Below are 115,343 nucleotides of genomic sequence, written 5' to 3' on the forward strand. Positions count from 1 at the left end.
TGTGGTGCTCTGATTCTTCAGCAAATGATGATGCGTCAAAAGAATCACCGGTCTGTTCTTTATTTCTTCCAGGGCTTTTTTCAGCCATGCAAGCTGTTTTTCCCCAACCGTTCCATCAGGCTCTCCCTGAAGGGAGCTGTCAAAGGAAATCACACTCACATCTTTCAAATGAAAGACCTGGTTGTAAAAACCGCCGTCCTCTTTTTCCTTCAGCCAGCCTTTTCTGAAATTCGCTTTATTATCATGATTTCCCAGGGTCACAATCATTTTAGTTTCCCCCATGAGACGTTTTAAATGATCTTTCAAGTAAGCATAATCTTCCGGGTCCCCATCTTCGGTAAGGTCCCCGCTGATGAGAAGCAGATCAATTTTATCCTTTTTCTGTACCTTTTTTATGCAGGAATTAAGGGGGATTAAGGGACTCTGCATACAAAAAAGCATGCCTTTATATCCATCGTCACAGGGTTCGTACCTCCTTCTGAAATGGATATCTGATATGTGCAATATATTCATGGTCATCTCAGTTTCTTTCTTATCATTCCCGTTATCATATCCAGGATAAATACGGTTATCATTACCCCGATCAATAAAATGCTTACCTTGTCCCAGCTTCGGGCCTGAATGGCAAATATCAGCGGAGCACCGATGCCTCCTGCTCCAACCAGTCCCAGGGTAGAAGCACTTCTTACTGCGATTTCAAAATGATTCAAGGACAGGGAGCTGTAAATCGGCATCAGCTGGGGCACCCTTGCAAAAAAGAATATCTGGGAAGGACTTGCTCCCACTGCCCTCATAGCCTCCACCGGGCCTTCATCCATGGCCTCCATCTGCTCCGTAAACAGCTTGCCAAGCATTCCGATCTGGTGAACACCGATTGCCATTGCTCCTGCAAAGGGGCCGGGACCGACCACTTTTACGAAGATGATGGCATAAACCAGCTCCGGAAATGCCCGCAGCACATTGCAGACAAATTTCCCGGTCTTTGCTATCCAGGGATGGGAGCTCCATAGATTCCGGGAACTTAATAAGGTCAGCGGGAGGGCAAGTACCGTAGCCATGACGGTTCCCAAACATGCAATCCCAAGCGTCAGCAAAAGTAGGCTGATTACATCCTCCCCGCTTCCGTCATAGAAAAATGACCAGTCTGGTTTTGACAGCCCTTGAAACACCTCTCTTCCCAAGGGCAGGGAAAAGGTGGAAAGTCCCGAATAATCAATTCCTGCCGCCGAGTAAATAATAACGGCTGCTGCGAGAACCCAGACTGCGTATTTTTTTTGATTCTTTCGTATGTATATCATACCAGCCTCCTGCGTATTGACTCACTGATCCCATCTGCAACAGCTACCACAAACAGTATGGAAAGAATTACTATGGATACTCTCTCATACTGAAATAATGCGAGAGAGGAATTTAAAATAACACCGATGCCTCCGGCTCCTACGTAACCCAACACTGCAGACCCCCGCACATTGACCTCCAGGGCATAAAAGGTGTAGCTGACAATCTGACTGAAGATCTGAGGTGCAATGGACCAGACCGCAATCTGAACTTTATTGGCTCCCACCGATTCCGCCGCTTCAATGGGTCCGTAATCAATGGTCTCAATGGATTCATAAATAAGCTGTGACACCATGCCAAAGGTGAAAATTGCAATGGTAAGTACACCGGTGGCCTCTCCGATTCCCACAATGGCTACGAACAAAGCCGCTAGCAAAAGGTTGGGGATGGTCCGTACCAGATTAAGGAAAAACCGGATGACAGCTGTCACTGCATGATTTCTGGTAACGACCCATGTTGCTGTAAATGCGAAGGGGACTGCAAAGAATACCCCTATGGCAGTACCCAAAACAGACATTTTAAGGGTCTTAATCATGGGAGGAATTATTTTGGGAAGGTAACTGACCTCCGGATGGAGAAACCGGGATAAAAAAGCTGTCATCTGGTTGGAGTTTGCAAACACTTTGATAAAATCAGCTTCCGTCACCCGGATACTGCTCCCAACGCACAGAATTAGAAGGAACAGGAGAATGAGATGTTTATACCAGTTAAAGTGTATCGTATCTTTTATCCCCATGGCGGCTTCCTTCCTTTTCTTTCCCAACGTTCTTTTCATAAATTTTTTCCAGTTCTTCTTTTGACAGTTTCTCCGGAGTTCCATCAAAGACGATTCTCCCCTCTTTAAAGGCAAGGATTCTGGTAGAAAACTCTTTGGCAAGCTCTACGGAATGGAGGTTTATGATTATTGTTTTCTTTCTGTTCTCATTGATATCCTTTAAATCCTTCATTATTTTTAAAGTTGTAACCGGGTCTAAGGAGGCGACAGGTTCATCTGCAAGAATGATTTCTGCCTGCTGAACCAAAGTCCTGGCGATGGAAACTCTCTGCTGCTGGCCGCCGCTTAATTCATCACTTCTGGAATGGAGTTTTTCCAATAATCCAACCTGTTTTAAAGCTTCTTTTGTTCTTTCATAATCTTCCCTGGAAAACAGGCCCAGTATGCTTTTTAACGTTGAATAATATCCCAGACGCCCGGATAGTACGTTCTTTTGAACAGTGCTTCTCTTCACCAGATTGAAACTTTGGGATATCATTCCGATCTGGCAGCGAATGTTTCGCAGCTGTTTTTTTCCGGCCCTGGTGACGGATACCTCATTGATTCTGATATCCCCTTTTGTAATGTCAGTCAGGCGGTTGATGGATCTTAAAAATGTGCTCTTTCCTGCACCGCTCAAGCCGATAACAGATACAAATTCCCCATCCTCAATCCTTAGATTAATATCCCGTAATCCAACCACTCCATTCTTATAAATTTTTGAAACATTTTCAAAAATGATCATTTCGCAATCTCCGTTAATCTCATAATTTCAAAACAGAGTGTCAGCGCTGCCGACACTCTCCGGTGTTTATTCTGCTGCTTTTTTTGAGTATTCCTTAATGGTATCGTAAGCGGATTCATCTGCTTCTCCGTATCCTTTATGGCTCCATAAAGCCATTGCAGTACGCCCTTCTTCCTCCTTAGGCATATTTAGAAACACCTGTTTTACCTGCTGTTTTAAATCCTCATCCATATCGGTGTGGACTGCAATTGCATCGTTTGGAATATCACCCCTGGTCAGATAAAGAACCCTTAAATCTTTAAAAAGATCATACTCTTTAAACTTACCGGCAAATACATTTCTTGCCCCTTCAAATACAAAGCATGCATCCTGCTGCCCGTTTAATACGGCGGTCATTTCGCTTGGGATATCATTGACTGTGGTCAAGAAACAGTCTGTTGCAGGATCAATTCCCGCCTCCTTCATTTCAGCTACCGGGTAAATATATCCGCTTGCTGAATTGGGGCTTAAGGCTGCAATCTTTTTCCCTTTTAAATCCGTTAAGGTCTTAATATCACTGTCTGCTTTCACAAGAATCTCTCCCTTAAAAGTTCCGGAAAGCTGTCCTTCTATGGGAAGCCCTGTCTCCTCATCATAATCCGTCAGTTCGGAACTTAAGATGGCCTTTGCGGCACCAATATCCCTTGCCTGTACATAAGCGGCGGGCGGCATGATCCCGATATCCACCTGGCCGGAGGCCATGGCTTCTACAATGGTAGAATAGTCTGTAGCCAGTGTTACATTGACTTCACGGCCCAGCTTCTTGGATAAATACTCTGCAAACGGCTTTGCCTTTGCTTCCATGGAACCATCATTGTTGGTTGGTACGAACTGAACCTTTAACGGTTCTGCCGTGTTTGTGGTTTCCTTTGCCCCGCATCCGGCAAGTGCTGCTGCTGTAAGTACTGTTACGACAAAACCCGTGAATGATTTTTTAAGACGCATTTTTTCTCCTTTCGTGACATAGAACTTGTCTGCAACCACATCATAACAAGTTCCAACGATAGAAAAAAGGACCTGTGTCACATTTAACAAATACTTTACAATAACTTACCGCAAATCATATATTAGGCATTGTTCCTGCACATAATCTATTATATAATGGTTGGTACGGTTTATTCTTATACCTCAGACTCCAAAAATGTCTGTATTGATTACTTTCAGGAGTCTACGCTGATCGGGGAAGCTGCCTCCCTTTGGGAAATGGTGCCAAACACAAGTGTCAAGGCTATGACCTCCTGTGTCTGCATCCGCATCAACCTGGAAAAATACCGCCAGACGCTTCAAAATGATGTCCGGTTTCTAAAAAATGTGTGCCAGATTCTAAGTTACCGTCTGAATTCGGAAACCCATCTGGCCAATTCCCTGACTGAGCCTATCAATGTGCGGCTGGCAAAATTTATTCTTCATCAATCCAAAGAAAACATTTTCACCTTTCAGCTGACCACCTGCGCGGATATTTTAAATGTCAGTTACCGTCATCTGCTGCGGACGCTTATGGGATTTTGTGAGTTGAGAATCCTAAAGAAAGTAAAGAACTGTTACTATATTCTGGACCGGAAGGCCCTGGAGAATTTATCGGACACCGGAATCCAGGAAACATAATCTGTGATCCAATAAAATAGGGGCTGTAAAATAAGTCCTTAAAAAAATGGCTGAAGTCTCACGACCTCAGCCATTTTTCTTGTAGGGAAGTTTTTTACAGCCCCTTCCCCTCATAATCGAAAGTTTTCCCCAGAGTCCCTCCAACACAGGCTTTGCCGTTGATTGTATTTAATAATCTGTTTTCCAATTGGCAAATATCTGTCTGGACTCTTTAAGAAAATCTGACTTTATGGTGATGGACTGGTCTGTCACTGCCTTATCTTTGTCAAAAATAGGCCATGGATTACATCCTCCTGCTTCCACTTCCACCAAATCCATGGAGAAACGGTTGCCGCAGTTTTGGCAAACCAGCAAATCCCCTTCCTGCTTATAATATCCTCTTCCGGACCCGTAACAGACCTGACAGGTATTAAACGCCGTACGGATGGTTCCATCGGGAGCCTTTACCGCAAGGACTTCCATCTGTGTCCCGTCCACGCTCACCGGATAAAACTTCGCTTTGTCACTGATTTCGCTGACCGGGATCACCAGATCTCCATCTGCATTCTGGGCCTGACTGACTTCTCCCCCGGATTTAGACCCTTCTTTTTCCTTCGGACTACAGGCCGTAAGCGCCGCGGCTGCAACGATCAGGATAACTCCTGTCCGAAGCAAAGTACCGGCGGTTTTCCTTAAATTCTGTTTCATTATAAAAACCTCCTGAATATGAACGTTACTTCTCGCTTTTTGACTTATCCCGCATAAAAAACATACCTGCCCCAATGAACAGCGCCGGAAGAATGCAATGCCAGTGGCTTAATAAAATCTCCATTGATTATACTCCTTTCTTGCCGTTTTCCCCATATCTTATGGTTACTGACAGCAGGAACCGCCCGCTCCCTGGAACGTATCATCAGGCCATATCTGTGTTTTAAAGTTCTTTATTTCTTCCTTAATCGCATGGATATCCATGGTTTTCATGTCATCTACAATCTTTATATAACCGTAAAAAGCATTGTCTCCCGTGGAAAAATCAAAGCTTCCCGCCGGTGTAAAGTAAAGCAGGTTCTCTCCCTTTTCAAGAGAAAGCTGTGTTGCAAAATCGGGTACAAGCAAATTGGTTCCGTAATTGTTTTCCGTGGTGCTGTCAATGATCTTCCATTCCACATCCACTCCGGACTTCACAACGGCTGCCGCAGGCTTAAACCCATTGTCTGTAAGCTCCATGGTGATTTTCTGGATGGGATTTCCATACTCATCCGTCGACTCCTCTGCAATGGCAATCTCATCAGTAGGTATGGTGTAACCGGCAGGCACCGGTTTGTCTGCCGGCTCCGAAGTCTGTCCGTCAACCGGCCCGTCTGTGATGGAAATGGTTCCCCGGATCATTCCCATCCAGCAGCTATAAGACACCTTTCCTGTTTTTTCCGGATTAAACTCAATGACATTTTCTCCCGTCTGAAAGGTGTGTTCAATGCCAAAATCCCGAATGATCATACGGTTGTTGCAGCCGTTGATGCTTCCCTTTGGCGCATCAATGATCCATTTTACCGGAATACCGGCCTGTACTTTGATGTTTGGATATCTTCCCGATGAAAGGGTACTCTTTATCACCTGTACGCCATCCTCGATCTTAAAGTCCGCCGGATTTCCCTGCTCATCTGCGCTGCCTCCGCTTTTCCCATAAGCCAGGTCCGGTACAGCAACGCCGGAGAGACTAAGTCCCTGTGAAACCATGGACATGCCAAGAACTACTACCAAAACTGCTCCGGCTGTCATGATCTTGCCGGCAAATTTCTTTCCAAGAACCGTGGATAAAGCCCCCAGACCGAACATGAGAGGTACGGTACCAAGGCTGAATAAAAACATGGAAAGCGCCCCCGAAAAGGAGTTTCCAGTGGACAACGCATAGATCTGCATGGCCTGCAGGGGGCCGCAGGGCATAAATCCGTTTAACAAACCGACGATAAAGGGGCTGCTGCTTTTTGACTTTTGTTTATGGACTCTTTTGGCGATAAAAGCCGGCATTCTTGGATTCAGCCTGCGGAGCCAGGGAAAGATTCCAAGCATGTTGATCCCCATAATCACCATAAAAAAGCCTGCGGCAAGTTTAAGTACTCCCTGAAGGGTGGTGGAAAAGGTAACGGCGGACCCCAGTGCTCCTACCAAAAAGCCGACAGCGGTATAGGACACTACCCTGCCCAGATTATAAAGAAACGTTGGCCTTAAAGAGGAAAAACGTCCTCCGCCTGTGGTTTCTTCCGAGGTCTTTGGAATGCACTGGGACAAGTTGATCCCGCCGCACATTGCCACACAGTGCACCGAGGTAACCAGTCCAATGACAAAAAGCATCCCATAGCTCATGGATTCATCAGCCAGCTGTCCCGGGGAGAGCAGATTCAAAAGTCCGGTCTGCTGGATCAGCATATACAATGCCACAATGATAAGCAAAATCCCTGTCACCTTGCCGCCATTCATTCCCTGCTTCTCCTGATCCGTAAGGACCTTATAATCCAGATGCTCGATGATGCCCACAATGCTTTGATAAGAGATCATATCCGTATCATAGGTTACGCTGGCTGTTCCTTCGTTATAGCTTACTTCTGCGTTTACAATGCCAGCCGTATTCCGCAGTTTTTTTTCAATTTTATTCTGGCAGCTGATACAGGTCATGCCGCCGATACGCAATCCCTTGGTTTTCACCGTAGATCCCATTACGCATCCTCCTTTTTCATTTCTGTAAAAAAGAATAACAGGACCATTTGTAGAAGTTGTGTAGATGAGAATATTTTTCTGGTAAAACACAAAAAAAGACTGCCTTAAAAGACAGCCTTCTTCCCATTCCGATTTGAATCATATGTACTTATCTATCCAGCTTTACAAGTGCTTTTAACAGCTCCTCACAAATCTGTTCCACACTTTTATGATCGGTCTCTATGATCACATCCGCTGCCTTCCGGTATTGCTCTGCCCGTTTTTCCATCAGTTCTTTGATGAATTCCACATTCATATTGCCATTTAAAATGGGGCGTTCATCGCTGCCCTTTACCCGTTCCAGAACCGTCTCCGGAGAAGCTGTTAAAAGTACGATGCGGCTGGTCTTTTTTAAGTTCGTAACATTCTCCTCACGGACCACCGCACCCCCTCCGCAGGAAATAATGGTCTGACGGCGGTTTTGCAGTTTAATGATGGCTTTGCTTTCGCAGTCTCTGAAATACGCTTCTCCAAACTGGTCAAAAATCTCCTTGATGGGCATGTTTTCATCCTTAACAATCACAGAATCCACATCCACCTCATCCATGGCAAGGGTTTTCTTTAAATACCTGGAAACCGTACTTTTCCCTGCCCCCATGAATCCGATCAAGGCAATGTTAAAATCAAAAAGATTTCTGCTTTCCACCCGTTTTTCCGCCTGCCAAATCTGTTGGAACACGCCCTGAAGCTCTTCCCCGTACGGATGGGAACCAAGGGCAGAAACCAGCTTTTTCAGCCGTTCCTTATCCTGTTCCGGCTGGAGAATGGGTAAACCAAGTATTTTTTTCTTCTCTGTGATTTCCTCCACATAGCCAAGACGCTGTTTTAAAAGTTCCAAAAGTTTCTGATCACAAAGATCCAGATCCTCGTTTATCTCCCTAAAGTCTCTCATGCCGTTTCTCCGCCTTTGTATTTCTTTTCATCTTTATGCTTCACAAATTCCAGATAATCGTTGCCCCATTCTCCAAGGGCTATGATAACAGACTCAAACTTCTTACCGATTTCACTTAATGAATATTCCACTTTGGGAGGGATCTGGGAATACTCCCGTCTGATGATCAGACCTTCCTCTTCCAGATTCTTTAACTGTCTGGATAAGGTGGTATGGGTGATGTCCTCCGGCATCATACGCTGTAATTCATTAAACCTTACGGGCCCTTCCTGTAACAGGTACAGCAAATAAATGGACCACTTACCGGACAGAATCTTCTGAGAGGTAACGTAAGGACATATACCAAATAAATCCTTTTTCGCCATAGCAGTATCCTCCTAGATACCAGGTATCATAAAATATCGTAGTTTACAAATATTATCTATGCTATATAATAATCTCGTGAAACATTATAACATAAAAAAATGAGAGGAGCAATAAAAATGAAAGAAGTTCTGGATTACTTAAATGCATGCGGTACGTTTTACTTAGCAACCACTGAGGGAGATCAGCCAAGAGTAAGGCCTTTTGGTGCTGTTTCCGAATTTGAAGGAAAGCTTTACATTGCTACCAACAACAAAAAGAACGTGTTCGACCAGATGAAGAAAAATCCAAAGGTTGAGATCTCTGCCATGAACAAAGGCACCTGGATCAGACTGGAAGCAGAAGCCATCCAGGATGACCGCAGGGAGGCACGTGAAGCCATGATGGAAGCCAACAAGGCCTCTCTCAGCAAAATGTACTCTGTTGATGATGGCATCTTTGAAGTTCTGTACTTAAAGAATGCCACAGCAACCATCTGCTCTTTCACTGGTGAACCAAAAGTCATCAAGTTTTAATCCTCTGACTGGCAGAATTTTTAAATTTCATTCTGCCAGAAAAATAGAAAAACGGCCGGAGCATTACCACTCCCGGCCGATCAATTGATATCTCTCTGGTTTTTATTCTGATAACAGACGTTTCTCTCCTGTAATTTCCTGAATGGCTTTGATGTCCTGAGTCACCTCTAACACTCCAAGATACTTTCCCTTTTCATTTCTTACGGCATAATAGCGGATTAAAATATATTTTCCCCCCATCTTGATCCAGAAATCTTCCTGATCCTTGACGCCGTTTTTAAAGTCTTCCACGATTTTTTCCACAATGTGAACGCTTGCCGGCGGATGACAGTTGGAAACCTTTCTTCCGAGAATGGTTCTGGTCCTCGGAAATGCCCGCTCCTTCCCTTCGGAGAAATATTTCACCTCATCGTCCTTGTTTACAAAGGTAATATCAAAAGGAAGGGTATTTAACATGGCAGTAAGTTCTTCGACACTCCATTCTCCCGAAGGAACGGTGATAAGCCCTGCCTGGGACTTTTTTTCTGACGGTTCCGGCTTCTCCTTCCTTTCTCCTGGATCCGGATTCCAGACCGGAACATGGTCGATCATAAATCCGATCTCCCCGCTTCCGTCTGCAATGGCCTTCCATTCCTCTTGCGTGAGCTGTTCCATTAGCATGGGCATCATGATATTTTCTTCCTTGAAGATCATTTCCTCAATCTTGCCCAACACTTCTTCTGTCTTTTCCACCAGGACCTCATTTTTCTCTGCCCGTTTTAAAAGCATGGCCGTCACTTCTTTTACCTGGTCTCTGATCTCGTCGTCCACTCCCCACATGACCTTTGGAGGGGCTGTGATCCCGTATTTCTCCATATAGGGGAACAACAGATTCTCCTTCTTCTGATAGTGGAGGGCCAGGTCTTTTAACTTTTCCATTCCCTCCATCAGCTTTTCAAATTCTTCCTTATCATCAAGCTTTGTCAAGGACAGGAAGGGGCGGATCTCCTGCTCCAGGATATGGGAGATCTTTTTATTTTCTCTGACCAGCACATTAACCGGATGTCCGGGAATCTGGGATAAGTCCTTTGGCTGATGGATCTCCTCAATGGAACCTTTAAAAACAGCGGCATGGACATCACAGAGTTTTTGCACTTCTTCCACCGGAAGGCCGTCTGCAATCAGGGCGGACTCGGCCGCAGAGATTTCAGAAGCGGAAACTCCCTGGAATGCTTCTTCAAACTGTGCTTGCACTTCCTCTACGGTTTTTCCTTCGTGAAGCTTTTTGATGATTTCCTTAATGGTCTTTTGTCTCATCTCACGGTTGTTGATAATTTCGCTCATAAATTCCTACTTTCTGTCTATTGCGGCACCTAAACCAATCTTTTTCCAGTAAAAACGCCTCCTTCTGCTTGAATAGTCCGTTCAGAAAGAGGCGCTGGCGTCTGTTTATTCTACTGTAATTACTGCAACAGGACAGCCATCCTGTGCTTCCACTGCGGATTCCTCTGCAGAAGCAGGCACCTCATCCACATATGCTTCCGCTGGTCCATCGTCTCCCATCCGGAATACTTCCGGGCAAGTGGAGGCACACAATCCGCATTCGATACAGCCATCTCTATCTACCGTTGCTTTCATAACAAGAACTCCTTTCTCATTTTCGGGGACAAAGAATCATCTTGCATTCCCGTGACCCAATATACATCTTTATTGTTGGTAATTTATTGACGATTTATCCATGTATTTTTATTGAAACACTCATAAATTTGTTCTGTTTAAAATCAAAATACCCGTCCGCCCAGATCCCAAGTAAATGATAATTATTTCACAAACCGGAGCCCGCTCCAATACAAAGGAGATGACACCTCTGCAATGTCCGGAAGCTCCACATCTTTCATGGCCCATTTCTTAAACTCTTCAAACCCCGTCCGGTCCACGATATAGCCGATGTGCTCCTTTCCCCCGGGCGCCTGGGGATCAATGTATTCTTTCACATAATCATAGGTATTCAAGATGATTTTGATAATGCTGTCCTCATCCGCCCATTTGATGAAATCCTCTCCAAGTCTGGGGTTTTTCTTTCCGGAACGGCCAAGAAGAGTCAGTTTGTAATACTTTTTCTCACTTCTGGTCCACGCCATATTCGGGCAGGCCAGAACACATTCTCCGCAGCCGATGCAGGAGCTTTCATTTCTCTTTGGCCGGTAATTTTCCATGCGGAGCGCTTCCACAGACTTCTTTTTGCAGTTTTTGATACAGGCTCCGCAGCTGATGCACCGGTCTCCTTCAAACTGAGGCATGGACATACCGATGATACCAAAATCATGCATGCGGACCTTGGCACAGTCATTGGGACAGCCTGTAAGCGCGATCTTAAAGTGCAGGTCATTGGGGAAAATGGCTTCCTCGATCCTGGCGGCAAAAGCCGTGGTATCATAACAGGCATAGGGGCAGACTCTGTTGCCGATACAAGCCGTTACATTTCTCGTTCCGGATGCCGTATAGCCTTGTCCCGGTACCTCCTGATTGATGTGCAGGCCCTCGATCACCGGCTGCAGCCGTTCATTGACCTCTGACATCCTCTCAAACGGAATCCCAGGGATCTCCACACCCTGCCGGCTGGTGATATGTACCGTTCCATTGCCGAATTCCTCCGCAATGCTTTGAATCACTGATAAATATTTGGCTTCGATGTGCCCTCCGGGTATCCGGATTCTGGAAGCGGTCTTTCCCCGTTCCTTTGTCACACGAAACGCATTCTTTTTTAATTGTTTTACATTTACATCCATTGTGTTTCTTCTCCCTCTAATCAATGAGCAGACGGCCTTCCGTATAAGGAAACACTGGCCCGTCCAGGCATACATAGGTTTCCCCGATCCTGCAGTGTCCGCATTTTCCGATTCCGCAGCACATCTTGCGCTCATGGGAAATCCAGATGTTTTTCTCTAAAAATCCTCTTTTCAACAGCGCCTCCGCTGAAAAATGCATCATGGCAGGAGGTCCCACCACAATGGCCTGCGCGGTATCTGTATCAGCTACCTGCAGACCGGGGATGTATTTCGTTACCAGGCCCACTTTGTGAGCAGGCGTTTCTTCTCCTGCGTCAAGGGTGAGGATCACCGTCATGGTCTCTCTCCAGCGTTTGAAATCTTCTCTAAATAAAATATCAGAGATAGATTTAAAGCCGGCAATGAGGGTGAGGCTTTTCCGTTCCTCACAATGCTTTGCAAAATACTCTAAAACGCCCCGGACCGGAGAAACGCCGGTCCCTCCTGCAACGATGACGATTTCCTTATTCTTATAATTTTCCACATCAAACCCATTGCCGTAAGGCCCCCGGAGAAACAGACAGTCACCTGCGTAATGCTCAAAAATCTCGTTGGTCACTTTTCCTACCCTTCGGATGGTAAAGTCAATGGTGCCCTCTCCGATGCCGCTGATGGAAATAGGAGCCTCTCCAAACTTTGGCAGGGATACTTCAAAAAACTGTCCCGGCTTGACCTCTCCCTCCCAGGCCATGCGAAAGGTATACTCCAACCGGGTATGCTTAATGACTTCCAGAATCTTTGACGGAACCGGCAGATACTCATTGTGAATCATTGGCGGCTACCTCCTTCATCCCTGCTTCCAGCCTGTTGACACAATCGGAGAAAGATATGTATTCGGGACAAATATCATCACACCGGCCGCATCCCACACACATATGGTATCCGGCCCGTTTCTTAAAAGTCAGAAACTTATGCAGCACCTTAAAACGCATCCGGTCTCCGTTCTTCTTTCTGTGGCTTCCGCCTCCGGCTACCTCCGTATAGCCTTCTACCATACAGGAAGACCAGACTCTTCTTCGTTCTCCCGCTTTTTCATTATCAGTATATTTGATATCCTGCATGGAAAAGCAGGTGCAGGTCGGACATACAAAATTGCAGCGGCCGCATCCGATGCACCGGCTGTCATACTCCCTCCACATGCTGCTGCCTGAGATTCTCTGGTCAATGCCTTCGGGAATCTTTACTCTTACAGAGGTTTCTGTCACATATGCGGGAACCACCTCCTTTTGTCTGAGACAAAGTTGCTGCAAAAGGTCATCAAAGGCCTCGTTTTTGCAATCCACCTGATAACCATCACCTGCCAGATCCACACTCAAGTCATAATCCGTACAGATATTGGTGCCCAGATCCACGCAGAATCCATTGGTACATTCCCTTTCGCAGCCCATCAGAACGAATTTCACCCGTTCCCGGATCTTCCGGTAAAAAGAATCTGCAGGACCGTTATGCAGATACATCTCATCTAACCGTTTCACTCCATGCAGATCGCAGCTCCTCAAAAAGATGAGAGCTCCTTTTTTTGGTCCCTCGGCTTCTTTTACGGAATCTTCTGTATAGTAAAACAGTACTTCCGAAACGGGCAGCAGCACTTCTTTAAAGGAAAATTCTGACTTCTGATCGAATACAATCTCATCCACACTCGTCACTTCTCCGTAACGGATGCAGTCCGTATCGGAAAATCTTCCTCCGTTTTCAAAACGCCTGGGACCATAGATGGCATAATCCTTCGCCCACTCTTCCATGGCCTCATTCAACCCCTTGCCAGTCAGCTCATAACCCAATTTTTCCACCTCTTTCTTTTGGTAAGACAATATACATAGTCAGTATACAAAAAAAAGCAACTCTCTTACGTTGCAGCTGCAACATAGAGAATTGCTTTTTTTCCTGATTCTATTTGGAAAACGCTTTTAGAATCTTAAACGTGTTCTTATCAAAATCAATTAGCCCCTCTGATTTCATCTGGTTCAGTTCTCTGGTCAGAGCGCTCCGGTCCGCACACAGGTATTCAGACAACTCCACCCGTCCCATGGTGATGGTAAAATATCTGCTGTTATTCCTCTGGGCCTGAAAGGTCAGAAAGCAGATGATTTTTTCCCTAAGGGTCTTTTTCGTGGTGATCTCCAGCTTTTCCATGAGTTTTACACTTTTATCCGCGATTAATGTCACCATGTTCTCTATGAGCCTGTGATGGAACAGACAGGAATTGCTGCAGGAACGCATCACCCGCTCAAAGGGCAGATAGAGGATCTTTGCATCTTTACCGGCCACAAACGATACGGTTGCCGCCATAGTATTGCCGCAGGCAAAAAGTTCACCAAACAGGGCCTTTTCCTCCATGACCGCCAGAATGGTCTTATTGCCCCATAAATCCTCCTTTATCATCTTAACAGAACCTTCTAAGATCACGCCCACACACTTTACGGTTTCCTCAGAAAGAACAATGATTTCGCCTTTTTTATATGTTTTGATATAACTCCCCAGGCATTGAAACACAGAGAGCAGATCTTCATCGCTGATTCCTGCAAACAGAGGGATTTGACGATATTCTTTTAAATGGTCTTTGACTAAATCATTCATATTCCATATCCCTCTTTGAACCGGTCTATCTCTGGTTTAAATATTCCTGTCCCAATACATCGGCAGCGATCAGGGCATCGTATAACTGTTCCGGTGTCACATCCCCGATCATGTTGTGGATGCTTTCGCCTTCGGCACAGGCATTCTTAGCTGCAATGCGGACTCTTTCTTTGTCCGTAACACCAATTTCCTTTAAGGTCACAGGCAAACCTACGCTGGCACAGAATTCCAGCACCTGATAGAATTCTTCCTTTGGTGCATTCTCAAGAACCAGCTGGGCAAGAGTACCAAAGGCTACCACGCAGCCGTGCATGGTATTCTCACACTCTTCCAGGGAAGTAAATCCATTGTAAACGGAATGGGAAACAGCAAGTCCGCCGTTGTCGGCTCCCAGACCGCTTAAATATGTATTGGCTTCAATGATGGACTCCAGTGCCGGTGTCACAATTTTGTTCTCACAGGCCTTCAATGCCCTGTAACCGTCCTCCAGCAGCGTCTCATAGCACAAGCGGCACAGTGCCATCGCGGATTTGGTGATCCCGCCGTTCTCCAGGCTCGGTGCCTTGGCTTTTTCACAGGCTCTGGCCTCAAAATATGTACCCAGAGCGTCTCCCATGCCTGCTACCAGGAATTTTACCGGTGCGTTGGCGATAATATCAGAATCCACAATCACTGCATCCGGGTTCTTGGGATAGAATATATAGTTAGAAAAGCTTCCGTCATTGTTATAGATAACAGATAATCCGGTACAAGGTGCATCTGTTGCCACAACCGTAGGGATGATAACGACCGGAAGGTTCTCATAATGAGCCGTGGCCTTTGCGGTGTCAATGGCGGAGCCGCCGCCTACAGCTCCCACACAGTCAATGCCGTATTCCTTTACCATCGCCCGCATTCTTTCCACTTCCCCGATGGAACTGATCCCTCCGAAGATTTCAAAACGAAGGCTGGCCTCTGCCCCTTCAAAGCTCTTTTCTATTTTTTCGTGACAGTTTTTATAACCGCTGTTGCTGCAAATGAACAGGAAGGATTTTCCCAGATTCTTAACTTCTTCGTATACATGAAGAAGGGCTCCCTGACCCTGAACATATTTAAGCGGTGATCTCATTAGTTTTAACATAACAAACTCCTCTCTCCTTTTGATAAATATTTTCTATTTACTATGTCAAATATACTCTTTTCTTCCGAAAATGTCAATAATTTAACAAAGTATAAAATCCGATACAAAATGACAAAAAATTCACTTTGGACCGTATCTGGAGAGAGAATTGCTAAATCAGCCTTAGATATCCGCTCCAATCAGGCTTCAGGCAATACTCTTTTCCGTCCGGAATCAGATGAATATAATAAGTCTTTCCATCGGTCGGTTTGATGCAATCATTTAACTTACGGACACGATCAACATGGCTTTCATCCGCATCCTTTAACAGTTCCTTCTTTCCTTTTTCCCTGGCCTCTGCTTCGTCAGAAGCAGCAAATAAGCCGAATTGATGCAGCTCTCCGAATATTTCTTTTGCATACCCACCCATATAGATAAAATACAGTTCCTTTTCTGCGTCTAACGGATGATCCTCGATCGACAGCCGGTATCCGTCTGCCCCTTCTATGACTGCATATTCATCCATATGCAGATTGTCTCCGTACCAGTTCTTTTTCAGAATTTCATAGGTGTCTTCGATGGCATCAGCAACAACAAACTGCACATCATGTACTTCAATGTTCGCATTCTTAATTCCTCCGCCAATCCCTACCGCAAATAATTGTTTCATATCAGCCCTCATTTCTGGTATCCATACCGGTTTTTATATTTTTATCATCATACACGTTACGCAGTAAATTATCAACCAAAGATTGATTTTTAAATTAAAACATATTAATATAATCCTATACATCTATTGTCGAAGGAGGTTCCATGACTCTTGATATTGTCACATTGTCAATTGCGCTTTTTTTTATCAGCTCCATTCAGGCAATCGTTATGCTGTTCATATTCCGTACCATCCAGGATTATCCCGGCATGTATTATCTTCTGGCCAGCTGCATTTCTTCTGCGGTCAGCGGACTATTTTTTGTGCTTTGCACCACATTTATTTGCGGAGGTCTGGCATTTCTGGGTTCCAATATCTTTTGCTTTCTGGCCATCCTTACGCTGAATATCGGATTTTCTAAATTTCTCGGCCTGAAGGTGGAAAAAGAAAAACTATGGATACTGTTTGCATTTTTACTGGCCGGTTTTTCTGCATTCACATTTGGAATTAACAATGGCCGCTGGCGGCTCATTCTGTTTTCTGTACTGATTGCCATTCTTTCCTTTCTGAATACGGATATATTATTCCACCATAAGGCTGATTCGTTCCGGCCGGTTACCCGTATGGCGGCTGTGATCCATATGCTCTTCGGCTTGTTTTTTGCCTTACGTGCAGTGTTTACTATTTTTTACAGAACAACGGACGTTTTTATTTCCACCCTGCTGCAGCTTATGGCACTTTTTTTATCCATTGCCGGAATTCTGATCAATTCCTGCTGCTTCATCATCATGGCCATACAAAGAGAACGTTCGGAAAAAGATCAGGCCAACGAACGGTTCCGGCAAATTTTTGAGACCATACCGGATACGGTAATCATATCCAGATTTGATACCGGAGAAATCATAGAAATCAATGAAAAGTATACGGAAGAGACAGGCTATACAAGAAAAGAGACCATCGGCAAGACTTCCATGGAATTGAATCTGTGGAAAAACGACAAGGAAAGAGAGCTGTTTTATGGCCTGATCCGCAAACAGGGGGTCTTAAGAAATATAGAACTCCATATCACTGCAAAAAACGGCAGAAGTCTTTCGGCCCTCGTCTCAGCCAGCCTTATGAAGATGGAGCATCAGACCTATATTATTAGCGTAGTTCGCAATATCTCCCGGAGCAAAGAACTGGTCAAAAAGCTAAATACCAGCGAAGAGACCTTTAAAGCCATTATGGAACAAAGCCCTGTATCCTTTATGCTGACCGATATCAACGGGCATATTGAATACGTCAATCAGAAATTTCTGGAGCTTACCGGATACAGGGAAGAAGAAGTCATCGGACAAACTCCAAGAATTTTAAAATCAGGATTCCAGACGAGAAAATTTTATCAGACTCTTTGGAAGACAATCACCTCCGGGAAACAATGGAGCGGAGACATCCGGAATAAAAAGAAAAACGGAGACATCATTTGGGAGCATATCTGCCTGACCCCTATCCTTGATGAGGAGGGCAGCATCATGCGGTTTCTTGCCGTTCAGGAAGATATTTCCAGCCGGAAGCTCATGGAGGAGGAGCTGAGGATCCAGGCCAGAACGGACATGCTGACCGGGGTGATGAACCGGAGATATTTTATGGAAAAAGCAGAAAAGAGACTGTTAAACGCCAGGGCTACCCAGCAGATTGCAGCATTTTTAATGATTGATATTGACCGTTTTAAAGATATCAACGATACCTTCGGTCATAATATGGGGGACAAGGCCATCCGGATCATAGCCTCCCAGTGCCAGAAGATGATGAAACAGGAAGATTTGTTCGGACGAATCGGAGGAGAAGAATTCGGAGCATTGATTTTCTGCAGCAATCCTGAGGAGCATTACCAGATCGCCGACAAGATCCGCTGCGGGGTGGAAAACATTTCCTTACTGGACGTACATGGCGGGAGGATTTCTCTTCGGATCAGCATTGGGCTGACACACTACCGGCCGGATGAGGATACCATGGAGACTCTGATGCACCGCGCAGACATGGCCCTTTACCAGGCGAAAAATGACGGGCGTAACCGGGTCGTCTTAATATAGAAAAGGGGTGCTGCAAAAGAAATGCTCCTTTTGCAGCGCCCCTGCTCTTAACATTATTTCAGGATTTCTCCGTTGGTTTCAATCACCTGCTTATACCAGTCAAAGGATTTTTTCCGGCTGCGTTTCAACGTTCCCCTTCCGGCATCATCCTTATCCACGTAGATAAAGCCATACCGCTTACTCATTTCACCGGTGGAGGCACTTACCAGGTCAATACAGCCCCATGGCGTATATCCTAATAAATCCACACCATCCACGTCCACAGCGTCCATCATTGCCTCGATATGCGCTTTCAGATATTCGATCCGGTAATCATCACAAATACTTCCGTCTTCTGCCACCCGGTCAATGGCTCCCAGACCGTTTTCCACGATAAACAGCGGCTTCTGGTATCTGTCATAAAGGGTATTCATCGTGATCCGAAGTCCCAGAGGATCAATCTGCCATCCCCACTCCGACGCCTTTAGATATGGATTTTTTACGCTTTTCATGGCATTTCCGGCCGTGGTCTTATTAATCAGCTCCTGATCTGTACTGGCACAGCGGGAGGAATAGTAGCTGAAAGAGAGGAAATCCACCGTATGCTCTTTTAAGATTCGGAAATCTTCCTCTTCTGTCTCCAGAACAATGCCCTCCCGTTCAAACATCTTTCTGGCATAAGCCGGATATTCCCCTCTCGCCTGGACATCAATAAAGAAATAGTTGTCCCGGTCTCTGTTCAAGGCTTCCCAAACGTCCTCCGGATTGCAGCTGTAAGGATAATAATTCCCGGCTGCAAGCATACATCCGATCTTAAAGTCCGGATTGATCTGATGGGCCAGTCTGGTTGCCTTGGCAGAAGCCACAAGTTCGTTGTGGGCTGCCTGGTATTTTACCTGGGTCTTATTTTCTCCCTCCTTAAACTGGAGCCCTGCTCCCATAAAAGGCAGATGGAGAAGCATGTTGATTTCATTAAAAGTGAGCCAGTATTTTACCTTATCTTTAAACCGTCGGAAAATGGCATCACAATACTTCACATAACAGTCGATCAGCCTGCGGCTTTTCCAGGAACCGTATTTCTCCACCAAAGCCAGAGGTACGTCAAAGTGGCAGATGGTGACCACCGGTTCGATGTTATATTTTAAAAGCTCGTCAATGAAGTCTTCATAAAACTTTAACCCTTCTTCATTGGGCTGTTCTTCCTCTCCGGTTGGGAAGATTCTGGACCAGGAAAAGGAAAAACGGTAGCACTTAAATCCCATCTCCGCAAAAAGAGCGATATCTTCCTTATAGTGATGATACATGTCAATGGCTTCTCTGGAAGGATAATAGGAATCCTCCGGCAGCTGGCGGTAATCCATCTCTCCAAGCATGACCGGGAAACGGTTTTCGCCCCAGGGAATCACATCCACACTGCCCATTCCTCTGTTTCCCTCTTTGTATCCGCCTTCACACTGGTTGGCAGCCGTAGCCCCTCCCCATAAAAAATCTTTTCTCATGTTATCTTCTTCCTTTCCTAATAATATGTGAATTTTACCATTCCCATCTGCCTTTACCGGTCAGCTGAAAAACAGCTTCTTTACCTCTTGAACCGGCATCTCCCGGCCGGTATAGAGCTTGAATGCTGCCGCTCCCTGCCATAAAAGCATTCCCTGGCCGTCAATACAGATACAGCCGGCTTCCTTTGCTTCTTTGAGCATCCGGGTCTCCTTTGGATTGTACACTGCATCCACAACCACCAGACCAGGATGGTACATGGCAGTATCCTTGACCACCGTTTCCCCATCCAACGGCTTCATGCCTACGATGGTGGCATTGGCAAAAACATCACTGTCAGCCATTTCTCTTTTCATGGTTTCAAGGTCTGCAATATCAAAGACATTGACCACGCAATCCGGCTTTTCCCGTTTGATCTTATCTGCGGTTTCTACGGTTCTTTCAAAAAACCCGTCCTTTATGTTAAAGATTGATATCTCTCTTGCTCCTTCCAGGGCACACTGCACCTGGATTGCCGTAGCAGCCCCGCCTCCGCCGCAGACCGTTATCTTTTTTCCTGCAATTTCCACTCCATGATCCCGCAGGCTGTCTACAAAGCCCTGTCCGTCCGTGATATGGCCCGTCAGTTTTCCGTCTTCATTTACAATGGTGTTGACCGCCCCGATGATCCGGGCAGCCGGAGACAATTCATCCATGTATTTGGCAGCTTCGGTCTTGCATGGCATGGTCACGTTGCAGCCTCTCATACGGAATGTCTTTATGGCTTCCACGGCCTTTTCCACTTCATCTACCTTGATATCAAAAGCAAGATATGCATAATCAAGTCCCAATTTTTCAAAACTGTAATTATACATCGCTGGTGAGCCAGAATGTCCTACCGGTGAGCCGATGAGTCCCATGAGTCCTGTTTTCCCTGTAATTCTTCTTTCCATCGCTTTTTCTCCTCTTTCATCAGTTCTTCTTTGCTGCTTCGTGCATTAAATGCTTTGCCTCGTCAGGGATAACATACACTGGTTTTGACGGCTTGTCAACATTTTCTGCCCGCAGACTGATGTCAGACTGTGCAACTTTTCAAAAATATGGTATGATATCAAAAAAAGCGGAAGGAGGCAGTTCTCATGAATCATGAAAAAGTAATCAAAAGCATAAAAATCGCTTTGGCTGCCGTACTGGCAATCACCATAGCCGCAAAACTTGGTCTGAAATTCTCTGCTACTGCCGGAATTATCACTGTTTTAAGCATTCAAAACACCAAACGGGAAACCTTAAAAAGTGCCGCTAACCGGACATTTGCCTTTCTTGGCGCCCTGCTATTATCGGCGGCAGTGTTTTTTTCTATAGGCTTCAACCTTACAGGCTTTGCCCTGTATCTGCTTTTATTCGCACTTTTGTGCCTGTATGCAGGCTGGGGAGAAGCCATTGCCATGGATTCTGTTCTTATCACCCATTTCCTCACCGAACGCTCCATGTCTCTCCCTCTCATCGGAAATGAGATCGGTCTGTTTTTAATCGGTACCACGGTGGGCGTCGCCGTCAACATGCACCTCAGAAAAAGAGGCGATGAATTCAAAAAGCTGTCCGATGAAGTGGATGGCAGAATCAAAGGGATTCTGGACCACATGTCCCGGCTGCTGCTGGAAGAGGAAAAAAACAGGTTTGACATAAACTGTATCGTTCAGTTAAAAGAAAGCATCGAACGGGCAAGAATTTGTGCCTTTAACAACTATAACAATGCCATTTGGAAAAAGGACACCTACGAAATTGATTATATCCAGATGCGGCAGGAGCAAAGCATTGTACTCCAGGAAATCTACGAGAACATCAAAAGCATCACCCGCCTGCCAAGACAGGCTCATCAGGTGGCTCAATTGCTGAAAAATATTGAGCAGAATTATCACAGGAACAATCCTGCGGAAGAGCTTTTAAAGGATTTGGAATCACTGCTTTCCGATTTTAAGAGCCATGAGCTGCCCTTGAACCGGGAAGAATTTGAAGCAAGAGCCATACTTTTTTATATTTTAAAACAGCTGAAACGGCTCCTGATGTTCAAACGTGCCTTTGCGCTCTCCCACAGGGAATAAATCCATTACGGCTTATTTTGCTTCCAGTTCCCGGATCTTTGCCTGAAACCTGGGCAGATGCTTTTTATGGGCTACTAAAAGCTCATCAAGTATGGTTTGGGCGATCCTGCCGCTTGGCACCAGCGGATTTAATGTAAATGCCTGCAGGGCAGCATCATAGTCCCCGCTCACAGCCGCCTCTATGGTGGTCAGTTCCATATCCTTCATTAATTGGAGAAGTCCTCTGGTGGAAGAATCAAAGCTTCCCCAGGAGATGGGAACCGGACCGTTGGCCGTAATGATGCTGCTCACTTCCACCACCACATCATCGGGCAAATCGGAAATGGCCCCATTGTTCTTTGTGCTCACCACCATGTGAGTCTTTTTATCGTTATAAATAGAAGTAATCAGTTCACAGGCCGCATCCGAGTAAAAGGCCCCTCCCCTCTTTTCAAGCTGAGGGGGTTTTACGTTTAACTCCGGGTCTTTGTAAAGCTCAAAGAGTTCCGCTTCCGTACGCTTTACCACCTCTGCTCTGGTTTCTCCTTTCTCATATGCCTCCAGTTCCTCTTTGAGCATATCGTCTGTGATGTAATAATACCTGTGATACATACAGGGTATAATGCCAAGATGTCTCATCTGGCCAGGCAAAAAGGAGATATCCGGGATGTTGCGGACACCGGAGCTGTTCATTCCCTGCATGGCCTTTTTCAGACCTCCCTCTGTGGCATAAACCTTGTCAATGACCTCCGCGGTCTTTTCTTCCCCTGCCTTGTTCCATACCCGGTGCCAGTGAAAATGGTTCAGACCCCCAAACCGGAAGAACAGGTCCTCTTCCTTCTCCTTTAGTGCGCCTGCTGCAATCTTTCTGCAAATGATGGGGACGTTGCATAGACCAACCACCTTATCCCACGCTCCATAGCGCATCACTGCCTCCGTTACCATGCCGGAAGGATTGGTAAAATTCACAAGCCATGCATGGGGGCACAGTTCCTTCATATCTTCTACAATATCAAGAATTACAGGAACGGTACGAAACGCCTTAAGCATTCCGCCGGCTCCGTTGGTCTCCTGGCCGATGACTCCGTGGGACAAGGGAATCCTCTCATCCTTAATCCTGGCCTCCAACAGTCCTACCCGGAACTGGGTGGAGACAAAATCTGCATCCTTTAAGGCTTCTCTCCTATCCAGGGTCAGATGCACTTCCCAGTCAAGACCTGCCGCTTTTACCATACGTCTCGCCAGATTGCCGACAATTTCAAGCTTTTCTTTCCCTTCCTCAATATCCACCAGCCAGATTTCCCGGATCGGAAGCTGGTCTTTTCTTTTAATAAAGCCTTCGATCAGTTCCGGAGTGTAGCTGGAACCGCCGCCAATGGTTACAATCTTTATATTCCCCTTCATGAATCTTCCTCCTTTTCTTCTATAACACGATCATACTAAAAAAAGACTCCAATGGAAATACTGCCGGCCTATTTGGTCACAAACCCAACCCAATAGGCATTTGTACCACAAAAAAAACAGGGTGTTTTATCCCTGTTTGATCTGCATGGTAAGCCTGGCTAACGATTCTACGATATACACCGCCGGTATCTGAGAGGTGATATCAACCTTCATCTTTTCCACAGCCTTTAATTCCCTCTGGATATAATAAGAGATGTTAAAATCCGATATCTTAGCCAGTGTGCTGTTTTTGCTGTTGGTGATCGAAACCACCGTACTGCTGCTCTCTTTAAAGTTCGAGGAATTTTCGACGAGAATGCTTGTCTCCCCTTCCACCGAAAGGATAATGATGATGCTCTCCTCCGGAAATTCCAGATTGATCGGAAACATGGGATTGTTGATTCCGGTAGAAAAGATACCGATGTCGCAGAAATAACGGCTGGCATACTCCGCAATTATCCCCGAATTCCCGGTACCCAGAAATATGATCTGCCTCTTTTTGGCTATGACAGCTGCTATCTCCTCAAGCTGTTTTTGGAAACTTTCTGATCCCACCCGCTGAAAAAAATCAAAGACAGAGCTGTGGTCAAACTTATGGTTTGATGCGTTTTTTTGTTCCTTTTCCAGCTTAAAGAGGACTTTAAACTCAGAAAAACCGCTGCACTTCACCTTCCTGCAAAACCGCGTGATGGTGGTGGTAGACACATGGGCTTCGCTGGCAACCTCTCTTATGGTCATATATGGGATTTTTTCACTGTTTTTTAAAATAAAATTATACACTTCATAATCCAGTTCACCGAACTGGTCCAGGATCTGGTTGGAAAATAAGGCCATATTTGTTCCCCTCAAACTTATCATACACTCTTTGCAGCTTTGTCATAAAACCATTATACCACAAAAATTGTCCGCAAGTCTATCCTGCACAAAAAATACCCTCTTTGCAGCAAACGGCTTTATCCCCGGCCGGAAGTGCTGCAAAGAGGGTATTTCTTGATGGTTTGATGGAATTATGCAAAGCCGAAATATCTCATAAGTCCCAAATAAATTCCATAAGCAAATTGATACTGGTCGTTTCTTAATTTTTCCGCATCAGAATAATTGCTCAAATACCCCAGCTCTATCAAATTGGCAGGCATGTTTACATTTCTTAACACATACAGAGATGGGTTCTCCCTGATTCCGTTGTTCCTCGTACCGGCCACCTGGGTAATTCCGCTCATGATCTGCTCTGCCAGCCATTGGGCCTGGGTGTAATACTGATAAATATACACCTCTGTGCCATTGATCGCAGGGTTCGGATTTATATTGCAATGGATGCTGATAAAATAGTCTGCCGGCCAGCTATTTGCAAGTGCCACCCGTTCAGCCAGGCTGGTCGTATTGTTGGTCCCCAAAACGGTGTCAGGTTCCGGCCTTGATACGCGGGCTTCAAACCTGGGATCACTGTTCAGCAAATTCTGCAGATAAAGCCCGACCTGGAAATTGATTTCCGATTCGTAAAGGCCGTTGTCTTCCGCACCGCTGTTAAAGTACCCGCTTGGATTGTGACCCTGATCAATAAATATTTTAATAGCCATGTAAGCATTTCCTTTCCTACTCAACTATAATAAATATATTCATTTCACAGGGAAATGCTACCAAATACAAAGAATTTGTCTGTTTTTAATTTGACAAATTTGTCTAACAAAAACCACGGTCCTTTATACATCGTTATGTTCCACGGATTTGCGTTTTGCATTTTTGTTCTTATTCTGATTTTCTCTTGTGATCGGCGTTTGTCCGTTGCATTTTTCCATTCTTGCTTTTTTGTTATCGGGCTGGCTGTCTTTTGGCATAAATACCTCCTGAATCATTTCGTTTTTTTGCTCTAAAATCCAATCTTCGTTCTTTAATCTGTTCGTTTTTTCCCTTTTTTATGTATCAGGAGACGGCTTTCAGCAGAAGAACTTTCCCAAATAGTTCCATTTTTCACAATCAAAACAAAATCCAGCTCTCTGCGCCGGATTTACTTCCTATTATTTTTATGATATCATAAGCCTGAAATTAAAAAAATTTAAGTTTTAGAGAGGAAAAAATCATGTTAGCAAACGGAACCAATGAATGCAGCTGCAAAAAAACAAACTGCGAAAGGCATGGAAAATGCGAAGAATGTATCGGGCACCATAAAAACAGCAGCCGCTATCCAAAGCCCTACTGCATGCAGAATCACAGAAAGCCCCAAAAACAGGATTGATTCTCATTTCTTAATAATTCTTAATTCCTTCTAAATCTCGTTGTCATTCTCCCTGTAAATGTTATAATTTTTCATATTCAAAACAGCAAAGGAGGAAGCGGACTATGGAAGCAGCTCAACAGATCCTGATCGTGGATGACGATACCGATATCCGGGAAGTCCTCCGCATTCATCTGGAAAACAACGGCTATTCCGTAATGGAAGCGGCGAACGGCAAAGATGCGGTTTCCGCAGTTTTAAATCATTTGGATATCGACTTGATCATACTGGATATCATGATGCCCGGTTTATCCGGAATCGACGTCTGCAAACAGATCCGGAAATCCTCTTCCGCCCCCATACTGTTCCTCACGGCCAAATCAAAGGAAAGTGACAAAGCCGCCGCCTATGAAAACGGGGGAGACGATTATCTGGTAAAACCCTTTTCCCAGACCGAACTCCTTATGAAAGTCCATTCCCTTCTTCGCAGATATGTGATCTACAAAGGGAAGACCGATGGCGGCACCGGCAGTTATGAAATCCAGCTGCAGGATATTGTGATCGACACCCAAACCCATACTGTCTGCCGGGAAAACCACAAAATAGACCTTACAGACACAGAATTCCAGATCCTTTTGTTTCTGGTGAAGAATAAGGGGTGTGCCAAAGACGCACAGGCCATTTACGAAGGCGTGTGGAACGATAAATTCCTTCCCTCCTCCACCAACACCATTATGGTCCACATTTTAAAGCTGAGGAAAAAACTGGAGCTGGACTTCAACAACCCGACCATTATCCGCACCGTTTGGGGAAAGGGCTATCAAATTGATGAAATTTAGCGGCAGAACCTCCCTTCGTTATAAACAGATCTATGTGCTGATTTTCGGTGTTTTGGTCAGCTTTTTGATGTATTTCATCACTCAGACCTTTGGAAACTATCTGGTTTCCAAAAATCATCTGAATGAAGACGTGTCCCGGAAACGGTTGGAGGGATATCAAAACTCCATAGAAACTTATGTAAAAAAAAATAAGCTTTCCGTCAAAGACGTCCGGGCCATCTCCAAATGGGTCAAAACCCACAAATACATCTATCTGACCATTTATAGCGGGAATGAGATCCTATATGAATCGGGTTTCTGGAATGATGCTTATTCCGGCTATGAATCAGCAGGTGCTTTTTTGGAGATCAGCCAGCAGGCCACACGCAATATCGCGTTTACCGACGGCATCTATTCCGTATCCATCATCGATTCGTCTGAGATCAAATGGTATGACCTGGTATTTTATAGTTCCATGGGGATCTTTTTCCTGTTTTTATTTGGCATCCTCATTGCCTACAACCACCGGATCATTGCCAGGATCATGCTCTTATCCAAAGAGGTCTCCCTGATTGAGCAGGGGGATTTAGAGCAGCCCATCTATCATAAAGGGAATGATGAGATCGCCCTGTTAGCCGTCAATGCGGACAACATGCGCAATTCCATTATTGCAAGATATAAAAGTGAAAAGGAAGCATGGGAAGCAAACAGCGAACTGATCACCTCCATGTCTCACGACATCCGGACGCCTTTGACCTCCCTCATCGGATATCTGGAGATTCTGGAATCCAAAGGCTACCATTCCGAGGAGCAGCTTGTCCGCTATATCAAAAACTGTAAGGAAAAATCCATTCAGCTAAAGGATCTGTCCGACAAACTGTTCCAGTATTTTCTTGTATTTGGCAAGGAGACCATCTTGATGAAGGAGGAAACCTTTGATGCCAGGATTCTTTTGGAACAGCTGATCAGCGAGCATGTATTCGGCTTGAGCAGCCAGGGGTTTGATGTGAGGACCGGATTTATGGAGCAGCCCTGTCAGATCACCGCTGATATCCAATACCTCAAGCGCCTGTTTGACAATCTGTTTTCCAATGTCTGCAAATACGCCGACCCAGCCGGTCCGGTCCTGGTTCACGGGGATTGTGACGGCAGCCGCCTGATCATCAGCATCAGCAACGAGATCCGAAAGGACTGCGCCTTCACGGAAAGCACCGGCATCGGCCTTAAAACCTGCCGGAAAATAACAGAACAGATGAACGGAACCTTTGAGATCAGGAAAAACCGTACCCGGTTTGAAGCAACCGCCGGGTTTCCCATCATTCCGCTTAGAAAGGAATAAGAACCAATGAAGAATGTTTTAGAATACTTAGAACGGTCTGCCACGGCCTTTCCCCATAAAACAGCAGTCGTGGACCCCGAAACCTCTATAACGTACAAGGAATTCCTTCACCATGCAAAAGCCATCGGCAGCTTTCTCTCCAAACAAGAGACTCCCGGCAGTCCGGTCGCCGTTTTCATGGATAAAAGCGTGGAAGCACTGGCTTCCTTTCTGGGGATCGTATATGCAGGCTGCTTTTATATTTCCATCAATACCGAGCTGCCTCCTGCCCGGATTCGCCAGATTTTAGAAACCTCCGGTGTTTCCAGCGTCATCTGTTCCGGGAAGGAGGGTCCGGCACTTTTGGAGGCCGGATATAAGGGAAGGTGTTTTGATTATTCTGACCTGAAAAAACAGGAGATTTCAGAAGATGTGCTTATGCACATTCGGGAAAATTCCCTGGACACAGACCCTCTTTACTGCAATTTTACGTCCGGTTCCACCGGAATTCCAAAAGGGGTCCTGGTCAGCCACCGCTCGGTCCTTGACTTTATGGAATACTTTCCTGCCTTGTTCCACATAACGAAAGACGATGTGATCGGAAACCAGGCACCCTTTGATTTTGATGTGTCCGTAAAGGATATTTATTCCACACTTTGTACGGGAGCCACCATGGTCATCCTGCCGAAGAAGCTCTTCTCCATGCCAGCAAGACTTCTGGATGCCCTTTGCGAGCACCAGGTGACCACCCTGATCTGGGCCGTTTCCGCCCTTTGCCTGGTCTCCCAGTTAAAAGGCTTCACCTATAAGGTCCCTTCCCTGGTGGATAAAGTGCTGTTCAGCGGAGAAGCCATGCCTGTAAAGCAGTTGAATATCTGGCGGAAATATTTACCTCATGCCCGGTACGTGAATCTATACGGACCTACGGAGATCACCTGCAACTGTACATATTATGAAATTCACCGGGAATTTGAAGACCACGAAAAAATACCCATTGGAAAACCATTTCCCAATGAAAAGGTCTTTCTTCTTGATGAGAATAACAGACCGATTACAAAAACAGGCATCACGGGAGAGATCTGTGTGGCAGGAACCGCTCTGGCCCTTGGTTATTACCGGAACCGGGAGCAGACAGACCGGGCCTTTGTACAAAACCCTTTGAACCCTCATTATCCGGAACTGATTTACCGGACCGGGGATCTTGCACACTATAATGAAACCCATGAACTTTGTTTTGCAGGCCGGAAAGACTTTCAGATCAAACACATGGGACACCGCATCGAGCTGGAGGAAATTGAAATAGCCTTGAACAGCTTTCCTCTTATTGAGCGCGCATGCTGTGTTTTTGATGCAAAAAAAAGCAGGATCACCGCATTTTATGTAGGCAATATGGAAGGAAAAGAGCTCTCTGTTTCCATGAGGAAAACCTTACCTGTCTATATGATTCCTACTGTTTTTCATTCCCTCGCTGAACTGCCTGTTACCGGCAACGGAAAAATAGACAGAAAAAAATTACTGGAGATGTGTCAATGAAAGAAGCCTTCCATGCTGCAGCCATAGAATTTGCTGCACGCAATTACCAAACCCCATTTTATGTATTTGATACGGACCTTCTTGCCGGACAGATCAAAAAGATCCGAACCGTTTTAGGAGATGGCCCGGAGCTTTGCTATGCCATGAAAGCCAATCCTTTTCTGGTAAAAAGCCTGGAAGGACTGGTGGATTCCTTTGAAGTCTGCTCTCCAGGCGAATTTGCCATCTGCGAACGGGCGGAGCTTCCTATGAATAAAATCGTCATGTCCGGGGTACATAAAAATCCTTCCGACGTGGAATATGCCTTAAAAGAATACGGAGGTGATATCCTTTATACCATAGAATCCCTCTCCCACTGGCAGACCCTAAAAGCGTTTACGGAAACATACCGGCTTCCGGTCCGTGCTCTCCTGCGCCTTACAAGCGGGAACCAGTTTGGAATGGAGGAATGCCTGATACGGAAAATCATTGGAAACGGCCCTTATGAGTTTATCACCATAGAAGGAATCCAGTACTTTTCCGGCACCCAGAAAAAATCCCCTACCAGGCTTTCCAAGGAACTTGCCATGCTGGACGGTCTTTGCAGGGAACTGAAAGACCAATACGATTTCAACGTTTCAAAAATTGAATACGGCCCCGGCCTTCCTGTCTGCTATTTTGAAGAAGAAGCAAATCAGGAGGATCTCATGTTGGCAAGCCTTTCTGCCTCCATAAAAACATTGACCTTTGGCGGAAAGGTCACTCTGGAAATGGGGCGCTTTATCGCTGCCTCCTGCGGGTCATATGTGACACGGGTGGTGGATCAGAAAACCAACAAAGGCCAAAACTACTGCATCGTAGACGGAGGCATCCACCAGTTGAACTATTACGGACAAATGCTGGCCATGAAAAAGCCTTCCATCGTTCACCTTGGGAAAAAGGGCAAAGAAGTAAAGGAATGGACCGTCTGCGGTTCCCTCTGTACGGTCAATGACGTGCTTGTAAAGCAGTATCCGTTTCAGGATTTAAAAAAGGGAGATACCCTTGTTTTTCAAAAAACGGGAGCCTATTCGGTCACCGAGGGAATGTCCCTGTTCTTAAGCCGGGATTTTCCCCTGATTCTCCTCTATTCGGAGAAACATCAGTTTCAAACGGCAAGACCCTCTCTGGCCGCAGATCAATTCAATTATACACAATCATAAAGGAGTTTATAACAATGGAACAACTATTAGAGATATTAAACGCGATCAACCCTGGCATTGACTACGAAACAGAAACAAAACTCATCGACGAAGGACTGTTAGATTCCTTTTCCATTCTCTCTCTTATTCCGGAATTAGAGGATGCTTTTGATATCGAGATCACCCCGGCTGATATGGTTCCTGTTAATTTTAATTCTGCAAATTCACTTTGGGAGATGATCAAGCGGCTCCAAGAGGGATAAACCATGACTTACAATTCACTCCTATACCTTTTTATCTTTTTACCCGGGGTGCTGGCGGCCTATCACTTTGCGCCCCAGCGCCACAGGCCAAAGGTCCTGCTGGCGGCAAGCTACCTGTTTTTCCTCTCTTTAAGCGGAAAGCTGCTGATATATCTGCTTTTTTCCACTCTTTCTCTCCATCATATGGGGCTGTGGCTTGGCTCCTGCAAGGCAGAGGGCGATTTAAAACTGCTTACCGCCGGGGAAAGAAAGGCGGTAAAGGCCGCTTATGCAGGTAAACGACGCAAAATCCTGTGGTTTGGGATCGGACTGCAGCTTGGCATTTTACTGGTGCTGAAATACTCCGGTTTCTTTATCTCAAATATCAACGGAGTATTGAACCTGTTTTCCTTTCATCCCCTTCTGCCTTCCGTAAAATTTGCCCTTCCCATCGGAATCTCCTTTTATACCCTGCAGGCAGTTTCCTACCTGATTGATGTTTATTATGAGAAAATAAAGCCTGACCATAATCTATTGCGGCTGGCTCTTTATCTTGCCTTTTTTCCGACTCTCATGGAAGGCCCGATCTGCCGCTACACCCAGACTGCGGACTCCTTATATCGGGGAACCCCTCTGGACTATAAAAATCTTACCTTTGGCATGCAGAGGATCCTTTGGGGGCTGTTTAAAAAGCTGGTGATTGCAGACCGGCTGAATCTATTTGTGGAAACCATCTTTAACAATCCCGGCAGTTACAGCGGGATTACGGTCATCCTCGGAGCTGTTTTATATACCTTCCAGCTCTATGCCGATTTTTCAGGCTGCATCGACATGACCATCGGTACCGGGGAACTGTTTGGAATTACCATACCGGAAAACTTTCGTCAGCCTTTTTTTTCCAAAACAGCTTCTGAATTCTGGAGACGCTGGCACATCACACTGGGTGCCTGGTTAAAGGATTATATCTTTTATCCTATTTCTTTGATAAAATTTGTAAAGAATCTGGGAAAGAAATACCGGGAACGGTTCGGAAAGCATTTGGGCCAGATATTGACCTCCTCCATCGCTTTATTCGGCGTATGGATGGCAAACGGTTTTTGGCATGGAACCGGGTGGAATTATATCTTTTTTGGCATGTATTACTTTGTCCTCATCCTCCTTGGTAATTTACTGGAGCCTGTCATCGTAAAGACAACCGATGCTTTAAGGATCGACCGCAACTGCCTTCCATACCGGATACTGCAAAGCACAAAGCTGCTGGTCCTTGTTTTTACCGGAGAACTGTTTTTTAGAGCTAAGGATCTTACGACGGGCTTTCATATGTTTTTTTCCATTTTCACGGGATTCGACTGGTCCATACTCACAGACGGCTCTCTTCTTAAATTAGGACTGTCCATTCCGGATTTCTTTGCTGTTTTCCTTGGTTTTCTGGCCGTTCTTACGGTTGGTGTGATCCATGAACGGGGGATCTCCATCCGGCAGAAAATTTCCGGCTGGAAGATGCCAGCCAGATTTGCTTTTCTCTATGCCGCCATTTTTATAGTGCTGATCCTTGGGGCATACGGGGACGGATATTTACCGGCAAAGCTGATTTACGCCGGATTTTAAGAGGTGATGAAATGACAATCTACCATAGAACCAGAGCTTTGCTTTTTTTAACCGGTCTTTTTATCTTGCTGTTTTTGATATCCTATCTCATCCTTCCTTCTAACAGCGTGGGGGATGGCTTATACAAAAAGGCAAACGGGATTCTAAAGGAACCGGAGCATACCATAGATTACATCGTCATCGGCGACAGTGAAGCCAGCACAAGCATTTCTCCCATGGAGATTTGGAATACTTACGGCTACACCGGATATAACTGCGGAGTTCCCGCCCAGCAGCTTCAGGATACTTACTACTTGCTGGAACGAGTACTGGAAAAACAGTCTCCAAAAGTGGTCCTGCTGGAAACCAATGCCTTTTACCGGGATTTTAAATACATCAATGCTCTGGAAAATACCGTGGAAGATACGGCAAAGAAGCTGTTTCCTGTCTACAAATACCATAACAACTGGAGATATTTTCATCTCTATATGCTGAAAAATCTCCGGAAATCTCCGAATCAGGGACGTGTCACCGTATTCAAGGGATTTCAGTATAACACGGCCGTAAAGCCCTATCAGGGCGGCCCTTACGGAAAAGAAACCGATCAGATATACCAAATCGGAGACCAGCCCTTGCAGTACATGAACAAAATCGCAGAATTATGCAGGGAACGGGGAATTGAACTGATCCTGTATTCTTCTCCTTCTCCCAAATGCTGGACCTACCAAAAGCACAATGCGGCATTGGCATTTGCAAAAGAAAAACAGCTTCCATATATTGATTTTAATTTAATGACCGATGAACTTCACATTGATTGGGCAAAGGATACCAGAGATGAAGGGGATCATATCAACTACTATGGAGGGAAAAAGGTATCCGATTATATGGGTGCTTATCTAAAAAGGCACACCCATCTGCAAGACCACAGGGAGGAAGCAGCTTATTCCGCCTGGAAGGAAGAACTGAAGGCTTATCTCGCAATAACAAAGGACCACTGATCATTAAAGGTTCGATCCGCACTCCTCTCTTTTTGAACTCCTGATTTCAGGAAGCAATACTGCCGCACATAATGCGTAAAGAAGCATCAGCACGGAAAATACGAGATAAGGCACATCTTTCCCCCACAAATCAAAAAGGCTTCCTCCTATGACAGGCCCTATGATATGGCCGATGCTGGACCCAAAGGTGTATCTTCCATAATAATCACCAATCACGTGTTCATTGATTCCCTTAACAAACATGGCATCCAGAGAATAATCCAAAGCTGAGGTGGACATCACATAAGCCGTCCACAAAACCTGAAAGGCTGACAGATCGTGGAAAACCACAACTGCAATTGCCATAGCAGCCGCAAGGATGGAACTAAGCACAATTACTTTCCGGTATCCAAGGGTATCCCCCAGACGCCCTAAATAGGGTCCCAGTATGGAAGAGACCACCATTGGCAGAAAGAATACAGTTGCAAGCTCTATCATATCCAGATCAAAGGACGCTTTTAAAAACGGGATCAATAACACCTGGGGTATACTGAGGAAAAGGCAGAGAAACAGATTGAAAAACCAGAGCTTTTGTTTCTCTTTTGTAAAAGCCACGGGCTTTAAATGACGGACGGGAGTTTTTTCCGTCCGTTTTACGTTGGGGAGGCAGCATAAAAATCCAAGGACCGCGGCTCCTGCCGAACACAGAAAAAACAGCTTCCAGCCGCTCATCAGATCATACTTGCTAAAGATGAGAAAGGCCACGCCAACGCCGATCATACCGCCAAAATTACAGTTGCTGTGAAACGCTCCTATGCTTTGGGCAAAACTTGCATTGCCGTCTAAAATAAGCCCCATCACAGATATATTCAATAATATGCCTGCGGCTCCCTGAATGAAACGGGCAGCCACCAGCTGCGGTATGGTTTCCGCCCCGGATAAAGCCAGATAGGCAACACCATAGACGGACAGCGACAAAAGCAGAAGAAAGCGGCGGCTGAACCGGTCAGACATGAAGCCAATAATCAGTTTCATGATCAAACCGGACAGCGCAAATACAGAATAAAGCATGGTTAATTCCAATGTGGTAAAATGCAATCGTTCCGTATACAAAGGCAGCAGACCTCCAAAAATAATACTGGGGAAAGAAACCAAAATAACCGGAGCTGCGATCTGTTTATTCTGCATGGACCACCTCTTTCTACTTCCATAAGAAGCCGTAAATGATTTTTATTCAAAAGACATATATGGAAATATTATACATCTATGTTCTCTCCCATGCAAGGGAGAAGGACATGAAACCTCTGCATCAGACCTTCTGTTTATAATAAGTGAGGAAATCAGTAAGCTTCTCACAGGCGGTCTTTAACTGATTCAATTCCGGAAGATACACCACACGGAAATGATCCGGTCTTTCCCAATGGAAGCCGCCCCCGTGGGTCAGCAGGATCTTTTTATCCTTTAAAAAGTCCAGAACAAACTTTTCATCATCCAGAATATTGAATTTTTCCGTATCAATTTTCGGAAACATATAAAATGCTGCTTTGGGTTTTACTACGGAGATTCCGGGGATCTCATTCAGTGCCCGGTATATGTATTCCCGCTGTTCATAGATTCTGCCGCCCGGCACCAGCAGCTGTTTCGTCTCCTCTCCCATCTCCAGTGCCATAGGGATCACAGACTGAGCCGGAACGTTGGAGCAAAGTCTCATGGAGGACAACAGATTGATTCCTTCCACATATCCCTTTGCAAAGGATTTATCCCCACAAAGGCTCATCCAACCGCACCGGTATCCTGCAATCAAATGGGATTTGGATAACCCGTTAAAGGTAACGGTTAAAAGATCCGGTGCCAAGGATGCGATGGATACATGTTCAAGGCCGTCAAGCACCAGTCTGTCATAGATCTCATCCGCAAAAATAATAAGACCGTACTGCCTGGCCATCTCAACGATTTCTTCTAAAATTTCTCTGGGATATAAGGCTCCTGTGGGATTATTGGGGTTGATCACCACAATGCCTTTGGTACGCTCTGTAATCTTGCCTTTCATATCCTGGATATCCGGGTACCACTGCGCCTGTTCGTCACAGATATAATGGACGGCGGTTCCTCCTGCCAGAGTGACTGAAGCGGTCCATAAAGGATAATCGGGAGTGGGAACTAAGATCTCATCTCCCTGGTTTAAAAGTCCCTGCATGGATAACGTAATCAGCTCACTGACTCCGTTTCCCGTATACACATCGTCTGCAGTCACCTGCTCAATCCCTTTCTTTTTATTGTATTCCACGATGGCCTTTCTGGCGGATAAAAGCCCTTTGGAATCGGAATAACCTTCTGTTGCTGACAGGTTATCATTCATAATCCGTAACAGTTCTTCCGGCGCGCAAAATCCAAAGGGTGCCGGGTTTCCGATATTTAATTTTAAGATTTCAATGCCCTGGTCGATCATACGGTTTGCTTCATCCATGACCGGTCCCCTGATGTCGTAGCACACATGATCCAGCTTTGCTGATTTTTCAAATTTTCTCATAAATTTTCTCCTTTTTTCCTAAAAATTAAATGTGTGAAAATACAAAAAAGCCCTAAGCGTCGAAACGCTTAGGGCGAATATACAATCCGTGTTACCACCTAAATTCAGAGAAATCTCTGCACTCTCTACGGTACTGACATACCGTGTCCCTGTAACGTGGGAATACGTTGAAGCCTACTAAATCCTCTTCCCAGCCGGAAGAATCTTCGTTCGGTCCAAAGCTCCGAGACTGCTTCGATATCTTGGAATAAAGATTTTCACCAACCATCTTTTCTCTGAAATTCCGCGAATATGTACTATTTCTCTTCATTGCCTTTTCACTATTTCCGCAATCATAGCACATACCCCAGAAAATGTCAACCATAATTCTCTGATCTTTTACAGCCTCTTTCTGCTTCTCCCTCAAACGATCCGGGTCAATGCTCCCGTAACAGAATCTATTACCAGTCCGAAGACCTTGATCTCTTCCGGTACCAGCGGGTGGTTTCGTATCAGCTCCACCGATTTGCGAATGGATAAATCCAGATCAAAAAAGCCTCCCAGCCAGGACTCAAAGTCAATACCGTAATACTTAATCAAATCAATATTCTTCTGGGTGACTCCCCGGGCTTTCATCTTCTTTACCATGCTGTGACTGTCCGTACATCTGGCTCCGCAGTCAGTATGTCCAATGACCAGGATCTCCTCCACACCCAATTCATAAATTCCGATTAAAAGGCTTCTCATGGCGCTGCCAAAGGGATGGGAAATCACTCCTCCTGCATTTTTGATGAGCTTTGCATCCCCGTTCTTCAGTCCCAAGGCGGCAGGAAGCAATTCGGTCAGTCTGGTATCCATGCAGGATACAATAGCCGTTTTCTTATTGGGATATTTGTTTGTGATATAATTTTCATACCCTTTATTTTTTACAAATTCCTTATTAAACTGTAGTATTTCTTCCATCATGATCGTTTTCTCTCCTGCTCATAAATTCAGCCGCTTCTTTGCTTATATGGACTCAGACGTCCGGTATATCCTCCATATGACTCCGGTGTTGGGTATAAATACACTCGGATCTCCATCAATGTTATAGCCCATATCCACAATATACATGGATCCGTCCGGCCCAAAGAGCAGATGGATCGGTCTTTCAAACCCGCCTCCTCTGGAGATGGACGAAGGGAACCCATTTTTATTGATAGCAAAGGTGCTGACCGTCCGCGATTTCATATCAATTTTCGACACTCTGTGACCTGCTCCTGTATAGGAAAAGCCTCCCCCCGTTCCTCCATCAATGGTGCTGCCAAATTCTGTCACATAAACGTCTCCGTAAGGACCAAAATCCGTATTGTAATTAAATTCAAATGCGGACAGCGTAGAATGGGGCGGAAACCTTACATAAGGCCTTGGCGGTATATTGGGCTGGTTTTTCAGTAAGAGGGTAGGCTGCATCCCTCCCACCGGCGTAAAGCGGGGGGAATCCACAGTCTCTCCCCCCGAATAATCCGGCCAGCCATACCACAGGTCCGGTGTCACATAATAGAAATCTTCGCCTGCATTTTCTATGGGCCTGCTTCCCACCGGATTATATCCGTTGTTTACCGTATAGAGCTGGCCGCTGTTGTTAAATTTCAAAAAGGCGGGATCACGGAACCCCCATGCCACCTGCTCCAGATTGGAGCCGTCCAAATTGGCCCTTAAAATGCTGCCGGAGGCCTTGATATATTTTTTCCTGATTTCATATTCTATATTCGGAATTCCATAGGGAGAAAAGGCACCGGTAAACGCAGGGTCATCGGTCACTGCTTCTGTCAGAATGTTATCCGTCTGAAAATTCTGCCCGTAAAGCATGACATAATCTCCGGTATAATCGCATAACAATGGAGAAACCGTTACCCATTTATTATCATTTCCCACAACCCCGCTGTTGGTGACCGTCCCCTGTCCAAAATACAGTTTATTATCCGGAGAAAATGCGACCGGACTATTCACATGGTCCCCATTGCTTGGCAGACCCATGATAATATTCTGTCTTGTACCATCTTTGTATATCTTGGTAACAAATCCCCGGTGCGATACATAGAGGACACCATTTAAATAATTGATTCCCGATATGGGAGTAACAAAATCATCCGCAATGGTTTCAAACTGCCCATCCACGATTTTAATTATTTGGGGATCACCGGTTGCCAGACCGGAATCAGCAATAAAAATATTTCCATCTTCATCAAAAATCATGCTGGAGGGTGCATTCAAATTACTCATAAAGACTTCAATCCCATACCCTCTGACGATATAGATATCGGCTGGGTCCAAAAAACGTTCCAAAATAATCTCATCATCGTTACAGGTATGAATTCCATTTCTTCTTTGAAACATCCACTTCACCTGGAAATATTTTATTACATTATATTCGGAGCCCTATAAATTATACAATACTTAAAATAATATCAGATACTCCCCGTACCCTTCTTTTTCCATCTCATCCTTTGGAATAAACCGTAAAGAGGCACTGTTGATGCAGTAGCGGAGTCCGCCGCTTTCTTCCGGTCCATCTTCAAACACGTGGCCCAGATGGGAATCTCCATGTCTGCTTCTGACTTCTGTTCTATGTCTGCCCAGACTATGATCGGCAGCTTCTTTTATAAGCTCCTTGCTGATGGGTCTTGAAAAGCTGGGCCAGCCACATCCTGAATCAAATTTATCATAAGACATAAACAGCGGTTCTCCGGTGGTGATATCCACATAAATTCCTTCGCGGAATTCATCAAAATATTCATTTTTAAATGGCTGCTCCGTTGCGCTGTTCTGTGTGACTTCAAACTGTTCCTCCGTTAGGCTCTGCTTCAGTTCTTCCACCGTTTTCTTTGCAAATTTTCGGCTGATATCCACCGCTTCTTTGGCCTTTTCAAATTTATCCGCCCCAATATGGCAATAGCCGCCCGGGTTCTTGTCCAGATATTTCTGATGATATTCCTCTGCCTTATAATAATTTCTTAATGGGAGCCTTTCGATTGCAATGGTTTCCTTATACCGTTTTTGAAGTTCTTCAATGGATCGCTGGATCACCGGCGCATCCTGCTCATCCGTATAGTAAATGCCTGTCCGGTACTGGGAACCTACATCGCCGCCCTGACGGTTTACGCTTACCGGATTGATCACGTCGTAATATAAATCCAGTAGATAGGGCAGGCTTATGACCGTGTCATCATATTCCACTTTCACGGTCTCCGCATGGCCGGTATTATGACTGCAAACCTCCTCATAGGTTGGATGTTCAGTATTTCCGTTGGCATACCCCACCTCGGTTGCCACGATTCCAGGTATATTCTGCAGATACTTTTCCGTTCCCCAAAAGCATCCTCCTGCCAGATAAATTTCTTTTTTCATCGGAACCACCTCTCTATTATCCTTGTTTCCTTATTCTGTTTCCACAGGAGACTTTATGATCCGTTATCATATGCTCCCTGTTTCGATCATATCAGATGGACGCGTTGAAAACAAGCAGAATCTGCTTGTTTGATTCTTTGAATACTTCTGATGATACAGGCATAAGATTCAGTAATTCAGTAATATCAGGAGTAATGTGCATGATATCAACAGAAACGTATGTCCAGTGGTCTTTGCAGTACCACCTGTTCTGGCTCCGCATCTTGAAAGAGCACGCAATTTTTATTGAGGCTACCATGCCTCCTCCCGGCAAATCCCTTGCTCTTGCCGCAGATGCTTACAAACAGAACTATGACCAGTTTTTAAAGACCGCTGTCAGCCTCTCAAACGGCGTCATCCCCTTTGATGTCATTAATTCAGGACAATATTATACCCAATATACGGAAGAGGCGGAACGGCTGGCAGAACGCTACACCGGAATCAGGATCAATACCGATATCACCCTGTCGGAATATGACATTGAACCCCTTTCCGTTCCTTTTCGGGTAACAGGAACTATGGAACAGGAGATTTCCCTGTTGAATCAGAATATTCTGTCCATGACAGACTCTTTTGTCCAGTTTCAGTCACAGCTTTTAAATAACCGTTCCTCCTGCGGCATCTTTACTATGATGTACACCGGAGATCTTCTTCACATTCTCCTGGAAGCAAAGAGATATCAGATGATTCTCTCCGCCCTGGAACAAAGAGACGAGAATGCCATTGAAAATTATAAGACATTCTGGACGCAAAACATGGCAGATCATGCAAAAGTCATGCGGGGACAGTTTGATCCTACGGAAAACGCATATTTTAACAGGGCAAACATGTTCGCCAATTTATTTGACACTCTTTCCCAGGAAGAAATGAATCCCGCCACATTTCCCTCCGATACGACCCTTCTAAAAGATACCAGCGACATCCGTGATTTTAAGGCGGATACCACCGAGGCCCTCATCAGCTGTAAGGTCCAGGCCATCATGCTGTCTCTTTATACGGATCACCTTTTGCGGGAGGCAAATCACTTTCTCTTCCTCCTGCAGTAATTAAATACAAGGATTTCCATACATAGTAAAAGACGTGAACTCAGATTCACGTCTTTTTGCAGTTCCTTCCTTATGAAGTTTCTGTAGTACCAGCAAAATATTTTGCGGCGATCTTTTCAGCCGTTCTTGTCGCCAGAGCCTGATTGGTGAGGGTGGGATTAGGACCTCCCAGTGCATTGCACAATACGCTGTTGTCCGCAATATACAGCCGTTTGACCTGCTTTGCCTCACAGTCCGTATCCGTCACATATCCAATGCGCATGGTGCTCATGATATGGGCACACACATCCGGCGGCCAATTGGCACGGGAAACCGTTTTGGCTCCTGCACTTTTTAATATTTCACAGGCAATACCAACCAGCTGATCCCGTTTTGCTATGTCATTTTCACTTAACTGATAAGAAATCACCGGAATAAAGCCATTCTCATCTTTCCGGACCGGATCCAGGCTCACGCTGTTGGTCTGCCTTACTTCGTCATCCCCAAAGACCACGATACTCAGTGTCCTTGGATAGTCCTTCATAAATTCCTTTAACAGTTCTCCTGCAACGATGCCTTCTCTGTCCCACGGGTCATCCGGACCGGTCTGGTTCTGAAAATAATAGCCCTTCTGACTGGTTCCATAGATCATGGTAGAATTGATTCCGGGACTGGTTCCAAATGGTTCAAAGGCACCAAGCCCCGGATAATCAAACCTGGCTGCTGAATTCTGTCCAACAAAGGGCTTTATATCCGACATCCCAAGCACATTCATCAACTGGTCTTCTTCAAAAATACCGGAAACACAGTCGATCATATGGGTCGTAAGTCCCTTCCCCACCCACTCATTTTCAGGCAGGCCGGAATTCAGCCACAACCTCGGGGACTCAATGGAACCGGCGGACAAAACAATTACCTTTGCCTTAAATTCACGGATTTCTTCCGTCCATGTATTTCTTACGGTCACGCTTTGGGCGTACACGCCCTGCCCGCTGTCCTCAGCGGTATTGATTTTAATCACAAAGGAATTCGGCATAACTTCCACATTGCCGGTCCTGAGGGCAAGTGGTATGTAGCTGACCAGGGTGGACCGCTTGGCTACGGTATCCACGCTTGGTCCGATGCAGCACCCGTTGACACAGTGTCCTCTTAACGTACAGCCCACAGACTGATTGTTCTGTATGTCAAAATCCGGACTGTTAAGCATGGGATTGACCTGCAAAATCGCATTGGGCTGGGGCCTGTAACCAGGTTCTGTAACCTCCTTGGTTTCAATGCGTTTCCACCCCATCTTCCTGGCTCCGTAATAGAATAGATCTTCCTTGGCCGTACCGGTTGCCTCATGTACCGGAAGGGTATTCTCCACTTTTTCATAATATGGGATCATTTCTTCATAGGAAATGGGCCAGTCTCTTTCAAATGTTTCCGGGTATGCCCGGGGGGAATTGGCAAAATAAAGAAGCGTAGACCCTCCCACTCCGGCACTTTGCCAGGTAAATCCGCCTTTTGGTATGACCCTGACCCATGGACTGGTATCTCTGTCTGCTTTCCCCCACCGGAATTTTCCGGTGATCGTATCGTTCATATCATCTTCCAGATCCGTAAAAGTAGCCTTCAACAGATTAATATCAAGATCTGTTACGCTATTGCTGCTCTCTGCCCCGGCTTCCTCATTTGGTCTCGGCCATTTAGAGTTGCCGTACCAGGCTCCGGCATCAAGGACAAGTACCTTGATGCCTTTTTCTCCCAGTTCCTTGGCGACAACAGCGCCACCGCCTCCTGCACCGATTACGATTACATCTGCATCATATCCGTTATCCATGTTTTCCTCCAATTCATCATTTCTCTTCGCCTATGAAGTGTAGTTATAAGACCGTGCCACCCGATAGCCCAACGAAGGTCCGGGATAGCCCACTTGCTCCCAGCTGCCCGGAAAATATTGAAGCACCCGTTCATTGGGAGGCAGGTCCCTGGTTGAACCATAGCCCCACCATTCGGAATAGTACCCCATCATAACGATCCGGTTCATGGTCGGAAAAACAGGAACGATTTCATCAAGCCCTATATCCTCCTGCACCGGAAAATAGTTGACTGCATCCGGGCCCAGCAACATGGCCATTGCCTCAAAGCGCTCATCCGGAGTCAGCCTTAAAAAATATTTTCCATCGGCAGAAGCATCTTCACTCCTCTCATCCTCTTTGTCATACAGATACTGCTTTGCTGCGGCATTTAATAATTCCGCTCCGGTCAGGGTCATGGGAGTGTATAAACTGTCCAGGGACATGACCAGAAAATCCTCAGTACTAAAATCCAATGCTCCGTAATACTGAATGGCTCCGTACATTTCTGCCAGGACTTCGGACCTGGGGATTAAGGTATCCACAAAAGCTTTGAACGTATCCATTACATATCCGTTTTCATCGTTCTCCAGTACACTGATGTCTGAAACGTGATTTGTCCTATCCAATCAACCACCTGCTCTTATTTGATTCTATTTTTCATATTATCCTATGACAGCCAGCCCCAATCTAGCACCTGCAAATATCATAAAATCAGAGACATTGGCTAAAATAATATTGACGAATCTAAATTCATACATTATAATGTTCCATTAATCAAGCAGCTTCCATTGGCAGGAAATCACCTGCCATCAACAACATAAGGAGGATATCCGATGAACTTTACCTATAATCCAAACCAGATCGCATATTATCATTCTGACAACAATCTTCTGGCCGAAGTGACTTTCCCGGACGTGGATGAGACTACCGTTGACATTAACCACACCTTTGTGGATGACGCGTTAAGAGGTCAGGGAGTGGCGGGAAAACTTATGGAAGCCTTAGCCCTCCATCTGCGGTCCCAGGGGAAAAAGGCCATACTTACCTGCCCCTACGCGGTCAGCTGGTTTGAAAAACATCCCGAATATCAGGACATAATAAAATAGCCTCTTGCGAGGCTATTTTAAATTGGAGCTGTTTTTATCACTATTTCATTTCTTCAACAGCCGTCTTACCTGCGATTCGTCCGAACGTAAATATATCAGTCAACGCATTTCCGCCAAGACGGTTCCCTGCGTGAATGCCTCCGGCAACTTCTCCTGCGGCATATAAATGTTTAATGGGCTGGCCATTTTCATCTAATACACGGGCTTTCGTGTCTATCTTAAGTCCGCCCATGGTATGATGGACTGCTGGCTTTCTGGGCGTTGCATAAAACGGCGCTTTCTCCACCTTTAAGCTAAAAGTATCCTTGTGGAACTCAGGATCAAAGCCCTCATCCACATAAGAATTATATTTATCAATGGTATCCTTTAAGGTCCTCGGGTCCATACCCACTTTTTCCGCCAGTTCTTCTATGGTATCGGCTTTAAACAAGGTACCGGCTTCTACCTGACGGTCGATTTTCTCCTGGCTTGTATTCGCTGCGGTTTTCTTTATCTCCTCATCGGCGATCAGATAGAACAACCCACCCTGTTCCATGGCGGCTTTCGTCAATACATCCCGCCCGGAAAATTCATTTACAAATCGCTTTCCTTCTTTATTTACGATGACGAAGTTTTCCGGCGGCACCTGAATTCCGCTGAACAGTTCGCCGGTCTCAGGATCGGCTACAGGCATCATCTGAGTAAAGCCCATTCCGGTAAGCGCTGCTCCTACTGTTTTACCAAGCTGGATTCCGTCCCCTGTCATGGCGTAAGAATTGGTGGTTCTGATATCGTCATCAATACGGCTCCAGTAGGTGTTATACTCCTTTAACATCTTGGTATTTGCACCGTAACCGCCGCTTGCAAGCACGACTGCTTTTGCGTGAACCGTTATCTTCTGGCCATTGACACCGGTGGCTATGACTCCCTTGATCTCCCCGTTTTCAATGATAAATTCCTTTACAGGGCTGTCAGTAATAATTGTTCCTGCGTGCTCCTCCACATATTTTTTGAGGGAAAGAATAAACGCAGAGCCATAGCTTTTTACTGGCTTATGCCCACGGCGCCAAAGGGCTCCAACCGGAGCAAATACGATGCTTTTATCAAATTCAACGCCAATCTCCTCCAGCCATTTCACACTTTCCAGGGCTCTGTCTGTCAGGATCTTTACCAGGTCATACTGTCCGTATATGGTATTGCCGTTAAGGTCGGTACGTTTCCCGCCAAAATATGTCTGCATTCTGTGAAGAAGGGGAGAGTCAAATAAATGGCCCTTTTCTGTGCCGTACTTTTTCTGGTAAGCAGCAAATTCTTCCTTCAGGGCACGAAAATCCTCCAGATATTCTGAATGGATCTCGCTCTCATCTGTACTCAGCAATGTCTCAATGGTATGTCTTTCTCCCGGATTCTCATCAAACTGGCGCTGCCAATCCTGGTCCGCTGCATTGACAGGACCGCCGGAGCGGATGGTATTTCCGCCCACTGCCGGATACTTCTCAAGGACAATGGCACTGGAACCATTCTGTAAAGCCGTAGCGGCAGCACTGAGTCCTGCACCGCCTCCGCCTACGATCACCACATCACACGTATATTCCTCGTCTTCTCTGACCAGGCTGCTGGCAGGCTTTGGACGCCTCTTTAAAATATCCGGATTGACTCCGGCAAGCTTGACAGCTTTGGCCACCCCATCAATGACAGCATTGCTGGTCTCCGATGCGCCGGAGAGAGCATCCACATTCAATGTCTGTCCTTCAATAATCTTATCTGGGATTCTTACAAATACCACATCGGCAATTCCTTCTGTCTCTCCCTTAGTATCTACGCTGATACTCTCGATCCGTTTTTCACTAAAGGATACTTTCATTGGAAGCTTGCCGCTGTGACCGATTGCATTTACCTCATAGACACCTGGTGTGAAGGAAAACTCTTCCTCCTCGTTGAGCTGGTTTGCAATCTTGGCAAACCGCATAAATCGAAGAAAACAGATCTCCAGGAAATCTGCAGTCCCTTCGTTTTTGAGGTTGCCGGCATCATCAAATGCCTGATTGGCACTGCCCAGCAGGAACTCATATCCCGGCATTACGTTGGCCTCTACTCCCGGTGCATCCAGTATCTGACGAAGATGGAGCTGTGCACGGGAAGAACCCTGACTGCTGAGAGAAGCACCCACGATCATTACCGGTTTGCCGGCAAGGGGATGAAGGTCAAAGCTCAGCCATTCAATCAGGCTTTTTAAAGAGGAGGGAATGGAGTGATTGTATTCAGGAGTCGCCATAATCACACCGTCACTTGCGATGATCTTATCATTGAACCTCTGTATCACTTCACTATAGGACTGATTGTCCGATTGATTAAACATGGGGACATCTTTGATCTCAAGGATCTCTATTTCTGCCTTGGACTCAAAGTATTTTTTCATAAACTGAAGGAGTTTACGGTTATAAGATTCTTTTGCATTGGTTCCAACAATTGCGGTAAATTTCATTCGATTAATCCTCCTGCCACGTGAATTTTTTCCCTTTTTTATGAAACGTTCTCTGTTCCAGAAGTTTGGAAGAGATATCCGTAAAAAGAACAAACTCCCGGAAAATTTCCTCAAGCTCTGACACCTTATCCGGGTAGATCAGGTTTCCTGAAAGGTCAAATGCACCCTGAGATTTTCCCAATAGGAACTCCGTGCCGGGCATAATTCTGGCAGCAAGCTCCGGGGAATCAAGAATCTGTCTAAGCTGTGCCTGTGCCCTGGAAGAACCGAGTGTACCATGAGAAGCCCCCACAATCAGCACCGGCTTATCCGTCAGTGCCTGGCTGGTGTAGCTAATCCATTCAAGCGCACTCTTTAAAACGGCTGGTATGGCATGATCATACTCCGGGGTTGCTATGATGACTCCGTCGGCTTTCAAAATTTTATCAGACAGCTCTGCTACGGTTTCCGGGACATCTGAATCCTCCGGTTCCATAAAGGCAGGTAATTTCTTAATTTCAAACAGTTCAATCTCCGCCTCACCGGAAAAATGCTTTTGCATGAATTGAAGCAGCATACGATTCGTTGATTCATCTGAATTCGTACCTGGAATTGCTAAATATTTCATAGTGATCTCCTTCCTGTACTTTAAGCATTCACAATTATGGACATGTGTTTGATATAATTTTAACATATCGTCCCCATGATATCTAATAGTTATTTATTGAAGTTTGATAACAAATTTGTTATAATGAAACACAGTTCTGAAAAAGTTAATTGTTTAACAAAGAAAGGAATGCAATGCCAAAATTATACTCTCAGGATATCCTGTATTATATTGATGCTATTTTAAAATACAGCAATTATGGGAAAGCCGCCAAATCTCTTTATATCTCCCAGCCTTATTTGACCCAGGTGATCAAACGGGTGGAAAGCCAGTTAAATTGCGAGCTGATAACCCGCAATAAGCTGCCCTACCGGTTGACCGAGCAGGGAAAGATCTTTTATCAGTATCTGACTTCCCTGGAAAATAATTATGCAAAGCTGCTCAAAGAACTGGCAGATGTATCGGATATCGACAGCAAGATTATAAAGATCGGAGTGCTCCCCAGCCTTGGGACTTACCTATTACCCCTTTTTTTGCCGAAATTCATGGACACCCATCCAAACTGCAGAATCGAGCTGTCAGAGGCTTTGCCGGAAAAAAATGAAAAACTCATCCAAAACAATGAACTGGATTTTTGGATCGGGCAGAATTCCAGAAACATTTCCCCAAACTTAAACTCCGTCAGCTGGGGCCGGCACAGATACCGGGCCATCATCCCCCGCAGCTGCGATCTCTATCAGAGCGGTGCAGCGGTTATTCCGGAAGGCACCCTGGACATCCGTAAAATCTTAGGCCAGAAGCTGATACTGACTTCCAAAGGTTCCGCTATCAGAAAACAGATCGACCAGCTATTGAGCGTTTATAAGGTAGAACCCCGAATCGTAATGGAAAGCACGGAAATAAATACGGTGCTCCAGCTTTCCACCTGTAATATGGGAGTGACCTTTATCCCGGAAAGCATTGATGTAAAGGAATGCCCCTCGGAATATAACATATACCAGATTCCCTTTGATGAGCTGAGTCTGGATTATTTTATTGCATATCAAAAGGAAAAAATATTAAGCAGTATGGACAATGACCTGATCGAAGCCTTTCTGGTTTACGGCCAGAACCATTCTGATACAGGAGACTGAAATGAATGAATGTACGAAGATCATATATCTTATGGGAACAAAAATAACCCTCTTTATAAAGGCAGAAAATGCAGAAAACCTTGCAAAAAAGGCGGAAGAAATGCTGATCCATTATGAAGAGGGATTCAGTGCCAACAGTGACCGCTCACAGCTTGCCATGCTGAAAAAAGCAGCCGGGGTAAGTCCCATAGAGGTGGACGGGGAGCTGTATGAACTGATTAAAACCGGGAAAACACATAGTCTTTGTGAGGATTCCTTCTTAAATATAGCAATTGGCCCCCTTATAAAGCTATGGAGAATCGGTTTTGCCGAAGCACGTGTGCCGGAAAAAGAAGCCATAGAGAACGTGCTGGAACTTTTAAAGCCGGAAAATATACTGCTGGACGATGAAAGAAAAACCGTTTTCTTATCAAGAAAAGGAATGGAGATCGACCTTGGAGCCATCGCAAAGGGTTATTTCGCGGATAAAGTCATGGAATTTTGGAAAGCCCATAGCGCGGTCTCAGCGATGGTTGATCTGGGCGGAAATGTTCTGGTTTATGGAGACTCCCCCTCCGAAGGCGGTGACTGGAACGTAGGAATACAAAATCCGTTTCTGCCGCGAGGAAATGTGGCCGCCATTGTCAAAATCAGAGATCAATCGGTTGTAACCTCAGGAATTTACGAGAGAATGTTTGAAACGGAAGGCAGGAAATACCACCACATATTTGACAGCAAAACAGGCCGCCCCATCAAAAGCAATGTGGCTTCTTTAACGATCATTGCGGACCGGTCTCTGGACTGTGATCTCTATACGACAAAGCTGTTTGGAATGGAGGCTGCTTCTATTATCCAAAGAGTTAATACCATAAATGGGATGGGGGCTGCCGTAATCACTGTGGATGGAACATTCGCCTGCACCCATAATCTGATGGAAAAAATCTATCCCGCAGCTCCCCGGAATTGATGCTGAGTTTTGTGCGAATGCACAATAATATTGATAAAAATTTAGCAATTACACATTTACTTCCCCACACAATATTGTTAAAATATTAACCATAAGGACAGGAACATGATTTCCATAAAATAAAAAAATCTTTAAGGATTGATCTGCTGGTCCAAATCAATCAAATACAGGCTCAATAACAGGCGCATGAACTGGGACGGCTGGTTTAACTCCATAGAAAGAAGTTCTTCGATTCTGTTGATCCGGTAAAGCATGGTATTCCTGTGGATGTGAAGGATCTTGGCGGATTTTGCAATGTTACCCATGGATTGCAGATAGACCTTCAGAGTTTCCAGGTACCCTGCATGATTTTCCCCGTCATATTCCCTGAGCTGTTTTATTTCAGGAGCCAGGAAGTTCTCACGGTCCATGTGCTCCATCGCAATGGACAGCATGGCTTCCAGCAGATAACCGTCATATTCAAAAACGGTCCGGTCCGGGTGAAGCTTGGTTATGGTATGTAACAAGGTCTCCACCTGCTGCCTATAGCTGTTGAATTTCATGAGATCCGTAAATTCCCTGCTGATCCCGCAATAGGCATCAAAGGATCTCAGTAAGGATTCCAGTTCCTTCTGATCAAAATTTTTATTGGAGGAAAACAGCAGGACATATAAGATGTTTTCCCTGATGATGGATATCTGACCGGGATATTTTGCGGTTATTTCGCTGATCAGATATTTTAAGACCCCCTGACCCGACGGCTGGACGGGCTTGATCCCGATCAAACGGTAATGAAATTTTTCAGTCAGCCCCAGATTGCTCATCCAGGTATTTAACTGAGTCTCTGTGCGCACAAGATTGTTGAACAAATTACTGATGAAGACTTTGGCAAGGGGCTTGTTGATCAGGTTGACTTTTGTACTGCGTTCCATCTCGATGGCGGCTGCCTTGGCAATGATTTTTATGGCTTCATCATGGCTGGCACTATATTCCTCCGCCGGACACATCATGGCTGCATAGCCCTCCACAATGTCCTTAATCAGAATTGGAGTCATGACTCTTGGCTTTTCCGCCACAGACCCCCAGTTGACCAGAGTTGATTCCGGATTTGAATTGGCAAATTCCATATATTTTTCATGGTAAAAACTCATGACCATATCCTGGGGAGCACAGTTCTCCATCAGCATGGTATCCCAGATGTTATCATTTTGCTTTGTATCGGGAAAAATTCCCAGCACATGAAAGGCGGCATCCGTAATAATGACCGGCTGCCCGCATGTCACACTTGCTGTTTTTGCAATATTATGCATTCCCCCAACGGAAACTGCTTTGAAGATTTCCCGGTACAGTTGATTCAAATCCATTTCAATCGCTCTCTTTTTCAAAATATTTTTAATATCGTATCACATTGCACAGGTATATTCAACCGGTCATTGTGCAAATTGATAATAAGTAAGCAAAACAAAGGAGACAGGAATATGAACTACGAAAAACTTTTCACCCCTTTTAAAATCGGAAAAATGGAAGTAAAAAACCGAATCGTCATGTCACCTATGGGTCTTAACGCAGGTCACATAGACGGAACCATTGATAAAGCAGAAATCGACTACTGGGAGGAACGTGCAAAAGGCGGTACTGGCATGATCATTACAGGCTGTTTATTCCTCACCAAGGAATTGGCCCAAGGCTCCTTAGAGGGATATCTGGATAAGACTTCCGTCATTCCTCCCCTTACCACTTTGTGCGAATCCGTACAGCGGTACGGCACAAAGATCTGTGCCCAGATCAGCTGCGGCACCGGTAAAAATGCATTTGCCAACATGCTTGGAAAGCCTCCCGTATCCGCTTCTGCCATCCCTTCCATGTTTGATGAGGATCTTATCTGCCACGCACTGACCGCAGATGAGATCAAGCAGATCATTAAAGAATTTTCATTTTCCGCAAAATTATTAAAGGATGCGGGTTTTGATGCGATTGAAGTACATGCTCATGCAGGATACCTTATAGACCAGTTTATGTCAGCCGTATGGAACAAGCGGGACGATGAATACGGCGGAACTTTAGAAAAACGCATGCGTTTTCCTGTGGAGATCGTTGAAGCCATCCGCGGTGCAGTCGGCCCGGATATGCCGATTCTCTTCCGCATCGCCTGCAAACATCATTTTGAAGGCGGACGTACCATAGAAGAAACCATGCCCATGTTAAAAATACTGGAAGAAGCAGGCGTAGATGCCCTGGATATCGACAGCGGAAGCTATGAAAATATTGATTACATCTTCCCTCCTGCCTACCTTGGCGATGCCTGTATGCAGGACGTATGTGAGGATGCCCGAAAAGCGGTCTCCATTCCACTTTTAAATTCCGGCAACCATACACCGGAAACGGCTGTGGAGCTGTTGGAATCCGGGAATGCGGATTTCATCATGATGGGCCGCCCTCTCATTGCCGAACCCCATTTGGCAAACAAGCTTATGGCGGGCAAACGAAAGGAAATTCGTCCATGCATCCGCTGCAACGAGGACTGCATCGGCAGGATTCTGACAAGACTGACTAAGATCAGCTGTTCCGTCAATCCGGCGGTCGGCTTTGAAGACCGTTTTACCATTAAAAAAACCGCAAATCCCCAGAATATCGTTGTTATCGGCGGAGGTCCAGGCGGCATGGAAGCAGCAAGAACCGCCTCTTTGATGGGACATAAAGTGACTCTGTTTGAAAAAGAAAGCGAACTGGGCGGGCAGTTAAAAAGTGCGGCCACACCTCCTTTTAAGAGTCAGCTTCGCCAGCTTGTTGTATGGTATAAACACCAGATGGAGCTTTTAAATGTAACGGTCCACTTAAATACCGAGCTGACCGTTGATTCCCCGGAATTAGAACACGCGGACCGGATCATTGTCGCAACCGGAGCCGTTCCGGTGACTCCAAAGATTCCCGGAATCGAAAACGCCGTTGATATCCTGACCGCCCACACCGAGCCGCAAAAACTGGTGGGTGAGAAAATCATCTTCTGCGGCGGCGGGCTTTCCGCCTGTGACAGTGCCCTTGAGACAGCCATGAACGGAAAGAAAGTGGCAATTATCGAAATGCTTGACGAAGTGGCCATCAATGACCATTTTATCAACAAAGCAGCCCTGATCCCAATGCTTTTGAATAACGGCGTGGAACTCTACACCGGACATAAGGTTCTGGAAATAAAGCCTGATGGAGTTAAAACACAGAAAAAAGATGGTACGGAAGAATTCATCCCCGGAAATACCATTGTGTCGGCTTTCGGCATGGTTTCCAACAATGCCTTTGCAAAAGCCGTAGACGCCAGGTATCATTTGAAAACCCGTATAATCGGTGACAGTTTAAAGGTGGGAAAAGTGGGCGGTGCCATCCGCGAAGGGATGTATGCAGCTCTATCCGTGGAATAGAAACCGTTGAAACCCATAAGATAAAGTCAGAACCAACCGGCAGTATTCTTCCGGTTGGTTCTTTATGCTTCAAACTTCACCAGTACATAATGAAGCAGCTTTGATATTGATTTTGGGGGTGTTTTCATTCCATCTCTCATCCAGGATTCCAAGATACCAAAGACTCCTGCAACAAGAAAGACCGCTTCTCCCCGGTCCAATTCCGTAACCATCTTATCGGAATCGGAAAGGATTTTGAGAATAAAAAAATCTTTTATTTTCTCTAAGGTCCTGCCGCCGTTTTCCTTACGGGCGAGAACCAGAAACGTTTCCCGGTTTGAATCCATATATTGAGTGATGGTTTCTGCTAATTTCATCACATTCATAGAATTATCGCAGAGCTGGGATTCATCGTATAAACGGAAAAGGTCCTCGATCAATTCACGTTCCAGCTGTTCCATCAGCTCATACACGTCTTTATAATGCAGATAAAAGGTCCCCCGCCCTAAATCGGCAAGCTTTGATAGTTCCACCACACTGATCCGGTTAAGATTCTTGTGTTTTAACAGCTCCAAAAATGCATTTCGGATGGCTCGCTTTGTTTTCAATGACCGTCTGTCTTCCATAAACCTAATCCTTTCTGTACAATTTTTCAATAAGTGTTCAGTAATGAACACTTAACTGATCATTGCCGATTGAGACTGCTGACAGAATCCAGTATAATATACATGTGTTCAATAGTCAACTAGCGTATATGGAGGTATCAATATGATTGTCTACAGAAAAGTGCGGCAAGACGAACTGGATCAGGCTGCGGAATTATTGACAAAATCCTTTGAGGATTATTCTTTTTTTAACATGTATGCAGGAAATAACATCAAAAAACGTGATTTTGTCCATGCAATTCAAGAAGCAAACCTTAAAACGGCATACAAAAAGTACACGGTCATAGCCGGTGCCAAGGATAACCAAATGGTCTCCCTTGCACAGCTGAAACCACCTCATAAATCAGAAGCCGGCTTTTTTGACTATCTTCTGGGCGGCGGCATAAAAATAATTCTTACCGGAGGCTTGAAAAATGCCATGGAACTGCTGAAAATGAACGAAGAAGCGACCGCTGTCTGTCACGACCAGACGGGAAGGGTTTGGTATTTGAGTACCCTCGCCGTTTCCACCGCTCATCAGGGCCAGGGCTTGGGAAGCAAGATGCTCCATGACTGCATCATACCATATATTGAAAAAAGAGGGGGCGGACTTCTTACCCTGATAACCAATACAGAGAAAAACAGGGAATTTTACAAAAAAAATGGGTTTGAGGAGTTCCACAGCATGACCATCCGCAGAAACGGGAAAGAACTTGGCAACTGGAGTTACCGGATGAATATTGAAAAAAAATAAAAGAAGGTCCCTTTTGTCCCTATTGTACTTTATTTTTTTATCGTATATAATGAAATACACGAAAAAGAAAGATGATACGTTTCATATGATATGGTACAAAAGGAGCACATGCATTATGTTGAATAGAAATATCGTTGATATCAAACCATATGCCTATGCGATTTCATTGATCGACGGCAAATGGAAAATGCACATTCTGTTTTGGCTATGGAAAACAGAAGTCCTGCGTTACAGTGAACTGAAAAAAGCGTTAGAAACGGTTACCCACAAGATGCTGAGCAACCAGTTAAAGGAACTGGAGGCAGATGGGTTGATCATCCGGAAAGAATATCCTCAGGTTCCCCCAAAAGTGGAATACCGGCTGTCTGAAAGGGGCCGGTCCCTTATGCCGGTGTTAGAGGCTCTTTGCTGCTGGGGAAAGAAACACATCGGAGATGATCTGCCCTCCGGCAAATAGACACAAAGAGCCTTATGAAAATACAAACTGCACCAAAACCATATATACGATGGTTCCTGCTGCAATGGATAGAAGCATCTGCTTTTTCCAGAGATGAAGCAGCCCTACGGTAATGACTCCAATCAGTTCCGGAATTCCCCGGTTTCCTGTAAAAACACTTACATCCTTCAGGCCATAGATGACAAGCAGTCCAAGCACAGCCGCAGGAAGAACCCTTCCTAAGTACTGCACATAATCTGGTGTAGGTTTATTCTCAGGAAACAGGAGAAAGGGCAGAAACCGGGTGATCATTGTTCCCAATACCACCACTGCAATCGTTAAAATCTGTTGTCCAATGCTCATTGTCATCAATTAATTTCCGCCTTTCCCGTTAATAGTCCTTGGAGCAAAGAGAGAAAAACCAGGATTAATGCCATGGCAGGAAGAATAAAATTACTTTCTCCAAATAAAATCAGGCTTAATGCGGAAATTCCCAATCCGGCCAAAGAACTGTAATGTGTGGTCTCTTTCATCCACTGTTCCAGAAAAATGACAACAAAAAGTGCCGTCATAACAAATTCCAATCCCTTTGTATCAAACTGGATCAGTCCTCCAAATATTCCTCCCAGGGCAGCTCCTGCCACCCAATAGCAGTGGTTGAGGAATGTGACAAAAAACATGAACCAGCCTTTATCCACATCTTCCGGAATATGGGCTGTGCAGTTTATTGAAAAAGACTCATCGCACATACCGAAAATAAGATAAAACTTCTTGAAGCCAGGAACTCTGTACTTTTCCAGCATGGAAATGCCATAAAATAAATGACGCGCATTGATCATCAGGGTGAGCACCAGTGCTTTCAAAGGATCAAAGGGGCCAAGCAGCAGCCCCACGGCCACAAATTCTATGGATCCGGCAAAGATGGTCAGTCCCATGAGCATCGGATACAGGAAGTTGAATCCGGAAGCGTTCATATAGATTCCATAGGCGATCCCCAAAAATAAAAAACCGGCTAAAATGGGAATGGTATTTGGAAAAGCGGCTTGAAAAGCCTTTTTTATCATCTGTTTTTTTGTTTTCACCCTTAATCTGTTCCTTTCTTCTGTCTCTGCTCTGGGATGAGTTTAAGCTTTTGGCCGATGAAACGCCCGTTGATACTGTTTGGGGATTTCAATGGACTCTTTTAAGCGTCCGGCTGCATGGAGGGTCCAATAAGGATCATTGAGCATCCCTCTTCCAATAGCCACAAAATCAGCCTTATTTTCCTCAATGACCTTTTGTGCCAGCTCTGGGTCCTGCAAATTGCCTACGGCTATGACAGGAAGACCGACTGCGTTTTTGATTCTTTCCGCCATAGATACCTGATAACCTGGAAATGCATTGTCCGGTCCTTTGGTGCCTTCTCCTCCGCTGCTTACATGAAACACATCCACACCTGCTGCTTTATACTTTTCAGCCAATTCTGCGGCATAGTCAATGGAATATCCACCATCTGCATATTCCACTGCAGAAATCCTAAACAGAAGGGGCATCCGTTCCGGAACCGCTTCCTTGACGGCAGAAACCACTTCCGCTCCAAATCTTGACAAATCCTGTCCATATTTATCATCCCGTTTGTTGGTAAGCGGTGAATGGAACTGATGGATTAAATATCCGTGAGCCCCATGAATCTCAATAAAGTCCACGCCTGCCTTTACCGCACGTTTGGCTGCCTCCTGAAACTTTATGACAATCTCTTCGGCTTCTGCTGTCGTCAGTTCACGAGGGGTTTTATAATCCCCGGAAAACCGGATGGCGGAAGGTGCTGCCGGAACATTGGCATTTTCTGCTTTTCTTCCCGCATGACCGATCTGTATCCCAACTACTGCGCCGTACTTTCTGCATTCTTCGACCAGTCGTTTCAACGGCTCTATCTGGGAATCCGACCAAAGCCCTAAATCATAATCCGTGATACGGCCATCAGGATCAATACCGGTCATTTCTATAATTATCATACCGGCACCGCCTACCGCGCGGCTGACATAGTGCTGGAAATGCCAATCATTTACAATGCCATCCTTTTTTTCCACGGAATATTGGCACATGGGAGGCATGACAACCCTGTTTCTAACGGTTAAATCTTTTATCACAATCGAATCAAACATATTCATTCTGCATATCCTCACTTTCCAAATAAGATTTATAAGGTCATTCCGTTCCTTATCCACGATCGGAACAGGTGGAATATCTTTTGTTTAAGTATCATTCTATCCTACTTTAAAATGCAATGCAATATGGATCTTTCATAAAAAGGGAGCAGTTTCCTGCACTCACTTTTCCGGTTCCTTCTTTGGTCTGATGCTCTTGAACGCTTCTTTTGCCTCTTCGGAAAGTGAATCCATGAGATAATTACGGCTTCCGGGCTGTTTCCCTTCAAAATCCTCCAGCTGTTTCTTTCCTGCCGCTTCCATCTCCTCTTTTAAATCCCGGGCAGACAGAAGGCCGCATCCGGCTCCTCTTACAATGATCTGCTGCAGTCCATCCGAGGTAGCTACCGTAATATGGTAATTGCTGCTGTTGGCCTGGGCGAATTTTTCGATATACTGGTCTGCTGTTTGAGCTTCCTTTGTATAGACCACCTGGATGTTGTGATAAACGATCACCTCCTCGGGATGCTCTTTCAAACGGTAGGCATCAAAAACGGCAATGATCTTTCCTCCCCTTATTCCCTGATAATTGCTCAGCTGGTCCATCAGCGCAAGCCGGGCGCTGTCTAAATTGTGCTCTGCCAGTTCCTTTAATTCCGGCCAGGCAAAGATGATATTATAACCATCCACCAGGAGATATTCTTCCCGGCTCTCTCTGGGCACCGCGGATCTCCTGTAATAGACCGGATCCACCTCCGCAGCACTCCGGGATTTTGCTGCAGCGGATTTCCTGCCCCGATTGGCGGAATAGGTGCCTTCAATGATCCTCTGGATCTCTTCCAAGCTCATAAGAGGCTCCTCCTTCCGAACAGACTTATTGGGCGCAGTCCCTTCATCCCCCGCATCCTGTCCCTTTAAAAAGCTTTCCACATGCATATGATCCCTGACCTGATCCCAAGGGACCAGATATCCTGTTCCATGGGCACAGAAAACCGAGCCTGTCGGATTGTCTGTATCCCGTTCCGAATCATAACCGATGGCTGCAATGATTTCGTCTGCATTATGGCACGGCTCATAGCCTTTCAAGGTCAAAACAAGCCTTCCTAACCCCTTTGAATAGGCCGCCACTTCTTTCTGGTAATTTCTTACGGCGGCCACCGGAGCACTGCCGGTCAGTTCTGCCATCTCTCCGTCAAAGTGGGACAGTTCACAGGTCCCGCCCATCCGTTCCATATCCATCATGGCCCGTCCTACCATGGACTCCGGAAGTCTCAGCGTAAAGGAGTACCATGGTTCCAAAAGTACGGATTCTGCCTGTTTTAATCCCTGTCGGACTGCCCGGTAGGTTGCCTCACGGAAATCCCCTCCCTCGGTATGCTTCTGGTTTGCCCGACCTGATACCAGCGTGATCTTCATATCCGTAATTGCAGAGCCCGTTAATACTCCCCGGTGGACTTTTTCTTCCAGATGGGTCAAAACCAGCCTCTGCCAGTTTTTTGCCAAAACATCCTCACTGCAGTTGTTTGAAAATACCAGTCCGCTTCCCGGCTCCCCAGGTTCCAGCAGGAGGTGAACCTCCGCATAGTGGCGGAGTGGTTCAAAATGGCCCACGCCCTCCACCGTATTTTTAATGGTTTCCTTGTATACGATTCTCCCCTCGTCAAAGGAAATATCCACTCCGAACCGGCTTTTGATGATGCTGGTCAGAATCTCCATCTGGACCTCTCCCATGATCTGCACCTGGATCTCCTGCAGTTCCTCATTCCAGACCACGTGAAGTTCCGGATTCTCCTCTTCCAGAAGACGGAATTTAGGGAGCATCTGCTTGGAATCATAGCCTTCGGGAAGCTGTATCCGGTAAAACAGCACCGGCTCCAGTACCGGCTCCTGGCGGGCCGTCTCAAAGCCCATCCCCTCTCCCGGCCTGGACTCAGACAGGCCGGTTACCGCACAGACCGTCCCTGCCTCCGCTGTTTTCACAGATTCATATTTAGTACCGGAATATATGCGGATTTGATGGACCTTTTCCTCCCAGGTGCCTCCGGACAGGGTTGTCCGTACTGACAGTGTTCCTCCCGTCACCTTCAAATGGGTCAGGCGGTTGCCCTGCTCATCTCTGGTGACTTTAAAGACTCTCGCCCCCCACTCTTTGGGATACTGAGGCAAACATACATAATCCTTTATTCCGGCCAGAAAGGAATCAATTCCCTGGTTCTTCAACGCGGAACCAAAATAACAGGGAAATACCTTACGCTCTTTCACAGCAGTCCGGATGAGACCCTCTTTTATTTCCCCCTGTTCCAAATAGGTTTCCATCAGATCTTCTCCGCACATGGCCAGTTCTTCATAAAAACAAGCGGTATTCTCCCCCGAAAAATCCACGCAGCCATCACTGAGCTGCTTTTTCAGTTCATAAAGCAGACTGGGTTTGTCAGTCCCTTCCTGATCCATCTTATTAATAAACAAAAACGCCGGTATGCGGTACAAGCTCAGGAGCCGCCATAGGGTATGGGTATGTCCCTGGACACCATCCGCTCCGTTTATGACCAGAATGGCATAATCAAGGACCCTGAGGGTCCGTTCCATCTCCGCACCGAAATCCACATGCCCAGGAGTGTCTAAAAGAGTGACGGTCATATCTCCCAGAGGAAATACTGCCTGCTTGGAAAAGATCGTGATACCACGTTCCCTTTCCAGTTCATAAGTATCCAGATACGTATTTTTTTTATCCACCCGTCCAGGTTTTCCAATTTTACCGCTTTGGTAAAGAATGCTTTCTGACAGGGTGGTCTTGCCCGCATCCACATGAGCTAAAATTCCAATGGTCAATGATTTCATGTTGTTTCATTCCTTTTGCCGTTCTTTCACATTTGGTTCTGTATTTATGATACCAATAAATCAAATATTTGTACATCACTTGAATAAAGTGTGTTATACTGAAAACAGGGAGCAGCCTGCTCCCTATACACCGGGCATATGCCGCATATAGAAGCGGCTATATTACCGAAGGGGGGGTGGTTCCATTGGATTGTTGGGGGCTTTTTCAGTAGTAGCATGTTAAAAATTCGGAGGTGTAAAAAATATGATTGGAACATGGAAAACAATTTTAAAAAAACTTTTTGTATTTTCACTGTTGTTTCTTCTGGTTTCAGGTACATGTTCACTGCCAGCATTTGCAGACAGTCTATCATTGACAGAAAGCGGAGGATGGTATGAAAGTGCTTATATCAAATGGAAGCCCGTCAGCAATGCCGCTTCTTATAATGTTTATGTCAAGCCTGCCAGTGCTGGAGATTCTGCCTATACACTAATCGATGATATGCTGATAAGAAAATATCCCTCATATTGGAGAGCGGATGCGGTAGGTCTTACACCAGGCCAATATGTCATGAAAGTGGAAGCAGTTCTCTCCAACGGTTCAAAGGAACGCGCTGTTTCAGACCCACTTTCCGTAATTGCAAATGACAGATCCGGATTTGCTTTTTCCAGTGAGTCCACCTTTGGCACTGGTTCCGGTGCTTATAAGGATGACGGAACCTTAAAAGACGGTGCACAAGTGATCTACATAACCTCTGACACAGCAAAAAAAGTGACTTTAGACGTTATCGTAAACAAATCCGGTAAACGGCAGACAGCAACCGGAATCGGGGAGATCTTAGCGTTACGTCAAAAAGGATATGACAAAACTCCTCTTGCAATCCGTTTTATTGGACAGCTCTCCCGCAGTGACATGTCCGGACAGCTAAACAGCAGCGGATACCTGCAGGTAAAAGGTAAATCTGCCTACACGGAAATGAATATGACCCTAGAAGGCATTGGAGAAGACGCAACGGCCTATGGCTGGGGCATCCTGGTCAGAAACTGCGGAAATCTGGAAGTCCGGAACTTAGGCATTATGCTGTATCCGGATGATGGTATTTCTCTTGACACAGATAACTGCAACGTCTGGGTACATAACAATGATATTTTTTACGGAACAGCCGGGTCCGATGCCGACCAGGCAAAAGGGGATGGTTCCGCTGACGTAAAAAAAAGTTCCACTTATATCACATTCTCTTATAACCATTTCTGGGATTCCGGTAAAAGTTCCCTTTGCGGTTTGAAAGAAACCGAGGATTTTTTTGTCTCTTACCACCACAACTGGTTTGATCATTCTGACTCCCGTCATCCGCGGATTCGATTGGGTTCCATACATATTTACAACAACTACTACGACGGAAATTCAAAATACGGTGTGGGTATCACAACCGGAGGTTCTGCATTTGTAGAAGCTAACTATTTCAGAAATTGTAAATATCCAATGATGAGTTCCTTACAGGGCACTGACGCTTTGGGCGAGGGTACCTTCTCCGGAGAAGATGGCGGAATCATCAAGGCATTTAATAATAAAATCGAAAATGCCAATAGTCTGATCTATGCAAACTCAGACGATGGAACAGCAAAGGAAAATAAAACTTCTTTTGATGCCTATCTTGCTTCCTCAAGAAATGAAACCGTACCTGGTTCTTATAAGACCTTAGTTGGAAATAAGGCTTATAACAACTTTGATACACGGAAAGATCTGGGCGTCAGCCAATCTGACATAGATGACCCCAACGATGTGGCCCAAGTGGTAACTTCTCTTTCCGGGCGTATGAACAAGGGAGACTTTACCTGGAAATTCAACAACGCTTCTGACGATTCTTCCTATGATATGAACACCGGACTGATGTCTAAAATTAGAAGCTATAAAACAGAGCTTGTATCAATCGGGGGAAAGTAATCCTGTAACTCTCAAAAGCCGCAAACGGATGTGTTTGCGGCTTTTGATTATAAAATGCTGACATCTGGTATTGTTCGGTTTGATTTTAACAGCTCTCACATCTACTTCACAAGACGCTCTTCCAGATTGTTATACTTAGAACTTAAAACAATGATATCAATACGCCTGTTCTGGGATCTTCCTTCCTCGGTGTTATTATCACCCACCGGCTTATACTCTCCATACCCTACTGCAATCAGCCGATCCGGAGGAAAGTTGCATTTATCAACAAAATAGGTAACCACATTGACCGCTCTCGCAGTTGACAACTCCCAATTGGAAGAATAGGAACTGCGGCTGATCGGCACATTATCCGTATGTCCCTCAATACGTATGTAATTATCTGTGGTATTAAGAATGCCTGCTACCTCAGCCAAGGTATTCTCATGTTTATTTATTTTCGCACTTCCGGAATCAAAAAGTACGGCATTGTTCAACCGGATTACAAGACCACGCATGTCAATCATGGTGGATACAGACTGATCCATTTCACCATCGTGGAGTTTTGTATCTATTTCTGTTTTTAATTCTTCCAGCTTTTTAAGTTCATATTCCCCAAAAAAGCCCTCCAGTTTACTATTTACCGCACCGCCTGACTGGGAGCCGGAACCACCGCCCCCACCGCCTCCACCGGAAGCTTGGGCATTGTAGTTTTTATCCATCATGGTTTTGGAGAACTCTTCGGATATCTGCTGTGCTTTTTGAGCATCAATCTTGCTGACAGCAAAAAGTACAATGAAAACCGCCAACAGCAGGGTCATCAAATCCGAATAAGGCAGAAGCCATGCTTCACCGGCCTCTTCTTCCTGATGTGCGTGCTTTCTCTTTTTAGACATACATGTTCACCTTAATCCTTTTTATCTTGTTCAACGATTTTCTTCTGCACGGATTTTGGAAGTGAGGCAATCAGCTTTTCTTTCAGTATAAAGGGTGAATCACCATTCTGCATGGATAACACACCGATTATAATCATCTCTTTTGCCATTACTTCCTGCTGGCTCTTTACTCTTAGCTTTTTTGCAAATGGATTCCATAATACATAACCAGTAAAGATACCGAGGATCGTAGCAATAAATGCTGCGGAAATCGCTTCAGCCATCTGGTCCGTATCATTGATATGGGACATGGCAGCAATCAGACCAAATACCGCACCCAAAACGCCCAGGGTTGGCGCATACGCACCGGCAGAGGAAAAGATACTTGCATTGATTTCATGCCGCTTTTCCATCGCAGCAATTTCCGTTTCCAGAATCTCTTCAATCAAATCTGCTCCGGTACCGTCAACAAGCAAACGAACACCCTTTTTTAAAAAAGGATCTTTAAGCTCTTCTACTTTGGCTTCCAGAGACAAAAGCCCTTCGGAACGTGCCTGCTTTGCCAAATTGTAGATCAAATCAATCATCTCAGCTTCTGTAGGTTCTTTTGGCTTTGTAAAAAGAATCTTGAACAAAGATCCGATGACCTTCATGTTCTTACCAGGGAATGAATTCAATATGGTGGCAATGGTTCCCACGATAATAACAAAAAAGGCTGCCGGATTTATAAGAACAGAAAAATCAATGTGCTTAAAAATCATGGCGCCAATAACAGCAACAAAGCCGACAATCACGCCTAGGATGGTAGTTAGTTCCATAGTTTCTCCTTTGTGTTTTCAGGTTAGTAGTTATGCATGAGGCTGAACTCGGTGCTTTCAGGGATTATTCGCAAATCCATGACAACCCTTGGGTTATTTAAACGTTATCGTGTGATGCGGATGTTATGCTGTTATACCGGCATAGACTGGATCATATGCCAATATAAGAGCTGACAGGCCATCGGAAAGATTTCTGCTGCATAAACGTCTTTTCCTATGAAACCCAGACGTTTTATTCCCTGTAGTCCTCTGTGAAAATTCTGTTATGTCTTTTTCTCACCTGCGGCAGCGCTTGATTGCAGAGGTTTCTATGGGAATTCCCTAAGCTTTGGTACAGCACCCAATGACTTGAGAATTCCGTCACATGGGTGTGCACGTAATCTTTTCATTCATCCTATCATTAGATAACGTTTTCAGACATGATACGATAGCCTCCCTTATCAGGTTTCGAGTGGTAAGTTTATTCTACCAAACAGCTATCAACCATGTCTATCCCTTTTTGAATTGAATTTGCAAAATTATTAATATACGACCCTGAACTCAGCAATACCAATGTGCTTAACAGTTATAGTATAATATATTTGTTCGGACTGTTGTGTTAAATAGTTGTTAAATGTTGTCAGTTTTTAAATTTTTCTGTCGAAATTCTTTCAATTGCAAGCCACAGGTGGCCTTCCCCCAAGAGGCAGACCATTTTTTAGGAATACCGGTTAGGGCTGCAAATGGATAAAAAGCAAGCCCGCAGGCTTAATCACGGACCTGCAGGCTTGAGATCAAAAATAGGTTGTGAATCAAACAAAATCAGGATTATTCGACCATAAGATTTTCTACACCGACATTTTTTAAAATCAGGATTGGCTTGCAGCGGAACGTCTTAAAGCTGTTTTCAGACTGTCTCACCTTTAGAACGTAACAGCCTTCATAAGGGACTTCAAATTCAAAGCAGCCATAACTGTCAATCCGAACACAATACAGCAGGATATCCACACCGTTAAATCTATTGTATAATTCTACATCCCATTCATGATAATTATAACAGCGGCAGCCACAGATACAGCCTCTGATAAAACAAGGCTCCACCAGGCAGCAATCGCAGACCGGGCAGACTTCCTGTTCCGGACATACCGGACAGGTCGGACACGTGGGACAGACGGGGCATTCCGGGCATGGAACCGGGGTCGGACAAGCGGGGCAAGGTTCCGGTGCCGGGCAGGTCGGGCACGTCGGGCATACAGGGCACGGCTCCGGTTCCGGACAGGGTTTTTGCTCCGGACAGGCCGGGCACGTGGGACATGGCTCCGGTTCCGGGCAGACCGGGCAAGGTTCCGGTGCCGGGCAGGTCGGACAAGTCGGGCAGGGTTCCGGTACCGGACAGGTCGGACACGTGGGGCAGGGTTCCGGTGCCGGACAAGGTTTTTGCTCCGGACACGGCGCTGGTTCCGGACACACAAGAGCCGGCTGTTCCTCCGGAGCAGGAACCACCGGGGTTGGTGCTACAGGAGCTGGTGCTGCGTCCTGGCACATGACGCTTCCTGCAAATGGGAAATAGTGAAATTCAAAGCCGCTGGCCGCATTCACTGCAAAAGAACCTAAGGCAGCGGTGCCGCTCACATGACCGCCGGTGGGATGGGCATGAAACATGGCTTGCGGGGCCAGTATACTTCCCCAGAAATCCGAAGATTTCTCCATATAAATATTTGTCGCATCCTCAAATACATACAAGGTCTGGGGGGCTTTATCCCGTTCCCCATATAAACCATATTGCAGGTGGGCATTGGGTCCTGTTTTCAGCCTTACAATCACGGTACTGCCCTGCGGAACTTCCGCGCGTATGCCTTTGTTGATCAATCCATTTGGCCTTACATCAATCAGAAAAACATTCTGTACCGGATCATCTCCTCTTAAAATCCATTCGTAATTATTATCCACCACGCTTCCATTGGGCGTAAGCGCTTCTATACAGTTTTTGTAATATTCGATGCCTTCCCTTGCATCATTAAAAAATCCAGGTATGTTCGCTTCGATCCTGCTTGCAGGTATAAATCTGGGTACATCATAACTGGGAACCACATAGTGATCTCCTTTATCCGTTGGTGTCCAGTATTGGCTTCCTCCATTTGCCTGGTATAGATATTTCAATTCCTGAAGGCCATCCGCTGTACCGTCTTTTCCTATTAAATAGGTGCTTCCTTTGGCCACCCGGAAACCGCTGCCGCCAACCACGTGTCCAACCACCACCAGCGGACCGCTGGTCGAAACGTTTCCTCCTGCAAAAAACCGTACCAGATCAGGGGAGTAACCGATGTCTCTGTAGCCGCTGTCTCTGGCAAAGCCAACACTCATCCCCCTTGGACTGTAAAAGTTTCCGCCAATGGCAACCGGACCTTCAACATCAATAATGTTATTGGCATCGTTAAATACAATCAGATTAAATCCTGAGGCAGAACCAAAAGGCTGACCATCTATATTATACCAGTTTATATTATCATAAGGTAATCCAGCTCTTACTACTGCTCCATTACTATTACTGATATTATCCATACAAACTCCTGTAAACCGCTTGAATTACAACGTAATTTCATTCTCAATTCATTTTATTCTGACGAAAATGGTTCTGTGCAGGTTTCTATGCAAATGGACTATATTTTATGATAACTTTTATAATTTGTAATTTATAATTTGTATCGGATTTGTGGATTTATTCTTTACTGCAATCTATGAAACGCACCGGTTTCTGACAATTACGGAAACTCCATCCGGTATGACCGTAATTTTCCCGTCCGCCCTGCCAAGAAAATGATCTGCCATGGAAATCGCCTCTTCAACGGTGTCTGCATAATCCATCTGCATGTTAAGAATCATTTCTTTGGGCGCCCTGGTCACCATGATCACCTTATATTTTAAGAGAATCCTGCATAGAATCTGTGCCTCCCACTGATCCGGTACGGTCTTATCCCGGGGGGTGTCAAGAAACCGTTTCATGATTTGATTCTTATCCTCTCCCCCGGCAAAAGTATCATACAGGGATTGACCCCCATGGCCGTCACTGCAGCTTGATACCATAATAATCACACCTCCCGGTTTGCAGGTGGCCTCTGCGGCTGTCATACCTTTTACTGACTGGTAGATATTCTGATCCAGGGGATACCCACCATTTGTGGTAATGACGATATCTGCGGGAAGGGCATCCACTCCGGAAAGCTGATCCACAAACCGGCAGCCCTCCTTATGGGCATCATTAAAATGACCGGCATAAGCCTTTATCACTTTCTTGTTCTCATCTAACACCACATTGACGATAAACGCCAGTTTTGCTTTCTCAGCGGCATAAATCATATCTCTATGTATGGGATTTCCCTCCAGGATTCCGGTTCTTGCATAGGGACTGTCAATAAACTCGGAACAGTGGTTTGCCATGACCGTCACTCCGCTGGATACTCCCGGCAGCACGCTTTTTCTTCCGCCGGAAAACCCGGCAAAGAAGTGAGGCTCTATAAAGCCTTCTGAAAGAAGCAGATCTGCTTCTGCGGCGATCCGGTTGATCAAAAGCTTTCCTCCAGAGGGCAACGTTCCGATGAAAACCATATCCTCATCCTTCTGGCTTTCATGGATCACAAAGCGGATATCCGTCCGGTCAACGATTTCCTGTCCGAACTTATCAATCAATTCTTCCCTGGTGGTGGACCTGTGAAATCCTGTGGCAATGAGGATGGTCAGCTTTGCCTGTGGATTTCCTTCTTTGATTTCCGCAAGAATAGCCGGTGCGATCACCCGGCTGGGAACCGGCCTGGTATGGTCGCTTGCAATCATTACAATATTATTTTTTCCCTTCACCAGCTCTTTAAGCCTTGGGGAATGAATGGGGTGCTCCATAGCCTTTTTGACCAGTTCCTCCTCCTTTCCTTCTGCCTGATAACTATGAGCTCCTGACATAAGAATTCCATTGAAACGGCTGTCAGGAATATCCACACTGATTTTTTCCCTTCCAAAGGGCAGCTCTACAATTGCCATCGTTCTCTCCTCCTTCTATAAAATCCCATCTGCGCCCGCCTGTGTAATCCTTTCTTTTGATAGTTTCCGATGAGGCCATTTTGCATTGCGATTCCTGCACCCATGGTAGCCCCACCGATCATTCCGACTCTCATCCCATTATACCTCCTATTAGTATCTATGTACCATGGCAAATGTGTTTTTTTCCTATCATTATAAAATTTATTTTTTTGAAATGCTGCCATTTCTTCCTTTTGGGGGTATCCTTTATTTACAAGGAAGGTCCAGCTGATTTTATGATATATCCACAATATCTGGTCGTCAAAAGAGACTTTATATATAGGAATCCATGGACATAGGAAGACTCCGCCGCCAGCATTTATTGTTCTGCTGTCAAATATTTTGCTAAAAATGGCGTTAGTAAATCCCCGCCGCAAATAATTATTGCTTGTAAAGTCTGAAATATCTCTATGATATCGGCTGCATGAAACTATGGATCAAATAGAAAAAAGGCGGCTGCAATCAAAGGATTACGACCGCCTCCAGAAGAAGCTCTTTGTTATAAATTTACCGTTTTTTGTCCCTGGAAGAAAATTTATTAAAACTCCGTTTCTCTTTTAAAGTTCCGTCTGCTGTCATCCGAAATTTCTTCTTAGGTGACACAGCGCTATTTGCGGAAGCGGTATGCACTGCTCCTCTTCTTGGCTGTACTACCTTTATGGCGGGGAAATTATTCTTTAGAGGGTATGGATGATCTTTGATCTCTGTTAATCTTTTTCCAATTAACCTTTCAATATCGTCAAGCTGTCCTTTTTCGTCGAAATCACAGAAAGAGATTGCAGTCCCCTCAAGTCCCGCCCTGCCTGTTCTTCCAATGCGGTGTACATAGGTCTCCGGTGTATCCGGCAAATCAAAATTAATTACATGAGTCAGCTCATCAATGTCAATTCCTCTTGCCGCAATATCTGTTGCAATCAATATTCGCAGCGTTTTATTTTTAAAATTGTTTAAAGCATTCTGACGCGCTCCCTGCGACTTATCCCCATGGATTGCCTGAGCCCTTACATTATTTTTAGATAATTGCCTCATCAGCCGGTCCGCTCCATGTTTGGTGCGTGTAAAAACCAGTGCGGAAACTATATTTTTATCTTCTAAAATGTGCAAAAGCAAATCCTTCTTATTGCTTTTATCAACAAAATAAAGATACTGTTTGATGGTGTCCACGGTCGATGATACCGGAGTGATCTCTATTTTTGCAGGATTCTTTAAAATCGTACCGGCAAGCCTGGCGATATCTGGCGGCATGGTAGCGGAAAAAAGCAATGTCTGCTTTTTGGCAGGTGTTTTGGCGATGATCCGCTTTACATCGTGAATAAATCCCATATCCAGCATACGGTCCGCTTCGTCTAATACAAATATTTTAATATGCTCTATATTTATGATCTTCTGATCCATTAAGGCCAGCAATCTGCCCGGTGTTGCCACAAGGATATCCACTCCTAGTTTTAATTTCTCTTCCTGGGGCTTTTGAGACACGCCGCCAAAGACAACGCAGCATTTTAAATCAGTGAATTTTCCATAGGTATTAAAACTTTCATAAATTTGCAGGGCCAGCTCCCTGGTTGGTGTTACGACCAACGCTCTGATATTCTGCCTTGACTGATGAGACACTTTTGCTTCCCTGAGCAGCTGAATCGTTGGTATTGCAAATGCAGCCGTTTTTCCGGTACCTGTCTGGGCGCATCCAAGTAAATCCCTTCCGCTTAGTACAACAGGGATTGCCTCTTCCTGTATCGGAGTCGGAATATCATAATTTTCTTTCTCCAGCGCCTTTATAATATCAGGCATAATATTTAAATCTTTAAATTGCATAAATTCTCCTTTTAATCACCATTGATTAAATTTATCGATTATCTGACCTATGAAGCGGCCAGTCTGTTTCCATTGATAAATTTCGGCTGCACATTTTATATGTGTGAATACTGTCATTCGGCTTCCTGTCAAACACAGTCGGGACCTGGCGAAAGCCCTATGCACCATCCTGCATCGTTCCATGCTTTAACATTCACCTAGAAGAGTATAACACAGGTATGGGTGATTTGAAAAGGTTGGAGCTCATCATTCTTTTACCGGCATATGAAATTGCTCTCATATTCCATATTTAGTAATATCTATGTATCCCTCCTCCGATACTTCCACTCCTTCCGAAATAAGAAGTTCTCTTTGGATTGCCGCATGTTTTTTATCCGCAATCGCTATTTGACCTTTTGAGTTAATGATACGATGCCACGGAAGGCTGTATTTCTCAGACATGGAATGAAGTACCCTGGCTACCTGTCTCGCACCTCTGCTATTTCCTGCTAGTCTTGCAACCTGCCCGTAACTCATCACTCTGCCATATGGGATTCCATTGATTATTATAAGGATTTCTTCTGTAAACTGGGTCATATTATGTGGTCTCCTTATGAAATTATATTGGCTGTTTTCTGCACTTTCAGGTTCTTTATGTAATTTTGCTGCTTTTAAATGAATCTCCAGTTCAGGGATTGGATATTAGTTCATCCAGTTTTTTCTTAATTTTTTCTTCCTCTCCGCTATGATTGGTAGGCAGTCTCAAGAGAGGAATATGATACTTTTCTAAAATTGAGTTTTTTAATCTATCACGATCCCGCTGTTTCGGTTTATTTTCATGAAATTCAAACCCATCAACTTCAATTGCTAAAACACATGACTTTCCTATTTTTCTGTAAACAACAAAATCCAGGGAAGCCCGATTATTCACATATTGCAACTCCTCTTTATTTAGTTGGCTTACGTCCCTGATTAAATTTCTTAGCAGAATTTCCTCTGCATAAAAAAACAGATTATACTGCTCTTCATAGAGTATATCATCCAGTAAAACGCGAATAATTTCCTGAGATTTGAAATGAGCATTGCTATTCATTCTTCTTTTAAGGGGAATTAATCTTTTTGAATAATTTTTATAGAGAAGATCAAAAACAGAAACAATATTACTCTTTATCACATGATTCTCAAGGCTGCTGTATTCCATATACCGTATTAAGTCCCCAATTTCGCTGCGTTTTTTCAAAAAAAACTCTCGGTTTGTCACTAAGACAAATTGTTTGACAGCACGGGAAACGGCCACATTGACTAACCTTGGATCATCAACAAACCGTTTCCCCATATTTCCGATCTTGTCATCCAGTACAGTTGACATAATCATCACTTCTTTTTCTTTCCCCTGATATTTATGGACTGTGTCACTTAAAATTTTTTTATTCAACAGTTCCCCAGCTTTATCTGCCTGAAGGCGAAATGGAGTGACAAAACCGATTTGCTCATATTGATTCGCTTTACATTCATTTTGAAGCACCTCTTCTACCGTAACATCCAATTCCCGCTGGTTATAATTACCTTTGGTCTCTCCCCTTGTTACTTTCCTCATATGATTTCCTTCGGCAGTTTCATAAATAAGCATGGGAGCAGACGAAAACTCCTTGTTCGTAAAAGGGATTAACTCATTATTATAATATTTTTGGTTACAATAACCAATTATGGTAGGGTGGCATCGATAGTGTTCCCTTAGAATCGTCCGTTCTAACTTTTTGCCATATAATTCAATAACAGAGGACAAAATACTATGTTGAAAATAATTATAAACTTGGTTTGTTACGCTAGTTTTTAGTTGCTTTTCTATTTTACTTTCTGTTATTTGAGGAAGTTGCTTTACATCTCCTACTATAACAACATTACGACAGCAAGAAAGCGCTAATACACCGGTAATTAGATCTACCTGGGAAGCCTCGTCGATAATTACATAATCCAGTAAATAGTTTTCCGGGAGAGACCTTCTTAGTGAATGGGTTGTACTTAGTATAACAGGGTAGGTCTTTATAAATTCTGCAAATTTTGCTTTAAAATTACTAATTGAATACCGGGTCTTTCCTGTTTTATGATAATGCGTATATAAATACTTTTGAAATAATTTTTCCGAAAGTATTTGATGTTCTTCTAATAAATGTTCAAATGAAACTTTGAAACTGATTTCCCATCTTTCATACGTTTTTCATATTCGTGAAGTCCCGATCACAAAAAAAGAAAGATTGGAATATTATTAGTACTTTTACTCAGTAAACGAATAACATTCAAATAATAAAAAAAGGGCCGTTGCAAAATAAGTGAGCTGTCACTTATGGAGCAATGGCTCCTCAGTCAACTGAGTACGGAGAGTGCCTTAACTGCTCCTGAACGTAAGCCCCATCATGCACGAACTTCTAGTAAAGTAACGTCACATTCAGAATTTTTGGCTTTAATGCTTTAGGCTGTTTGACTATAAAATTTTTCATAAATTAGTTCTTTGACACCTATAATAAAATGGGTCATGTTAATTTCCTAAATCAATATCATATTCCATTGTCTTTGCTGTGATTTCTGCAGTTTTTAAACCTAATAATTTTTTTACGATATAAAAAGACATATTTATTCCCGCAGATATTCCTCCCGATGTAATGATAGGATGTGAGTCAACAAATTTGACATCACGTATAACTTTGACTTTGGGGTATTGTTCTTCTAATCTATCAATATCATTCCAGTGTGTTGTTACTTGTCTTTCATCTAGCAATCCAGCCTCAGCTAATAAAAATGCACCAGTACACACTGATGCCATTATTTCCACATGAGTAAAACTCCTTCTAATCCAATCGATCGTCTCTTGGTTATGAATTTCTATTTCTTTCGCACCAGCCCCTCCGGGAATAATTAAAATATCAAATTGAGGTGCATCATAAAAGTCATAGTCAGGTTGAATTTTTAATCCGTTACGGGCGCTGATTAACTCTTTTTTTCTGGCAATGGTATGCACCTCGAATGCTTTTCCCTTTCTCTCAGTATTTTCTGTAATAGAAAACACCTCAAACGGACCTGCAAAATCCATTACCTCAACTTCGTTGAAAAGCAATATTCCTATTTTTCTGCGTGACATAAATTTTCTCCTCATTATTTTCTTTCCAACAACCACACTACCTCTGTATGTTTTGAGGCAGTAATAATGATTCCTGAAAAACGCATTTGTGCCTTGGTGTAGACAATCGATTAGCTAATACTTATCAAAAAACGATACCGTGCTGCCCTTATTTGCTGTATGTGCTTCAAAACAAGGAGTCATTCCATCTGAGCTAAAAAAATGGTATTCTTCCATCAATAAGAGATTCCTGGAGGAAAATCATAATGAAAACGAACGGTGTCATCCTGTGGAAGGATCGCTTTGCTGACAGAGCGGCAAGTGGCTTAAAGGTTGACGACTGGTATAAAAGAAATGGAGTTACGAAACATGCTTACTTTTACTGGCACCGTACAGTCCAGGATGATCGGCTGGGTTTAGCGGAACATTTATATCCATTACTTCCCGTGATATTTAATATATTTAATGGAACAGACTATTATGCATATTAAAGCTGCAAATTCTAATATTTTAAAAATTATTGCGGTAATAGCTAGAAGAAGTGCAATGTATATTACCTCCCAGAATATTAAGTTTATTTAAAGGTGCCATAAATATAATATAGTACTTTTATTAAAAAGTAAATTACGCACTTATTTTTGTATCAACATATATTTTATTACGCTCACTTCCTGAAGTTGTTTTACAGTATCATTGCATACTAACGTAATGCCTTTTTCAAAGCCTCTATCTTATAGCCACGGGAAAATTTATTTTTAAACTAATCAAAAACTTTTTTTATCTTATACGGGATTTTTTTCAGTCTCTTTGATACAGCCATTGCTGTAATGCCTAATTCTTTTCCGATTTCTACCATGGTCTTATCCTCAAAAATAATATTTCTTAATGATTATGGAATCCTTACGATCCAGTTTCTGAATAGCTCGGTGCAGCCTTTCTTTCTCATCCGAATGAATGATGATTTGTTCTACATCCGCCCTATTGTCAGCAAACTGCATTGGACAATACCCATCACGGTTTTCATGTATGAATTCCAGAGAATTATGCCGTCTCGTTTCAGCACGATTCCTCCTGGACTGCATTTTCTCCAAAACCTCCAAACTGAATGATTTTATTTTACATCAGTTTGAAGGTTTACACAAACTTTGGGATAGTCCCACAATATGGTACAAACTATATTCTTTTTAACTCATCCATCATAGCCGGACGATTTCTATATTGAGATTTCCAACTGGATACGATTTCATCTACTCTCTTTTTGCCTCCGGTGTATTTCTGCATTCTTTTTAATATAGCTACCAGTTCACGGTAGTGTTTTCGGTCAGATGTACGGGCTGCCATGTTATTTACAACTGTCTCATATTTTGTTAATAATTCCTCTGGATACAGATTTTTTAAGCATTGTTCATATTCCATCAATTTATACAGCCCATTAGAATCCAGCACAAGCTTCAGCAGCCGGTCATAGAGCTGTTCTTCCTTATATAATCTGTCAACAGCAGCATAGAGCGGCAATTTGGCAAATATTTCCTCGCGCTTACCAGGCCACTCCTCCTCCGTGTAAAGTGTTTTCAACTCTTTATATATAGCAACATCCCCAGCTTTATATTGCAGCATTAAAAGCCATAACTCATTCTCATAATCTTCTGCCCGTCCTGTCCGTTTATACAATTCTTTTAATTGCAGGCTATAATCAGCCACGAGGCCTGCTGCGGTCTTGTCAGTTTCCTTACCCTCTTTAAGCGTCTGGATTGCAGCATCATACCGTCCCTTTTTCATGCACTCTTGGATATAATATTTTCTAACCGCACTGAATTCCAGATTTTCTTTTGCATACTTCTCAATCCTGTCTTGAGAAATTCTCAGCTCATTCATGATTGTAATATGCCGAAGGATCCATTTCCCTGCGTGATACCCCCGTGTCCAGGAATCGTTTTCTTTTCTATATTTACAAACCTTTTCTTCCGTAAACTTCAGTTTATCCTCAAGGAACTCATCCTCTTTAAAATTATCAAACAATATTTGTTCGATATATTCTTCCATGTAATCAATAACCCGGCCGTCCAGGTGCTCTTTAAACCATCGGAACATACTTTTCTTTATATCCATATCACAGTGCTCAATTATTTCCAGCCAAATTTCCATACATTGATTCGCCAGCATCCCTGTTCCACCGTCGGAATCATCCATATCCTGATTTCCGACCTTAACAAACATATAGGCTGTTAGTTCAAAAGCTTCCTTGTATTGCCGGTTTTTCAGCATACCTTCTATATCGTTGTCCAGAAAATCTATTAGGTCTGATATAAAGGAATCTGCGCTGTAATAATCAATAAAGCCCTGCCGTCCGGCATATTTGTTAAATATCCTGTTTATCTGATTTTTGTATCGCTTCATATCCTCTTTTGAAATCTCACAGCAAAGAATACTCTTAAATCGGCTGAGCAGCTTATCATCATTCCCCAAAATTTCTGTAAGGAAATAACGAACCGCCGCTTCATCCGCATTCCTCACCAATTCTTCTATATTGCTCTCTGAATCCGTTGCTATTTTTACATCATCTTTCTTTATGGTTCCCTTCTGGCTGTCAGCACACGCTTCTATCTCGTGTTCCATGCAAAACATCAGCGCCGCCATATGCTTACAATGATTCCCTTCCTGCGCATAAGGACAGTCACATTGCATATCAAGAATTTTTCCATCTATAATTTCAACATATACATCATAAGCACTGCTTCCCTGGACCGTGGCCTGTACAAAATCACTGCCCTCATCATAATCTTCTACAAAACCGCTTTCGTAATAATCAAGCCCTCTCTCTAATATATGCGGTCTAAACAACTGCTTCCAATCCATACTTTCCCCCCCCCCCTCTACTCAAAATTTTCAATTCCATTATCCCTACACCAATCCATCGCAATCTTACGATAGGCGGCAGCCTCATACTGAAACCATTTCTTTTCCAGCCCAAGGTCATACACAGTATCTTTAAATCTCCGAAACGCTCCTCTTCCTCGAATAGCCCGTTCTAATAGTTCCTGCTGCCTGCCTTCTGACAGACTCCAGACAAAATCCTCCATGATGCGATATTCATGGATTTCAAACTTTGTAGGAAGTCTCAAATAGCGGTCTGGATTTTCCTCAATTTCGTCTTCCAGCCCCTTATTATCCAGCCCTGTTATTAATTCATCCGCAAGAAAAACAATTTCTCCTGTTTCTATATCCAGAAAGTATGTATAATTATCATCTGCCATTTCAATGGCATCTACTACAACACTTAAATCTATTTTCATCTGCACACCTCCAATTTGTCAAACTGTTTTGTTGACCCGATATTACTAATCTGCAAAATTGGATAATATTCTGTGCTTTTGCCAAAACGTACATTTCCCTTACCCCACCACGATAGCCGGAGACATATTGCTACCCCATCAACCACAAAAGCACACCTACATATCCACCTCAAATCCCCGTAACCCTTTGATTTACTGGGCTTTCCTCGTCAGTAACACCACCGTCTCCACATGGCACGAGTGGACAAGAAGTACGTCTTTTGCCCCTCGGTTTGTCCAACTTAATCCACCGCTATTTTTAATGTTTCATCTGTGGGCAGAAACATATCTATTCCTTTTTATTCTAATTTATAGATTTCGTCCATCCTATGGAAGAAATCTAATGTTCGAATTCTATGTACGTCACATCGTTTTTCCCTAAGTCAATCATCAGCTTAAAACTGTACTGTTCTTTGCAATATATTTTTTTAACACATTTCATTGCTTCTTCTTTAGGCATCAATGCTCCATCCACATTATACAATCCGTTATAACCTTTTGAACTTTCCAAGAAAGCCTCACATTCCCTTTCGTTTAAGTCAACAAAGTCTATATTGGATATTTTAACATTAAAGCGAAATTTTTCTTTGTTAAAGTACAGATTATCATAAATTTGAGGAGTACCCACAAATTCAATCTTTTTCTGTTCTTCTTCTAATTTTATAAACTCTGCCTCATCTCTTAATTTTGTCAATGCCCAATCATCGGTAAAAGTATAATTTCTGGCATCATATTCATTTTCGCCAATAAACGTGAGCACATTCCTCACCCCTTCAATGTCAAATGTGAGAGTTAATTTATTAGCACGCTGCCGAATATAACCCTTAACCGCTTCAATAATTCCCCTTTGAATTGTTCTTGCTGTACTTTGCGATGTTCGATATTCTCTTCTACTTATACAATCTGGCATTACAAATTTTATATAACCTTCCGTAAAATATTGTGAATCCCATCCAAATATACTGTCTTTTTCCATTAATTCATTTATTCTTGCCATAATATCTTTGTAATCTATATCTATAGGTTTAAGCTCTGATTCATTAATTTTTTTCTGTCTTAAATTCGTATGTGCTTCACAAATATACTTAAACAGCTTTATTTGTATTTGTTCCGTGATGTTGCTTGAATGCTTCAAGAGATTTTCATATTGTTTGTACTGCTTAACAAAGCCATCCTTCAGCAGACCCGTTTTCATATCAAACTGATTTTGGAGTTCTCCCAATATCTTTATTTTGCATTCATCATTTATGTCATCCCAATTAAAAAAAGCCTCATAGATACTGTAAAATCCAACCTCATCATTGAATACCAAATAAAGTATCAACATAAAATCAATATTAAATTCTGAAGTCCATACAACCGATTTAGCCATCATAAATGAAGGAAAGTTTTCAAATCTTCTTTCAAGAAAATCGGATTCTCTTTGAATTCTCCGTCCAATTGCACGAAGAATTTCCTGAACATTTATTCTTAGTAACCATGAAGCACTCATTTTTACAATTGTCTCCGATGAAAATTCTATTGTAAAAGTATCCTGCAAACTGTTCCTATAATTCTGATTTAATGTTTCTCCTTCACAAAAAATAAACGCATAAAAAGCTTGAAAAAGTAATGCTAAAAAATCAAAATACTTTTCCTTATTATATGGCATATTATTATAAATTGTTTGTTTAATCATTATTTGAAACACATAGTTTCTTTCCTCTACATTATTGTTTTTTAAAACAAAGTATTTGAGTACATTTAGCAAGCTATTTACATCCGGTTCTATTCCGTCTTCATTAGTTTTCCACTGTAGCTTCATCAATGCAGCAATATAGTTCTCAACAAGCTGTTCTCGAACATTTCTTGTGCATAAGCTATTATGCATGATACTGTCAAAGTAAACATAGAAAATTCTTTCTATTTCAGAATTTGAGATTTTTTTCTTTTTATATACATCCAACAAATCAATTTCTATCATTTGATTAAAATAATTGTTTTCAAGTAGTAACTGATCATTCCAAAATTGCATGTTTTTTAAAGGAATAACATATAATTCTATTCTTCCATATTCAAAATTACTCATTCGTGTATAAATCTTAACAATAGATTCCACCATATCATTATATCCAAATGCTTTTGTAAAATCGTCTACTTGTGTTCTCAATTTCATATCAAAATATCTATAGTAATCATAATATCCGTCTTTCTCTCCCTTTGCTTGAACCTGGACACTCAACTCTGTAAGCATCTCACACGTCTTCTCTTTCTCAACATAATTTCTTTCGTATATAGCTGTTGACAGCGCGCTTACAATTGTGTCCGTATGTGACTGGAATTCCTTTAAATCCATCTCGTTATTATTCACACTAGCAGAGAAATGACTAATTACTAAATCAAAAACATAACTTTCGTTTGTAATCATCGTCCAGATTTCAAACGCAACATTTCCCTCTAATAATATTAATGCCAATATCAATGCTGTCATACTGTTAGCACAATCGATCACAAAATTCATACCCAGCAGACACACTCCAATGGTAATAACCAATAAAGAAACTCTTACATATTTTTTCGTATTTACTGGTGAATTGGGAAATTGAATTATGTCCTTCAACTTATACCCCAAGTAACTATTATCTAAAAAACTTGAAATTAATGTTACTAGGGTAAAACACATTACGGAAACAGTTATTATTCCTGCAAATATGTAATCCATATATGATTCTGTAACAGGGATTTTATATATTCCTGTGAGATTTACACCTATATCCATAATAATGCCTAGTCCAAATATTAAATAAGGAATTATATCGTACCACTTTTTCATTGTTTTTCACCCACTTTCTCACCATCTGATATCGTAAAATCTCTCTTAACAGTTATTCAGCAGCACTGACATTTTCAAACAAATTCCAAGGAGTATCCATATATTGATACGCATACTCATTCTTTTCTGCTTCCATCTGCCGATACAAAATATCAAAATTCGCATGAGTTATAAAAGCCTCCTGAATTGCTGCTCCCCACTTTTTCCATAAACGTGGGGAAATGACAATAGAATCTGTCCAGCGAGGAAGATTATTATTGAAATAATTTTCCCTATCTACAACACTCAAACTTAAAAACTGATTTGAAAATGGAGCATAGAAACTATCATTATAATTAAGCCATGACCAAACACAAAAAGACTTATCCTTTGCAGGAAAAATGTTAAGGTACATTTTTTTTATTCTCTCATCTTTCTCCATGTCATTAATCCGATTTCCCAATATATCGTGCTCAAGTTCCGTCATCATTGATACTGCAAAATTTATTTCATATGGAATTTCCCACACTAAGGAATTTGTAACACAATATTTTTCTTCTAGCAAAGCATCATCAAATCTTTGTTTTTCAATTTCATTGTCCTCTAATCCTAATTTTAATGCTCCTAAATATTCTTTAAAATCATCTGATTCTCCAAGATTATACCCCTTCTCAAACATTTTTTCATATTGGATACAGGTAGCATTAGTCTGTACCTGTTTTTTATGGTAATGCCACGCCATTGTCCGATATGTTATTAGAAATATTTGTTTTTCACTAGCAACAAACTCTTTATCTTCAATTTCTTGGAACACTGTCTTATCATGATAGGAACAAAAACCAGTAAAAGTTGTAGCTATACTACGCCCTTTCATATCTGATGTTTGAAACAGATGATGCATTGTACCATCCATTGTTACTACCATTCCAGATTCTCCAATTTTATTTAAAATTCGATTGTTTTGGATGGCATGAGCTTTTACTATCCTATCACTGCACTCGCTCGAATTAGGATGTAAACACCTTTTTATTTGTGATTCTCTTTTTATATTTTGAAGAGAATACATAACCGCTTCTGCTAAGTACTGCTCTTTTGCTTTATTTAAACAACATCTTTTGTATTTTTTCCCACTGCCACAAGGACAAGGGTCATTACGACCAATTTTCATTTTCAACCTCTAATCATCTGTTCACTGTAAGCCACGAATGCAACAAAACACTCTATTTATAATCACATTCTTTTATAAAAGCATCACAATCTTGCTTTTTCTGTCTCTTACATTCATTTATGTTCTATACTGATTTTCTCTCCATCCGGCAACACAAACGCCTGCTCATATACAACACCAACAGCCTCTGCAATCTTCACCATTTCATCAAAGGAAACAGTGCCTCGCTTCAGCTTTTTATTAAAATTCTGTAAATGGTAAATAACCCGTCCAGGTCAATAAGTTCGCCGCCCGATTGGGGCGGCGGTATATTTACCGTGTTTTTAGTTTTCTACATCGATCTGGCAATTCATCTGACCAAGGCATTAATTCTGCCAGTTTGTTTTCTGGAACATTATTCCTTGGATAGTGCATTAACTGTTCTAGCAGATATGAAAAGTACTCATACGGTTTAAGATTATTCGCTTTTGCTGTTTCAGCAATACTATATAAGGTAGCGCTAGCCTCTGCGCCGTTCTTCGAATCGATGATGTGCCAGCTGTGTTTACCAACACAGAATGAACGGACACTTCTTTCTGCATCATTGTTATCAAGAGGTATTTCCGGATCCTCCAGAAATACTCTTAAAAACTGTTCCTGATGGATGGAATAATTAAGAGCACCTGCCAGTTTTGAACTTTTATCCAGTCCCGTTTTACCGGCATACTCTTTTACCCACTCAAAATAAGCATCCACAAGAGGCTTGACTGAGTTTTTTCTATGATCCAGCCTTTCCTCATCGAATGATTTTTCATACATATGATCTACATGATAGATTGCAGCAATTCTTTTTACTGCTTCAGCTGCTATTTTCTGTCCAGATGTGGAAGGGCCGTTTTTTCCACTGGCTTTTACAATCTCAGCGAATCGTCTTCTGGCATGAGACCAGCATCCGGCAACCTTCAGATCATCAGACCGTTCTTTCGCCAGGGTGTGATATACCTGATAACCATCTGTCACAAGAGTCCCTTTGTATCCTTTTAGGAATTCTCTTGGAGCGGCAGTTCCTCTCGTTCCTGGATACTCGTAAAGGAAAACCGGTGGTTTTTCTGAACTGCCAGGTGAATGGTAGATCCACATGTACTGCTTGCTTTTCTCCGGCATTACAAAGGGGGTCTCGTCACAGTGTATATGATGGCTTTTCATAATCTCTGCCTTCATCATGTCACGTACCGGGCCAAGATAGTATTGATAAATACGGATCAGCCAGCCGGCCATGTCTTGTCTTGGAATGTTAACATCATTTCTTAAAAACTCTTCAGAAAGCCGGTTTAATGGTACTGCATTGACATATTTGGCGTTAATGATGGCGCCTGCCAGTTCCGGGGTAAGTATGCTGTGACTTAATAAACGCAGAGGAACCTCTGCGCGAAGAATCCCGCCGGTATCATGATTTCCGGCATATACTTTGATGTGATGCTCCAGTACTTCGAAGTGAGCCGGTACATACTTTAGCTCTTTGTATATTTCATCTGGCAGATTATGCCATCCCTTGGGGAAATGTTCTGAGAGCTCTTTTTCCGTACGTTCATGTGAAACGACGATAGTATCGATATCCTTCAGATTAATATCACGCTTTCCCTTGGAACGAGGCTTGCGCTTACGAACAAGGACTGTTTCCATATCCAGTTCTTCGGAAATTCCATTCTCAGTCAGTGACTCAGCCTCATTGAAGATACACAGATTTTCAAAGTCAAAAGATAATTGCCCTTCTGTCGGCAGAGTCTTCTCAGATTTCCTGCCAAACCGATTCTGTGTAAGAATGGAGATTTGTTCCTTCATACTTTCAACTTGATGGAGCATCTGCTCATTCTGCTTTTGAATGGTAGTATTCTGCTCCGAAATAAGCTGGAAACTTTCATGCAGCTGCAAGTATAGCATAACAATCATATCTTTAGAGAGATTATTCAGTTCATCCTTAGTAATAGTAATCTTTTCCATAGGATTATTATACCATGAAAAGCTCTGAAATTCAGTATATTTCTGGTGTTTTTTAGCTTTAGGATAAAGGATTTAGCTGTCAAGATACTTTGTATAGTCGGGAGTTAATAGATCTCCGGTTTTATCTTGGATATCCTCCTTTTCTGCTCAATGGAAAGCCCCTCCATCAGCCATCGGAATTGCTGGTGGGTAATTGATTGTGCTTCCTGGGTACTGCGTGGCCAGTTTAGATGACCGTTTGTTAGTTTCTTATATAAAAGCAGCCAGCCGTCACCCTCATACAAAAGTGCTTTCATCCGGTCTGTTTTTCTTCCGCAAAACAGGTAAATACTTCCGGGTTCCGTTGGATCAAGCCCAAAAGAGCCACTGATGATAGCTGCCAGTCCATCCACCCCTCGGCGCAGATCCACATATCCAGTACAGATATAAATGTGCTTAAAACCAGCAGCATCATTAAGCATTACGAACCACCTTCAGCACTCTGGAGAGAAGTTCCATTGGAGTTGATTCACTAACTCCCAATATAGTATTTCCAATAGCAATGGTCATTTGATAAGTAGAAAGATTTTCACTTATTGAAACAGGAACAGTTTTTTCCTGGAGAGTCGGCAGTTCAACAAAGCTGTTATGTATCAGAGCAGCTTCTTTTACTTTTCTTAGCCAGTAGTAATAGGCATGACGTGATAGCTGGTGCTGTTCACAGTATTCATTGACGTTCAGACCACTTTGACAACGGTCTTTAATAATTCTGGTCCACTCACTGAGTCGGATCTGGTTGGTTGCAAGTCTTGTGTCCATGTGGAGTTCCTCCTTGAGTTCTGTGTGAAAGTTTGTTAGAAACTTTTTCAACTTTACACCATTATCTCAATTTTATGAGGAATCCAAAAGTAGACGAGTTATTTACCATTTACGATAGTTCTGGCATCTACATGGGTCTGTACCATTTCATCACTATCTTCATCATAGAATACTGCATCACAATCATGAAAGTATAGCTGTCCAAAAACAGAGAAATCCTTTGTAATTTCTCTCATTTCCACTGTAAGACCCATTTTTTCTGCTAGTACTTGTGGTTCAATTGCCATTGGGGTTTTTAGTGCTTCTGGGTAATGTCTGCGAAGAAAGTCTGTAGCGACAGATTCAAGTTGTTCCTTATAAATAATAGGGACAAGGGAGTCCGACATAGGTTTGGGCTGCTTATTTTTACTGGTATACTCAGTTACACTAGAGATTGTAAAGTCATCTAAATTGCAAGCCAAATCTCCTGAACATGTCAGCATAAACCACTGCCTACAATTTTCCGATTCATCATAATGATAGTCTGACTCACGGACTTCTAATTCAGTTTCTACAACAACATCAAATTCTATTTTCATACCTGGTAAGTCATTAACAGATACAAACTTTACTTCTATATCTGATAATTCTATGCCACCAATATTTTGAACCCTGTATAGCCTTAAATCTAAATCATCGTAGTTATCTGTGGTGTAACTTTGTATAGCAGCAAATATTTCATTATAGAATCTATCTGCCACATAGTCTTTAAATGAACGATTACCTGCCAAAGCACTCCCTCCTCACCCCATATGAAAATATATCTTAACAGATAAAATATTAGCCCATAGGTAAATTATAGCATATATTATGATCATCTCAATATTTATTTTGCGTTCGCAAATTTTAATTGTAGCAACACTGATTTTGTGATACACTTTTATTTGTAACTAATATGTGTAACCAAAGCGAGGTGGCAATTATGTCCATAAGTTATAAAAAACTATGGAAACTTCTTATTGATAGAGACATGAAGAAAAAGGACTTAAGAGAAGCCGCTGGTATTAGTACTGCCTCGATGGCTAAACTCGGAAAAAATGAAAATGTTAATACTGAAATTTTAATAAAAGTATGTAAGGCTCTTAATTGTGATATTTCAAATATTATGGAAATCGTAGATGACAATGATTGATTATAATTTATGACTGGTTGTTTTTCAGCTGGCTAAAACTCTTATAAAATAAAATATTCGGGGGTGTACAACAATGTTAAGATTTAGAAACCCAGGAACACAATACTCTACGCAAGTACAAGTTATAAAGCAATTATATAATAGTCTTGGCTCACAGGCGTATTTTACTTTGGAAGATATGGCTATAGTAATTGCACAAGGAAAGTTATTGACTGCCTATGGATATGCCGGAGACGATGCTTTACGACTCAGTAATACAGACCAAGAAAGCATGAACTCTGCTTTAATGAATGCCAAAATGTATGCAGAAGTATTTAGAATGCTTGGTTGGGTAACACCATATGGCGAAAAATCATACCCACTTGTATTTACATATATAGGTATACATGTGGCTTTATCAAAGGGCGATTGCTCAAGGTTATATGAACAATGTGTATTAGGAATAAATAACCCTACTGAGCTTACAGACCGTATGAGTTATGATGAAAAAGTAAGATTCTTCAAATGCGCGTTGAGATCATTTATAGATCTTGGTGGTGTTATGTACAAACACGAGTTATGCTTAGGACCAATGAGTGTAAATGACGAAAATGAAATAGAATACCAGGCAATGATAAAAAAAATTTCCGAGTTACGTGGAAACTACCAAAACCTTAAAACTGCATTTTCTGATCTCGCAGATAGTCTGGGAATGAAAACCACACCAGTAGATAATTGCACCCGGCTACCGATTGCTTTTATGAAGAGCTGTAATTTTGTGGAGTCATATACCACACGTGAGTTATATAACAAATCACTGTCATGTTTAAAAATCACTCAACATGGTATTGATACTTACAACGCAATACGAGAAATGAAAGATTTACGCTTAAATGAATTCAAGTCTTACGGAAAAGATATTCAAATGGCGCTTATAAGGTTAGGTATTTATTCTATGTTAGAACGTTCCGGCTATGATATGACTGAAGTAGAAACAATTATTCAAGCTGATAAAGAAAAGTGTTCTACTATTTTGGAGGGAAAGGAATTACTATTTTCTCCATATCAAACAATTAAGAGAGATCTTATTGAAGAAGCCCTTGGAATCGAAATGGGTAAAGGCGAAACGTCACAAAACAACATTACTACTTTTGAAAGCACAGTAAATGAAAGAGAATCTCTTTCTATTGCACAAACATGGACATTAAATGTTTCTGAAGAAGCTGCCATGGAGCTTCTTACTGAAGCTGAAGATATTGAATTTATCAACGAAGTCAATCGACTAAAACTTGCGGGTAATTCGAGTAAGGAAATTGTAGATATGATATTTAAAAATAATGCTACAGCTACACAGACAACGTTTTACCCCTTGATATCTACTCTATTTAAAATAATGGGATTTAACTGTTCATTTTCTAGACCGGGCGATAATGGCGCAAGATGGGATGCAATTATTGACGATGTTTCAAGAAGCATCCCTATAGAAATTAAATCTCCTACTGAGGAACAACACATATCAATAAAAGCTATACGACAAGCGTTAGAAAATAAAATCATTTTATTATCACGAAAAACACACATAACCTCTCCTGAAGTTACTACACTAGCTGTTGGATATTATTTACCTAATGACCGTGCTGAAGTTAGTAGGCTGATTTCTGATTTTAAGGAAACCTATGGATATAAAATAGGTGTTATTGATTTAAAATCATTACTTTCTATTGCAGTTAGTATACTAGTCGATGGAAAAGGGTTTGATAAAGAAAATTTATATGTATTGGAGGGGTTAGTGAATGCAAATATTTAAAGAAAATGTAAGTCGAAAAAGACTATTAACTTTCAATGTAATGCCGGATTCTATAATTTATCATGAAAATGCTCCAGCACAAATGCTTTTTTCAAATGGAGATAAGTGTAAAACTGCTTGTGTCGGGTGTAAGAATCCGGCCTGTATGTATTATGATGATAACGAAATTGAATGTAGTAATTTGCCGGACTTCCCTAATGATAAATCTATTGACGTGTGCCCTGTTGATGCCATTGAATGGGATTTCACAACTGAGAATCCAAAAATAGATGCTAGCAAATGTCTAAATTGTGGATTATGCATAAAAAGATGTCCTGTTGGCGCTCTCTACTATGATGGTACGATCAAAGTGGTTTCTGAAAAATCAAAATATCAAGATGTTGTAGCAGCTTCACAAGATAATTTCGCAAAACAAGAACAGCAATTAGATATTATATCTACATTAGAGAGAAAAGGTTGCTTTATTCGTGAAACTGACACTCTATTAACATCTATTTATGATAAGTTAACTTCATTAAGAAGCAATTATCACAATACTGTTGTTCGTAATCTATTTATCGGTTTGAATTGTAATTGCGCAATGAGACGAATTGGCGATGTCTACACTAGAATGGATGCTGTTTACTTATCAAAAAGAAACTCCTTTGGGGCTATAGAAGTTGAATTTGGTAAAGATACTCTAGACGCATCGCGTGGGATTTTAGATGATATAGCCGTACTAAATACTAGATATGGAGTCCCCAAAAATGATAATATGGCTGTTGTAGTATGTTTACAGCTACCAAATGCCCGTCAAGGGTATTGGCAGGTTGTTAAAGACATTTTTGCTGTAGAAAATATACAGATTAATACCATTACCATTGGCGCTCTATTAATTTTACTATGGAATCATAAACACTTTGAACCTACTGATTTTTCATATTATGTTGACTACGATAATATGGATATAAGAAAAATTTTAGAAAGACATATCGGACGAAAAATAAATCTATCAGATAAATTCTTAGGTATCTTGGAACCTATTAAATAAATAAAAAATGAGGATAATGGAATAAAACCATTCATCCTCAGAGAGAGTTTCAAGTTTTGTGTAAAGTCAAAAACTGATATAAGATATGTTGATAGTTGCATCTTGGGCAAGGCCTTTTTTCAGGCCTTGCCTTTTGTATGTATTATAGCCCTATTTCAGAGCATGTCAATAAAGCCGATAGAATCAGCCTCATTTTTAATGACCGTTTAGCCGTTCTTCAAAGTATATTTCTAGTTGGGAATGTATAATTCCCCAGTCTTGCCGGTGGCCGGTCCATTTCTTGGTGATATCCATCATGGCCAGATACAGCATTTTCAGCAGACTATCATCTGATGGGAAAATCGTTTTGCTTTTCGTAACCTTTCGCAGCTGACGGTTAAATCCCTCAATTGCATTCGTTGTATAGATTAGACGGCGAACTGGCTCCGGATATTTGAAGTAGGTGGACAAGGTAGCCCAGTGTTCACTCCACGATTTATAGATTTTAGGATATTTACCGTCCCAAATTTCTCCAAAACGCTCTAGTTCTGAATGGGCAGTTTCTTCTGTTGGCGCTGCGTAAACTCGTTTTAAATCTGCCATAAGTGCCTTTAAATCTTTATAGGATACAAAACGTATTGAATTTCGGATCTGATGGATAACGCAGTGCTGGATCTCGGTTTCAGGAAAAACTGCCCCAATTGCTTCTGGGAATCCAGCTAAACCATCCACGCAAGAAATCAGGATATCTCTTACTCCGCGATTTTTTAGACCATTCATGATAGAAAGCCAAAACTTTGCACTTTCATTTTCGCCAACGTACATCCCGAGGATGTCTTTGCGCCCGTTCATATCAATACCTAGGGCAATATAAACCGCGCGTTTTACAATTCTCCCTTCACTGCGGACATGATAATGTATGGCATCCATAAATACCACTGCATAGATATCCTCTAAAGGGCGTTCCTGCCATTCCCGCACGATTGGTAAAATCTTATCCGTGATACGGCTGACCGTACTATCGGAGATGTCAATATCATAGAGTTCACGCATATGACTTTCGATATCAGCGGTGGTCATACCTTTCGCATACATGGAGATGATTTTTTCTTCCATATCCTGAGTGACTGTATTTTGATACTTCTTAACTACCTGTGGCTCAAATTCACCATTACGATCTCTGGGAATTGCCACATCCATGTCACCATAAGTGGTATGCATGGTTTTAGAAGAATGACCATTTCTGCTATTATCGGTGTTCTTATTGCGGTAATCATACTTAGAATAGCCTAATTCCTCATTGAGCTCTTCGTCTAGAACTCCTTCCAGCAATACGGACATCATATCTCTCATAACAGAGTTGACATCCGCCCCATCCTTTACTTTGGCATCATTATTTTTCAGATAGTCTTTCATCATTTCCCGCATTGCTTGTTTCTGTGGTGATTCGTTTCTTGTTCTCTTTGGCATAAAAGTACCTCCAAACTGTTGTAATTATCTTACATCAGTTTGGAGGTTTACACAATCTTTGGGATTCTCCCCATCCTCATTTTATTTTATTTAATCTTAGAAAGTCTTTCTTTTGCTACATTACACCATTTTTCTTCAAGTTCAATGCCAATCCATCGAATTTTGTGACCCTGCTTATTTAATTTTTCACAACAAACACCAAGTGTACCTGAACCATGAAACGGATCAAGTATAACACCCTCATAAAATCCATCTTTATTTTTGGGGCAAAATGCTTTAATAATTTCAGTTATTAATGATTCCGGCTTTTGAGTAGGATGTTCTGTCTTTTCATCCTGATAGACTTTACCAGCTAACGTTGGAAAAGCCCAAATGTCGCCCCTCATTGCACCAAGTGGATTTGGCTCCCATTTTACACGTTCGCCTTTTGAATTCTTATAATATACAGGATTTTTCAGACGTTCGGTACTTTTGTAAGGTATTCTAACATCATCAACATTATATGTCCATTTCTTAGGTGATTTTGAAAACCATAAAAACGGTTCATATTGTGTTAAAGGTGCGGTTCTTAGTCTGCTAAATCCATTTTCATAATACCATATATTCATTCTTCTATAATATAGATTCTCTTCATACATTATAGTTTGAATGAAACCAATATAATGATGTATACCGAACCATATAATACTACCTTGTGGCTTTAATAAATCCCTGCATAGTGCTATACGTTTTCTTGAAATATCGAGAAACTCTTTTAAAGGCAATTTATCGCTATCATTACCAAAATCCTTATTTAGATTATAAGGTGGATCAGTAAGTACCAAGTCAACTTTAATACCGTCGTCTAGCATTTGCTTAAGTAAGATATCCGAATCACCATTAATTACACCATTGTATTCCATAATTATCACTTCTTATCCTTTCTAAATATCAGAACATATTGATGATGAATATTTTCAACATAAGCAAATGGATACCCGTATGGTAATAAACTTTTATGATTTTGTAATAAAACTTTTACTCCTTGTAAGTATATTTTATACCCATCTTTAGTCTCTCTATGATTTAATGCTTGGATCAAATCACTATGAAAACTGATAAATTCAGATTTATTTCTGAAATCTGATACTATTAAGCACATATACTTCTTAGGTCTTAGGACTCTGCCACATTCAACAAAAACATCATCTACGAGGGTCCTAAGAAATTCTTCATAGCTTTCAATATTTGCTAAATCATTTTTATCATCTTCTGAATAATTTGTAGCTAAATTATTTGCCAGTCGTTCCTTTTTCACTTTATGATCAGCTTTTTTATTAAGAATTGACCAATATGGTGGACTGGTCACCATAAAATCAAAAGATGAATCATCAAACTGTTTTAATATTATTCGAGAATCCCCTTGTATAAAAGTATGTTTTGCAGAAGCTCCTTCAGACACTTCTGTATCAAGCCGCTCTATCGCTAAGTTATGCCATTTTTCTTGTAGCTCTATACTTGTGCAATGCCTACCTTCAAGTTCACAAGCTTTTGCGGTTGAACCAACCCCACCAAATGGGTCTAACACTTTCATTCCTTTCTTTGTAAAAAAAGTAATCAGAAGTGATACATCTTGATACGAAAACGGCGCTGGATGCTGCCTTTCTATTTGTGCATGTGGGTGTTTGGCCCCCAAACCTTTTTGATAGAAAAAACTCTTTGTTACCGGAAGCCACTGTGTACCATTTAAATCATTCAGTGTATTTCTTTTGTCAACTGGTTTTTCTTCAACAGGTTCTTTAGCATCTTTTTTATCATTTTCAACTTCATCATTAACGCTTGAAGTTTGTTTTTTAGATTTTGAAGGATTTTGTGGTGCCTCAATTGTCTTACTACTTTCCTTAAACACTTCCAATTCTTTTAAATCAAATCTTCTTTGTCCACCAGGAGTTTTCGACGGTTCAAGAGTGCCCTGCTCTACCATTCTATATATCGTAGATATACTAACTCCTAAAAATTCAGCAGCTTTCTTTGTGCTAACAAGTTCTTTGTCTTTGCCATTCATATATGTAATAACCTTTCGCTTGCTTAAATGTAGTTTAATATCTATTTTAGTATAACATGTTTATCATCACTTGTCAACACTTATCAACACTTGTCACGTCAAGCATTAAATTACATCTATTCTATCTTCTCAACCCTAATAAAAAATCTAACCTGTCAACTCGACCCCACGCATTTTTTTACAGTCGACCAGTTTCCTCAATAAATAAAAATAAGGATTTCCAAGGTTAAAAGGCACTGCCAGACATTAGGCATAAAATCTTCCAACCTTCAAAACCCTTTATTTATCAGTATTTTGAATACTCCTATTTCTCAACTCTTGACATCAATACTACGCACTCCACATGGCTTGAGAGGATAGAATGAATGTCATTTGATTATGTCCGTTCTCGGAAACATATCTACTGCGTTTTTTACACTATCGGTAGACGGAAACATATCCATAGGCTTCGCTGTTTTTTGAAAAACTGAGGTATGCTGTTAATTTTCAGTACCCAATACTGTAAATAACGTTACTCTCCTATTCACTAATGTAATTCAACAATCTTTCTAAAATGTCATGTGTAACTTTTAAGTTGTATTGTTCAATAAGGTGACTTTGCAAATCCATAACTAATAGCAAAGAATTTTTATAGGCTTCAAATAATTCTACCTTATCTAATCGAGCAGTGGTCTTTGCAAATTTTTTATAATTTTCAAGGCTAATTTCTTTTTCAAGGTTTTTACTCATGTTTAGCCAATTATCAGCATTTTTTTCTGCCATACGTATAAGTTGTAGTGTATTTTTTTGAAGTTGTGATAAGAGTTCTAATGAACGAGCATATTCTCCTCTTTTTAGAACGTTGATTCCCATCAACCATAGATTAGAGAAATTACACAACAAAAAATTAGCATTTTCTTCAGTAAGTCTATTTGGTCTTGCACCACTTATCTCTGATAAATAATTTTCTAATTGCCCTGTTTCATCGTAAATAAGCATAGCCTTCGTATCAGGAATATAACCTGAATCTTTAAACGAGGGGATTATGTTCATATCTTTTTCAGAAAGGAAATGAAATTCCCCACGTATAAGATTATCAAAAATAACTACCTCTGTTCCGTACTCATTTTTATAAAGCATCAAGTACGGAGCTACGTCAAACAACCAGTTGGATGAATCAAAGTTCGAGGTTATACTATCTTTCAAAAATATATAGAACTCTATATCAGAGTATTGGTCACCTTCTCCTTTGGTAAACGATCCATACATCATACAAGCTGTAATTCGTTCATCTGACTCAGTAAGATTCTTAACGTTTGCAATTAATTCTTTTTGTTTTAACATTTCTTCACCCTTTCATGTAAATATCTTTTAGTTATTGTGGCAACTCAAAATCTCTACAAACCTAAATTAATATTTTTCGTACAAATATTATTGCAAAAAGCATCATCATGCTCCACAAACAATAGTGTAGGACAATATTCCAAAATCATTTTTTCAATTTGGATACGTGAAAAAATATCAATATAGTTCAATGGCTCATCCCATATATACAAATGTGCACTTTCACAAAGGCTTTTAGCAATTAGTACTTTCTTTTTCTGACCAGCACTAAAATCCACCATGTTCTTATCAAACTGCTCTCTATTAAAATCCAGTTTACGAAGAATCGTTTTAAATAGAGTTTCATCGATCTTATTATTATAGGCAAATTCAGATAGATTACCTTTTAAATATGAAGTATCTTGCGAAATATAAGAAATTTTTAGTCCACTTGCTAGCATAAAATTTCCGGTAAATTTAATATCATCTCCATTAATCAATTTTAGGATACTAGACTTACCACTCCCATTTTTTCCGATAATGGCAACTCTATCACCAATATTGACTCTGAAATTAAGATTACTGCATACTTCTTTATCTCCATAAGACAATGATAAATCATTCGCTTCTATTAAGCACTCTTTGTGAAATTCAAGTGGTGAAATTTTTAAGTCATCATATTGTTCAATGTTGTGGAGCAGTTCTGATTTTTGTAAAACGGCTTCCTGATGTCTTGACTCAATATTTTTGGCACGTTTCATCGCTTTTGCAGCCTTATGTCCAACATAACCCTTATCCAGTTTTGAACCAGAATTTGTTGTTCCATATTTACTTTTTTCTACTTTATTTGACCAGTTTGAACTACGTTTTGCTGCATAAGACAACCTTCCTATTTCTTTAAGGAGTTTCTTGTTTTCTGCCAGTTCAAAATTATCTTGTAACGTTTTGTTCTCCCACCAAGAAGTAAAATTTCCCTTTTGGATTTCGATATTCGTTTTATTGATAGATAGTATATGGTCAACACATTGATCAAGTAAGCTTCTATCATGAGATACCAAAATAAACCCCTTCTTGCGTTTCAAATAGTTTTGCACTACATTACGTGCATCGATGTCAAGATGGTTTGTAGGTTCATCAATAAGCAGGAAACAACTCGCTGTAAGGAATAAAGCTGCAAGAAGGACCTTTGTTTGCTCACCATTTGACAATGTATTAAACGGACGATATAAAGCATCTTCTTGAACATCAAGCAATGATATTTCACGAAAAATCTCCCAATCCATACATTCCGTACAAATACTCTTCATTACTTCAATTGTATATAGACTCTTATCTTCCACATCATAAGGAAAATACTCAAACTTAACTGTAGAACTTATATTGCCGGAATACGCATATTTGCCAAGCAGTAAATTTAAGAAAGTAGTTTTACCGCGTCCGTTTCTTCCAATAAAACCGAGTTTCCAATCTGTATCTATCTGAAAACTTACATTTTCAAAAATATTGTCATAACTTCCTTCATATGAAAAAGTTAGATTTGAAACATTTATTAAGGACATATATTTCTTCCTCCTTTACATTATAAAAATTTTATAAGCAAAGTCGGTTTTCGGCATTAATTACTCTATAATGTTATCCAACTCTGCAAGGATTTTGTCATGAATGACATAGTATCATTGTCTATCACGTTTATCTTCCTTTCTTTTACAAATATTAAAAGCCGCAAGAAAGTAAATTCTTACGGCTCAAAAACAAATACTATTATTACCTTTTGTTATACATAACATAAGGTTACTGTAATGTATTATTGAGTGTAGAATACTTAACTTTCTTGCAATTTGCATAACAAAACAAACGGTTCTATAGCCGTTTCTTTAAATATCTTATTATGCATCATATAATTAGCAAGAAAAGTTATACATTCTTCCACCTCCAAGTCGTTTTATTATATCATATTATCTTTAAAAATCCAATATAATTCTTCTGTTCTCTTTCTAAAGATTACCCTTCTACATCAATCTCGACTCCTGATTTGAATTCAACGGCGAACTTATCATGAAATACCGTAACTTTTTCTATAAGCCTCCTTACTAACTGCTCATCATATTCCTCTAACTCACAGGATTGTTCATTAAAGAAATCAGTCATTTCAGCGATTCGTTGCCTTTTTCCTTCACGCTCTGCATTTTCAACAAGTGCATTTTGCTTCAATTCTCGAAGGTGGTAGATTTCATCAGCCACATCTTCATAGTCATTCTTGGATTTTGCTTGGATAAGAAGCTGTTGTTGTAATTCTTCCAATTTGCTATCAATATCATTGGTGGCATTATCATTTTCTTCATTAAGTATAGTAGCTATGTTTTTCTGCAACGCCTGGAGGAAGGGTTCTTTGTTAGCCAAAAGTTCGTTAATAGCCTTGACCACTGCTGTCTGCAATGTTTCCTCGTTTATGGTAGGGGCAGTACATTCAGATCCTTTTTCCTCCAAACGGCTGACGCATCTCCAAACAATAGACTTGTAACCTCGGTTATTCCAGTGTACCCGGCGGTAAATATCACCGCACGTTTGAAACCGCGAATTTTCACGCGTTACCCCACGCCCGTTTCCGAGGCAAAAAGTAGTAGAGATTTAGACCCCCCTACCCCGGATATTACATAAAATCTCAAAAGTTAAGCTAATCTTAGGATTTCGTGAGATTTTTAGCATCTATTCAAAGCCGTTAATCGGCATTGTTTTCAAATTTGAGTATTAACCCTTTTCTAGAAAAGAGGTGAGTATTTTATTTTATCTGTCAGTCAAACGAATAATCTGACAATTGGCTGTTATTCTATCTAACAGAGTCTGGCAAAGATGTTTGTCTTCCACTGCATCTAACCATGCAGATATTTCACGATTGGTAATAAAAATGATACTCCTTGTTTCATTAAGAAAAGTAACTGCTCGATAAAAAGCCTGTAGCTCTGACCTAGTTGGTTCTAGATAAAATACATCATCAATAATAATCAAGTCACATTCTCGCATATAGGAGAAGGTTACTCCTGCTTTTGGGTTTATATCTTTGTTCTCTACAATAGATATAAAAACATCAATGGATGCATAGTAAGTTTTATGTCCATTGTCGATCGCTGTTTCTCCAAGATGAACTGCAAGACTAGTTTTGCCTGTCCCACATTTACCAAGTAAAATAAGGTTTTGTTCTTCATTGAGCCACGTCAGATGGGATAATTGTTTTATCTGCCATTCCAAACCTTTGTTTAAATTTGATAGTTCAAATACTTTGTTTAGAAGTTTGCTTGCCCTTCTTAGCTTGATCTGTTTTTGTCTGGCTCGTATCTCTAGTTCTTTTTGTAATATCATCTGAAGATAATCTAGGTTGGACAGTTTCTCATCATTCAAATCAATATATCCCCTGGCAATATTCCATAGATTTAGCTTCTTAGCCAACTCGCGGATTTCAGTTATATCAGCCATCGATTTCCCTCCTTATCTCCTTGCTACGTGTCAGATGGTTGAAATACTGTTGATTTGGTAAGAACTTCTTCGCTATCTGCTCACCATGCTTATACATCATGTAGGCCAAAAGTTCATAGGCATTACAGCGTTCAGTCTCAATGCAGTATCTTATCCCATCAAGCATTTGCCCCATCGAATAAAACTTCGTCATGCGATTTAAGCGAATGCAATGGCTATTAAAATATTTTGGTTGTTCCTGTTCCATCCGCCGTATAAATTCCTGAGCTATTTCATACTCTGCAAAATATTGTTTTATAAGATCATGAGAAACCCTGTTTCTGTTATTATTTCCTTCAGGTTTGAATATCTGCCCAGTATCTTCTGTTACTGGATACTTAGCTAATAATTCATTAGTATCAGTATCATAAAATAGAAGTATTTCACCATCATCCTCTATACGTATGCGTTGATGTGCATCCATCACACCGACATCAATCTGATAACGATTCCCTTTATAGCTGACCACTCCATTGGAATCAAAGGATGCTACAGTACTTGATACCTCTGAATATGTTTTAACATGAAAAAGCTGTTTTTGTTCTTCTATGAACATTTCTCGCGGCACTTTTTTAGTCACAGTATGAACTCTCCCGTTGCCTTCTCTATCCAACCATGCAAGAGCTGCACTGTTAAGACTGTCAATTCCGGTATATACCCTCCCCTCCAGAAAACTTTGCTTAACATATCCAATTACCTCTTCTACCTTACCTTTACTCTGAGGATCTCTTGGCCTGCATAATGAAACACTGTAGCCGATACGCTTTACATATTTTTCAAAGACCGGTACAAACATAATATTACCTAGATTTTCGCTAACCACATAGACCCGATCAAGATCATATAGAATTGTCTGTGGTCTTCCTCCAAAATACTGGAAAGCATAATTGTGAGCTTTTATAGCTGTTTCGGTCGTGAAGGGATCTGGTGAGAAGTAAACAAATTTCATTCTGCTATAACTCAGAACCATACAATAGAAATATACCCTCACAATTCGTCCATACATATCTTTAAGTTTGTACTGACCAAAATCAGCTTGCGCTTCATATCCTGGTGGCGAGACTTCACGTGGTGAGATTTTCCGCTTACTGGTATGCTGATACCCGTGCTGTTCCCTTAGGGCCTTCATATAGCGATAAAAAGTAGCTCGTTTAACTTGTAAATCAGGAAAAGTTTCCATTAATTTGAGATAGATATTGGTATCCCGGATTTGTGGGCATATTTTCAATTGCTCTAATATGTACTGTCGATAATTATCCATATGGTGCTTTTCCTGCTCAGCTTCCATGGCATAATCCTCTTTGCTCATGTTCCAGTATTTACTGACAGTAGTATAGGTGATCTCCAGCGCTTTAGCAGTCTTGGTCTGGGCAAGTCCAAGTTCTTTGTACTCTTGGATTTTTTGGTATTGCTCAATACCGATCATGTTTGATTCCTCCTTTATGTTTGTTATTAAAGCTAGACTACCTATATCAACGCAAGCATAGGCATCACCTCCTTATGAGCTTTAATAGCTTCCTTTAAATTATAATATATGATGTTGACCACTTCCTGAACTTTATGAGTAAGAGTGCATAAATTAAAGCCCTCGAAGTCAAATACCAGCTTCAAGAGCTTTTATCTATTTCTCCTAAAACAAATTTTAGAAATTAAGTAATATAACTTTATCAGATTACTGCAGTCTCTACATGTTTTGAACACATGAACACTTACACTGATTAAACTCAATCATTTAATGCTATAATTTTGAATATCTTTCTCAGTTTATTAACTTTTTTGTCGGATAAAGTTGGAACATTAATGAACAATCTTTCTCTAGCTCTACTAATTGCAACATAATAAACCCTATGTTCTTCGTCACCCATAAGATTTGGTTTTAATAAAAAATCTAAATCCTTTTCTTCTAAAACAAGCAAAACATTATTAAACTCATCACCCTTGGCTTTATGAATAGTTTTGTGTTTACTTGTATCTTCAACAATATTTACGCATAGGCTTAATTGTTGATATGTATAAGTTTCATAAAAAGTCTTAGCACGACCATTTCTAAAACCAGCTAGATTATTATCAATATTTGTTTTCAAAACATTATAAAACTCCATCAAGCACATATCTTTATAGGTAAAATGATTTTCTAGTAAAAAACATAAGCAATTAAGAGCTGCTTTCTTTGCATTTATTGGATCGTCCTTAACTTTGAATAAATACTCTATCTTTTTTACAGCTTCCTTGTATTTTCCGTATTTTGAAAGTTCCACTGCGCTTATAAATGATGCTACTGCTTTGCATCTATGAGAGTTACTATCTGCATCTATTAAATGGTCAAGTAAACCTTGTTCCAATTTTGTATCCTCTATCTCAATTTTCATAGCATTTGAAGTAATATTTTCTCTAGATAGTGAATATATATCTTCATTTTTACTTAACTCTTTAGCTTTATGAAATGCCTTATTTCTCTCTCCAACAATAATAGTCGGAATATCATTGTTAACATTTCTATATTTATTTTGTTGTATATCTTTACGTACATTATTTAGTACATCAATAATCTGATTGGTACTTCTGCGATTATCTATCATTGTATAATCAGTTAAATTTGTAAGGTAAAAACTAGAGAACTGTTCAGGCTTTGCCCCTTGGAATGAATAAATTGATTGTGCTTGATCTCCAATAACTCCCACCATCGTTTCTGATTCAGCAATCATATTCAATAATTTAGCCTGTATTGGATTAGTATCTTGAAATTCATCTACTAAAAAATAAGGGAACTTTGCCCTCAGTATCGTTAGGATAAAAGGATACTTTTTTATAAGTTCATAACTAAAGTATAGAATGTCATTATGATCAACTAACCCATCTTTCCAATACAATTTTTTATACCCCAATAAGTTTGACTCAAGTATTTCCAGACACTTGTTATTTAAACGAGTAATTCCTTCACTATCTATAAAAATAGCTTTATTTCTATTACCTATAATTTTTAACTCGTTTGAATCATCAAATTCATAATTCAGTGAACCTAACCAATTCATCAGAGCCTTCTTGTTGTTAGGTAAATTAATTAATTGGTTAAGTGAAAAAGGATGTTTTAATTCGCTTACTCTAGGATGATTCTCTATCCATTCCTTTGTTCTCCGATAACTAACTATTGTATCATCATGTCCATCTAACTTTTCTGCATTTAATTCAAAATCTGTAGATAGAAAAAAACAATATGGTTTTACAATATGCCTATATAAAAAGCTATGTATAGTTGATACCTCAACTTGATTCGCTGCAGTCCCAAGTCGGCATAAGATTGTATCTACCGCAATATTAGTATACGTTATGCATGCAATTTTTCTTGTCTGTGCCAATCTATTAGAAGTCTGCAAAATATTATTAATATGGTTTACCAGCCAATGTGTTTTTCCTGCCCCAGGGCCCGCAGCCACTCTAAAATGATTTTCAATTGGTATTTTCGTATCAGAATTAATAATCATTCCTTACACACCCATTCTATAGCCTTACTTATATATCCGGGAACTTTAAACTCTTTAAACTCATTAGTACCTTTCTTAGCGAGATTTTCTTGGAGTACATATGCTAATTCTAAAGCATTTTCTCCCTTCCCTACTGAATTCAAATATCTCGCAGCAATAATTGCTTTTTTCTTATCATCATCTTCCCAACCATTCTCTATTTTGTTAATAGCTTCAATTATACGAGTATTTTCTTTACTATTACGAAGCAGACTTTCAAGCTTTGATAATGATTGGCCATTTTTATAGGCTTCCATTAGTCTTTTAATCTCATCTGCATTATCAATCGAGTCAGTTATTAACAATTCCAGTGATGGGTTGGCCAATATTAACTCATACTCAAATGTTTTTCCATACTTTTTGTCTTGAGTAAAAGACGCAATATTAGGATGTTTATTTTCCTCATATATATCTAAATATGTATTTTGTTGAAAGTCATATACACCGATTTCTACATTTAATTCAAATGGATAGCATTTAGTAAAATTTGTACCACTTTTTTGTTTTCTTTCCGGATCTATGTCAGTCAAACAAACTACCTTCCTTTTTATTGCAAAAGGGTTTCTACTATCAAATAAATATAAGAAATGGTTAAAATATCTTCCCCCAACATTGACTACTGACACATGTTTTTCTTCCAAAGATAATCCATTATATTGTGCAAAGATAGATAGTAGTAATTGCTCAGCTATTCCTTCTACTAAAATAACCTTTTCCGAAAATAACATATCAGATTTTGTTGCATCTAAAAATCGCTGTACGTATTTTTTACTTTTTTCATTTGAACCAAATACTTTCCCTGGATAACCCACGCAAGTTTTATCTTTATCTTTATAAAGACAAATCATTTCATCAAGCGAAATCGATGAAGTTATATGTGTCGAATGGGTAGTAATAAATATTTGCCTTACCTTATTTTGAAATCTATTTTTCCTTAAGAATTTCAAAAACTGATGTTGCATAGATGGATGTAAATGTGCTTCAGGTTCCTCAATCGATAAAATAGGAAACACTTTTGCATTACTTCCTAAATACTTACCATCTGAATCAACTTGCATTTTTGATAGCAGCAAAGATATATATATTAAATTATTGTATCCCAAACCATTGTTAGAAACTGGTATCTTTATTCCAGTTTCATATTCGACAATAAGTTTTAAAGCAGAGTACAATTCTATATCAGAAATACTTCCATCAAAATTAGGAATAGATTTATCAAAGGATGCCCCTACCTCTTTTGCATAAGAAAGGATTTGCTGCTTACCCTCGGTCATTCTTTCATGAAGTTTGCTCAATAAAGTATCTGCTGCAGTCGAGAACTCTTGCTTTTTCACTTTTATAGCCAACAGTTTTTCTTCTTTTGAAACATTATCATTGGATTTAATATTATAATCCATAAAAAAATCTAGAACATTTTTTAATAAGGTGTTTTTCCCTGTAAACATGTCTCTTTCTACATCACGGATAGCATCTAAAAATTGAAAATCAAACTTTTGCAACGATTCTCCATCCGCAGTTACTTGATTGATGGGATTACCACCCCAAATTTTATATGTATACAGTCTAATAAATTCCTCTTGTATTATTTTCCATACTTCTTGTGTACTTGTTGAAGTCTGCACCAATGAAATATATTTTGAATGTTCTTTGGTTGGCAAAAAGAACTCATAAGTCAGTTGTGCTTCATATGGTTCTTCCAACTTTATTAACCAATTACTAACCGTAACCAAGTCATCTGACATCAAATCTTCATCTTTACTTTGCATAATAGTAACAGCTATTGTAATTTTAGGTGGCTCCGCTTTTAATTTCTCTAGTGGTATATATTTATTAAAATCATCAATTTCTAATTGCTTTTTTGTAGCTGGGTCAAATATTATGGACAGTGCTTTTATCAAATTTGATTTTCCAGCATTGTTATGCCCAATAATTGCATTAATTCCATCATTAAAATTGATAACTATATCGCTAAAATTTCTATAATTATTAATTTGCAATTTAGAAATATACATCACATTATCCCCCTCACTTATTAAAACCACACCTTGTGTTCTACATTAATATCTTATTAATGCATTCAAGGTTTACCTTCAGTCATAAACATATCAATGTAGAACAATAAGGTAAAGGTTGAATTAAATACTTGCTTTTCCCCACATTTTAGTAACTCCTTCAACATATACAGAAATTCACATTCTACTGATTCATTCTATAAAGGATTTTTATCATACTTTATTAGTCTAATTTATAGATTTAAATATTTTACTTCAATTAGTCCAGATTCCAATCAACATCCTTTACCAACGTATTTATAAAAGCGACTTCATCATCTGTGATACCATATTTAGCATACAGAACTTCATCATTCCATTCTTTTGTAAAATCTTGCTGTGGAACATAAGCATATACACGTTTTGGAACATCTTGAGTATTTTTAATTAATAAAACAAGAAAACGGAAAAATTTAGTTGCCATATATTTTTTCAGATGTTCTGCCTCTTGAATAGAGTTTAAAGTGCTAACAACTAAATATGTTTCAGTACACGCTGTTTTCTTATCGGCAATAATAGGTTCGCTAATTACCAAATGTGGATAATCGTCTCCACCAGGGCTTGCTTTGGATACAATTACTTTTACATAATCAAAGTATTCATCGATTCCTTTAGTAATTTCCTTTATTGATGTATAACCAATCCCACCATTACGGTATATTAATATATTGTAAGTTGAATCAGGCTCCGCAATATACTTTGTAAAATTTGTAGCCAAACCAAAAGGTTTTCTTGAACTTACTAATTTATCCATAGTTGGCTCTTGAAATGCTTGTACTTTTCTTAGTATAGTTATAGCTTTATTAAACCTAATAAATGTTTCTGCGTCTTTTTCTAACAAAGGTCGCTTTAATACGCTTACCACTGTGTTATTTTGATGATTATAAACGGTACAGTCATCATGTTTATCTTTAGACCATAGAAAGTAGCAAACACCACCACGGATATTTACATTTGAGAAACAATCAGATGTTTCCAGAAAATCATGGATAACATTTAATTGGTCATCATTCAACATATTTTTTCTAAAAGAGTCCAACCCTTTTCCGCCTGAATACCATCTTGCAGGAATAATCATAGATAAATGCTTAGGGTTAAGTGCCTTAGCCTGTTCGATAAAAAGATTATATATTGGTTTAGCACTATCACCATAACCACCATCACTAATTTGATATGGAGGATTACCTACAATTGCATCAAACTTCATTTCTTTCTCTCCTTTTATTTTCCAATAGCTTGGTTTTTTTACTCTGTTAGCAAACTGCTTGGGTTTATTTTTCAACATATTAATAAGATCATCAAAATAGTGTGAATTTATAGGAACATCTTTAAATCCCACTAAAGTACGCCTTGTTATGGATTTTGCCATTGGTGTTTTGCAGATAATAAACACATTCTGCTGAACCGTCTCATTCCAAAGTTTTTCTTCAATTTCAGCAGTCAGTTCATCTTCTGAGTAATTAGCACATTTGCTACGGAAAATGCTATATGTTACATAGAGTGGATAAAGACCTGTCTTGGAATTGATTTCAAGTATCTTGGCATCTTTATTGCCGAAAGTATCTTCTGTAACTTTACCATGGTCAATATATCTTGGCTCCTCTATGGGCTCATTGTATTCCTTATCGTAGAAATTATAGCCACCAAGACAATCTCCCATATGCATATTTACAACCCTCCATGGTGTTAAGACAGTCTCTTTATCCGGATTTTTAAAGCAAGAGAAAAGCTGTGCTATCTTTTGTACACGTTCTGTTGGAGATAGTTCATCGGCACTTTTTACAGCATTACGAATATTTCTTCCTGCAGCTACAAAGATTTCAGGATCATAATATTTGATAAAATCTTTAAACATTTCTTTTGTTACACCTTTTGGCATAAACTCTTCCCAGGAAGAATCATCTACTATGTCAACCAGCTTTTCTATAGTAATATCTTCATAAAAATTTATGTCTGCACCATAAATCAGCAAAGGCATACGGATAGAAATACCACGGAGAATAGAACGTGCATTTGCAGCTTGTTTGTTTTTCTCAGCTATTTCTTTAAATTTTTCTTCCTCTTCTGGAGTACGCTCTCTTTTTGGTTTTTTCTCAATTCGTTTAATTTCTTCGTATTCTTCATCTGTAAAGCCTTGACGATTAATTTCGATATCTTTAGATTTAGGGGCTGCTTTTGATGCACCTACAATACCTTTTAGTTTCTTGAATTTTTCTAAATCGATATTATCAAGTTTTAGTAATTCATCATTATATAGATTATTATCATCAAATCCATTCTTAACTGCACGTTCAGCATAGGCACGTTTTAGTTGCTGCAACAACCTATTTGTGTTGTATTTTTTCATAGCAGTTCCATCAACAGCAATAACAGGGCAATAATTTAAGAATTCCCCCATTATGCGTCTGTCAGATTCATCTGCTTTTCCTGCCTTAGTAGATATTGCAACCGATTCAGCAACCATCTTTAGTGTTCTATCTGGTGCAAAATCGAATACATAACAATAACGTTTGATTTTCCCATTTTTATTACAAGGTGATTGAACACGAAATATTGTTTGCAGGTAATTGGCAGCAGAAGTAGAGAATGAACCTGAAAGCATAAATACAGCTGTCCATTCCGGCACAGTAACTCCTGTGGTTAATTTACCGCAGGAAAGTGTTATAGTATAACCATCTTCTCCTGCACTATTAATGGCATCTCGGACCTTTTTTAAAGCATCTTCAGATTTTTCTTCTTCGTCACCATCTCCTGCAACATTAACAATTTCAAAAACCCCATTACCGAAAACGGGATGTTTTCTCATCATCTTACTCAAAGCTCTTGCTTCCTTTACACCTGGAACCATCCACAGTGAGTGCTTAAATAAAGAGCGATATTCTTCCGTAGAGTAAGGGTACTGACTATCCTTATCATCTTTGGTAATCAGATTAAGAAAACTCCACACATCTTCTGCGTGAAAGAAATCCCCCACTTTTACTCCTACTGGGAGAGGTTTACGGTCAATCTTCATGTCCCCTGTCCAAACACAAAAAAATTCACGGAAATTAAATGCTTTATCTTCCAACTCAACATAACGATTATCTGCTATGATTTTTCCTAGGTCATATGTAAAAATTCTTAATTCTGGCAATTCATCATAAGGGTTTGAATCTCCAAAATGCAAACTATCCCATTCACGCTTGCGGCTTTGCTCCATAACATAATCCCAAGTATATATGTTATCATCATAATCACGCAGAATATTAAACGGGGTACCAGAAAGAGCAAGGAATTTTGTTTCATATCCACTATCTTCTTTGACAATATTCTTTATCACAGTATCTCCTAATGCCGTAGTTGTACCTTCGTGGGCTTCATCAACTATGACAAAATCCCAAATAGTATCAAATACATCATCATTTTTTTCGTATTTACCACCTACTCTCTTGGATTCCCTTAAATCCTGAATAGAGGCAAAGTATACAAAATTCTTATTGGATTTCAGCAATTGGTCAACGGTATATCCGCTGCTTTTTGAACCATAAATATAATCATTCATTCCGTGAAATATTTTACCAAAATCTTCAAACCAACCGATATCGACAACAGGTCTGTGTGTAATAATAATAGTTTTATTAAACTTTGATTTTCGAACTACTTCAAGGGCGCATAATGTCTTACCAAAACGCATTTTTGCATTCCATAACATCCTGTTGCCATTTTTAAATTGCTTTAATGTCTTCTCAATAGCTGCTTCCTGCTCTGGTCTGAACACAATGGGTGTGAAAGTATCCGATGTGGCATTAGAAAGATTGTACTGTCCTTTTTTCACAGCCTCTATCGCTTTAATTGCGGTTTTAATATCCACTTTAAACCATTCACGACTTGTAGAGTTTTTTAGCTGCTTTTTCTTGATGCCGGAGTTTTCCAACACTCTATGTACATGGTGGTCTCTGAATGCCCTTAGAACAGGCATTCCTTTTTCATCCTTTATAGTACGAACAGCAAGTTCTGTATGTAAAAGCTCAAATGAAATACCTGCTGTATTGGTGTATTCCTTAATACGAGTTTTTGCAGCTTGGTTTAATGCTTTACAATTTGGAGGAAGGTTATCAATAGATTCCTCTGTTTGAATAGTAGTGTCGCCTATTTTTAGTAATCCCTTATGGGTTTCATCCCTTATTTCAAAGATATATATTAGCTTATATTCAAAAGATGGTGTAAATAAACTATCCATCAGTTCGCACCCCCTACTAAAGATCTATATTCAACGATAACCTTTGATCGCCAGTCTTTAATTCTACAATATTTAGGTTCTTTGCCACTGTGAAGATTTTCAAAGCTATCAAATAATGATAATTGTCTATACCAGCCTCGCATATCACATAACGGAACTGTAAATGTAATGCCATCCATCTGCCACAAATTCCAAGATATAATGGTGGCAATTCGCTTCAATTCTTTTATTTCTGGTTCTCGACCGAATTTGAATTTCTTATTTTCAATGTATGTATATAAAAGATTTTCACGAGCTAAAAGCAAGTTATCGCCTTGATATTCATACCCATATATACTTTGAAAGGCTCGTTCAGCCCATTTTTTCCATTCATCTTCATTGTCAACATTTTCGTTTACTACACGCATTTTGCGGTCTAGGAGGCCTATACGGGATTGCAATTCAATCTTTTCTCCAGTAACGGTATCATATCGACTGACCAGATATGGTGCCTCTCCACAGGAGATTTCCATTCTTCTGGCATCAATATAATCTCGCCACGTGCGTCCCTTTTCATTTGGAAAGATAATCTTTTCATTTATTGGTTCCCATGATTTATTTTTTTGAATATTAAAAACATCTTTTCTGCCAAACCATTGTTCATCAAAGAGGTTGTTTTGTTCATTGCATATCCATGAAGGCGTAAAGACTTCAGCCTTTTCTCTTGTTCTAACACTCTTTTTCTTGTAACTCTTAGTTGTTCTAGGTTGTATCAGTTTTTTCTTAGGGTTTGTAATTAGATGTGCCTTAATTTCACATTCGGCCTTATACATATCGCCAAATTTTGAATAATCATTTGTAGCCCATATTATATTTTGATTTGTAGTTCTATCTTTCAGGAGAATATTGAGCAATGATTGATCATAATCCTGAATATCTTCCTCATTGATATCCATAATTGCATATATATGCATTCTATCCCTCCTTTGGTGCAATTTATAATCAGCCAAATAGAAATTACTTTTTATCTTCATCAGAAACAAACTCCAATATATCGTCCACACCACAATTTAATGTTCTACATATACTTTCTATAGTTTCCAGTGAAACATATCCGTTTCTTTTAAGTCGAGTAATAATATTAGCGGAAAAGCCAGCTTGTTTCTGTAAATCCGCATTTGTCATTTCTTTTTCTATTAACAAATGAAACAGCTTCTTATAGCATACTGCCATCTGTTTAGCCTCCTTGCAGTTTCAATTAGTAACTCTATTAAGTATATCACGCAAACGTGAATTTTTCAATTTACCAACATCTCTTCTTTAAATCAAAATACACATACATTATTCCATCCATCCTATCTCCTCAACCCTACTAATTTATCTATTCTGTCCACTCAACCCTACCTAATTTTAGGCTCAAATTTTGCATAAAAATAAACCCTTGATATGTTCCCGCAGACACACATCAAGGGTATAAGTCGAGTGGACAGATTTACTTTTATTTTATGAAACCCAGTATTCTCAAGGCTTTCCGGACTTTATTTTTTAGACATCAAACAAATGGTCTCAACATGCCCAGTCGCCGGAAACAAATCCACTCCCCACCCTTTCTTCGCCTCATACCCCATCTTCCTAAAATACTCCAAATCCCTGGCAAGTGTTTCTGGCCCGCAGGAAACATACACAACCTTCTCCGGTTTAAGTTTTGCAACCGATTCAATAAATTCCTCTGTACTTCCGCTTCTCGGCGGATCCATGAATACCACGTCAGCATGTTCTCCGTTTTCCGCCATATTTACCATAAATTTCCCTGCATCATTGCAGAAGAACCTTGCATTCTTAACCCCATTTATTTTTGCATTTTCCACGGCATCCCGTACAGCATCCCGGTTCAGTTCTACTCCGATAACTTCTTTTGCATGGCTGCTGGCAACAATTCCAATGGTACCGATCCCGCAATAAGCATCGATCACCCGCTCTTTTCCTGTAAGCCCTGCTGCTTTAATGGCCAATTGATAAAGAACTTCCGTTTGAACCGGATTTACCTGATAAAAAGAATTGGAAGATATCCGGAAACGGCAGCCGCATAAAACATCTTCAATAAATCCTTTTCCAAACAGTACATGCTCTTTGTCTCCCAGAACCATGCTGGTATCCCGGTTATTGACATTCTGAATCACTGTAGTTATTTCGGGATGCTTTTCTCTTAATGCTTTAACAAAATTATTTTTTGATGGAAATACTGGTGATGCAGTAACCAGAACTACCATAATTTCTCCGGTAGCAAACCCACGGCGGATCAAAACATGACGAAGCAATCCATAACCTGTGTCTTCCTTATAGGTACGAATTTTAAACGATTTCAGCATACCTCTTATGGTACCGATAATCTCATCTGACTTTTGATCCTCGATCATACATTTTTCTACCGGAACAACCCGATGGGAGTTGGCTTCATAAACGCCGGAAATGGGAGTTCCCTTCTCATAGTCAAACACAGCATGCACCTTATTGCGGTAATAATAAGGATTCTTCATTCCAATGATTGGTTCGATATGGCAATAAGGCTTCAGCAAAATTTCCAACTGTTTTTGTTTCTGCTCAAGCTGTTTTTCATATGGCATATCCAAAAGCTGACACCCTCCACACTTTTGGAAAACCGGACACATGGATGAGCCTCTCCCTGAGTTACGTCCTTTCCCATAGGATCTGTCTTTATCTTTGTAATCCCTGTTCTGTTCCTTATTTCTATTCTTACTGTAATCTTTGGAATGATCCTTATAGCGTTCCGTATCCCTCTCTTTAGAGCTCTCCCTGCCCTTATCCCGATTCCAGTCTCCACTCTTTTCCCACTTCTTTTCTCCGGCCTTCCCCCTATTTTTTTCCTCCCCCTTCCCCCGCTTCTTTTCTACTCCCTTATCCCATTTCTTCTCCCCACCTTTACTCTTATCCTTACGCTTCTCCAGCTCCAATTCCTTGTCCTTCCCCATTCCCTGCTTACGAAACTGTTCCCTCTTTAACCTGTTATCTATCATAAATAACTTCCACCTTTTCTCTTATCATTCTGAACAAAATAAAATCCCGGCTTTTCAGCAAAATCAGGTTTGTTCCTGATCTTACGCCGGGCATTGATCTGTTCCTGTATCTATGACTATTATAATACAATCTTTCCCATAAAACCATCAAAATCCGCTTGTCTGCGGAAAAAAGCTTGCATTTTTCCTTCCCGCAGATATAATAAATGCTAAAAGACAAAAGGAAGTGTGACATTATGGCTGATCTTTGTGAACCATTTTTCCCCGACAAGACCATTTACAATGGGCGGCCTTCCGATTTGACCGGACGGCTGGACAAAGAAATAAGAGCTTATGACCGGTTGGACCGGCTGGGAATCCATTATCAGCGGCTGGATCATTCTGCGCTCCCTACGATCGAGTCCTGCCGGGAGGTGGATATCCTCTTACAAACCGAGGTTTGTAAAAATCTATTTCTCTGCAATGCGCAAAGAACCGATTTCTACCTGCTCCTGCTGCCTGGCGCTAAAAAATTCCGGACGGCTGTTCTTTCCAAGCAGATTGGTTCTGCAAGACTTACCTTTGCGGAACCGGAATTCATGGAAAAGTTTCTGGACATTACCCCTGGCTCCGTATCTGTCATGGGACTTATGAATGACAAAGACCACCGCGTCCGATTACTGATCGACCGGGAGGTGCTGTCTCAGGAATATTTTGCCTGTCATCCCTGCATCAACACTTCAAGTCTGAAGTTTAAGACTTCGGATCTTTTAAACAAATTTTTACCAGCCATTGATCATGATTTTACATTGGTGGATTTGCCTTATGCTCCCACATAATACGTATTTCAATTTCATTATAAACTGAAAAATGCAAAATAAGCAAAACAAGTCAGGTCTGTTCTCTCTGTCTCATTTTGCTTATTCTTATTGGTCCCCTTATCCCTCAAGTCATAATCCAGGGGTCATTATGAAGGAATGCAATCCGGTTTTTACCGGAAGTCTTTGCGCGATACATGGCTCTGTCCGCTTGGGAAAATAGTTCCTGATAATCGTCTCTGTGCATTCCGGTACAGGTTACAATACCAATGCTGGCCGATAAACGCCCTTCCTCCTCGGGCACAATCCGCTCTACCTGTTCCAGAAAATCTTTTGCACGCTGATGGACATCGGAGGTTGACGTAAACACCACAAATTCGTCGCCTCCTACCCTTCCGATCAGATCCGGTTCTGGAAACAGCTGACAGAGTACCGCTCCTATCTGCTCCAGGATACGGTCTCCTGCCGGGTGCCCAAAACTATCATTGATTTCCTTAAAATTGTCGATATCAATCATACACAGCCAGCCTTTTTTTCCGCCCTTCATTTTTTTCTCTACCCGGTATTCAAAAGCGGTTTTATTGTAAACACCCGTCAGTCCGTCCTTGGTGGACTGAAGCATAAGCTGCTCTTCTCTTTTCTTTAATTTACTGATGTCCTGCAGCTTTCCCATAAGGCTCACTGGCTGTTTCCCATCCTCCCCCCATTTTGCACAAAGCTTACAGCAGCACCAGTGGTATGGCTCTCCCATTTTTCCGAGACATATTTCAAAAGACTGAATTTCCCCGGCCTTGGGAGCATTGTCCCTGTGTTTTACAAAAAAATGCTCCAATGCCTCTAAGTCCAGCTGTCCCCTTGCATTGGAAGACAGCTGCATTTGTCCGTCCGGATAGGAATATTCAAATAGCACTGTATCCGCAAAAAGACCTATATTTCTATACAAATGATCCGCTTCACTGTAATGGACGGCCCGAAACCCATTTGCGGCGCTCCGCCCATTGAATCCCTTTCCTGAACTTTCAATCATGATTCGTCCCCCTGTACCTGGTAGAATACCTCATTATGCATCTTTTTCACTCATATATGATACATGATAACGCTTTTTACACGTATATGCAACTTGTTTTTCTCTCATTATTACGCATATAATACGTAATGTTTGTATAAAATATCCTTTATTATTAACCAAGAGGTGAGAATGTTGGATGAACAGTTTGTCAGGAATCGAATTACGGAGCTTCGCCTGAAAAAAGATATCTCCGAATATCAGATGAGCCTGGATTTAGGGAAAAATAAAAGCTATATTCAGGGGATCTCTTCAGGTCGGTCAATGCCTTCTATGAAACAGTTTTTTGAAATCTGCGATTATCTTGAAATTACTCCCATAGAATTTTTTAGTACGGAAAATAAAGAACAGCCTCTTCTAAGGGAGGCCAATGCTTTAATGAAAAATTTGACCAAAGAAGACTTGGAGGCATTATTTCCCTTACTGCTGCGGCTGAAAAAAAGGGCGGACGATCAAAAGAGTGCAGAACCATAAATGCTATGGTCCTGCACCCCTTCTTTTTTATATTGATCTTGTATTTTCCTTCAGCCACAGCGCCTCTTCTCCTGAAACATACGGAGACAATTTTTCATAAACCACTCGGTGATAATTATTTAAAAGCTCTACATCTTTTTCCGTCATAATGGATTTGTCAAGGGCCTCCAAGTCAATAGGAACCATTGTCAAAAATTCAAATTCCATAAACTGGCCATATTCATTCTCTTCCGCTTTTTTACAAACAACCAGATTTTCAGTTCTGACACCATGACTGCCTTCGATGTAGACACCTGGTTCATCCGAAGTGATCATTCCTTCTTCTAAAATACAGTTGTCCTGACGCTCCGGAACCATGCGCCAGCGGATTCCGTTGGGACGCTCATGGACATTTAACAAATATCCCACTCCATGACCGGTCCCGTGATCAAAGTTAATGCCGCGGCTCCAGAATGGTTCTCTTGCTACGTAATCCAAGGTCAGGCCACGACAGCCATACAAGAACTTCACTGCTCCCAGACGAAGCATACTCATGACAGTCAGCGTAAAATGCTCCCGCTCTGCATCGGTCAGCGGGCCTAATGCGATGGTTCTGGTCACGTCTGTGGTTCCTTCATAATACTGGCCGCCGGAATCTACCAGATACAGTCCCCTTGGCTCCAATGGAGTATCATTTTCAGCGGTTGCTTTATAATGACACATGGCAGCATTGGCTCCATAAGCGGAAATGGTATCAAAGCTTAATCCAAGGTTGCCCTCCTGCTGGGAACGCAGATGATCCAGATGCTCCTGGGCGCTGACTTCTGTAATGGTTTCTTTTCCCACATGCTGCTTCAGCCAGTAAATATATTTTACCATGGCAACCCCGTCCTTTATGTGGGCTTTTTTCATATTTTCCACTTCTACGGGATTCTTTATGGCTTTGGCAAGTGCGGTGGGATTCATCTTATCAATGATCCGGTTGGAACTGTCGATTCCTTTTATGACAGCATAATTGGCTTTGCCCGTCTCTACAAGGACTTTTTCATTCTTTAAAAGGGCAACCGCCTTATAAATGTCATTATATGGACAGATCGTAATTCCAAGGTCTTTGAGATAGCCCCTTACTTCCTCATTTAATACCTGTTCATTGATATATAATTGGAAGCTGTCCAAGGTTATCAGCGCATACGAAAGGACGACCGGATTACAGTTCACGTCATTTCCTCTGATATTTAAAAGCCAGGCAATATCATCAAGTGTAGTCAAAACATGAGCTGTGGCCTTTTCTTTTTTCATTTTGCTGCGAAGCTCCTTGATTTTTTCAAGAGCAGACTTACCCGCAAAATTTTCTTTTAAAATCCAAACCGGCTCAGAGGAAAGCTCCGGGCGTTCCTTCCAGATCTCTGCCACAAGGTCTTTCTCATGAGCCAGTTTCACATGTTTGTATTCCAGCAATTCTTCCAATTCTTTTCCAGTCTTACCGTTCACCACACGTCCGTCAAATCCGAGACAGCCACCTTCGGGAAGAACCTCATCTAAGTACTCTTCCATGGTCGGGACTCCGGGCTGCCCCATCTTGCGGAGGGTTATCCCGGTTTCTGCAAGCTGCTGTGCCGCCTGAACGAAATAACGGCCATCCGTCCACAGTCCTGCTTCATTCATTGTGATTACGGCCGTACCTGCAGAGCCTGTAAAACCGGTTATGAATTCACGGCATTTAAAATAATCACCTACATACTCAGACTCATGAAAATCTGAAGTCGGAATCATGTAAGCATCCATATGATGCACAGCCATTAGCTGTCTGAGTTGTTCCAATCTTTCTTTGATCATTGTGCTGTCTCCTTTGGTCTTTATTGATTGCATAACAGGGTTTTCACCCTGATTTACCGGATCAATCCAAAATGCAGGCAGGCATTCCTGATGCCGTCCTGATCTATGGGGTCCGTAACATAGTCCGCAGCTTTTTTCAGTTCTTCCATGGCATTTCCCATGGCAATCCCTTTTCCTGCGGCTTTTATGATATCGTAGTCATTCATACTGTCTCCAAATGCAAAGGTTTCGGATAACGGTATTTTAAAATATTCACACAGTCTTATCAGACCAACCGCCTTCGATGCTTTCCGCTCCACCACGTCTGCTCCCTTTTTATCTGCAAACATATGGACATGGATTTCCGGAAATGCCTCTTCCATGGCTTTGGCACCGGCTTCATCTCCCATATAAGCCATGGTCCGCACCTCTAAGTCCAATAGCTTGTAAGGGTCTTCAAACCGCCTGCCGCATTCGCCCCAAAGCTCGATATCATGAGCTTTTACATGCTCAGGGTGAATGTAGTAATCACAATCTCCCACCGTAGTTCCCACACTATATGGCATAGTTTCAGCATATTTTAAAATCTGCTTTAATAGATTCTTATCAAAGGTGTGTTCGTAAATGATCTTATCTCCAACGGTCACCTTTGTCCCATTGAGATGAATGATCGCATCAGGTTTTACCTGGTCACGAATAGCTGCACTGAAAAGGGAATCCATATCTCTGCCCGTAGCTATTACTATGGTATAATTTTCCCGCAGCTGTTCGATGGTTTCCATGGCACTGGCTGGAATCGTCCAGTCTTTATGGTCAAGCAACGTCATATCTACATCAAAGCTTACGATTGGCTTCATCTATTTTCACCTATTTTCTATATTAAAATTATCATGTCCATACCATCATAGCCTAAATTTGAAAATTTTTCAAGAAATATACTTTACCAATCCGAAACTTTCTGCTATAATGTCATAGTGTCAGCAAAACGGAGTATGGCGTAGCTTGGTAGCGCGCTCGGCTGGGGGCCGAGAGGTCGCAGGTTCAAATCCTGTTACTCCGATTTTTCCTTGAATTTACGAAGTTTCAAGAGATACAAAGAGAGAATCATCTTGATTACTTTCGATTACTTTTTGATTTAAGGTGTTTTCTTCTTTAGACATAGCGATTTCTTTAGTAACCATTTGAACAAACAGTTGTTTGTCTTGCATGTTGCTAACATCGTAGGTGTAATATTGTTCGTTTACCTCTTCAGTATGCCCCATCAAAGCACTGACCACGGTAGACGACAATCCATTACACTTTAGCTTGGATGAAAATGTTCTTCGATAAGCATGAATACTCTTATTAGGAATCCCCACTTGTTTACATTTGTTTCTTGCGCAATCTGATATTACAGGGGCATGTATCCTTCCATATTCATTGGCAAAAATAAACTCATTTAGATACCCATATTCTTCCTGTATTTTTCTTAGTTGTCTTAATAAATTCACAATCTCGTCAATTAATGGCATATATCTTGATTTCCCATTTTTAGTAGCACCTATAAAGAACTCTTTTGTGTTGCGGACATATTTTTCTGATTTATTTACCACAATCATACCATTTTGAATATCAGACCATTTTAATGCAGCGATTTCACTTACTCTGAATCCGGTAAGACTGGCAAATTCAACAGCATAAGTCGGAATATAGTTGGGTTGCTCTCTATGATCTTCTTCAAATTTCTCATATAAAAGTTTAAACTCTTCCCTCGATATCGTTCTTTCTTCTGCTGTTTTGATTTTTCTTGTACAATACTGATAGAATGATTTTGCTTCAATGTTTACAGTAGTATTTGGAATTGTGATAGACAGCATTCTCTTTATCATTGAATGTTCCGCATTCAGGACATTTTACTTTCCTAGCCATCCAAAACTCCCCCCCCCCTTTCTACTCTTCGATTAAGATACCTTCCTCTCTAATCAAGTCCTGTAAATCATCAAGGATCAGCATAAGTAAATCAATTTGAGTTGCATCACAGTCTCTTACTAACTTGCCCTTTCCCAATTCCTTATTTGTAATTGCTGTGTATTTGTCCATCATTCCCTGGTCATTTAATGCCTTTGCAATCTTTCTAATCTTTGCAACAGTTTCTTTGAAATCTGCTACTTCAGACTGTTCCTTGTACACCTCAATTGGCTTGTCAGTTACGGTTGCTCCGTCTTCTTTTGCCAACTTATCAATAGCCTGTTGCATATCTTCTAATAAGGCGTTGTATGTAAATGGGATCTTTGCTGACATGTACTTGTTTCTTGAACCCGCTTCAAGTTCTTTGCTACCACGAAGATAGAGAACCATTCTATTCTCGCCACTTTCGGTAGGCTCGAATGTAGAATATCCAATAACATCTACAAGTCTTGCAAGGACTTTAAGACCTCTTTTGTCTACGGTTGGCTGAGTTCTATCATACTTCTCTCCATTCTCCTTAATCTGTTTTGTGTCGCTGTGAGAAATAACAACTAATGTGTATCCAGCTTTTACGATGTCCTGAAAATATGCATCGTATTCTCTTTCAACCGCCTTATAACCACGCTTTGATTCTGTCTCATCAAGATAATCAACACCTTCTTTTGCAAGAATGTATGCTTCACACATGTCATAAGCTAAATCTGCCGTATCTACAATTACAGTTTTGAATATTGTCTCTGACTTATCACCATCTTCAACTGCCTTAGCGTCCTTTAACAACTGCTTCTTAACATCAAGAGTTTCTTTCCACTTATTGATTGGCTGTGCCATTACACCAGATAACATGTTGTAACCTTTTTCAAAAACCACCAAGATAGGTTTAGGGAACTTAACCGCATTACTGGTCTTTCCTGATTTCTTGTCTCCATAAATTAAAAACGATTTACCGCTTAAATCTCTGCTAATTGTACTTGGTGTTAAATTAAAAATATCAATTCCTGCCATTTATAAAATGGATAGGCTAGAATAAATTGGACAGATATTTTAAGGTCATGTAAAATAGAAAGTAGAAAAGGAGTTACGATTATGACCGAAAGAAGAAAGCCTCGTTCCTATACAGATGAATTTAAGCAACAGTTAGTTCAGCTGTATCAAAATGGAAAAAGAAAATGTGATATCTGCCGTGAATATGATATCGCCACCTCACTATTGGATAAGTGGCTCAAGCAGTCTGCCATCTCTGGTTCTTTCCACGAGAAAGATAACCGTTCCACAGAACAACAAGAATTAATTGAACTGCGTAAACGAAATAAACAATTGGAGATGGAGAACAACATTTTACACCAAGGGTGGGCAGCGCCAAGCAAGCAGCGCTGATCTTAGGACGAAAGTAAATGTGATCAAGGCAAATACCCACAAATACTCTGTGGCAGCAATGTGTAGAGTCCTACAAATTCCAAGAAGCACCTATTACTACGAAGCAAAAGCAAAGAAAGATGAATCTGAATTGACAGCAAATATAATTGATATCTTTAAGACGAGCCGTAACAATTACGGAACGCGGAAAATAAAATCCGATTTAAAGGATAGAAATCTGATTGCATCCCGTCGCCGCATCGGAAGGATTATGAAGCAGGAAGGACTTGTTTCAAATGATACGACTGCCCAGTTCCGTCCGCAGAAAGATACCTGCAACGAGTCAAAAATTGAAAACGTGGTTGACCCCCAGTTCAATCAACAACCATATAGAAATATTGTTGTAAGTGACCTAACATATGTCCGGGTCGGCATGAGCTGGAACTACATATGTGTCCTTGTTGACCTATTTAATAGAGAAATAATCGGTTACAGTGCCGGACGCAACAAAACAGCAGACCTTGTAAAACAGGCATTTCAGTCCGTAAAGGGAAATCTGAAAGATATCCAGATATTTCATACGGATCGTGGAAACGAATTCAAGAATCAGACGATTGATAAAACTCTGAAAGCATTTGAAATTCAACGCTCTCTCAGCCATAAAGGCTGTCCTTATGATAATGCAGTTGCAGAAGCAACATTTAAAATAATCAAAACAGAGTTCGTCAGAAACCAGATCTTTAGTAGCTTATACCATCTTCAAATTGAATTGGCTGATTATGTAAACTGGTTCAACAACCACAGAATTCATTCTTCACTGGGATATCTATCACCGGTGAAGTATAGAATGATTACCCTTAAAAAAGTTGTCTAGAAAACTGTTGACAATCCATTCAATTAAATATCAGTTCGTACTATATAAGAGTAGAGATTAACACCTCTATTCTTATTTTTTTGTTATGATGAGTTTGATTGGCTGACGTAATATCAGTTGGGACACTACGCCCGTCGTCTTGGAACCGCCAACAATAATACAAATAAGAAATTATATGATAGGATTCCACTTAATGTTATTAAGGGTAATAGGGAAATTGTCCAGGATTATGCAAAAAGCATTGGAGAATCAACTAACTCCCTAATAAACAAACTTCTTGCTGAAAAGATAGAGGGATTTGTGCCGATGGACAAAAATCCTTTCACTAAGCCAAATGACTAATATTGACTGCAAATCATATGTTTAATAATATTCTACACAAATAATTATGCGACAAAAAAGCCGGAATCTTCCGGCTTTTTTATTATCTCCATTTTATCCATTCTGATCCTGATTGTTTCATTTATTATGGTTCTTGAATTTCATTAGTAAAATTCTCTAATAAAATCTCTAACTGCAATAATCGGCATGTTAATGAAAATTTAAATATTAACCAAATAATTGTATCAAAACACGTTGAGTAATGTCGAAAAAGAGAAAATATAACATAAATTATGGACTATGATACAGGTTTTATTTAAGAATAATGTAAGGGATAAACTGTTGTTATAAAATTAAAAAAGAACTATAATAGAAATGAAAACACAGCCGTATTTTCATACGAGAGTTAGTAATGACTAATTTATATATAAGGAGAAAAAATATGAGATTGAAAAAAGCTTTAGCTATCATATTGTCTGTTACCACCGTGACAGCATTAACTATTACACCTGTCTCGGCGGCAGAAAGTGACTTTGAATCTACAGCCGGAATTTTATCGGAAAACCTGGAAGATAATATTGAAATACTTGGTGATACTTCGGTGTTGGTAGAGTCCCAGGGATCTTCAGAACTTGTAACCGTTGCAGAAGATGATAATACAAGAACAGTTACTATTAAAAACCTGGAGACAGGTAAGGAAAATTATTTAAAATATGATAAATTATCTAATACAATCTACTCATCTATTACGGGTAAAACAGTTGATATAAGCAA

General features: G+C 41.5%; 101 protein-coding genes, 1 tRNA gene, 2 pseudogenes and 1 other annotated feature (2 of these 105 running past the window's edge). Of the genes and pseudogenes, 29 read left to right on the forward strand and 75 right to left on the reverse strand.

The features are described from left to right. From VIG27_RS11305 to VIG27_RS11325, 5 genes are all read right to left on the reverse strand, one after another. Window positions 1-519: the 5' portion of a metallophosphoesterase family protein gene (locus VIG27_RS11305; RefSeq protein ID WP_394522626.1), read on the reverse strand. It extends 285 nt beyond the left edge of the window; 519 of the gene's 804 nt are visible here — the first part of the coding sequence; the start codon lies at window positions 517-519; the stop codon falls past the left edge of the window. After that, a complete protein-coding gene (gene phnE / locus VIG27_RS11310; RefSeq protein WP_394522627.1) occupies window positions 516-1,298 on the reverse strand; it encodes a phosphonate ABC transporter, permease protein PhnE in 783 nt (260 codons plus the stop codon). The genes VIG27_RS11305 and phnE (VIG27_RS11310) overlap by 4 nt, the downstream gene beginning before the upstream one ends. Further along, the gene (gene phnE, locus VIG27_RS11315) at window positions 1,295-2,113 is read right to left on the reverse strand and encodes a phosphonate ABC transporter, permease protein PhnE (protein ID WP_394522628.1); all 819 of its coding nucleotides are present in this window, start codon (window positions 2,111-2,113) and stop codon (window positions 1,295-1,297) included. Before phnE (VIG27_RS11315) ends, phnE (VIG27_RS11310) begins: the two co-directional genes overlap by 4 nt. Beyond that, on the reverse strand, window positions 2,046-2,837 hold the full coding sequence (gene phnC / locus VIG27_RS11320) for a phosphonate ABC transporter ATP-binding protein (RefSeq protein WP_394522629.1): 792 nt from the start codon (window positions 2,835-2,837) through the stop codon (window positions 2,046-2,048). Before phnC ends, phnE (VIG27_RS11315) begins: the two co-directional genes overlap by 68 nt. Before the next feature lie 66 nt (window positions 2,838-2,903). After that, the gene (locus tag VIG27_RS11325; RefSeq protein WP_394522630.1) at window positions 2,904-3,821 is read right to left on the reverse strand and encodes a phosphate/phosphite/phosphonate ABC transporter substrate-binding protein; all 918 of its coding nucleotides are present in this window, start codon (window positions 3,819-3,821) and stop codon (window positions 2,904-2,906) included. Window positions 3,822-3,977: 156 nt separating this feature from the next. Here VIG27_RS11325 and VIG27_RS11330 point away from each other — a divergent pair, with 156 nt between their 5' ends. Next, window positions 3,978-4,481, forward strand: a complete 504-nt coding sequence (locus VIG27_RS11330) for a hypothetical protein (protein WP_394522632.1) — start codon at window positions 3,978-3,980, stop codon at window positions 4,479-4,481. A gap of 168 nt (window positions 4,482-4,649) precedes the next feature. Here the strand turns inward: VIG27_RS11330 and VIG27_RS11335 are convergent, their stop codons facing one another. The 4 genes from VIG27_RS11335 to VIG27_RS11350 form a co-directional block, all read right to left on the reverse strand. Beyond that, window positions 4,650-5,168, reverse strand: a complete 519-nt coding sequence (locus VIG27_RS11335) for a Fe-S-containing protein (protein ID WP_394522633.1) — start codon at window positions 5,166-5,168, stop codon at window positions 4,650-4,652. Window positions 5,169-5,333: 165 nt separating this feature from the next. Further along, window positions 5,334-7,175, reverse strand: a complete 1,842-nt coding sequence (locus VIG27_RS11340) for a sulfite exporter TauE/SafE family protein (RefSeq protein ID WP_394522634.1) — start codon at window positions 7,173-7,175, stop codon at window positions 5,334-5,336. A gap of 148 nt (window positions 7,176-7,323) precedes the next feature. Next, window positions 7,324-8,106 (reverse strand): shikimate kinase, encoded by a 783-nt coding sequence (locus tag VIG27_RS11345; protein WP_394522635.1) that lies wholly within the window; start codon window positions 8,104-8,106, stop codon window positions 7,324-7,326. Then, complete coding sequence (locus tag VIG27_RS11350; RefSeq protein ID WP_394522636.1) at window positions 8,103-8,471, reverse strand: winged helix-turn-helix transcriptional regulator; 369 nt, start codon at window positions 8,469-8,471, stop codon at window positions 8,103-8,105. The genes VIG27_RS11345 and VIG27_RS11350 overlap by 4 nt, the downstream gene beginning before the upstream one ends. A 117-nt stretch (window positions 8,472-8,588) precedes the next feature. Here VIG27_RS11350 and VIG27_RS11355 point away from each other — a divergent pair, with 117 nt between their 5' ends. Next, window positions 8,589-8,984, forward strand: a complete 396-nt coding sequence (locus VIG27_RS11355; RefSeq protein WP_394522637.1) for a pyridoxamine 5'-phosphate oxidase family protein — start codon at window positions 8,589-8,591, stop codon at window positions 8,982-8,984. A 102-nt stretch (window positions 8,985-9,086) separates the two neighbouring features. On the opposite strand, the gene VIG27_RS11360 is transcribed toward VIG27_RS11355, so the two are convergent. From VIG27_RS11360 to VIG27_RS11395, 8 genes are all read right to left on the reverse strand, one after another. After that, window positions 9,087-10,307 (reverse strand): DUF438 domain-containing protein, encoded by a 1,221-nt coding sequence (locus tag VIG27_RS11360; protein WP_394522638.1) that lies wholly within the window; start codon window positions 10,305-10,307, stop codon window positions 9,087-9,089. Window positions 10,308-10,412: 105 nt separating this feature from the next. Then, the gene (locus VIG27_RS11365) at window positions 10,413-10,601 is read right to left on the reverse strand and encodes a ferredoxin (RefSeq protein WP_394522639.1); all 189 of its coding nucleotides are present in this window, start codon (window positions 10,599-10,601) and stop codon (window positions 10,413-10,415) included. 182 nt (window positions 10,602-10,783) lie between these two features. Continuing rightward, entirely contained in the window at window positions 10,784-11,752 is a 969-nt protein-coding gene (gene asrC, locus VIG27_RS11370) for a sulfite reductase subunit C (RefSeq protein WP_394522640.1), read from the reverse strand. Window positions 11,753-11,768: 16 nt separating this feature from the next. After that, window positions 11,769-12,563 (reverse strand): anaerobic sulfite reductase subunit AsrB, encoded by a 795-nt coding sequence (asrB, locus tag VIG27_RS11375; protein WP_394522641.1) that lies wholly within the window; start codon window positions 12,561-12,563, stop codon window positions 11,769-11,771. After that, window positions 12,550-13,572 carry an anaerobic sulfite reductase subunit AsrA gene (asrA, locus tag VIG27_RS11380; protein ID WP_394527531.1) on the reverse strand — a complete coding sequence of 341 codons (1,023 nt, stop codon included), beginning with the start codon at window positions 13,570-13,572 and terminating at the stop codon, window positions 12,550-12,552. Before asrA ends, asrB begins: the two co-directional genes overlap by 14 nt. Before the next feature lie 109 nt (window positions 13,573-13,681). Beyond that, window positions 13,682-14,368 carry a Crp/Fnr family transcriptional regulator gene (locus tag VIG27_RS11385; protein ID WP_394522643.1) on the reverse strand — a complete coding sequence of 229 codons (687 nt, stop codon included), beginning with the start codon at window positions 14,366-14,368 and terminating at the stop codon, window positions 13,682-13,684. A gap of 25 nt (window positions 14,369-14,393) precedes the next feature. After that, window positions 14,394-15,488, reverse strand: coding sequence for a glycerol dehydrogenase (locus VIG27_RS11390; RefSeq protein ID WP_394522644.1), 1,095 nt, complete (start codon window positions 15,486-15,488; stop codon window positions 14,394-14,396). 151 nt (window positions 15,489-15,639) lie between these two features. After that, window positions 15,640-16,137, reverse strand: a complete 498-nt coding sequence (locus VIG27_RS11395) for a DUF1543 domain-containing protein (RefSeq protein WP_394522645.1) — start codon at window positions 16,135-16,137, stop codon at window positions 15,640-15,642. Window positions 16,138-16,280: 143 nt separating this feature from the next. On the opposite strand from VIG27_RS11395, the gene VIG27_RS11400 reads away from it, so the two are divergent. Continuing rightward, window positions 16,281-18,188 (forward strand): diguanylate cyclase, encoded by a 1,908-nt coding sequence (locus tag VIG27_RS11400; protein WP_394522646.1) that lies wholly within the window; start codon window positions 16,281-16,283, stop codon window positions 18,186-18,188. A gap of 53 nt (window positions 18,189-18,241) precedes the next feature. On the opposite strand, the gene VIG27_RS11405 is transcribed toward VIG27_RS11400, so the two are convergent. Both VIG27_RS11405 and aroE read right to left on the reverse strand, forming a co-directional pair. Continuing rightward, complete coding sequence (locus tag VIG27_RS11405) at window positions 18,242-19,666, reverse strand: 6-phospho-beta-glucosidase (RefSeq protein WP_394522647.1); 1,425 nt, start codon at window positions 19,664-19,666, stop codon at window positions 18,242-18,244. Window positions 19,667-19,726: 60 nt separating this feature from the next. After that, window positions 19,727-20,596: a shikimate dehydrogenase gene (aroE, locus tag VIG27_RS11410; RefSeq protein ID WP_394522648.1), complete on the reverse strand. Its 870-nt coding sequence runs from the start codon at window positions 20,594-20,596 to the stop codon at window positions 19,727-19,729. A 186-nt stretch (window positions 20,597-20,782) separates the two neighbouring features. Here aroE and VIG27_RS11415 point away from each other — a divergent pair, with 186 nt between their 5' ends. Further along, complete coding sequence (locus VIG27_RS11415; protein WP_394522649.1) at window positions 20,783-21,745, forward strand: aromatic acid exporter family protein; 963 nt, start codon at window positions 20,783-20,785, stop codon at window positions 21,743-21,745. A gap of 12 nt (window positions 21,746-21,757) precedes the next feature. Here the strand turns inward: VIG27_RS11415 and VIG27_RS11420 are convergent, their stop codons facing one another. The 4 genes from VIG27_RS11420 to VIG27_RS11435 all read right to left on the reverse strand — a co-directional run bounded on the left by VIG27_RS11420 (window position 21,758) and on the right by VIG27_RS11435 (window position 25,002). Further along, window positions 21,758-23,128, reverse strand: coding sequence for a 6-phospho-beta-glucosidase (locus VIG27_RS11420; protein WP_394522651.1), 1,371 nt, complete (start codon window positions 23,126-23,128; stop codon window positions 21,758-21,760). 126 nt (window positions 23,129-23,254) lie between these two features. Beyond that, on the reverse strand, window positions 23,255-24,001 hold the full coding sequence (locus tag VIG27_RS11425; protein ID WP_394522652.1) for a MurR/RpiR family transcriptional regulator: 747 nt from the start codon (window positions 23,999-24,001) through the stop codon (window positions 23,255-23,257). Window positions 24,002-24,174: 173 nt separating this feature from the next. After that, a complete protein-coding gene (locus VIG27_RS11430; RefSeq protein WP_394522653.1) occupies window positions 24,175-24,744 on the reverse strand; it encodes an N-acetylmuramoyl-L-alanine amidase family protein in 570 nt (189 codons plus the stop codon). A 123-nt stretch (window positions 24,745-24,867) separates the two neighbouring features. Next, entirely contained in the window at window positions 24,868-25,002 is a 135-nt protein-coding gene (locus VIG27_RS11435; RefSeq protein WP_394522654.1) for a hypothetical protein, read from the reverse strand. A 242-nt stretch (window positions 25,003-25,244) separates the two neighbouring features. Between VIG27_RS11435 and VIG27_RS11440 the strand changes: the two genes are divergently transcribed. The 8 genes from VIG27_RS11440 (at window position 25,245) to VIG27_RS11475 (ending at window position 33,035) form a co-directional block, all read left to right on the forward strand. Beyond that, a complete protein-coding gene (locus VIG27_RS11440) occupies window positions 25,245-25,400 on the forward strand; it encodes a hypothetical protein (RefSeq protein ID WP_394522655.1) in 156 nt (51 codons plus the stop codon). A gap of 104 nt (window positions 25,401-25,504) precedes the next feature. After that, entirely contained in the window at window positions 25,505-26,218 is a 714-nt protein-coding gene (locus tag VIG27_RS11445) for a response regulator transcription factor (RefSeq protein WP_394522656.1), read from the forward strand. Then, window positions 26,208-27,536 (forward strand): HAMP domain-containing sensor histidine kinase, encoded by a 1,329-nt coding sequence (locus VIG27_RS11450; protein WP_394527534.1) that lies wholly within the window; start codon window positions 26,208-26,210, stop codon window positions 27,534-27,536. Before VIG27_RS11445 ends, VIG27_RS11450 begins: the two co-directional genes overlap by 11 nt. Window positions 27,537-27,542: 6 nt before the next feature. Beyond that, window positions 27,543-29,048, forward strand: a complete 1,506-nt coding sequence (locus VIG27_RS11455; RefSeq protein ID WP_394522657.1) for an amino acid adenylation domain-containing protein — start codon at window positions 27,543-27,545, stop codon at window positions 29,046-29,048. Further along, window positions 29,045-30,229: a decarboxylase gene (locus tag VIG27_RS11460; protein ID WP_394522658.1), complete on the forward strand. Its 1,185-nt coding sequence runs from the start codon at window positions 29,045-29,047 to the stop codon at window positions 30,227-30,229. Before VIG27_RS11455 ends, VIG27_RS11460 begins: the two co-directional genes overlap by 4 nt. A gap of 14 nt (window positions 30,230-30,243) precedes the next feature. Further along, complete coding sequence (locus VIG27_RS11465) at window positions 30,244-30,471, forward strand: phosphopantetheine-binding protein (protein ID WP_394522660.1); 228 nt, start codon at window positions 30,244-30,246, stop codon at window positions 30,469-30,471. 3 nt (window positions 30,472-30,474) lie between these two features. Beyond that, window positions 30,475-32,058, forward strand: a complete 1,584-nt coding sequence (locus tag VIG27_RS11470) for an MBOAT family O-acyltransferase (protein ID WP_394522661.1) — start codon at window positions 30,475-30,477, stop codon at window positions 32,056-32,058. Window positions 32,059-32,069: 11 nt separating this feature from the next. Beyond that, window positions 32,070-33,035 (forward strand): hypothetical protein, encoded by a 966-nt coding sequence (locus tag VIG27_RS11475; protein ID WP_394522662.1) that lies wholly within the window; start codon window positions 32,070-32,072, stop codon window positions 33,033-33,035. Window positions 33,036-33,038: 3 nt separating this feature from the next. Here the strand turns inward: VIG27_RS11475 and VIG27_RS11480 are convergent, their stop codons facing one another. The 5 genes from VIG27_RS11480 to msrB all read right to left on the reverse strand — a co-directional run bounded on the left by VIG27_RS11480 (window position 33,039) and on the right by msrB (window position 38,913). Further along, complete coding sequence (locus VIG27_RS11480; RefSeq protein WP_394522663.1) at window positions 33,039-34,202, reverse strand: MFS transporter; 1,164 nt, start codon at window positions 34,200-34,202, stop codon at window positions 33,039-33,041. Window positions 34,203-34,323: 121 nt separating this feature from the next. Beyond that, window positions 34,324-35,544 carry an aminotransferase class I/II-fold pyridoxal phosphate-dependent enzyme gene (locus tag VIG27_RS11485; RefSeq protein WP_394522664.1) on the reverse strand — a complete coding sequence of 407 codons (1,221 nt, stop codon included), beginning with the start codon at window positions 35,542-35,544 and terminating at the stop codon, window positions 34,324-34,326. Window positions 35,545-35,610: 66 nt separating this feature from the next. Next, window positions 35,611-35,863, reverse strand: a binding site (T-box leader). 83 nt (window positions 35,864-35,946) lie between these two features. Then, the gene (locus VIG27_RS11490) at window positions 35,947-36,489 is read right to left on the reverse strand and encodes a beta-class carbonic anhydrase (RefSeq protein ID WP_394522665.1); all 543 of its coding nucleotides are present in this window, start codon (window positions 36,487-36,489) and stop codon (window positions 35,947-35,949) included. A gap of 42 nt (window positions 36,490-36,531) precedes the next feature. Further along, window positions 36,532-37,902 carry a PQQ-dependent sugar dehydrogenase gene (locus VIG27_RS11495; RefSeq protein ID WP_394522666.1) on the reverse strand — a complete coding sequence of 457 codons (1,371 nt, stop codon included), beginning with the start codon at window positions 37,900-37,902 and terminating at the stop codon, window positions 36,532-36,534. A 60-nt stretch (window positions 37,903-37,962) separates the two neighbouring features. Further along, window positions 37,963-38,913, reverse strand: a complete 951-nt coding sequence (gene msrB, locus VIG27_RS11500) for a peptide-methionine (R)-S-oxide reductase MsrB (RefSeq protein WP_394522667.1) — start codon at window positions 38,911-38,913, stop codon at window positions 37,963-37,965. Between the two features lie 200 nt (window positions 38,914-39,113). Here msrB and VIG27_RS11505 point away from each other — a divergent pair, with 200 nt between their 5' ends. Further along, complete coding sequence (locus tag VIG27_RS11505; protein ID WP_394522668.1) at window positions 39,114-39,998, forward strand: DUF2935 domain-containing protein; 885 nt, start codon at window positions 39,114-39,116, stop codon at window positions 39,996-39,998. Between the two features lie 70 nt (window positions 39,999-40,068). On the opposite strand, the gene VIG27_RS11510 is transcribed toward VIG27_RS11505, so the two are convergent. Both VIG27_RS11510 and VIG27_RS11515 read right to left on the reverse strand, forming a co-directional pair. Beyond that, on the reverse strand, window positions 40,069-41,799 hold the full coding sequence (locus VIG27_RS11510; RefSeq protein ID WP_394522669.1) for a GMC family oxidoreductase N-terminal domain-containing protein: 1,731 nt from the start codon (window positions 41,797-41,799) through the stop codon (window positions 40,069-40,071). Between the two features lie 30 nt (window positions 41,800-41,829). Next, window positions 41,830-42,444 (reverse strand): hypothetical protein, encoded by a 615-nt coding sequence (locus VIG27_RS11515; protein ID WP_394522671.1) that lies wholly within the window; start codon window positions 42,442-42,444, stop codon window positions 41,830-41,832. A gap of 207 nt (window positions 42,445-42,651) precedes the next feature. On the opposite strand from VIG27_RS11515, the gene VIG27_RS11520 reads away from it, so the two are divergent. Further along, window positions 42,652-42,924, forward strand: a complete 273-nt coding sequence (locus VIG27_RS11520) for a GNAT family N-acetyltransferase (protein ID WP_394522672.1) — start codon at window positions 42,652-42,654, stop codon at window positions 42,922-42,924. Between the two features lie 40 nt (window positions 42,925-42,964). Here the strand turns inward: VIG27_RS11520 and VIG27_RS11525 are convergent, their stop codons facing one another. Then, window positions 42,965-45,388 (reverse strand): flavocytochrome c, encoded by a 2,424-nt coding sequence (locus VIG27_RS11525; RefSeq protein WP_394522673.1) that lies wholly within the window; start codon window positions 45,386-45,388, stop codon window positions 42,965-42,967. A gap of 4 nt (window positions 45,389-45,392) precedes the next feature. Further along, a complete protein-coding gene (locus VIG27_RS11530; RefSeq protein ID WP_394522674.1) occupies window positions 45,393-45,995 on the reverse strand; it encodes an NADPH-dependent FMN reductase in 603 nt (200 codons plus the stop codon). A gap of 173 nt (window positions 45,996-46,168) precedes the next feature. Here VIG27_RS11530 and VIG27_RS11535 point away from each other — a divergent pair, with 173 nt between their 5' ends. Next, complete coding sequence (locus VIG27_RS11535; RefSeq protein WP_394522676.1) at window positions 46,169-47,107, forward strand: LysR substrate-binding domain-containing protein; 939 nt, start codon at window positions 46,169-46,171, stop codon at window positions 47,105-47,107. Window position 47,108: 1 nt separating this feature from the next. Further along, window positions 47,109-48,053: an FAD:protein FMN transferase gene (locus VIG27_RS11540; RefSeq protein WP_394522677.1), complete on the forward strand. Its 945-nt coding sequence runs from the start codon at window positions 47,109-47,111 to the stop codon at window positions 48,051-48,053. Between the two features lie 131 nt (window positions 48,054-48,184). Here VIG27_RS11540 and VIG27_RS11545 read toward each other — a convergent pair whose 3' ends face one another. Beyond that, window positions 48,185-49,396, reverse strand: a complete 1,212-nt coding sequence (locus VIG27_RS11545) for a PucR family transcriptional regulator (protein WP_394522678.1) — start codon at window positions 49,394-49,396, stop codon at window positions 48,185-48,187. Window positions 49,397-49,510: 114 nt separating this feature from the next. On the opposite strand from VIG27_RS11545, the gene VIG27_RS11550 reads away from it, so the two are divergent. Further along, window positions 49,511-51,445: an FAD-dependent oxidoreductase gene (locus VIG27_RS11550; protein ID WP_394522679.1), complete on the forward strand. Its 1,935-nt coding sequence runs from the start codon at window positions 49,511-49,513 to the stop codon at window positions 51,443-51,445. A 62-nt stretch (window positions 51,446-51,507) separates the two neighbouring features. On the opposite strand, the gene VIG27_RS11555 is transcribed toward VIG27_RS11550, so the two are convergent. Further along, window positions 51,508-52,050, reverse strand: a complete 543-nt coding sequence (locus tag VIG27_RS11555) for a TetR/AcrR family transcriptional regulator (RefSeq protein ID WP_394522680.1) — start codon at window positions 52,048-52,050, stop codon at window positions 51,508-51,510. Window positions 52,051-52,192: 142 nt separating this feature from the next. On the opposite strand from VIG27_RS11555, the gene VIG27_RS11560 reads away from it, so the two are divergent. After that, entirely contained in the window at window positions 52,193-52,822 is a 630-nt protein-coding gene (locus tag VIG27_RS11560) for a GNAT family N-acetyltransferase (protein ID WP_394522681.1), read from the forward strand. A gap of 115 nt (window positions 52,823-52,937) precedes the next feature. Further along, window positions 52,938-53,279: a winged helix-turn-helix transcriptional regulator gene (locus VIG27_RS11565; protein ID WP_394522682.1), complete on the forward strand. Its 342-nt coding sequence runs from the start codon at window positions 52,938-52,940 to the stop codon at window positions 53,277-53,279. Window positions 53,280-53,291: 12 nt separating this feature from the next. Here the strand turns inward: VIG27_RS11565 and VIG27_RS11570 are convergent, their stop codons facing one another. The 4 genes from VIG27_RS11570 to VIG27_RS11585 form a co-directional block, all read right to left on the reverse strand. After that, window positions 53,292-53,621, reverse strand: a complete 330-nt coding sequence (locus VIG27_RS11570) for a branched-chain amino acid transporter permease (RefSeq protein ID WP_394527536.1) — start codon at window positions 53,619-53,621, stop codon at window positions 53,292-53,294. Between the two features lie 5 nt (window positions 53,622-53,626). Further along, window positions 53,627-54,322, reverse strand: coding sequence for an AzlC family ABC transporter permease (locus tag VIG27_RS11575; RefSeq protein ID WP_394527538.1), 696 nt, complete (start codon window positions 54,320-54,322; stop codon window positions 53,627-53,629). A gap of 60 nt (window positions 54,323-54,382) precedes the next feature. Further along, window positions 54,383-55,408, reverse strand: coding sequence for an NADH:flavin oxidoreductase/NADH oxidase (locus tag VIG27_RS11580; protein ID WP_394522683.1), 1,026 nt, complete (start codon window positions 55,406-55,408; stop codon window positions 54,383-54,385). A 159-nt stretch (window positions 55,409-55,567) separates the two neighbouring features. Continuing rightward, window positions 55,568-58,222, reverse strand: a complete 2,655-nt coding sequence (locus VIG27_RS11585; protein WP_394522684.1) for an NYN domain-containing protein — start codon at window positions 58,220-58,222, stop codon at window positions 55,568-55,570. A 352-nt stretch (window positions 58,223-58,574) separates the two neighbouring features. Between VIG27_RS11585 and VIG27_RS11590 the strand changes: the two genes are divergently transcribed. Then, on the forward strand, window positions 58,575-60,146 hold the full coding sequence (locus tag VIG27_RS11590) for a pectate lyase family protein (protein ID WP_394522685.1): 1,572 nt from the start codon (window positions 58,575-58,577) through the stop codon (window positions 60,144-60,146). Between the two features lie 101 nt (window positions 60,147-60,247). Here VIG27_RS11590 and VIG27_RS11595 read toward each other — a convergent pair whose 3' ends face one another. From VIG27_RS11595 to VIG27_RS11635, 9 genes are all read right to left on the reverse strand, one after another. Then, complete coding sequence (locus tag VIG27_RS11595; protein WP_394522686.1) at window positions 60,248-61,021, reverse strand: OmpA/MotB family protein; 774 nt, start codon at window positions 61,019-61,021, stop codon at window positions 60,248-60,250. Between the two features lie 11 nt (window positions 61,022-61,032). Then, window positions 61,033-61,818 (reverse strand): flagellar motor stator protein MotA, encoded by a 786-nt coding sequence (gene motA / locus VIG27_RS11600; protein WP_394522687.1) that lies wholly within the window; start codon window positions 61,816-61,818, stop codon window positions 61,033-61,035. Between the two features lie 807 nt (window positions 61,819-62,625). Next, window positions 62,626-64,359: a choice-of-anchor A family protein gene (locus tag VIG27_RS11605; RefSeq protein WP_394522688.1), complete on the reverse strand. Its 1,734-nt coding sequence runs from the start codon at window positions 64,357-64,359 to the stop codon at window positions 62,626-62,628. A 174-nt stretch (window positions 64,360-64,533) separates the two neighbouring features. After that, window positions 64,534-65,829, reverse strand: a complete 1,296-nt coding sequence (gene larA / locus VIG27_RS11610; RefSeq protein ID WP_394522689.1) for a nickel-dependent lactate racemase — start codon at window positions 65,827-65,829, stop codon at window positions 64,534-64,536. Next, window positions 65,817-65,963, reverse strand: coding sequence for a hypothetical protein (locus VIG27_RS11615; RefSeq protein WP_394522690.1), 147 nt, complete (start codon window positions 65,961-65,963; stop codon window positions 65,817-65,819). Before VIG27_RS11615 ends, larA begins: the two co-directional genes overlap by 13 nt. 412 nt (window positions 65,964-66,375) lie before the next feature. Next, on the reverse strand, window positions 66,376-67,680 hold the full coding sequence (locus tag VIG27_RS11620) for a DEAD/DEAH box helicase (protein WP_394522691.1): 1,305 nt from the start codon (window positions 67,678-67,680) through the stop codon (window positions 66,376-66,378). A 276-nt stretch (window positions 67,681-67,956) separates the two neighbouring features. Further along, a complete protein-coding gene (locus VIG27_RS11625) occupies window positions 67,957-68,256 on the reverse strand; it encodes an MGMT family protein (RefSeq protein WP_394522692.1) in 300 nt (99 codons plus the stop codon). 91 nt (window positions 68,257-68,347) lie between these two features. Then, window positions 68,348-69,856 carry an AAA domain-containing protein gene (locus tag VIG27_RS11630; RefSeq protein WP_394527540.1) on the reverse strand — a complete coding sequence of 503 codons (1,509 nt, stop codon included), beginning with the start codon at window positions 69,854-69,856 and terminating at the stop codon, window positions 68,348-68,350. A gap of 339 nt (window positions 69,857-70,195) precedes the next feature. Continuing rightward, entirely contained in the window at window positions 70,196-70,795 is a 600-nt protein-coding gene (locus VIG27_RS11635; RefSeq protein WP_394522693.1) for a DJ-1/PfpI family protein, read from the reverse strand. Between the two features lie 245 nt (window positions 70,796-71,040). Between VIG27_RS11635 and tnpA (VIG27_RS11640) the strand changes: the two genes are divergently transcribed. Continuing rightward, window positions 71,041-71,265, forward strand: coding sequence for an IS66 family insertion sequence element accessory protein TnpA (tnpA, locus tag VIG27_RS11640; RefSeq protein ID WP_394522694.1), 225 nt, complete (start codon window positions 71,041-71,043; stop codon window positions 71,263-71,265). A gap of 269 nt (window positions 71,266-71,534) precedes the next feature. On the opposite strand, the gene VIG27_RS11645 is transcribed toward tnpA (VIG27_RS11640), so the two are convergent. The 9 genes and pseudogenes from VIG27_RS11645 to VIG27_RS11685 all read right to left on the reverse strand — a co-directional run bounded on the left by VIG27_RS11645 (window position 71,535) and on the right by VIG27_RS11685 (window position 81,613). Beyond that, entirely contained in the window at window positions 71,535-71,651 is a 117-nt protein-coding gene (locus tag VIG27_RS11645) for a sigma factor-like helix-turn-helix DNA-binding protein (protein ID WP_394527542.1), read from the reverse strand. 296 nt (window positions 71,652-71,947) lie between these two features. After that, a complete protein-coding gene (locus tag VIG27_RS11650) occupies window positions 71,948-73,630 on the reverse strand; it encodes a hypothetical protein (RefSeq protein WP_394522695.1) in 1,683 nt (560 codons plus the stop codon). Window positions 73,631-73,647: 17 nt separating this feature from the next. Continuing rightward, a complete protein-coding gene (locus tag VIG27_RS11655; protein ID WP_394522696.1) occupies window positions 73,648-74,067 on the reverse strand; it encodes a UPF0158 family protein in 420 nt (139 codons plus the stop codon). Window positions 74,068-74,446: 379 nt separating this feature from the next. Beyond that, entirely contained in the window at window positions 74,447-76,918 is a 2,472-nt protein-coding gene (locus tag VIG27_RS11660) for a hypothetical protein (protein ID WP_394522697.1), read from the reverse strand. Between the two features lie 1,084 nt (window positions 76,919-78,002). Continuing rightward, a pseudogene (locus VIG27_RS11665) lies at window positions 78,003-78,074 on the reverse strand (SEC-C metal-binding domain-containing protein); the annotation flags it as partial. Between the two features lie 303 nt (window positions 78,075-78,377). Further along, entirely contained in the window at window positions 78,378-80,045 is a 1,668-nt protein-coding gene (gene tnpC, locus VIG27_RS11670; protein WP_394522698.1) for an IS66 family transposase, read from the reverse strand. Window positions 80,046-80,149: 104 nt separating this feature from the next. Further along, complete coding sequence (gene tnpB / locus VIG27_RS11675) at window positions 80,150-80,506, reverse strand: IS66 family insertion sequence element accessory protein TnpB (protein ID WP_394522699.1); 357 nt, start codon at window positions 80,504-80,506, stop codon at window positions 80,150-80,152. Beyond that, window positions 80,499-80,843, reverse strand: a complete 345-nt coding sequence (gene tnpA, locus VIG27_RS11680; RefSeq protein ID WP_394522700.1) for an IS66 family insertion sequence element accessory protein TnpA — start codon at window positions 80,841-80,843, stop codon at window positions 80,499-80,501. The genes tnpB and tnpA (VIG27_RS11680) overlap by 8 nt, the downstream gene beginning before the upstream one ends. 98 nt (window positions 80,844-80,941) lie before the next feature. Continuing rightward, window positions 80,942-81,613 carry a hypothetical protein gene (locus VIG27_RS11685; RefSeq protein ID WP_394522702.1) on the reverse strand — a complete coding sequence of 224 codons (672 nt, stop codon included), beginning with the start codon at window positions 81,611-81,613 and terminating at the stop codon, window positions 80,942-80,944. Window positions 81,614-81,804: 191 nt separating this feature from the next. Between VIG27_RS11685 and VIG27_RS11690 the strand changes: the two genes are divergently transcribed. The 3 genes from VIG27_RS11690 to VIG27_RS11700 all read left to right on the forward strand — a co-directional run bounded on the left by VIG27_RS11690 (window position 81,805) and on the right by VIG27_RS11700 (window position 84,830). Further along, window positions 81,805-82,014 (forward strand): helix-turn-helix domain-containing protein, encoded by a 210-nt coding sequence (locus VIG27_RS11690; RefSeq protein ID WP_394522703.1) that lies wholly within the window; start codon window positions 81,805-81,807, stop codon window positions 82,012-82,014. Between the two features lie 73 nt (window positions 82,015-82,087). Then, window positions 82,088-83,800, forward strand: coding sequence for a hypothetical protein (locus VIG27_RS11695; RefSeq protein ID WP_394522704.1), 1,713 nt, complete (start codon window positions 82,088-82,090; stop codon window positions 83,798-83,800). Next, the gene (locus tag VIG27_RS11700) at window positions 83,787-84,830 is read left to right on the forward strand and encodes a 4Fe-4S binding protein (RefSeq protein ID WP_394522705.1); all 1,044 of its coding nucleotides are present in this window, start codon (window positions 83,787-83,789) and stop codon (window positions 84,828-84,830) included. Before VIG27_RS11695 ends, VIG27_RS11700 begins: the two co-directional genes overlap by 14 nt. A 195-nt stretch (window positions 84,831-85,025) precedes the next feature. Here the strand turns inward: VIG27_RS11700 and VIG27_RS11705 are convergent, their stop codons facing one another. The 14 genes from VIG27_RS11705 to rlmD form a co-directional block, all read right to left on the reverse strand. After that, window positions 85,026-86,237: an IS256 family transposase gene (locus VIG27_RS11705; RefSeq protein WP_394527544.1), complete on the reverse strand. Its 1,212-nt coding sequence runs from the start codon at window positions 86,235-86,237 to the stop codon at window positions 85,026-85,028. A 128-nt stretch (window positions 86,238-86,365) separates the two neighbouring features. Next, on the reverse strand, window positions 86,366-87,181 hold the full coding sequence (locus VIG27_RS11710) for a DNA-methyltransferase (RefSeq protein ID WP_106024220.1): 816 nt from the start codon (window positions 87,179-87,181) through the stop codon (window positions 86,366-86,368). A 5-nt stretch (window positions 87,182-87,186) separates the two neighbouring features. Next, entirely contained in the window at window positions 87,187-88,323 is a 1,137-nt protein-coding gene (locus VIG27_RS11715) for a DNA methyltransferase (RefSeq protein WP_394522707.1), read from the reverse strand. Window positions 88,324-88,842: 519 nt separating this feature from the next. Then, on the reverse strand, window positions 88,843-89,646 hold the full coding sequence (lnu(B), locus tag VIG27_RS11720; RefSeq protein ID WP_002294514.1) for a lincosamide nucleotidyltransferase Lnu(B): 804 nt from the start codon (window positions 89,644-89,646) through the stop codon (window positions 88,843-88,845). Window positions 89,647-89,699: 53 nt separating this feature from the next. Beyond that, window positions 89,700-91,184 (reverse strand): ABC-F type ribosomal protection protein Lsa(E), encoded by a 1,485-nt coding sequence (gene lsa(E), locus VIG27_RS11725; protein WP_002294513.1) that lies wholly within the window; start codon window positions 91,182-91,184, stop codon window positions 89,700-89,702. Between the two features lie 442 nt (window positions 91,185-91,626). Next, the gene (locus VIG27_RS11730) at window positions 91,627-92,253 is read right to left on the reverse strand and encodes a recombinase zinc beta ribbon domain-containing protein (protein ID WP_394527547.1); all 627 of its coding nucleotides are present in this window, start codon (window positions 92,251-92,253) and stop codon (window positions 91,627-91,629) included. A gap of 156 nt (window positions 92,254-92,409) precedes the next feature. Further along, window positions 92,410-93,096: an ATP-binding protein gene (locus VIG27_RS11735; protein ID WP_394522708.1), complete on the reverse strand. Its 687-nt coding sequence runs from the start codon at window positions 93,094-93,096 to the stop codon at window positions 92,410-92,412. After that, complete coding sequence (gene istA / locus VIG27_RS11740; RefSeq protein ID WP_394522709.1) at window positions 93,089-94,561, reverse strand: IS21 family transposase; 1,473 nt, start codon at window positions 94,559-94,561, stop codon at window positions 93,089-93,091. Before istA ends, VIG27_RS11735 begins: the two co-directional genes overlap by 8 nt. Window positions 94,562-94,859: 298 nt before the next feature. Further along, window positions 94,860-96,617 (reverse strand): UvrD-helicase domain-containing protein, encoded by a 1,758-nt coding sequence (locus VIG27_RS11745; protein WP_394522710.1) that lies wholly within the window; start codon window positions 96,615-96,617, stop codon window positions 94,860-94,862. Further along, a complete protein-coding gene (locus VIG27_RS11750; RefSeq protein ID WP_394522711.1) occupies window positions 96,614-98,668 on the reverse strand; it encodes an ATP-dependent nuclease in 2,055 nt (684 codons plus the stop codon). The genes VIG27_RS11745 and VIG27_RS11750 overlap by 4 nt, the downstream gene beginning before the upstream one ends. Before the next feature lie 259 nt (window positions 98,669-98,927). Then, entirely contained in the window at window positions 98,928-102,926 is a 3,999-nt protein-coding gene (locus tag VIG27_RS11755; RefSeq protein WP_394522712.1) for an Eco57I restriction-modification methylase domain-containing protein, read from the reverse strand. After that, a complete protein-coding gene (locus VIG27_RS11760; RefSeq protein WP_394522713.1) occupies window positions 102,926-103,879 on the reverse strand; it encodes a restriction endonuclease subunit M in 954 nt (317 codons plus the stop codon). The genes VIG27_RS11755 and VIG27_RS11760 overlap by 1 nt, the downstream gene beginning before the upstream one ends. Before the next feature lie 43 nt (window positions 103,880-103,922). Continuing rightward, the gene (locus tag VIG27_RS11765; protein ID WP_394522714.1) at window positions 103,923-104,138 is read right to left on the reverse strand and encodes a helix-turn-helix domain-containing protein; all 216 of its coding nucleotides are present in this window, start codon (window positions 104,136-104,138) and stop codon (window positions 103,923-103,925) included. Between the two features lie 305 nt (window positions 104,139-104,443). After that, window positions 104,444-105,940 (reverse strand): 23S rRNA (uracil(1939)-C(5))-methyltransferase RlmD, encoded by a 1,497-nt coding sequence (gene rlmD, locus VIG27_RS11770; RefSeq protein ID WP_394522715.1) that lies wholly within the window; start codon window positions 105,938-105,940, stop codon window positions 104,444-104,446. A gap of 236 nt (window positions 105,941-106,176) precedes the next feature. On the opposite strand from rlmD, the gene VIG27_RS11775 reads away from it, so the two are divergent. Beyond that, window positions 106,177-106,758: a prolyl-tRNA synthetase associated domain-containing protein gene (locus tag VIG27_RS11775; RefSeq protein ID WP_394522716.1), complete on the forward strand. Its 582-nt coding sequence runs from the start codon at window positions 106,177-106,179 to the stop codon at window positions 106,756-106,758. Window positions 106,759-106,864: 106 nt separating this feature from the next. Here the strand turns inward: VIG27_RS11775 and VIG27_RS11780 are convergent, their stop codons facing one another. Beyond that, window positions 106,865-107,764 carry a GGDEF domain-containing protein gene (locus tag VIG27_RS11780; protein ID WP_394522717.1) on the reverse strand — a complete coding sequence of 300 codons (900 nt, stop codon included), beginning with the start codon at window positions 107,762-107,764 and terminating at the stop codon, window positions 106,865-106,867. A 174-nt stretch (window positions 107,765-107,938) separates the two neighbouring features. Here VIG27_RS11780 and VIG27_RS11785 point away from each other — a divergent pair, with 174 nt between their 5' ends. After that, the gene (locus VIG27_RS11785) at window positions 107,939-108,277 is read left to right on the forward strand and encodes a helix-turn-helix transcriptional regulator (RefSeq protein WP_394527549.1); all 339 of its coding nucleotides are present in this window, start codon (window positions 107,939-107,941) and stop codon (window positions 108,275-108,277) included. A 27-nt stretch (window positions 108,278-108,304) separates the two neighbouring features. Here VIG27_RS11785 and VIG27_RS11790 read toward each other — a convergent pair whose 3' ends face one another. Together VIG27_RS11790 and VIG27_RS11795 are read right to left on the reverse strand one after the other, a co-directional pair. After that, complete coding sequence (locus VIG27_RS11790) at window positions 108,305-110,092, reverse strand: aminopeptidase P family protein (protein WP_394522718.1); 1,788 nt, start codon at window positions 110,090-110,092, stop codon at window positions 108,305-108,307. A gap of 53 nt (window positions 110,093-110,145) precedes the next feature. Continuing rightward, window positions 110,146-110,928 carry a Cof-type HAD-IIB family hydrolase gene (locus VIG27_RS11795; RefSeq protein ID WP_394522719.1) on the reverse strand — a complete coding sequence of 261 codons (783 nt, stop codon included), beginning with the start codon at window positions 110,926-110,928 and terminating at the stop codon, window positions 110,146-110,148. Between the two features lie 129 nt (window positions 110,929-111,057). On the opposite strand from VIG27_RS11795, the gene VIG27_RS11800 reads away from it, so the two are divergent. Beyond that, a tRNA-Pro gene (locus tag VIG27_RS11800) sits at window positions 111,058-111,131 on the forward strand. A 13-nt stretch (window positions 111,132-111,144) separates the two neighbouring features. Here VIG27_RS11800 and VIG27_RS11805 read toward each other — a convergent pair. Further along, the gene (locus VIG27_RS11805; RefSeq protein ID WP_394522720.1) at window positions 111,145-111,939 is read right to left on the reverse strand and encodes a tyrosine-type recombinase/integrase; all 795 of its coding nucleotides are present in this window, start codon (window positions 111,937-111,939) and stop codon (window positions 111,145-111,147) included. Between the two features lie 61 nt (window positions 111,940-112,000). Next, a complete protein-coding gene (locus tag VIG27_RS11810) occupies window positions 112,001-113,023 on the reverse strand; it encodes an ATP-binding protein (protein ID WP_394522721.1) in 1,023 nt (340 codons plus the stop codon). 81 nt (window positions 113,024-113,104) lie between these two features. Here VIG27_RS11810 and VIG27_RS11815 point away from each other — a divergent pair. Both VIG27_RS11815 and VIG27_RS11820 read left to right on the forward strand, forming a co-directional pair. Beyond that, window positions 113,105-114,248, forward strand: a pseudogene (locus VIG27_RS11815) (IS3 family transposase). 763 nt (window positions 114,249-115,011) lie between these two features. Continuing rightward, window positions 115,012-115,343, forward strand: the 5' end (the start) of a protein-coding gene (locus VIG27_RS11820) for a hypothetical protein (protein ID WP_394522722.1). 334 nt of this gene lie beyond the right edge of the window; 332 of the gene's 666 nt are visible here — the first part of the coding sequence; the start codon lies at window positions 115,012-115,014; the stop codon falls past the right edge of the window.

The organism is Lacrimispora sinapis (genome assembly GCF_043633585.1).
In the GTDB taxonomy this organism is placed as follows: Bacteria; Bacillota; Clostridia; order Lachnospirales; family Lachnospiraceae; genus Lacrimispora; species Lacrimispora sinapis.

What these genes read in the sequence shown, in the direction of transcription:
- phnE (WP_394522627.1), bottom strand. Translation starts at nt 1,298, where the DNA reads ATGATATACATACGAAAGAATCAAAAAAAATACGCAGTCTGGGTTCTC.
- phnE (WP_394522628.1), bottom strand. Translation starts at nt 2,113, where the DNA reads ATGAAAAGAACGTTGGGAAAGAAAAGGAAGGAAGCCGCCATGGGGATA.
- phnC (WP_394522629.1), bottom strand. Translation starts at nt 2,837, where the DNA reads ATGATCATTTTTGAAAATGTTTCAAAAATTTATAAGAATGGAGTGGTT.
- VIG27_RS11325 (WP_394522630.1), bottom strand. Translation starts at nt 3,821, where the DNA reads ATGCGTCTTAAAAAATCATTCACGGGTTTTGTCGTAACAGTACTTACA.
- VIG27_RS11330 (WP_394522632.1), top strand. Translation starts at nt 3,978, where the DNA reads ATGGTTGGTACGGTTTATTCTTATACCTCAGACTCCAAAAATGTCTGT.
- VIG27_RS11335 (WP_394522633.1), bottom strand. Translation starts at nt 5,168, where the DNA reads ATGAAACAGAATTTAAGGAAAACCGCCGGTACTTTGCTTCGGACAGGA.
- VIG27_RS11340 (WP_394522634.1), bottom strand. Translation starts at nt 7,175, where the DNA reads ATGGGATCTACGGTGAAAACCAAGGGATTGCGTATCGGCGGCATGACC.
- VIG27_RS11345 (WP_394522635.1), bottom strand. Translation starts at nt 8,106, where the DNA reads ATGAGAGACTTTAGGGAGATAAACGAGGATCTGGATCTTTGTGATCAG.
- VIG27_RS11350 (WP_394522636.1), bottom strand. Translation starts at nt 8,471, where the DNA reads ATGGCGAAAAAGGATTTATTTGGTATATGTCCTTACGTTACCTCTCAG.
- VIG27_RS11355 (WP_394522637.1), top strand. Translation starts at nt 8,589, where the DNA reads ATGAAAGAAGTTCTGGATTACTTAAATGCATGCGGTACGTTTTACTTA.
- VIG27_RS11360 (WP_394522638.1), bottom strand. Translation starts at nt 10,307, where the DNA reads ATGAGCGAAATTATCAACAACCGTGAGATGAGACAAAAGACCATTAAG.
- VIG27_RS11365 (WP_394522639.1), bottom strand. Translation starts at nt 10,601, where the DNA reads ATGAAAGCAACGGTAGATAGAGATGGCTGTATCGAATGCGGATTGTGT.
- asrC (WP_394522640.1), bottom strand. Translation starts at nt 11,752, where the DNA reads ATGGATGTAAATGTAAAACAATTAAAAAAGAATGCGTTTCGTGTGACA.
- asrB (WP_394522641.1), bottom strand. Translation starts at nt 12,563, where the DNA reads ATGATTCACAATGAGTATCTGCCGGTTCCGTCAAAGATTCTGGAAGTC.
- VIG27_RS11385 (WP_394522643.1), bottom strand. Translation starts at nt 14,368, where the DNA reads ATGAATGATTTAGTCAAAGACCATTTAAAAGAATATCGTCAAATCCCT.
- VIG27_RS11390 (WP_394522644.1), bottom strand. Translation starts at nt 15,488, where the DNA reads ATGTTAAAACTAATGAGATCACCGCTTAAATATGTTCAGGGTCAGGGA.
- VIG27_RS11395 (WP_394522645.1), bottom strand. Translation starts at nt 16,137, where the DNA reads ATGAAACAATTATTTGCGGTAGGGATTGGCGGAGGAATTAAGAATGCG.
- VIG27_RS11400 (WP_394522646.1), top strand. Translation starts at nt 16,281, where the DNA reads ATGACTCTTGATATTGTCACATTGTCAATTGCGCTTTTTTTTATCAGC.
- VIG27_RS11405 (WP_394522647.1), bottom strand. Translation starts at nt 19,666, where the DNA reads ATGAGAAAAGATTTTTTATGGGGAGGGGCTACGGCTGCCAACCAGTGT.
- aroE (WP_394522648.1), bottom strand. Translation starts at nt 20,596, where the DNA reads ATGGAAAGAAGAATTACAGGGAAAACAGGACTCATGGGACTCATCGGC.
- VIG27_RS11415 (WP_394522649.1), top strand. Translation starts at nt 20,783, where the DNA reads ATGAATCATGAAAAAGTAATCAAAAGCATAAAAATCGCTTTGGCTGCC.
- VIG27_RS11420 (WP_394522651.1), bottom strand. Translation starts at nt 23,128, where the DNA reads ATGAAGGGGAATATAAAGATTGTAACCATTGGCGGCGGTTCCAGCTAC.
- VIG27_RS11425 (WP_394522652.1), bottom strand. Translation starts at nt 24,001, where the DNA reads ATGGCCTTATTTTCCAACCAGATCCTGGACCAGTTCGGTGAACTGGAT.
- VIG27_RS11430 (WP_394522653.1), bottom strand. Translation starts at nt 24,744, where the DNA reads ATGGCTATTAAAATATTTATTGATCAGGGTCACAATCCAAGCGGGTAC.
- VIG27_RS11435 (WP_394522654.1), bottom strand. Translation starts at nt 25,002, where the DNA reads ATGCCAAAAGACAGCCAGCCCGATAACAAAAAAGCAAGAATGGAAAAA.
- VIG27_RS11440 (WP_394522655.1), top strand. Translation starts at nt 25,245, where the DNA reads ATGTTAGCAAACGGAACCAATGAATGCAGCTGCAAAAAAACAAACTGC.
- VIG27_RS11445 (WP_394522656.1), top strand. Translation starts at nt 25,505, where the DNA reads ATGGAAGCAGCTCAACAGATCCTGATCGTGGATGACGATACCGATATC.
- VIG27_RS11450 (WP_394527534.1), top strand. Translation starts at nt 26,208, where the DNA reads ATGAAATTTAGCGGCAGAACCTCCCTTCGTTATAAACAGATCTATGTG.
- VIG27_RS11455 (WP_394522657.1), top strand. Translation starts at nt 27,543, where the DNA reads ATGAAGAATGTTTTAGAATACTTAGAACGGTCTGCCACGGCCTTTCCC.
- VIG27_RS11460 (WP_394522658.1), top strand. Translation starts at nt 29,045, where the DNA reads ATGAAAGAAGCCTTCCATGCTGCAGCCATAGAATTTGCTGCACGCAAT.
- VIG27_RS11465 (WP_394522660.1), top strand. Translation starts at nt 30,244, where the DNA reads ATGGAACAACTATTAGAGATATTAAACGCGATCAACCCTGGCATTGAC.
- VIG27_RS11470 (WP_394522661.1), top strand. Translation starts at nt 30,475, where the DNA reads ATGACTTACAATTCACTCCTATACCTTTTTATCTTTTTACCCGGGGTG.
- VIG27_RS11475 (WP_394522662.1), top strand. Translation starts at nt 32,070, where the DNA reads ATGACAATCTACCATAGAACCAGAGCTTTGCTTTTTTTAACCGGTCTT.
- VIG27_RS11480 (WP_394522663.1), bottom strand. Translation starts at nt 34,202, where the DNA reads ATGCAGAATAAACAGATCGCAGCTCCGGTTATTTTGGTTTCTTTCCCC.
- VIG27_RS11485 (WP_394522664.1), bottom strand. Translation starts at nt 35,544, where the DNA reads ATGAGAAAATTTGAAAAATCAGCAAAGCTGGATCATGTGTGCTACGAC.
- VIG27_RS11490 (WP_394522665.1), bottom strand. Translation starts at nt 36,489, where the DNA reads ATGATGGAAGAAATACTACAGTTTAATAAGGAATTTGTAAAAAATAAA.
- VIG27_RS11495 (WP_394522666.1), bottom strand. Translation starts at nt 37,902, where the DNA reads ATGTTTCAAAGAAGAAATGGAATTCATACCTGTAACGATGATGAGATT.
- msrB (WP_394522667.1), bottom strand. Translation starts at nt 38,913, where the DNA reads ATGAAAAAAGAAATTTATCTGGCAGGAGGATGCTTTTGGGGAACGGAA.
- VIG27_RS11505 (WP_394522668.1), top strand. Translation starts at nt 39,114, where the DNA reads ATGATATCAACAGAAACGTATGTCCAGTGGTCTTTGCAGTACCACCTG.
- VIG27_RS11510 (WP_394522669.1), bottom strand. Translation starts at nt 41,799, where the DNA reads ATGGATAACGGATATGATGCAGATGTAATCGTAATCGGTGCAGGAGGC.
- VIG27_RS11520 (WP_394522672.1), top strand. Translation starts at nt 42,652, where the DNA reads ATGAACTTTACCTATAATCCAAACCAGATCGCATATTATCATTCTGAC.
- VIG27_RS11525 (WP_394522673.1), bottom strand. Translation starts at nt 45,388, where the DNA reads ATGAAATTTACCGCAATTGTTGGAACCAATGCAAAAGAATCTTATAAC.
- VIG27_RS11530 (WP_394522674.1), bottom strand. Translation starts at nt 45,995, where the DNA reads ATGAAATATTTAGCAATTCCAGGTACGAATTCAGATGAATCAACGAAT.
- VIG27_RS11535 (WP_394522676.1), top strand. Translation starts at nt 46,169, where the DNA reads ATGCCAAAATTATACTCTCAGGATATCCTGTATTATATTGATGCTATT.
- VIG27_RS11540 (WP_394522677.1), top strand. Translation starts at nt 47,109, where the DNA reads ATGAATGAATGTACGAAGATCATATATCTTATGGGAACAAAAATAACC.
- VIG27_RS11545 (WP_394522678.1), bottom strand. Translation starts at nt 49,396, where the DNA reads ATGGATTTGAATCAACTGTACCGGGAAATCTTCAAAGCAGTTTCCGTT.
- VIG27_RS11550 (WP_394522679.1), top strand. Translation starts at nt 49,511, where the DNA reads ATGAACTACGAAAAACTTTTCACCCCTTTTAAAATCGGAAAAATGGAA.
- VIG27_RS11555 (WP_394522680.1), bottom strand. Translation starts at nt 52,050, where the DNA reads ATGGAAGACAGACGGTCATTGAAAACAAAGCGAGCCATCCGAAATGCA.
- VIG27_RS11560 (WP_394522681.1), top strand. Translation starts at nt 52,193, where the DNA reads ATGATTGTCTACAGAAAAGTGCGGCAAGACGAACTGGATCAGGCTGCG.
- VIG27_RS11565 (WP_394522682.1), top strand. Translation starts at nt 52,938, where the DNA reads ATGTTGAATAGAAATATCGTTGATATCAAACCATATGCCTATGCGATT.
- VIG27_RS11570 (WP_394527536.1), bottom strand. Translation starts at nt 53,621, where the DNA reads ATGAGCATTGGACAACAGATTTTAACGATTGCAGTGGTGGTATTGGGA.
- VIG27_RS11575 (WP_394527538.1), bottom strand. Translation starts at nt 54,322, where the DNA reads ATGATAAAAAAGGCTTTTCAAGCCGCTTTTCCAAATACCATTCCCATT.
- VIG27_RS11580 (WP_394522683.1), bottom strand. Translation starts at nt 55,408, where the DNA reads ATGAATATGTTTGATTCGATTGTGATAAAAGATTTAACCGTTAGAAAC.
- VIG27_RS11585 (WP_394522684.1), bottom strand. Translation starts at nt 58,222, where the DNA reads ATGAAATCATTGACCATTGGAATTTTAGCTCATGTGGATGCGGGCAAG.
- VIG27_RS11595 (WP_394522686.1), bottom strand. Translation starts at nt 61,021, where the DNA reads ATGTCTAAAAAGAGAAAGCACGCACATCAGGAAGAAGAGGCCGGTGAA.
- motA (WP_394522687.1), bottom strand. Translation starts at nt 61,818, where the DNA reads ATGGAACTAACTACCATCCTAGGCGTGATTGTCGGCTTTGTTGCTGTT.
- VIG27_RS11605 (WP_394522688.1), bottom strand. Translation starts at nt 64,359, where the DNA reads ATGGATAATATCAGTAATAGTAATGGAGCAGTAGTAAGAGCTGGATTA.
- larA (WP_394522689.1), bottom strand. Translation starts at nt 65,829, where the DNA reads ATGGCAATTGTAGAGCTGCCCTTTGGAAGGGAAAAAATCAGTGTGGAT.
- VIG27_RS11615 (WP_394522690.1), bottom strand. Translation starts at nt 65,963, where the DNA reads ATGAGAGTCGGAATGATCGGTGGGGCTACCATGGGTGCAGGAATCGCA.
- VIG27_RS11620 (WP_394522691.1), bottom strand. Translation starts at nt 67,680, where the DNA reads ATGCAATTTAAAGATTTAAATATTATGCCTGATATTATAAAGGCGCTG.
- VIG27_RS11625 (WP_394522692.1), bottom strand. Translation starts at nt 68,256, where the DNA reads ATGACCCAGTTTACAGAAGAAATCCTTATAATAATCAATGGAATCCCA.
- VIG27_RS11635 (WP_394522693.1), bottom strand. Translation starts at nt 70,795, where the DNA reads ATGTCACGCAGAAAAATAGGAATATTGCTTTTCAACGAAGTTGAGGTA.
- tnpA (WP_394522694.1), top strand. Translation starts at nt 71,041, where the DNA reads ATGAAAACGAACGGTGTCATCCTGTGGAAGGATCGCTTTGCTGACAGA.
- VIG27_RS11650 (WP_394522695.1), bottom strand. Translation starts at nt 73,630, where the DNA reads ATGGATTGGAAGCAGTTGTTTAGACCGCATATATTAGAGAGAGGGCTT.
- VIG27_RS11655 (WP_394522696.1), bottom strand. Translation starts at nt 74,067, where the DNA reads ATGAAAATAGATTTAAGTGTTGTAGTAGATGCCATTGAAATGGCAGAT.
- VIG27_RS11660 (WP_394522697.1), bottom strand. Translation starts at nt 76,918, where the DNA reads ATGAAAAAGTGGTACGATATAATTCCTTATTTAATATTTGGACTAGGC.
- tnpC (WP_394522698.1), bottom strand. Translation starts at nt 80,045, where the DNA reads ATGGAAAAGATTACTATTACTAAGGATGAACTGAATAATCTCTCTAAA.
- tnpB (WP_394522699.1), bottom strand. Translation starts at nt 80,506, where the DNA reads ATGCTTAATGATGCTGCTGGTTTTAAGCACATTTATATCTGTACTGGA.
- tnpA (WP_394522700.1), bottom strand. Translation starts at nt 80,843, where the DNA reads ATGGACACAAGACTTGCAACCAACCAGATCCGACTCAGTGAGTGGACC.
- VIG27_RS11690 (WP_394522703.1), top strand. Translation starts at nt 81,805, where the DNA reads ATGTCCATAAGTTATAAAAAACTATGGAAACTTCTTATTGATAGAGAC.
- VIG27_RS11695 (WP_394522704.1), top strand. Translation starts at nt 82,088, where the DNA reads ATGTTAAGATTTAGAAACCCAGGAACACAATACTCTACGCAAGTACAA.
- VIG27_RS11700 (WP_394522705.1), top strand. Translation starts at nt 83,787, where the DNA reads ATGCAAATATTTAAAGAAAATGTAAGTCGAAAAAGACTATTAACTTTC.
- VIG27_RS11705 (WP_394527544.1), bottom strand. Translation starts at nt 86,237, where the DNA reads ATGCGGGAAATGATGAAAGACTATCTGAAAAATAATGATGCCAAAGTA.
- VIG27_RS11710 (WP_106024220.1), bottom strand. Translation starts at nt 87,181, where the DNA reads ATGGAATACAATGGTGTAATTAATGGTGATTCGGATATCTTACTTAAG.
- VIG27_RS11715 (WP_394522707.1), bottom strand. Translation starts at nt 88,323, where the DNA reads ATGAATGGCAAAGACAAAGAACTTGTTAGCACAAAGAAAGCTGCTGAA.
- VIG27_RS11735 (WP_394522708.1), bottom strand. Translation starts at nt 93,096, where the DNA reads ATGGCTGATATAACTGAAATCCGCGAGTTGGCTAAGAAGCTAAATCTA.
- istA (WP_394522709.1), bottom strand. Translation starts at nt 94,561, where the DNA reads ATGATCGGTATTGAGCAATACCAAAAAATCCAAGAGTACAAAGAACTT.
- VIG27_RS11745 (WP_394522710.1), bottom strand. Translation starts at nt 96,617, where the DNA reads ATGATTATTAATTCTGATACGAAAATACCAATTGAAAATCATTTTAGA.
- VIG27_RS11750 (WP_394522711.1), bottom strand. Translation starts at nt 98,668, where the DNA reads ATGTATATTTCTAAATTGCAAATTAATAATTATAGAAATTTTAGCGAT.
- VIG27_RS11755 (WP_394522712.1), bottom strand. Translation starts at nt 102,926, where the DNA reads ATGGATAGTTTATTTACACCATCTTTTGAATATAAGCTAATATATATC.
- VIG27_RS11760 (WP_394522713.1), bottom strand. Translation starts at nt 103,879, where the DNA reads ATGCATATATATGCAATTATGGATATCAATGAGGAAGATATTCAGGAT.
- VIG27_RS11765 (WP_394522714.1), bottom strand. Translation starts at nt 104,138, where the DNA reads ATGGCAGTATGCTATAAGAAGCTGTTTCATTTGTTAATAGAAAAAGAA.
- rlmD (WP_394522715.1), bottom strand. Translation starts at nt 105,940, where the DNA reads ATGATAGATAACAGGTTAAAGAGGGAACAGTTTCGTAAGCAGGGAATG.
- VIG27_RS11775 (WP_394522716.1), top strand. Translation starts at nt 106,177, where the DNA reads ATGGCTGATCTTTGTGAACCATTTTTCCCCGACAAGACCATTTACAAT.
- VIG27_RS11780 (WP_394522717.1), bottom strand. Translation starts at nt 107,764, where the DNA reads ATGATTGAAAGTTCAGGAAAGGGATTCAATGGGCGGAGCGCCGCAAAT.
- VIG27_RS11790 (WP_394522718.1), bottom strand. Translation starts at nt 110,092, where the DNA reads ATGATCAAAGAAAGATTGGAACAACTCAGACAGCTAATGGCTGTGCAT.
- VIG27_RS11795 (WP_394522719.1), bottom strand. Translation starts at nt 110,928, where the DNA reads ATGAAGCCAATCGTAAGCTTTGATGTAGATATGACGTTGCTTGACCAT.
- VIG27_RS11805 (WP_394522720.1), bottom strand. Translation starts at nt 111,939, where the DNA reads ATGATAAAGAGAATGCTGTCTATCACAATTCCAAATACTACTGTAAAC.
- VIG27_RS11810 (WP_394522721.1), bottom strand. Translation starts at nt 113,023, where the DNA reads ATGGCAGGAATTGATATTTTTAATTTAACACCAAGTACAATTAGCAGA.